General features: G+C 41.8%; 115 protein-coding genes (1 of these 115 running past the window's edge). 43 read left to right on the top strand and 72 right to left on the bottom strand.

Annotation, left to right across the window (positions count from 1 at the left end):
* The 5 genes from porM to ACFQ3S_RS18040 all read right to left on the bottom strand — a co-directional run.
* Nucleotides 1-443 carry the start of a type IX secretion system motor protein PorM/GldM gene (gene porM / locus ACFQ3S_RS18060; protein WP_377167084.1) on the bottom strand. Its footprint begins 1,093 nt before the window's first position, so only the first 443 of its 1,536 coding nucleotides appear in the window; its start codon is at nucleotides 441-443; its stop codon lies beyond the left edge, outside the window.
* Between the two features lie 43 nt (nucleotides 444-486).
* Nucleotides 487-1,284, bottom strand: a complete 798-nt coding sequence (gene porL, locus ACFQ3S_RS18055; RefSeq protein WP_377167082.1) for a type IX secretion system motor protein PorL/GldL — start codon at nucleotides 1,282-1,284, stop codon at nucleotides 487-489.
* Nucleotides 1,285-1,349: 65 nt separating this feature from the next.
* A complete protein-coding gene (gene porK, locus ACFQ3S_RS18050; protein WP_377167080.1) occupies nucleotides 1,350-2,660 on the bottom strand; it encodes a T9SS ring complex lipoprotein PorK/GldK in 1,311 nt (436 codons plus the stop codon).
* 241 nt (nucleotides 2,661-2,901) lie between these two features.
* Nucleotides 2,902-3,660, bottom strand: coding sequence for a uroporphyrinogen-III synthase (locus tag ACFQ3S_RS18045; RefSeq protein WP_377167078.1), 759 nt, complete (start codon nucleotides 3,658-3,660; stop codon nucleotides 2,902-2,904).
* 27 nt (nucleotides 3,661-3,687) lie between these two features.
* Nucleotides 3,688-4,638 (bottom strand): DUF4271 domain-containing protein, encoded by a 951-nt coding sequence (locus ACFQ3S_RS18040; protein WP_377167076.1) that lies wholly within the window; start codon nucleotides 4,636-4,638, stop codon nucleotides 3,688-3,690.
* A gap of 171 nt (nucleotides 4,639-4,809) precedes the next feature.
* Here ACFQ3S_RS18040 and ACFQ3S_RS18035 point away from each other — a divergent pair, with 171 nt between their 5' ends.
* The 3 genes from ACFQ3S_RS18035 (at nucleotide 4,810) to ACFQ3S_RS18025 (ending at nucleotide 8,887) form a co-directional block, all read left to right on the top strand.
* Nucleotides 4,810-7,638, top strand: coding sequence for an ATP-binding protein (locus ACFQ3S_RS18035; RefSeq protein ID WP_377167074.1), 2,829 nt, complete (start codon nucleotides 4,810-4,812; stop codon nucleotides 7,636-7,638).
* A gap of 184 nt (nucleotides 7,639-7,822) precedes the next feature.
* A complete protein-coding gene (locus ACFQ3S_RS18030; RefSeq protein ID WP_377167072.1) occupies nucleotides 7,823-8,272 on the top strand; it encodes a hypothetical protein in 450 nt (149 codons plus the stop codon).
* A gap of 69 nt (nucleotides 8,273-8,341) precedes the next feature.
* Nucleotides 8,342-8,887, top strand: coding sequence for a hypothetical protein (locus tag ACFQ3S_RS18025; protein WP_377167070.1), 546 nt, complete (start codon nucleotides 8,342-8,344; stop codon nucleotides 8,885-8,887).
* 189 nt (nucleotides 8,888-9,076) lie between these two features.
* Here ACFQ3S_RS18025 and ACFQ3S_RS18020 read toward each other — a convergent pair whose 3' ends face one another.
* A complete protein-coding gene (locus ACFQ3S_RS18020) occupies nucleotides 9,077-9,892 on the bottom strand; it encodes a hypothetical protein (RefSeq protein ID WP_377167068.1) in 816 nt (271 codons plus the stop codon).
* A gap of 94 nt (nucleotides 9,893-9,986) precedes the next feature.
* Here ACFQ3S_RS18020 and hemW point away from each other — a divergent pair, with 94 nt between their 5' ends.
* From hemW to ACFQ3S_RS18005, 3 genes are all read left to right on the top strand, one after another.
* A complete protein-coding gene (hemW, locus tag ACFQ3S_RS18015; RefSeq protein WP_377167066.1) occupies nucleotides 9,987-11,117 on the top strand; it encodes a radical SAM family heme chaperone HemW in 1,131 nt (376 codons plus the stop codon).
* A 180-nt stretch (nucleotides 11,118-11,297) separates the two neighbouring features.
* The gene (locus tag ACFQ3S_RS18010; RefSeq protein ID WP_377167064.1) at nucleotides 11,298-11,840 is read left to right on the top strand and encodes a fasciclin domain-containing protein; all 543 of its coding nucleotides are present in this window, start codon (nucleotides 11,298-11,300) and stop codon (nucleotides 11,838-11,840) included.
* 149 nt (nucleotides 11,841-11,989) lie between these two features.
* The gene (locus ACFQ3S_RS18005; protein WP_377167062.1) at nucleotides 11,990-12,871 is read left to right on the top strand and encodes a cupin-like domain-containing protein; all 882 of its coding nucleotides are present in this window, start codon (nucleotides 11,990-11,992) and stop codon (nucleotides 12,869-12,871) included.
* Nucleotides 12,872-12,988: 117 nt separating this feature from the next.
* Here ACFQ3S_RS18005 and ACFQ3S_RS18000 read toward each other — a convergent pair whose 3' ends face one another.
* The 4 genes from ACFQ3S_RS18000 to ACFQ3S_RS17985 form a co-directional block, all read right to left on the bottom strand.
* Entirely contained in the window at nucleotides 12,989-14,266 is a 1,278-nt protein-coding gene (locus tag ACFQ3S_RS18000; RefSeq protein WP_377167060.1) for a metallophosphoesterase, read from the bottom strand.
* A 105-nt stretch (nucleotides 14,267-14,371) separates the two neighbouring features.
* On the bottom strand, nucleotides 14,372-15,874 hold the full coding sequence (locus ACFQ3S_RS17995) for a sigma 54-interacting transcriptional regulator (protein WP_377167058.1): 1,503 nt from the start codon (nucleotides 15,872-15,874) through the stop codon (nucleotides 14,372-14,374).
* A 122-nt stretch (nucleotides 15,875-15,996) separates the two neighbouring features.
* Nucleotides 15,997-17,094, bottom strand: coding sequence for a vWA domain-containing protein (locus tag ACFQ3S_RS17990; RefSeq protein WP_377167056.1), 1,098 nt, complete (start codon nucleotides 17,092-17,094; stop codon nucleotides 15,997-15,999).
* Nucleotides 17,095-17,364: 270 nt separating this feature from the next.
* Entirely contained in the window at nucleotides 17,365-18,222 is an 858-nt protein-coding gene (locus ACFQ3S_RS17985) for a carbohydrate kinase family protein (RefSeq protein ID WP_377167054.1), read from the bottom strand.
* A 68-nt stretch (nucleotides 18,223-18,290) separates the two neighbouring features.
* Between ACFQ3S_RS17985 and ACFQ3S_RS17980 the strand changes: the two genes are divergently transcribed.
* Entirely contained in the window at nucleotides 18,291-18,722 is a 432-nt protein-coding gene (locus ACFQ3S_RS17980) for a YybH family protein (protein ID WP_377167052.1), read from the top strand.
* A gap of 28 nt (nucleotides 18,723-18,750) precedes the next feature.
* A complete protein-coding gene (locus ACFQ3S_RS17975) occupies nucleotides 18,751-18,987 on the top strand; it encodes a hypothetical protein (protein WP_377167050.1) in 237 nt (78 codons plus the stop codon).
* Between the two features lie 168 nt (nucleotides 18,988-19,155).
* On the opposite strand, the gene ACFQ3S_RS17970 is transcribed toward ACFQ3S_RS17975, so the two are convergent.
* Nucleotides 19,156-20,487, bottom strand: coding sequence for a Gfo/Idh/MocA family protein (locus ACFQ3S_RS17970; protein WP_377167048.1), 1,332 nt, complete (start codon nucleotides 20,485-20,487; stop codon nucleotides 19,156-19,158).
* A 346-nt stretch (nucleotides 20,488-20,833) separates the two neighbouring features.
* Here ACFQ3S_RS17970 and map point away from each other — a divergent pair, with 346 nt between their 5' ends.
* The 5 genes from map (at nucleotide 20,834) to ACFQ3S_RS17945 (ending at nucleotide 25,711) form a co-directional block, all read left to right on the top strand.
* Nucleotides 20,834-21,598 carry a type I methionyl aminopeptidase gene (gene map / locus ACFQ3S_RS17965; RefSeq protein WP_377167046.1) on the top strand — a complete coding sequence of 255 codons (765 nt, stop codon included), beginning with the start codon at nucleotides 20,834-20,836 and terminating at the stop codon, nucleotides 21,596-21,598.
* A 368-nt stretch (nucleotides 21,599-21,966) separates the two neighbouring features.
* Nucleotides 21,967-24,234 carry an aconitate hydratase gene (locus tag ACFQ3S_RS17960; protein WP_377167044.1) on the top strand — a complete coding sequence of 756 codons (2,268 nt, stop codon included), beginning with the start codon at nucleotides 21,967-21,969 and terminating at the stop codon, nucleotides 24,232-24,234.
* A gap of 206 nt (nucleotides 24,235-24,440) precedes the next feature.
* Nucleotides 24,441-24,956, top strand: coding sequence for a hypothetical protein (locus ACFQ3S_RS17955; protein WP_377167042.1), 516 nt, complete (start codon nucleotides 24,441-24,443; stop codon nucleotides 24,954-24,956).
* 9 nt (nucleotides 24,957-24,965) lie between these two features.
* On the top strand, nucleotides 24,966-25,277 hold the full coding sequence (locus ACFQ3S_RS17950) for a hypothetical protein (RefSeq protein WP_377167040.1): 312 nt from the start codon (nucleotides 24,966-24,968) through the stop codon (nucleotides 25,275-25,277).
* A 2-nt stretch (nucleotides 25,278-25,279) separates the two neighbouring features.
* Nucleotides 25,280-25,711 (top strand): protein-export chaperone SecB, encoded by a 432-nt coding sequence (locus ACFQ3S_RS17945; protein ID WP_377167038.1) that lies wholly within the window; start codon nucleotides 25,280-25,282, stop codon nucleotides 25,709-25,711.
* A gap of 78 nt (nucleotides 25,712-25,789) precedes the next feature.
* Here ACFQ3S_RS17945 and ACFQ3S_RS17940 read toward each other — a convergent pair whose 3' ends face one another.
* Nucleotides 25,790-26,203, bottom strand: coding sequence for a DUF983 domain-containing protein (locus ACFQ3S_RS17940; RefSeq protein ID WP_377167036.1), 414 nt, complete (start codon nucleotides 26,201-26,203; stop codon nucleotides 25,790-25,792).
* Nucleotides 26,181-27,083, bottom strand: a complete 903-nt coding sequence (locus ACFQ3S_RS17935) for an AraC family transcriptional regulator (protein ID WP_377167034.1) — start codon at nucleotides 27,081-27,083, stop codon at nucleotides 26,181-26,183. The genes ACFQ3S_RS17940 and ACFQ3S_RS17935 overlap by 23 nt, the downstream gene beginning before the upstream one ends.
* Before the next feature lie 181 nt (nucleotides 27,084-27,264).
* On the opposite strand from ACFQ3S_RS17935, the gene ACFQ3S_RS17930 reads away from it, so the two are divergent.
* The gene (locus ACFQ3S_RS17930; RefSeq protein WP_377167032.1) at nucleotides 27,265-27,918 is read left to right on the top strand and encodes a DUF6624 domain-containing protein; all 654 of its coding nucleotides are present in this window, start codon (nucleotides 27,265-27,267) and stop codon (nucleotides 27,916-27,918) included.
* Nucleotides 27,919-28,060: 142 nt separating this feature from the next.
* Complete coding sequence (locus tag ACFQ3S_RS17925; RefSeq protein ID WP_377167030.1) at nucleotides 28,061-28,744, top strand: NAD-dependent epimerase/dehydratase family protein; 684 nt, start codon at nucleotides 28,061-28,063, stop codon at nucleotides 28,742-28,744.
* A gap of 203 nt (nucleotides 28,745-28,947) precedes the next feature.
* On the opposite strand, the gene nth is transcribed toward ACFQ3S_RS17925, so the two are convergent.
* The 3 genes from nth to ACFQ3S_RS17910 form a co-directional block, all read right to left on the bottom strand.
* Nucleotides 28,948-29,709, bottom strand: a complete 762-nt coding sequence (gene nth / locus ACFQ3S_RS17920; RefSeq protein WP_377167028.1) for an endonuclease III — start codon at nucleotides 29,707-29,709, stop codon at nucleotides 28,948-28,950.
* Between the two features lie 53 nt (nucleotides 29,710-29,762).
* A complete protein-coding gene (locus tag ACFQ3S_RS17915; protein WP_377167026.1) occupies nucleotides 29,763-29,960 on the bottom strand; it encodes a hypothetical protein in 198 nt (65 codons plus the stop codon).
* Between the two features lie 90 nt (nucleotides 29,961-30,050).
* Complete coding sequence (locus ACFQ3S_RS17910) at nucleotides 30,051-30,635, bottom strand: RNA polymerase sigma factor (protein ID WP_377167024.1); 585 nt, start codon at nucleotides 30,633-30,635, stop codon at nucleotides 30,051-30,053.
* A 557-nt stretch (nucleotides 30,636-31,192) separates the two neighbouring features.
* On the opposite strand from ACFQ3S_RS17910, the gene uvrA reads away from it, so the two are divergent.
* Nucleotides 31,193-34,021: an excinuclease ABC subunit UvrA gene (uvrA, locus tag ACFQ3S_RS17905; RefSeq protein WP_377167022.1), complete on the top strand. Its 2,829-nt coding sequence runs from the start codon at nucleotides 31,193-31,195 to the stop codon at nucleotides 34,019-34,021.
* 303 nt (nucleotides 34,022-34,324) lie between these two features.
* Here the strand turns inward: uvrA and ACFQ3S_RS17900 are convergent, their stop codons facing one another.
* The 3 genes from ACFQ3S_RS17900 to ACFQ3S_RS17890 form a co-directional block, all read right to left on the bottom strand.
* On the bottom strand, nucleotides 34,325-34,852 hold the full coding sequence (locus tag ACFQ3S_RS17900) for a hypothetical protein (RefSeq protein WP_377167020.1): 528 nt from the start codon (nucleotides 34,850-34,852) through the stop codon (nucleotides 34,325-34,327).
* A 308-nt stretch (nucleotides 34,853-35,160) separates the two neighbouring features.
* On the bottom strand, nucleotides 35,161-35,340 hold the full coding sequence (locus tag ACFQ3S_RS17895; protein ID WP_377167018.1) for a hypothetical protein: 180 nt from the start codon (nucleotides 35,338-35,340) through the stop codon (nucleotides 35,161-35,163).
* 122 nt (nucleotides 35,341-35,462) lie between these two features.
* On the bottom strand, nucleotides 35,463-35,930 hold the full coding sequence (locus tag ACFQ3S_RS17890) for a hypothetical protein (protein ID WP_377167016.1): 468 nt from the start codon (nucleotides 35,928-35,930) through the stop codon (nucleotides 35,463-35,465).
* 263 nt (nucleotides 35,931-36,193) lie between these two features.
* Between ACFQ3S_RS17890 and ACFQ3S_RS17885 the strand changes: the two genes are divergently transcribed.
* On the top strand, nucleotides 36,194-36,328 hold the full coding sequence (locus tag ACFQ3S_RS17885; RefSeq protein WP_377167014.1) for a hypothetical protein: 135 nt from the start codon (nucleotides 36,194-36,196) through the stop codon (nucleotides 36,326-36,328).
* Nucleotides 36,329-36,459: 131 nt separating this feature from the next.
* A complete protein-coding gene (locus ACFQ3S_RS17880) occupies nucleotides 36,460-36,576 on the top strand; it encodes a DinB family protein (RefSeq protein WP_377167443.1) in 117 nt (38 codons plus the stop codon).
* A gap of 30 nt (nucleotides 36,577-36,606) precedes the next feature.
* Here the strand turns inward: ACFQ3S_RS17880 and ACFQ3S_RS17875 are convergent, their stop codons facing one another.
* From ACFQ3S_RS17875 to ACFQ3S_RS17865, 3 genes are all read right to left on the bottom strand, one after another.
* Nucleotides 36,607-37,023 carry a VOC family protein gene (locus ACFQ3S_RS17875; RefSeq protein ID WP_377167012.1) on the bottom strand — a complete coding sequence of 139 codons (417 nt, stop codon included), beginning with the start codon at nucleotides 37,021-37,023 and terminating at the stop codon, nucleotides 36,607-36,609.
* A 35-nt stretch (nucleotides 37,024-37,058) separates the two neighbouring features.
* Entirely contained in the window at nucleotides 37,059-37,910 is an 852-nt protein-coding gene (locus tag ACFQ3S_RS17870; RefSeq protein WP_377167010.1) for a DUF5694 domain-containing protein, read from the bottom strand.
* A 112-nt stretch (nucleotides 37,911-38,022) separates the two neighbouring features.
* A complete protein-coding gene (locus ACFQ3S_RS17865; protein ID WP_377167008.1) occupies nucleotides 38,023-38,604 on the bottom strand; it encodes a TMEM175 family protein in 582 nt (193 codons plus the stop codon).
* Between the two features lie 105 nt (nucleotides 38,605-38,709).
* On the opposite strand from ACFQ3S_RS17865, the gene ACFQ3S_RS17860 reads away from it, so the two are divergent.
* A complete protein-coding gene (locus ACFQ3S_RS17860) occupies nucleotides 38,710-40,344 on the top strand; it encodes an ABC transporter substrate-binding protein (protein WP_377167006.1) in 1,635 nt (544 codons plus the stop codon).
* Nucleotides 40,345-40,494: 150 nt separating this feature from the next.
* Nucleotides 40,495-41,991, top strand: a complete 1,497-nt coding sequence (locus tag ACFQ3S_RS17855; RefSeq protein WP_377167003.1) for a YfcC family protein — start codon at nucleotides 40,495-40,497, stop codon at nucleotides 41,989-41,991.
* A gap of 63 nt (nucleotides 41,992-42,054) precedes the next feature.
* Here the strand turns inward: ACFQ3S_RS17855 and ACFQ3S_RS17850 are convergent, their stop codons facing one another.
* From ACFQ3S_RS17850 to acs, 3 genes are all read right to left on the bottom strand, one after another.
* A complete protein-coding gene (locus tag ACFQ3S_RS17850) occupies nucleotides 42,055-42,408 on the bottom strand; it encodes a hypothetical protein (protein WP_377167001.1) in 354 nt (117 codons plus the stop codon).
* Between the two features lie 10 nt (nucleotides 42,409-42,418).
* Complete coding sequence (locus tag ACFQ3S_RS17845; protein WP_377166999.1) at nucleotides 42,419-43,522, bottom strand: hypothetical protein; 1,104 nt, start codon at nucleotides 43,520-43,522, stop codon at nucleotides 42,419-42,421.
* A 251-nt stretch (nucleotides 43,523-43,773) separates the two neighbouring features.
* Nucleotides 43,774-45,675: an acetate--CoA ligase gene (gene acs / locus ACFQ3S_RS17840; protein ID WP_377166997.1), complete on the bottom strand. Its 1,902-nt coding sequence runs from the start codon at nucleotides 45,673-45,675 to the stop codon at nucleotides 43,774-43,776.
* Between the two features lie 239 nt (nucleotides 45,676-45,914).
* Between acs and rpmB the strand changes: the two genes are divergently transcribed.
* From rpmB to ACFQ3S_RS17805, 7 genes are all read left to right on the top strand, one after another.
* The gene (gene rpmB, locus ACFQ3S_RS17835) at nucleotides 45,915-46,148 is read left to right on the top strand and encodes a 50S ribosomal protein L28 (protein ID WP_377166995.1); all 234 of its coding nucleotides are present in this window, start codon (nucleotides 45,915-45,917) and stop codon (nucleotides 46,146-46,148) included.
* A gap of 100 nt (nucleotides 46,149-46,248) precedes the next feature.
* Nucleotides 46,249-46,431 (top strand): 50S ribosomal protein L33, encoded by a 183-nt coding sequence (gene rpmG / locus ACFQ3S_RS17830; RefSeq protein ID WP_157539955.1) that lies wholly within the window; start codon nucleotides 46,249-46,251, stop codon nucleotides 46,429-46,431.
* A gap of 92 nt (nucleotides 46,432-46,523) precedes the next feature.
* A complete protein-coding gene (locus tag ACFQ3S_RS17825) occupies nucleotides 46,524-46,688 on the top strand; it encodes a DUF4295 domain-containing protein (protein WP_188418298.1) in 165 nt (54 codons plus the stop codon).
* A gap of 229 nt (nucleotides 46,689-46,917) precedes the next feature.
* On the top strand, nucleotides 46,918-47,883 hold the full coding sequence (gene ftsY, locus ACFQ3S_RS17820) for a signal recognition particle-docking protein FtsY (RefSeq protein WP_377166992.1): 966 nt from the start codon (nucleotides 46,918-46,920) through the stop codon (nucleotides 47,881-47,883).
* Nucleotides 47,884-47,996: 113 nt separating this feature from the next.
* Nucleotides 47,997-49,331: a 30S ribosomal protein S12 methylthiotransferase RimO gene (gene rimO, locus ACFQ3S_RS17815; protein ID WP_377166990.1), complete on the top strand. Its 1,335-nt coding sequence runs from the start codon at nucleotides 47,997-47,999 to the stop codon at nucleotides 49,329-49,331.
* Between the two features lie 27 nt (nucleotides 49,332-49,358).
* Nucleotides 49,359-50,981 (top strand): bacillithiol biosynthesis cysteine-adding enzyme BshC, encoded by a 1,623-nt coding sequence (gene bshC / locus ACFQ3S_RS17810; protein WP_377166988.1) that lies wholly within the window; start codon nucleotides 49,359-49,361, stop codon nucleotides 50,979-50,981.
* 171 nt (nucleotides 50,982-51,152) lie between these two features.
* Entirely contained in the window at nucleotides 51,153-52,232 is a 1,080-nt protein-coding gene (locus tag ACFQ3S_RS17805; RefSeq protein ID WP_377166986.1) for an Ldh family oxidoreductase, read from the top strand.
* Between the two features lie 73 nt (nucleotides 52,233-52,305).
* Here the strand turns inward: ACFQ3S_RS17805 and ACFQ3S_RS17800 are convergent, their stop codons facing one another.
* Together ACFQ3S_RS17800 and ACFQ3S_RS17795 are read right to left on the bottom strand one after the other, a co-directional pair.
* Nucleotides 52,306-54,207, bottom strand: a complete 1,902-nt coding sequence (locus ACFQ3S_RS17800) for a hypothetical protein (protein WP_377166984.1) — start codon at nucleotides 54,205-54,207, stop codon at nucleotides 52,306-52,308.
* Nucleotides 54,208-54,483: 276 nt separating this feature from the next.
* Nucleotides 54,484-54,906, bottom strand: a complete 423-nt coding sequence (locus ACFQ3S_RS17795) for a secondary thiamine-phosphate synthase enzyme YjbQ (protein WP_377166982.1) — start codon at nucleotides 54,904-54,906, stop codon at nucleotides 54,484-54,486.
* Between the two features lie 356 nt (nucleotides 54,907-55,262).
* Here ACFQ3S_RS17795 and ACFQ3S_RS17790 point away from each other — a divergent pair, with 356 nt between their 5' ends.
* Nucleotides 55,263-56,486, top strand: coding sequence for a GAF domain-containing sensor histidine kinase (locus tag ACFQ3S_RS17790; RefSeq protein ID WP_377166980.1), 1,224 nt, complete (start codon nucleotides 55,263-55,265; stop codon nucleotides 56,484-56,486).
* Between the two features lie 120 nt (nucleotides 56,487-56,606).
* Here ACFQ3S_RS17790 and ACFQ3S_RS17785 read toward each other — a convergent pair whose 3' ends face one another.
* Nucleotides 56,607-56,834 carry a hypothetical protein gene (locus ACFQ3S_RS17785; protein ID WP_377166978.1) on the bottom strand — a complete coding sequence of 76 codons (228 nt, stop codon included), beginning with the start codon at nucleotides 56,832-56,834 and terminating at the stop codon, nucleotides 56,607-56,609.
* Nucleotides 56,835-56,936: 102 nt separating this feature from the next.
* Here ACFQ3S_RS17785 and ACFQ3S_RS17780 point away from each other — a divergent pair, with 102 nt between their 5' ends.
* Nucleotides 56,937-58,007, top strand: a complete 1,071-nt coding sequence (locus tag ACFQ3S_RS17780; protein WP_377166976.1) for a PA0069 family radical SAM protein — start codon at nucleotides 56,937-56,939, stop codon at nucleotides 58,005-58,007.
* 22 nt (nucleotides 58,008-58,029) lie between these two features.
* On the opposite strand, the gene ACFQ3S_RS17775 is transcribed toward ACFQ3S_RS17780, so the two are convergent.
* Nucleotides 58,030-58,296: a hypothetical protein gene (locus ACFQ3S_RS17775; RefSeq protein WP_377166974.1), complete on the bottom strand. Its 267-nt coding sequence runs from the start codon at nucleotides 58,294-58,296 to the stop codon at nucleotides 58,030-58,032.
* 9 nt (nucleotides 58,297-58,305) lie between these two features.
* On the bottom strand, nucleotides 58,306-60,162 hold the full coding sequence (locus tag ACFQ3S_RS17770; RefSeq protein ID WP_377166973.1) for a hypothetical protein: 1,857 nt from the start codon (nucleotides 60,160-60,162) through the stop codon (nucleotides 58,306-58,308).
* 275 nt (nucleotides 60,163-60,437) lie between these two features.
* Here ACFQ3S_RS17770 and ACFQ3S_RS17765 point away from each other — a divergent pair, with 275 nt between their 5' ends.
* Complete coding sequence (locus ACFQ3S_RS17765) at nucleotides 60,438-61,238, top strand: phosphatase PAP2 family protein (protein ID WP_377166972.1); 801 nt, start codon at nucleotides 60,438-60,440, stop codon at nucleotides 61,236-61,238.
* Nucleotides 61,239-61,523: 285 nt separating this feature from the next.
* Here the strand turns inward: ACFQ3S_RS17765 and ACFQ3S_RS17760 are convergent, their stop codons facing one another.
* Together ACFQ3S_RS17760 and ACFQ3S_RS17755 are read right to left on the bottom strand one after the other, a co-directional pair.
* Entirely contained in the window at nucleotides 61,524-62,027 is a 504-nt protein-coding gene (locus tag ACFQ3S_RS17760; protein ID WP_377166970.1) for a DinB family protein, read from the bottom strand.
* Nucleotides 62,028-62,095: 68 nt separating this feature from the next.
* Nucleotides 62,096-63,040 (bottom strand): helix-turn-helix transcriptional regulator, encoded by a 945-nt coding sequence (locus ACFQ3S_RS17755; RefSeq protein WP_377166968.1) that lies wholly within the window; start codon nucleotides 63,038-63,040, stop codon nucleotides 62,096-62,098.
* 242 nt (nucleotides 63,041-63,282) lie between these two features.
* On the opposite strand from ACFQ3S_RS17755, the gene ACFQ3S_RS17750 reads away from it, so the two are divergent.
* Nucleotides 63,283-66,099, top strand: coding sequence for an outer membrane beta-barrel protein (locus tag ACFQ3S_RS17750; RefSeq protein WP_377166966.1), 2,817 nt, complete (start codon nucleotides 63,283-63,285; stop codon nucleotides 66,097-66,099).
* A 7-nt stretch (nucleotides 66,100-66,106) separates the two neighbouring features.
* The gene (locus tag ACFQ3S_RS17745) at nucleotides 66,107-66,886 is read left to right on the top strand and encodes a GLPGLI family protein (protein WP_377166964.1); all 780 of its coding nucleotides are present in this window, start codon (nucleotides 66,107-66,109) and stop codon (nucleotides 66,884-66,886) included.
* 7 nt (nucleotides 66,887-66,893) lie between these two features.
* On the opposite strand, the gene ACFQ3S_RS17740 is transcribed toward ACFQ3S_RS17745, so the two are convergent.
* A complete protein-coding gene (locus ACFQ3S_RS17740) occupies nucleotides 66,894-67,163 on the bottom strand; it encodes a hypothetical protein (RefSeq protein ID WP_377166962.1) in 270 nt (89 codons plus the stop codon).
* Nucleotides 67,144-67,674, bottom strand: a complete 531-nt coding sequence (locus tag ACFQ3S_RS17735; protein ID WP_377166960.1) for an RNA polymerase sigma factor — start codon at nucleotides 67,672-67,674, stop codon at nucleotides 67,144-67,146. The genes ACFQ3S_RS17740 and ACFQ3S_RS17735 overlap by 20 nt, the downstream gene beginning before the upstream one ends.
* A gap of 126 nt (nucleotides 67,675-67,800) precedes the next feature.
* Here ACFQ3S_RS17735 and ACFQ3S_RS17730 point away from each other — a divergent pair, with 126 nt between their 5' ends.
* The 4 genes from ACFQ3S_RS17730 to ACFQ3S_RS17715 all read left to right on the top strand — a co-directional run bounded on the left by ACFQ3S_RS17730 (nucleotide 67,801) and on the right by ACFQ3S_RS17715 (nucleotide 72,051).
* A complete protein-coding gene (locus ACFQ3S_RS17730) occupies nucleotides 67,801-70,404 on the top strand; it encodes an MGH1-like glycoside hydrolase domain-containing protein (protein WP_377166958.1) in 2,604 nt (867 codons plus the stop codon).
* 146 nt (nucleotides 70,405-70,550) lie between these two features.
* Nucleotides 70,551-71,321: an SDR family NAD(P)-dependent oxidoreductase gene (locus ACFQ3S_RS17725; protein ID WP_377166956.1), complete on the top strand. Its 771-nt coding sequence runs from the start codon at nucleotides 70,551-70,553 to the stop codon at nucleotides 71,319-71,321.
* A 204-nt stretch (nucleotides 71,322-71,525) separates the two neighbouring features.
* On the top strand, nucleotides 71,526-71,732 hold the full coding sequence (locus tag ACFQ3S_RS17720) for a hypothetical protein (protein WP_377166954.1): 207 nt from the start codon (nucleotides 71,526-71,528) through the stop codon (nucleotides 71,730-71,732).
* Nucleotides 71,722-72,051, top strand: coding sequence for a type II toxin-antitoxin system RelE/ParE family toxin (locus tag ACFQ3S_RS17715; RefSeq protein WP_377166952.1), 330 nt, complete (start codon nucleotides 71,722-71,724; stop codon nucleotides 72,049-72,051). The genes ACFQ3S_RS17720 and ACFQ3S_RS17715 overlap by 11 nt, the downstream gene beginning before the upstream one ends.
* Before the next feature lie 8 nt (nucleotides 72,052-72,059).
* Here the strand turns inward: ACFQ3S_RS17715 and ACFQ3S_RS17710 are convergent, their stop codons facing one another.
* The 13 genes from ACFQ3S_RS17710 to ACFQ3S_RS17650 all read right to left on the bottom strand — a co-directional run bounded on the left by ACFQ3S_RS17710 (nucleotide 72,060) and on the right by ACFQ3S_RS17650 (nucleotide 84,607).
* Nucleotides 72,060-72,311 carry a putative signal transducing protein gene (locus tag ACFQ3S_RS17710; RefSeq protein WP_377166950.1) on the bottom strand — a complete coding sequence of 84 codons (252 nt, stop codon included), beginning with the start codon at nucleotides 72,309-72,311 and terminating at the stop codon, nucleotides 72,060-72,062.
* Nucleotides 72,312-72,353: 42 nt separating this feature from the next.
* Complete coding sequence (locus ACFQ3S_RS17705; RefSeq protein WP_377166948.1) at nucleotides 72,354-72,938, bottom strand: nucleotidyltransferase family protein; 585 nt, start codon at nucleotides 72,936-72,938, stop codon at nucleotides 72,354-72,356.
* Nucleotides 72,935-74,179 carry an XdhC family protein gene (locus ACFQ3S_RS17700; RefSeq protein WP_377166946.1) on the bottom strand — a complete coding sequence of 415 codons (1,245 nt, stop codon included), beginning with the start codon at nucleotides 74,177-74,179 and terminating at the stop codon, nucleotides 72,935-72,937. The genes ACFQ3S_RS17705 and ACFQ3S_RS17700 overlap by 4 nt, the downstream gene beginning before the upstream one ends.
* A gap of 78 nt (nucleotides 74,180-74,257) precedes the next feature.
* Nucleotides 74,258-75,451 carry a molybdopterin molybdotransferase MoeA gene (locus ACFQ3S_RS17695; RefSeq protein WP_377166944.1) on the bottom strand — a complete coding sequence of 398 codons (1,194 nt, stop codon included), beginning with the start codon at nucleotides 75,449-75,451 and terminating at the stop codon, nucleotides 74,258-74,260.
* 317 nt (nucleotides 75,452-75,768) lie between these two features.
* Nucleotides 75,769-76,860: a ThiF family adenylyltransferase gene (locus ACFQ3S_RS17690; protein WP_377166942.1), complete on the bottom strand. Its 1,092-nt coding sequence runs from the start codon at nucleotides 76,858-76,860 to the stop codon at nucleotides 75,769-75,771.
* Nucleotides 76,861-76,926: 66 nt separating this feature from the next.
* Entirely contained in the window at nucleotides 76,927-77,922 is a 996-nt protein-coding gene (gene moaA / locus ACFQ3S_RS17685) for a GTP 3',8-cyclase MoaA (RefSeq protein ID WP_377166940.1), read from the bottom strand.
* Between the two features lie 6 nt (nucleotides 77,923-77,928).
* The gene (locus ACFQ3S_RS17680) at nucleotides 77,929-78,339 is read right to left on the bottom strand and encodes a molybdenum cofactor biosynthesis protein MoaE (protein ID WP_377166938.1); all 411 of its coding nucleotides are present in this window, start codon (nucleotides 78,337-78,339) and stop codon (nucleotides 77,929-77,931) included.
* A 10-nt stretch (nucleotides 78,340-78,349) separates the two neighbouring features.
* Nucleotides 78,350-78,589, bottom strand: a complete 240-nt coding sequence (gene moaD / locus ACFQ3S_RS17675; RefSeq protein WP_377166936.1) for a molybdopterin converting factor subunit 1 — start codon at nucleotides 78,587-78,589, stop codon at nucleotides 78,350-78,352.
* 66 nt (nucleotides 78,590-78,655) lie between these two features.
* Entirely contained in the window at nucleotides 78,656-79,510 is an 855-nt protein-coding gene (locus ACFQ3S_RS17670) for an ATP-binding cassette domain-containing protein (protein ID WP_377166934.1), read from the bottom strand.
* On the bottom strand, nucleotides 79,507-80,181 hold the full coding sequence (modB, locus tag ACFQ3S_RS17665; RefSeq protein ID WP_377166932.1) for a molybdate ABC transporter permease subunit: 675 nt from the start codon (nucleotides 80,179-80,181) through the stop codon (nucleotides 79,507-79,509). Before modB ends, ACFQ3S_RS17670 begins: the two co-directional genes overlap by 4 nt.
* A 190-nt stretch (nucleotides 80,182-80,371) precedes the next feature.
* Entirely contained in the window at nucleotides 80,372-81,061 is a 690-nt protein-coding gene (locus ACFQ3S_RS17660) for a response regulator transcription factor (protein WP_377166930.1), read from the bottom strand.
* A 3-nt stretch (nucleotides 81,062-81,064) separates the two neighbouring features.
* Entirely contained in the window at nucleotides 81,065-82,705 is a 1,641-nt protein-coding gene (locus ACFQ3S_RS17655) for a sensor histidine kinase (protein ID WP_377166928.1), read from the bottom strand.
* Between the two features lie 12 nt (nucleotides 82,706-82,717).
* Nucleotides 82,718-84,607: an alpha/beta hydrolase family protein gene (locus tag ACFQ3S_RS17650; protein ID WP_377166926.1), complete on the bottom strand. Its 1,890-nt coding sequence runs from the start codon at nucleotides 84,605-84,607 to the stop codon at nucleotides 82,718-82,720.
* Between the two features lie 155 nt (nucleotides 84,608-84,762).
* Between ACFQ3S_RS17650 and ACFQ3S_RS17645 the strand changes: the two genes are divergently transcribed.
* The 3 genes from ACFQ3S_RS17645 to rfbC are packed head-to-tail and all read left to right on the top strand — an operon-like array spanning nucleotide 84,763 to nucleotide 87,464.
* Complete coding sequence (locus tag ACFQ3S_RS17645) at nucleotides 84,763-86,580, top strand: tetratricopeptide repeat protein (protein ID WP_377166924.1); 1,818 nt, start codon at nucleotides 84,763-84,765, stop codon at nucleotides 86,578-86,580.
* A gap of 17 nt (nucleotides 86,581-86,597) precedes the next feature.
* The gene (locus ACFQ3S_RS17640; RefSeq protein WP_377166922.1) at nucleotides 86,598-86,900 is read left to right on the top strand and encodes a DUF4286 family protein; all 303 of its coding nucleotides are present in this window, start codon (nucleotides 86,598-86,600) and stop codon (nucleotides 86,898-86,900) included.
* Nucleotides 86,901-86,915: 15 nt separating this feature from the next.
* Nucleotides 86,916-87,464: a dTDP-4-dehydrorhamnose 3,5-epimerase gene (gene rfbC / locus ACFQ3S_RS17635; protein ID WP_377166920.1), complete on the top strand. Its 549-nt coding sequence runs from the start codon at nucleotides 86,916-86,918 to the stop codon at nucleotides 87,462-87,464.
* Nucleotides 87,465-87,628: 164 nt separating this feature from the next.
* On the opposite strand, the gene ACFQ3S_RS17630 is transcribed toward rfbC, so the two are convergent.
* The 21 genes from ACFQ3S_RS17630 to ACFQ3S_RS17530 form a co-directional block, all read right to left on the bottom strand.
* Entirely contained in the window at nucleotides 87,629-88,390 is a 762-nt protein-coding gene (locus ACFQ3S_RS17630) for a metallophosphoesterase family protein (protein ID WP_377166918.1), read from the bottom strand.
* Nucleotides 88,391-88,459: 69 nt separating this feature from the next.
* A complete protein-coding gene (locus tag ACFQ3S_RS17625; RefSeq protein WP_377166917.1) occupies nucleotides 88,460-89,278 on the bottom strand; it encodes an OmpA/MotB family protein in 819 nt (272 codons plus the stop codon).
* Nucleotides 89,279-89,301: 23 nt separating this feature from the next.
* Nucleotides 89,302-89,961 (bottom strand): DUF2461 domain-containing protein, encoded by a 660-nt coding sequence (locus tag ACFQ3S_RS17620; protein ID WP_377166915.1) that lies wholly within the window; start codon nucleotides 89,959-89,961, stop codon nucleotides 89,302-89,304.
* A complete protein-coding gene (locus ACFQ3S_RS17615) occupies nucleotides 89,948-90,319 on the bottom strand; it encodes a DUF983 domain-containing protein (RefSeq protein WP_377166913.1) in 372 nt (123 codons plus the stop codon). Before ACFQ3S_RS17615 ends, ACFQ3S_RS17620 begins: the two co-directional genes overlap by 14 nt.
* 75 nt (nucleotides 90,320-90,394) lie before the next feature.
* Nucleotides 90,395-90,673 (bottom strand): hypothetical protein, encoded by a 279-nt coding sequence (locus ACFQ3S_RS17610; RefSeq protein ID WP_377166911.1) that lies wholly within the window; start codon nucleotides 90,671-90,673, stop codon nucleotides 90,395-90,397.
* A gap of 23 nt (nucleotides 90,674-90,696) precedes the next feature.
* Nucleotides 90,697-91,278, bottom strand: a complete 582-nt coding sequence (locus ACFQ3S_RS17605; RefSeq protein ID WP_377166909.1) for a DUF420 domain-containing protein — start codon at nucleotides 91,276-91,278, stop codon at nucleotides 90,697-90,699.
* On the bottom strand, nucleotides 91,278-91,976 hold the full coding sequence (locus ACFQ3S_RS17600; RefSeq protein WP_377166907.1) for an SCO family protein: 699 nt from the start codon (nucleotides 91,974-91,976) through the stop codon (nucleotides 91,278-91,280). The genes ACFQ3S_RS17605 and ACFQ3S_RS17600 overlap by 1 nt, the downstream gene beginning before the upstream one ends.
* A gap of 5 nt (nucleotides 91,977-91,981) precedes the next feature.
* Nucleotides 91,982-92,326 (bottom strand): cytochrome C oxidase subunit IV family protein, encoded by a 345-nt coding sequence (locus ACFQ3S_RS17595; RefSeq protein ID WP_377166905.1) that lies wholly within the window; start codon nucleotides 92,324-92,326, stop codon nucleotides 91,982-91,984.
* A gap of 28 nt (nucleotides 92,327-92,354) precedes the next feature.
* On the bottom strand, nucleotides 92,355-93,074 hold the full coding sequence (locus ACFQ3S_RS17590; RefSeq protein WP_377166903.1) for a cytochrome c oxidase subunit 3: 720 nt from the start codon (nucleotides 93,072-93,074) through the stop codon (nucleotides 92,355-92,357).
* A 22-nt stretch (nucleotides 93,075-93,096) separates the two neighbouring features.
* Nucleotides 93,097-93,621, bottom strand: a complete 525-nt coding sequence (locus ACFQ3S_RS17585) for a cytochrome c oxidase subunit 3 (RefSeq protein WP_377166901.1) — start codon at nucleotides 93,619-93,621, stop codon at nucleotides 93,097-93,099.
* 61 nt (nucleotides 93,622-93,682) lie between these two features.
* Complete coding sequence (gene cyoE / locus ACFQ3S_RS17580; protein WP_377166899.1) at nucleotides 93,683-94,561, bottom strand: heme o synthase; 879 nt, start codon at nucleotides 94,559-94,561, stop codon at nucleotides 93,683-93,685.
* Nucleotides 94,558-95,619, bottom strand: a complete 1,062-nt coding sequence (locus tag ACFQ3S_RS17575) for a COX15/CtaA family protein (protein ID WP_377166897.1) — start codon at nucleotides 95,617-95,619, stop codon at nucleotides 94,558-94,560. The genes cyoE and ACFQ3S_RS17575 overlap by 4 nt, the downstream gene beginning before the upstream one ends.
* Before the next feature lie 84 nt (nucleotides 95,620-95,703).
* The gene (locus tag ACFQ3S_RS17570) at nucleotides 95,704-97,596 is read right to left on the bottom strand and encodes a cytochrome c oxidase subunit I (RefSeq protein WP_377166895.1); all 1,893 of its coding nucleotides are present in this window, start codon (nucleotides 97,594-97,596) and stop codon (nucleotides 95,704-95,706) included.
* Nucleotides 97,597-97,609: 13 nt separating this feature from the next.
* Nucleotides 97,610-98,821: a cytochrome c oxidase subunit II transmembrane domain-containing protein gene (locus tag ACFQ3S_RS17565; RefSeq protein WP_377166893.1), complete on the bottom strand. Its 1,212-nt coding sequence runs from the start codon at nucleotides 98,819-98,821 to the stop codon at nucleotides 97,610-97,612.
* A 50-nt stretch (nucleotides 98,822-98,871) separates the two neighbouring features.
* Nucleotides 98,872-100,140: a quinol:cytochrome C oxidoreductase gene (locus ACFQ3S_RS17560; RefSeq protein ID WP_377166891.1), complete on the bottom strand. Its 1,269-nt coding sequence runs from the start codon at nucleotides 100,138-100,140 to the stop codon at nucleotides 98,872-98,874.
* A 12-nt stretch (nucleotides 100,141-100,152) separates the two neighbouring features.
* Nucleotides 100,153-100,728: a c-type cytochrome gene (locus ACFQ3S_RS17555; protein ID WP_377166889.1), complete on the bottom strand. Its 576-nt coding sequence runs from the start codon at nucleotides 100,726-100,728 to the stop codon at nucleotides 100,153-100,155.
* Complete coding sequence (locus ACFQ3S_RS17550) at nucleotides 100,721-101,257, bottom strand: DUF3341 domain-containing protein (protein WP_377166887.1); 537 nt, start codon at nucleotides 101,255-101,257, stop codon at nucleotides 100,721-100,723. Before ACFQ3S_RS17550 ends, ACFQ3S_RS17555 begins: the two co-directional genes overlap by 8 nt.
* A 2-nt stretch (nucleotides 101,258-101,259) precedes the next feature.
* Entirely contained in the window at nucleotides 101,260-102,732 is a 1,473-nt protein-coding gene (nrfD, locus tag ACFQ3S_RS17545) for an NrfD/PsrC family molybdoenzyme membrane anchor subunit (protein WP_377166885.1), read from the bottom strand.
* Nucleotides 102,733-102,764: 32 nt separating this feature from the next.
* A complete protein-coding gene (locus tag ACFQ3S_RS17540; protein WP_377166883.1) occupies nucleotides 102,765-105,800 on the bottom strand; it encodes a TAT-variant-translocated molybdopterin oxidoreductase in 3,036 nt (1,011 codons plus the stop codon).
* Nucleotides 105,801-105,840: 40 nt separating this feature from the next.
* Entirely contained in the window at nucleotides 105,841-107,121 is a 1,281-nt protein-coding gene (locus tag ACFQ3S_RS17535; RefSeq protein WP_377166881.1) for a cytochrome c3 family protein, read from the bottom strand.
* A gap of 345 nt (nucleotides 107,122-107,466) precedes the next feature.
* Nucleotides 107,467-108,447: a deoxyhypusine synthase family protein gene (locus ACFQ3S_RS17530; RefSeq protein ID WP_377166879.1), complete on the bottom strand. Its 981-nt coding sequence runs from the start codon at nucleotides 108,445-108,447 to the stop codon at nucleotides 107,467-107,469.
* Nucleotides 108,448-108,655: 208 nt separating this feature from the next.
* Here ACFQ3S_RS17530 and ACFQ3S_RS17525 point away from each other — a divergent pair, with 208 nt between their 5' ends.
* The 4 genes from ACFQ3S_RS17525 (at nucleotide 108,656) to ACFQ3S_RS17510 (ending at nucleotide 112,163) form a co-directional block, all read left to right on the top strand.
* Nucleotides 108,656-109,792: a polymerase gene (locus ACFQ3S_RS17525; protein WP_377166877.1), complete on the top strand. Its 1,137-nt coding sequence runs from the start codon at nucleotides 108,656-108,658 to the stop codon at nucleotides 109,790-109,792.
* A 108-nt stretch (nucleotides 109,793-109,900) separates the two neighbouring features.
* Complete coding sequence (locus ACFQ3S_RS17520; RefSeq protein ID WP_377166875.1) at nucleotides 109,901-110,518, top strand: polysaccharide deacetylase family protein; 618 nt, start codon at nucleotides 109,901-109,903, stop codon at nucleotides 110,516-110,518.
* A gap of 148 nt (nucleotides 110,519-110,666) precedes the next feature.
* Complete coding sequence (locus ACFQ3S_RS17515) at nucleotides 110,667-111,542, top strand: hypothetical protein (RefSeq protein ID WP_377166873.1); 876 nt, start codon at nucleotides 110,667-110,669, stop codon at nucleotides 111,540-111,542.
* A complete protein-coding gene (locus tag ACFQ3S_RS17510) occupies nucleotides 111,543-112,163 on the top strand; it encodes a class I SAM-dependent methyltransferase (protein WP_377166871.1) in 621 nt (206 codons plus the stop codon).
* Nucleotides 112,164-112,179: 16 nt separating this feature from the next.
* On the opposite strand, the gene modA is transcribed toward ACFQ3S_RS17510, so the two are convergent.
* The 4 genes from modA to moaC are packed head-to-tail and all read right to left on the bottom strand — an operon-like array spanning nucleotide 112,180 to nucleotide 115,108.
* On the bottom strand, nucleotides 112,180-112,932 hold the full coding sequence (gene modA / locus ACFQ3S_RS17505; protein WP_377166869.1) for a molybdate ABC transporter substrate-binding protein: 753 nt from the start codon (nucleotides 112,930-112,932) through the stop codon (nucleotides 112,180-112,182).
* A 15-nt stretch (nucleotides 112,933-112,947) separates the two neighbouring features.
* Entirely contained in the window at nucleotides 112,948-113,430 is a 483-nt protein-coding gene (locus ACFQ3S_RS17500; protein WP_377166867.1) for a molybdopterin-dependent oxidoreductase, read from the bottom strand.
* 48 nt (nucleotides 113,431-113,478) lie between these two features.
* Nucleotides 113,479-114,627 carry an NTP transferase domain-containing protein gene (locus ACFQ3S_RS17495; RefSeq protein ID WP_377166865.1) on the bottom strand — a complete coding sequence of 383 codons (1,149 nt, stop codon included), beginning with the start codon at nucleotides 114,625-114,627 and terminating at the stop codon, nucleotides 113,479-113,481.
* Nucleotides 114,620-115,108, bottom strand: a complete 489-nt coding sequence (gene moaC / locus ACFQ3S_RS17490) for a cyclic pyranopterin monophosphate synthase MoaC (protein WP_377166863.1) — start codon at nucleotides 115,106-115,108, stop codon at nucleotides 114,620-114,622. Before moaC ends, ACFQ3S_RS17495 begins: the two co-directional genes overlap by 8 nt.
* Nucleotides 115,109-115,343 lie beyond the last annotated feature (235 nt).

The raw sequence follows: 115,343 nt of genomic DNA, 5'->3' as shown, positions 1-115,343 counted from the left end.
AATTTTTCGCGGGTTTCATCAATTTTTTTATGCAATTCCTCCGCTTTCTTACCGTTGATCATTACTTGCGATGAGATATCCAAATCATCACGTTTTTTGTAGTCACCAGTAGATTCTTCTATACCTTCGGCTTTTTCGGCCAGTACTTTTTTGAGCTCTTCAACGTAATTGTTAAGTTCATTTGCTACTGAACTGGCAGTTTTAGCCTTATCGTAAATAGGTTTGGCTCTTTCGGGCTGTTCTTTTAGTTTGGTTTTTTCGAATGCGTCAAATGTATTATCTATACCAGATTGTACGTTTGATTTTGATACCGATATGTTATCACTTATGTTTTTAAATGCGTCTAACAAGCTATCGGGCACGTTTAGTGCCACTAAGCCTAATAATACCAAGTACAGGATGCCAATCATCCGCTGCCTTGGGGTTTCCTTACCTCCAGCCATGTGTTTTTAATTTAAAATAATTGTAATAGGTTAATTAGTTAAATTAATTAGCACGTGGTTGGTTCATGGCCGTTAACATGTTACCGTATATGTTATTTAATGAACCTAAGTTTTTAGCTAAACGGCCAACTTCTTCTTTAAACGCTTTTGAATCTTCTAACGATTCGTTAAAGTTGTTCATAGTTAATGACAGGTTTTGGTAAAACTTGTTCATTGATTTTAAGTGAGCGCTCGAGTCTTGTAATTCCAGTTCGTAAACCGCATTAAGGGCCGATAAATTTTTAGCCAGGCTGTTTACCTGATCATGGTAAGCTTTAGAATCGATATTAGAATTAGCCATTTCAGATAAATTAGCTGAGGCTTTATTGAATGAGATACTCAGGTTATCGTAGCTTGCACCGGCAGCTTTAACTTTACTGGCAAACTCGGTAGTTGCGGCACCGGCATCAGCAACTTTAGATATGGTAGAAACTTTATCGCTGAAAGTTCTTAAACCATCGCCCAGGTTACCGATCAGTTCGGGGCTTATTTTGGCATCTGCCAACATTTTATCTAATGCGGCGGTATGTCCGGTGTTAACCTGCGGAGTAACCCTTTTAACTGGTTCGCCCGCATAATCGTCAGCTAATTCAGGGTAAGCCTTGGTCCAGTCAACCTCTGCAACTTCTGGTTGTAAGCCTAACAGTAAGAACAATGCAGCTTCTGTTAATAACCCTACGGTTATAAGTAATGATGCATAAGGAAAATGTTGAATCTTAAATAATAAACCAACGATAACGACACTTGCACCGATGGAAATAATGTTACCGATACCGTACTTTGATTTTTTCTTGCCAGCCATAATTAATTAATTTGTAGTGTGTAGATTGTTTTATTTGAGTGTTTGATTGATTGCTTGCTGTAATATTAACGTTTGTCCCTGAAATCGCGGCCTACGAAGTGCGATACACAACGAAAACCGATGTATGACTTTGCGGTATCCTGAAACTCGTAGCTGCGGGTGGAGTTCTGTAAAAAGTAACCTATATCTTTCCATGATCCGCCACGTACCACTTTGCGTTTAAGCACTTCAGGATCGGTTGCTTTAGCCTCATAGTTAAACGTAGGCGACATGTCGTGTACAAAGGTAGAGGCGGCTTCGTCAAAGGCAGATTGCGTCCACTCCGATACGTTGCCAGCCATATTGTATAAACCGTAATCGTTAGGGAAATAAGAACGTACGTTTACCGTGTACGCGCCACCATCGTCGGTATAATTACCACGGCCCGGCTTAAAGTTTGCCAGTAAACAGCCTTTTGCATTTTTTACATAAGGGCCGCCCCAAGGATAATTGGTACCCATACGACCACCGCGTGCCGCATATTCAAATTCAGCATCGGTTGGTAAGCTATATGGCATGCGGTGAGGCAGGTTACGTGAATCCTTATAAGCATCATTATAGCGTGATCTCCAAATGCTGAAAGCTCTTGCCTGACGCCAGTTTACACCTACCACCGGATAATTTTGGTAAGATGGATGTGAAAAATATCCTTCAACCATAGGCTCGTTGGCCGCGTACGAAAAATCATTTAACCAAACCAGCGTATCGGGGTAAACCCCAACCGTGTCTCTGAAAATAAAATCAGAGCGTTTTTTGTTTTTATCAAAGCGTTGCTCCGAAGCACTACGCAAAACCATCATCGCATAATTATATTTCAATAAACGGGCATCAATTTCGTTGCGGTCAAACACCCGGTCATCGCCCTGGTAATACATACCATCCAGTTTACCGGCGTTGGTGGTTTGGCCTTTACGGTTACCTCCACGAAAAACAGGGTTCTTTTTCACATATTCCCAGTTAATATACTTTTTACTGGCTGCAGCAGGGTCTTTAGGCTTAACGTAATATTTATCATCGTTGAGGTAAGTGGTTATGGCTATGGAATCGCGCACCCAGTTTATAAATTGCTTGTAATGGCTGTTGGTGGTTTCGGTTTGATCCATGAAAAACGGAGAAACGGTTACCTGTTTGGTTTGCGAAATTTGAGCAAAGGTTACGTCCTGGTCGGTTTGCCCCATTAAAAATGAACCACCCGGAATATACACCATACCGGCAGGCAATTCGGCCCTGAAGGGGCGGTTACGCACACCCAGCACCTCTCCTCTGTCGCTGGTATTACAACTGCTCAAAACCACACCCACTAACAACACTAACAAAAGAAAATGCCTCGTTTTCATGCTTACAATATCTATCCTAATTGTTTGTTTTATAAGCTCCGAATATACTGTATGCAAGTGTAATTTTTTTAGTGTTAAATACCTAAAAATACTCATTTGTAATTTATCTTAATCAATATTCAGGCGCTGCCTGATATGATTGGTCTAAAATACTAAATTACAGTATATTATCAAAGCTTGTTTGGCTTATACGTGAAAAACACCCGCTAAGTTGCAGTGTAAACAGCAGTTTTAAAAAAATCTACTTGTTAACTTGCTTAACGTATTGCTCTATTGCCATGGTCATAGAGGGTGCCCCGGGGGTGGGTGCAGGAATATCCAGAATTAAGCCCGCTTCTAATACTGCCTTATGGGTAGTAGCTCCAAAAGCGGCAATACGGGTGTTGTTCTGCTGAAAATCGGGGAAATTTTGGTAAAGCGATAATATGCTCGATGGGCTAAAAAAAGCGATGACATCGTAAAACACCTCAGCCAGGTCGCTCAGATCGCTACATACGGTACGAAACAGCACGGCGGGGGTAAAATTATAACCATTAGCTATCAAAAACTTCTGGGTTTCTTCGGCGGCTACATCTGAGCAAGGGTATAAAAATTTCTCATTCGAATGCTTTTTCAGTACCTCTGCAAGGTCGGCTGCGGTTTGTTTACCGAAAAATATTTTACGCTTACGGTACTGTATATATTTCTGAAGATATAGCGCAATAGTTTCCGACAAGCAAAAATATTTCATATCAACCGGCACCTCAAAGCGCATTTCTTCGCAAATGCGGAAAAAATGATCGGCCGAATTGCGGCTTGTAAAAATAACCCCTGTAAAATCGGCCAGGTTAATGCGTTCTTTACGAAACTCTTTAGCCGGCACACCCTCCACATGGATAAATGACCTGAAATCTATCTTTAAATTTAACTTCTTAGATAGTTCAGCATACGGATTCTTATCGTTCTCAGGTTTGGGTAAGGTAACCAATATACTCTTAACCTTTTTCTTTCTGTCTTCCAATTTATATCTATCTAACTACCTAAGTTTCTAATTGTTCAGTGCCTTAATCAGTATCAAAACGGGGCAAATTTCAAGGGCACAAAGATACGTAAATAAATAAAATTTATGAAATCTAAAATTGGAAATTATATTTACGCTGCTACGCAGGTATTGCCAAATAAATATAACCACCACTAACAATAAAGCTACAGACAAAACATAAGGTATATATTGTGTAGCCAGTAAGCTAAAGCATAACGATAGTGGTAAAAAAACAAATGTGATATTAAAATAAGTAAGGTATAGTATGGAAATATATTCGCCTACCAGCCGGTTTACATTAAAAACAAAACCTAAAAAGCGTAATATTAATAGCTTTACCGCAAATAATATAATAATTAGCAGGGCAAAAGAGCCAAAAAGCTGCACACCGCTAATGCTGTAATAAACCTCATAATAGGCAGTTAACTGGTATAAAAACAAGCCGAAGGTAAAGCCGAACAGTATAAACAATCCTAAAAACGCCCACGAATTCAGCAGGTTTTCTTCCTTGCTCACCTGCGATAGGATGTGGTTGTTGTAAAAAGATTGCAGCACATTTTTAACGTCTTTGCTCATAGCCCTGTTTAACAAGGCCATATAAACCAGCAGCGATATTATAATTGCTATAACCCATTGGTCGCGTGTGCGGCGGGCCCTTCCCTCGCGCATCATACTTTTATGATTACCCTGCGGTTCTAAAAAATCGTAGCCCCGGTACACTTTAACTTTAAACATGCTATCTAAGAACAAATTCCGTCGTCCAGGATCGGGGAGTTTGATGAAAACATGGGCAAGAGAATCCTGCACATATTGCTGCCGGTACTTTAGCGCATGGGCTACCGAATCGAGCAGGTTACCGGCAGCGGAGGGGGGCTGGTAGTAACGCTTTTTTATTACAGTATCGGGCCGGGCAAATTTTGCAGTATCTGTTTGAGCAAAGGCTGTTAAGCATCCCAAACAAAGTAAAAACAGGAAATATAATTTTATATTACGCAGCACCTGCTGCAAAGATACGAATACACTGTTGACGGCTGAAGCGATAAATAAAATTTATCGTTATGATAATATAAATTAAAGACGCTGGTTTTTTACTACTTTGCCCTTTCAACCGCATTTTCCTGTTACTTCATGATCCTTAATTATCACTCGTTTAATCCCAAAGCCGCCACTACCTCCCTGTTACTTTTATTTTGCACCTGCTTAATATGGGCACAAACACCCGAACTATCCCGACTTAAAAAGATCAAAAATGCCGATTCGGCCATGTTGTATGCTAACGAACTGATTGTTGCGGCAAAGCAAAAACACGACCAGCCGCAGGAAGCCAGGATTTTATACCAACAATCGAAAATAGTTTACCGCACGGGAGATAATGTTAAGGCACTCAGTTACGCCCGGCAGGCATTAAAACTAACCACCCCTGCCGATTCCAATACCTATGCTAACTCATCAACCATGATTGCCTACATGCTGAGCCAGCAAGGTAAAGATGTTGAAGCCCTGAACGTAGCCTTTAAAATTTTACGCGAAACCGATACGTACGGCTGGAGAAAACTAAATGTTTACAGTTTGGCCTGCATAGCCGATTTGTACCGCGGTATTAAGAACATACCCAAGGCACTTACTTATGCCAGGCAAGCTGCAGAAGGTGCAAAAGCACTAAAAGATACGGCACAATATATTTTTACGTTGAGCACCTTATCTAACTTATACTCCGATCAAAATGTACGTACACCCACTTCAGTAGCCAAGGCGGTTTCATTGATGAATATCATCCTGTCACCGCCTTATGTTGATTTGCTAATGCCATTTGACAAAGCACGTTACTTGAGTAATTTGGGCCGCTTGTACGTAATACAGTTCGATACAAGGGCTGAGGCCGTATTAGAAAAATCACTTGCTATATCGCGCGCCGAAAAATTTGCCAAGTTGGAAAGAGTTGCGCTTATAGAACTTACCACATTTTACATAAAGCAAAAAAAATATCAAAAGGCTATTACATCCGGCGAACTTGCCCAAACTATAAATACCGGGGTTGAAAACACCGTATCGTCACGTAAAGATTTGTTACAAAAACTGAGCTGGGCACATGAGGGTGTACACAATTACCAGAAAGCACTATTCTATTATAATAAAACCACCCAACTACAAGACAGTACACTCAATATAGATAAAGCCCACGATGCCGCCGAACTTGATAAAAAATACAAGAAAGACAAACAGTTGATTTTTGCAGCGGCCAAAACCAAACTGGTACAGCAGCAACGTAATTTTATTGTTGTTTTGGCCATATTGGTGCTTGCCGGGTTAATAGCCCTTTACCGCTGGGTGAATTACAAACGTAAAAAACAAGCGTTTTTGCTGGTGCAGGAAAAAGAGCAGCTGGAAAAATTAGACGCTTTAAAAACACGGTTTTTTGCCAACATAAGCCACGAATTACGAACACCGCTTACCTTGATTATGGGCCCTGCCGATCAATTGCTAAATAAGCAGGCCGGCAACGAGGAGCAGCAACAACATGCATTACAGGCCATTGTGCGTAATAGCCGCAAGTTGCTCAACATTGTTAACGAGTTGCTGGATCTGGGTAAAATGGAATCGGGCAAATTGGTACTAAAGCTAAAGCCTATATCGTTAGCGCCGTTCATTAATGTTATATACCAGGCATTTTCTTCGGCGGCAGATTATAAAAGGATCAATTATCATTTAAACAGCAAAATAGATAAAAGCATATTTGTACAGCTCGATCAGGATAAGTTTGAAAAGATAAGCAACAACTTAATTAGTAACGCCATTAAATTTACACCAAGCGATGGTACCGTTACCGTAACAGCATCCATAAATACCAGTAACATTGAGTTTGATGTAGCTAATACCGGTCCGGGCATTCACCCCAATGATCTGCCGTATATATTTGACCGTTATTACCAGGGCCACCATGCTAACCAGCCTTTGGAAGGTGGTACCGGAATAGGGCTGGCCATTGCCCGCGAGTTTGCCGAACTGATGGGAGGCAGTTTAACTATTAGCAATACCTGGGGCGCAGGTTCTACCTTTAAGGTCAGTATACCGATGGTTACAGCATCAAATTACCCTGTTGAAGCAGACGGCGATTATACACCACCTGCTTATAACAATAAAAACATGAACAAGCCATTGGTACTCATTGTAGAAGACAACCCCGAAATGGCAGGGTACATTACCAGCATACTAAAACCTACACATACCCTTATCAACGCCTATAACGGGTTCGAGGCTCTAAACATGTTACAACAAATGGCCAACCTGCCCAGCTTAATCATATCTGATGCCATGATGCCCGAAATGGATGGCTTCACTTTATTAACTAAGCTTAAAGAAGACGCAGTGTACTGCACCATACCTGTTATTATGCTCACCGCCCTGGCCGATAGCCGTCACAAATTAAAAGCACTTCATATTGGGGTTGATGATTATGTGACCAAGCCTTTTTTAAATAACGAACTAATTGCCAGGGTAACCAACCTTATTAATAATGCGGCAGCCCGGCTCAAATTATCAAAACATGACACAGAAGAACTACCGGATGACCATACTCCGCTCAATAATACCGAAGATATAATTGCCCAAAACGAAGCCGGGTTGCTGCCGCCATCGCCGGCAGATATGGCCTGGCTTGCCGAGTTGGAAGCAGAAGTAAGAAAACATACTGGTAAAGTAGATTTTAACCTGGTTATGCTAAGTTCGGCAGTTGCTATCAGCGAACGTCAATTATTTCGCCGGGTAAAACAAATTACCGGCCTTACCCCTAATAAATATATACGCGCCATCAGGTTGCAAATAGCGCGCGAAGCTATTGAAAGCGGTCGTTACCGTACTATCTCCGAAATATCATACGCTGCAGGATTTGATACACCGGCCTACTTCAGTAAACTCTTTAAAGAGCACTATGGTATTGAGGTGAATGACCTCTTGTAAATGATATAAAATAATCCTATCAATTGCTTGAAACAAACTACCGAACACCCACCTGGCGGTTTGTTTAACCCTAATGGCGGTTTTGTTAACTTAAATGGCCGGTTTTTGGAGTAAAATGGCAGTTTTTTTCATGCTGAATAATTGAGTTTTGCTTCATACCAAATGGCAATAATTAAACCCTGCCATGCAATTAACTCAAAGCAACATGATCTACACCACACACGATGAATTAACAGGCACACTTGTATTAGTACATTCGGATACTAAAGATTATCAGGTTTCAAACCAAGGTCTTATTGGTATGATCATTGCCGATGATCTTAAAAATGACATGATCTATGTGGGCTTTGGCATGGGCGAGCAATCGCTTTATACCGCCGGGGAATTGTGGGCATTAAAAAGATCAAACCTCGTTTATGCGGATATGATGCGTAATAGCACCAAGCTCGACACCTTAGATTTTAAAGACATTTTCAGGATCTGTATGCTTCTTGATTCGGGCCTGATGAAAGATAGGCGCAAGGCTATAGAGTTATCGCGTTACAACGATGTGATCCGCAGTTTCGCAATGGCGCCTTTAGCCGAAGTATTTGGAATACGCCAGGTACAACATTTGCAAACGCTTAGTGCTTAATAAGCCGGTCAAAATATTGATCATTATTCAAGAAATTGTCTCGGCTTGCCAGCCACAGACCAATAGGGTATGCATTGTTCATTGTTTAACCAAGCAAATTACAAACTGCAAAATCCCACCAAGAACCGCTACAAGCCGGTCCGCTCACCAGGTGGGTGGCCGGTAGTATCGGGGATTACTTTCGATGCATTAATATTAATAATATCCGTTCTCAAAACAGTAACCTTTACTTTCAACCTAAATCCATCAACCACCAAAATGATTCTTATGGTAAGTCCAGGGCAAAAAACCGGTAATGAATTTACTACAGAACAAGTTTGCAAGTACTGCAATCCTACAGGTATCAACTGTATTGCACCTCCAGCATTTTCTAAAAAAATGCTGGGTATTAAAATTGTTGGAGCATGCCTGAGAGAACAGATCCTGTTAGTACAAATATTTGCATCGTTCCCACTGTTCGGTTTACTTCTGCCTAATGTCATTTTGTATTTTACTACACCTGTTTATCTCGTTCCAGCTGCCGAATTGGTGGTTTGCCTATGCTCAATCACTGTTATTGGCCTAACCTTAGCTATACAATTGCTGTATTCCACAACAAGATTTGCAGCATTATAAAACAGCTTGGCTTCTTCGTTTCTTCAGCATTTATATACCAATGCCTGCAGAAACTTGGTTGTTGCTATAATTACCGCTTATATTTGCTTTTCTATGGCTGGTATTTAACTATATATTGATTATTAGTAATATGCTATCTCTTAAAAGTATCACATAAGTAACATCGGAACTAATTCTCAATTCTTTACTTTATTTGTCCAACGTATAACTCTTTTCAAACATTATTTCTGAATGGTAATCAGGCAACGATATTTTACTTTTTATTGTAGATACAATTACCATGGCACCATTTTTTACTAAACCTTTGATCGTTCTGTAGACAATTTCTTTCTTCGGATTTTCAACGAACTCCACTCCAATAACGTTAGGTAAATCGCTTTCTTTGATATTGACTGTGCCATTCTGTGTTAAATAGCTAAACCTCTTCTGTTTATTATCTAACAAATATTCTATTCTAACAGCAGCAAGTTTATCACGGTTTAAAATATCTTGAAATGGGATTTCAATTTCGTTATTGACATTTAAATAAAATAGCTTTTCAATATCTTCTAAATGAAAATTAAAGTCATAAATATATTGGACTTTTATTACCCTATTATTCAATTCAGAATTTTTGTCTGTAAAAAATCTAATATGATATATCGGCTCATTGTTTTTTTTATAAATTACTCTTACATCATTCTCAACAACTTCAAAGTTGTCGTAAAACAGAACCGTATCCCTTGATTTTTTCCAGGTTCCTTTATATTTCCGCCAAGTAAAACAACTAACATTGGGCCTGCTCCAAAAATCAAAAGTAGAGTCGGTATTTAATGTAATTTCATTCACTTTGGGTTCCAAAAAGGCAAGGCCTTTCAAGGGGCCGTCTTTTACGGCATTTGAAGTGTCTTTATTATAATAAGCGTTTTGCAGGTTACTATACGTTACCAGTTTGTTTTGTGCAAACAGTATCTGCCCAAAGAAAATGAGGATAGTCGACGATATAAAACTTTTTATTTTTCTCAATTGACCAATGGATTAGGCTTACCAAAAATAATACTTTCGATTAAACAATTCATAAAGAAAAACGAAAACTTACCTTTGTCTCTTATCATCCCAAATGGCCGGTATCTATATTCATATTCCTTTTTGTAAGCAAGCCTGCCATTACTGCGATTTCCACTTCAGCACATCTCAAAAGTACCGGCCCGATGTGGTACAAGCGCTGGCCAAAGAAATCATGCTGCAAAAAAATTACCTGGGCACTGCGCCAATTGAAACCATTTATTTGGGAGGAGGTACACCATCGTTATTGGAAGCCGGGGAAATTAACTTTTTACTCGATACCATAGGGCATCATCATACTTTAAGTGAAAATGTTGAAATAACTCTTGAAGCCAACCCCGATGACTTGGACCAAAAAAAAGTTCAAGCCCTGCGCCAAACTGCCATAAACCGCTTTAGCATTGGCATACAATCTTTTTATGATGAAGACCTGATTTGGATGAACCGGGCACACCGCTCGGGCGAGGCCGAAACATCGGTAAAACGCGTACAGGATGCCGGTTTTGAAAACATTACAGCCGACCTGATTTACGGTTACCCACTGCTGAGCACCGCTAAGTGGGAACATAATATAAACACGTTATTTAACTTAGATGTGCCTCATGTATCAGCCTATTCCATAACGGTTGAGCCACGCACTGCCTTGGCTGCATTCATTAAAAACAAGCAAACCCCACCAGTTAGCGACCAGCAAAGCGCGGTACAGTTTGAGCGCTTGATGCAACGGATGCAAACACAGCATTTTGAGCATTACGAGATCTCTAACTTTTGCAAAACGGGCCGCTACTCGCGTCATAACTCCAATTATTGGAATGGTGTGCCTTACCTGGGTATTGGCCCCTCAGCACATGCTTTTAACGGCCATACCCGGCAATGGAATGTGGCTAATAATGCCTTATACCTCAGCAGTATTGCCCAAAATATCATCCCGGCTGAGCTGGAAAAGCTTACGCCCGAAAACCGGCTCAACGAATATATTATGACTTCGGTACGTACTATGTGGGGACTGAACCTGAATAAACTGGACAGCATACAGCCTGGCGCTTCGGCTATATTATTAAAACAAGCCCAGCAATTTTTCAATAATAAATGGCTTATTTTTAACGAGCGAATACTAACCCTTACCCCAGCCGGCAAACTCTACGCCGACTATGTTGCAGCACAGCTTTTCTTTGATGCTGTTTAAAATTTATATACTAATTGCCAAATTTTTATATGGTAAAAACTTCATACAATTGAGTTAGCCATAGCAAATACCATATATAGTACGAGTATTTAAATTAGCGTTGAAGCTCATAATTTTTTTAAATAAAATAAAACCAAACATGCATTTAATACGTAGTTGTACTAAATCACATAAACTAACATGAAAAAATTATTTATCGCGGCTTTTGCTTTAGTAGCTATGGCAACCGCAACCAACGCACAAACTGTAATGGTGGGTGGTGCCGCAATGTACCCAACTAAAGATATTATTGACAACGCCGTAAATTCAAAAGATCATACCACATTGGTAGCTGCTGTTAAAGCTGCCGGTTTGGTAGAAACTTTAAAAACTGACGGCCCGTTTACTGTATTTGCGCCAACTAACGAGGCTTTTAATAAGCTGCCCGAAGGTACCGTTCCAACTTTGCTGAAAGCTGAAAACAAAGCCACTTTAACCAAAGTTTTAACTTACCACGTTGTGGCAGGTCGTGTAAGCGCTGCCGAATTGGTAGCTAAAATTAAAGCAGGTGGTGGTAAAGCTGAATTAAAAACCGTTAGCGGTGGCACATTAACTGCCATGGTTCAAGGTAAAAAAGTTTACCTGGTTGACGAAAAAGGCGGAAAATCAATGGTGACCATTGCCGATGTTTTTCAAAAAAATGGTGTAATACACGTAGTAGATACGGTTTTAATGCCTAACTAATTTATTTCACAAATACGATTGTAGTGTTTGTATAAGCCCGGCTGCCTTGAGCGCCGGGCTTTCTTATTTATAAATTACCGCCAATTAAGTAAAAAATGAAGTTGAAAATTTATTTAAGTAGCTTTGCCTATTAAAAACTGTTAAATATAATGGGTCTTATTCTTTCTGTCGTTGATCGGGTTGATCATATTTCTAAAGAAGATTTTATTAATAATTATCTTAAACCGCGTAAGCCCCTGGTAATACGCAAGGCTACCGAAGGCTGGCCAGCCCTGCAAAAATGGACATTTGAGTACCTTAAAGAGCAGGTAGGTAACCAAATTGTACCATTGTACAACAGTTCAAAGGCCGACCCAAGCAAGCCTATTAACGCCGCTACTACAGAAATGAGGTTTAGTGATTATATAGACTTGATACAAAGAGAACCCACCGACCTTCGAATTTTCTTTTTTGATCCAATTAAAAACGTTCCAAGTTTGTTAAAGGATTATCATTCGTTTAAAGACCTAATGGGTGGTTTCTTGGATAAATACCCCGGTATGTTTTTTGGCGGAGCCGGATCGGTGACTTTCTTACATTACGATATTGACCTCGCACACATTTTCCATACACATTTTAATGGCCGCAAACGTGTTATCCTGTTTGAAAACAAATGGCGTGAGCGCTTGTACTGCCTGCCGCTGGCTACTTACGCACTCGAAGATTTTGATATAGAAAATCCTGATTTTGATAAATATCCGGCGCTTGATGGTATAGAAGGCCAGGAAATTATTTTAGAACATGGTGACACCCTGTTTATGCCCACCGGCTACTGGCATTGGATGAAGTATCTGGATGGCTCGTTCTCCTTATCGTTACGTGCCTGGGATAAATCATTAGGTATTAAAGTGAAAAGCCTTTACAATCTAACTATTCAGCGTAAATTGGATAATTTTCTGAAAAAAACTTACCAAAAACGCTATATGGACTGGAAAGAAGAACTGGCCGTAAAACGGGCTAATAAAGCTTTAACCGCCAGAGATCTGAAATAGTTGATAATTGTAATTAACTACCCATTCACAATATTTTAAATACAAATATTAATTGCGTAACGTTTTAAATTAACTACGTTAGTTGTTAAACCTGCGCTGTTAACTTTGAAGTTAAGTTTAGCCTAATCTTGGGTCAACTCCCGCCTTTAACTCCATAACAGTAATCTCAGGCAAAATTCCTACACGTCCCGGATAGCCTAAAAAGCCATAGCCTACGTTAACGTACAACTGCTGCTGATCTTGCCGGTACAAGCCAGCCCATTCCTTATAAACAAATTGTATTGGGCTCCACTGAAAATGCTCGGTTTGTACACCAAACTGCATGCCGTGGGTATGGCCCGAAAACATGGCATCTATTTGCGGATACTGTGGTAATACCTGTGCCCGCCAATGCGATGGATCATGTGAGAGTAGCAATTTAACCGGCAGATCGTCGGTGTTTTTTACGGCCAGATCCATTTTGCCATATTTAGGGAAACGGCTTAGTGCGCCCCAGTTTTCAATTCCTAAAATGCCTATTTCATCACCATCTACTTTAAGTCGGCGGTTATCATTCATCAACAGGTCCCAGCCCATATTTTTATGGGTGGTCATTAAATCATTCAGGTTTTTTTGCTTAGCAGCAGCGTTTGGCCACCAGGCATAGTCGCCATAATCATGGTTGCCCAATACAGAATATACGCCCAGCGGGGCTTTCACTTTGGCAAAAATATCCTGATAGCCAATCATCTCGTTACTCAAGGTGTTTACCAAATCGCCGGTGAAGAAGATGAAATCCGCCTTCTCGGCCATCAGCATTTCTACGCCACCCAGTACCGCTTTTTTATTGTAAAAGCTGCCGGAATGAATATCGGAGAGCTGCCCTAATTTAATTCCATCGAAAGCTTTGGGTAGGTTAGACAAGTAAATAGTACGTCGCCTGATGCGGTAGTTGTACACCCCGTTAATTATACCATAGCTTAATCCGGCCAGAGGTAATGCCCCGGCTATAAGCCCGGCTTTAAGCAAGAATTGTGAGCGCGATATAGGTTCTTGAGGCTTTGGGTCGCTTGCCGGAAATTCTGGCTCGGGTTTGTTACGTTTACGGGCAATGCGCAAGGTTAAACGTCTTAAATCATCAACCAATATAAAAGGTACAAAACACACTTTACAAAACAGCAGCAAAAAGAAAAGCAGGAGCACCGCGCCCTTAAAACCAACGCTAAATTTAATGTAAATGCTGGCAATTAAACCGGCAATTAACAGAACAGACACCGTCCAATATAATATTAAAAACAGCTTACCTTGTACAAAACGCCACTTTTTAAAACCTTCGCGCAGTCCATTAGTAATATAAAAATCGGCCAGTAAAAGGCCGATGCAAATTAGAAATATAGTAGGGGCTTGTCCCTCCATGATAAAAAAGTAGCCCCTCCCCGGCCCTCCCCGGGAGGGAGGGGGACTTTAATTAAATGTTTTAAAGCCCTCCCTCCCGGGGAGGGTTGGGAGGGGCTGTTTTATTTAATACCTATCATCATCCAGGTCTTCGTCTTCATCGGGCTGCATGTTAAACAGGCTGTCGAACATGTCGGAAAATGCAAAACCGTTATCCAGGAAACCTTTGTTAAGTTGAGAATATTCGGCCAGGCCGTGTAATACAAATTCCATCAATAACAATTGCTGATTTTCGCTCAGGCGCGGATGATGTTGTTTAACCAGTTCCTTTAATCCCGCAACCGAATTTAAAGTTTTTTTGTATTCGGCCAAAGGCAGATCATCTAAAACCGACAGGCTATTACCACTGGCAAACCAGCCTACTACTTCATTGTACGAACTTGCTTTTTTGCCTTTCTTAGCTTTTTCAGGATCAGGGAAAAACTGCAGTAGCATGGTTTTAATGGCTTTACCAATTAAAATGTTGGCTACCTTGGCCGGGCCTTCTAACTCACCTTCATAAACCAGTTCTATTTTACCGGTAATGGCAGGGATAACTCCTAAAAAGTCGCAAATGCGTACAAAAGTGTTTTTCTCACCATTGATGATCATTCGGCGTTCAGCGTTACTGATTAAGTTCTCGTATGCCGATATGGTTAAGCGTGCTGATACGCCCGATTTTTTATCGATGTACTCCGAATTTCGGGCTTCAAAAGCTATTTGTTCTACCAGGTCTTTCACCATACTATCAGCTTCTACAGCAGTACGCTGCTCGGCAGTAAGTAAGGCTTCTTGTTGTGTAATCTGGCGTGAAATTTCTACCGTACGCGGGTAGTGAGTCAGAATCTGGCTTTCTATACGGTCTTTCAACGGGGTTACAATAGAACCACGGTTGGTATAATCTTCGGGGTTAGCCGTAAATACAAATTGCAGATCTAAAGGTAAACGCAATTTAAAACCACGAATCTGAATATCTTTTTCCTGCAAAATGTTAAACAGAGAAACTTGGATACGCGCTTGCAGATCGGGCAGCTCATTAATTACAAATATGCCACGGTGTGCACGAGGTATTAATCCAAAATGGATCACCCGTTCATCACTATAGGTCAGTTTTAATGTTGCTGCTTTAATAGGGTCAACATCGCCAATTAAGTCGGCCACGGTAACATCTGGTGTAGCCAGTTTTTCGGTGTAACGTTCCGACCGGTGTACCCAGGCAATTGGGGTATCGTCGCCCTGAGTTTCTACGGCGTTATGACCATACCAGGAAATAGGTGCCAATGGATCGTCGAACAATTCAGACCCGGCAATGTAAGGCACATATTCATCCAGCAGGTTCACCATTAAACGGGCAATTCGTGTTTTGGCTTGCCCACGTAAACCTAAAAGTAAAATATTATGGCGCGACAGGATAGCTGTTTGCAGATCAGGAATAACCGTATCCTCAAAGCCGATGATGCCTTCAAAGCCGCCTTCTTTATTTTGAAGTTGCGATATCAGGTTCTCTCTTAATTCCTCCTTAACCGACCGGCTTTTGTAATCGGTTTGTTTAAGTTGACCAAGTGTTGTTATATCAAATAGTTTGTTCATAGCCCCTCCCAACCCTCTCCGGGAGGGAGGGCTTTTGGTTTGTTATAGTTGTTTATCAATTATTTATTAGCAGGTAAACCTTTATCTTAAGCCCTCCCTCCCGGGGAGGGTTTGGGAGGGGCTTATCTCACCGTTTTTCTACGGTTTTTTATGTAATCCTCAAATATGTATTCACCCAAACCGGTTAGCGAACTGTAAAACGCACGGCCACCGTTAGTTTCAGTAAACTTGCGTACAAACTGCTGCAGGTAAGGGTCGCGGGCAATCATAAATGTAGTGATGGGTATTTTAAGGCGTTTGCATTGGGCAGCCATGTTTAACGTTTTGTTCACCACTTTTCTATCCAGCCCTATACTGTTTTTATAATACTTGGTACCCTCCTTTAGGCAGGTAGGCTTACCATCGGTGATCATAAAAATTTGCTTATTATGCGTTTTACGGCGGCGAAGCAAATCGGTAGCCAGCTCTAATCCGGCATAGGTATTGGTATGATAGGGACCAACCTGCAAATAAGGCAAATCTTGCAAAGTAATAGGCCAGGCATCGTTGCCAAACACCACAATGTCTAAAGTATCTTTAGGGTATTTGGTGCGGATGAGTTCGGCCAGGGCCATAGCCACTTTTTTAGCCGGGGTTATGCGGTCTTCACCATACAGAATCATGGAGTGCGAAATATCGATCATGAGCACAGTAGAAGTTAAGGTTTTGCAGTCCATTTCCTCTACTTCCAGGTCGCGCTCGGTCATCATAAAGTCGCCGATACCATGATTAACCTGAGCGTTGTGGATAGATTGGGTCATATCTATCTGATCCAAACTATCACCAAATTCAAACTCACGACGCTCAGAATTCTTTTCATCGCCCTGGCCCGATTGCGGCGAGCGGTGATTACCCTTGCCCGATTTTTTGAGTTTACCAAATATCTCTTCCAACGCCGACTGTCGGATGCCTTGCTCCGTTTTGGCTGTAATGTTAAACTCGCCTTTTTGTCCGTCTTCGGTTAAGTAACCTTTTTGTTTAAGGTCGTCAATAAAATCACCCATGCCATACTCGTCATTGGTAATGTTATATTGCTTATCCAGTTCGTTCATCCAGGTCAGGGCTTCGCCTGCATCGCCCGATGTATAATTGAGCAATTCCAGGAAAAGCTTTAATAACTCCTCGAAACCGCCTTTCGGAATTTCATTGGGTTCATATTTAGAAAATCCAAAACCACGCATTTGCTGTACCTTTCTTTGAAATAAAGAAACGGAAAATTATTGGTTAAAGTTTGCACATAAAGCCATAAAACCCCCGAATTTGCGAATTAACAGAATAGAATGACAATATATACGGAGTGTAGAAACAAGAGATAAGATACAAGAGCCAAGATTAAGTAAGGAATAGGAAAAACAATATGTTCAAATAATAAAGGCGATCAAAAATGACCGCCTAAAAATATCTTGTTTCTTATCTCTTGTTTCTTATCTCTTGCTTCTTGTATCTAAAAATTATCCCTTCATCGGCGCCGGGTTGGCTCCTCGCTGGCTGGCTACGTACGAACCTACTTTGCAGGCTTTCTCTAAAATAAGATTAATGGGTAACTTCATTAATAAACCGGCTACCAAAGTGGCTAAAAAGGCATCGCCCGCACCAACGGTGTCAACCACTTTTACTTTAAAGCCAGGGTGTTCGTAAAACTGATCGTTGTGCCAAATAACGGCGCCATCTTCACCGCGGGTTACACAAATGGTTTGAATATGATATTTTTTCTGAAACTCGAGTATCTTATCATTCAAGGAAGTGCTTTTGCTTCTGATAAGCAGGTTGGCCTCTTCCTCGTTCATTTTAATTACATTGGCCATAGCCGCCAGTGTTTCAATAGTATCGGGCGTATAGTGCGGATGGCGGAGATTAACATCAAATACACGCAAAGGGATATTGACCTCCGAAAGTAAATTAAGCAGCGTAGCGCGGGTGGTTTGTTCGCGACAGGCCAGGCTTCCAAAAATAATAGCCGATGCTTTTTTAGCCCTTTCTATCAGATCATCCTTCAATTTGATATTATCCCACGATACCGGTTTGGGAATTATGTAAGTAGCTTGCTGGCGTTCATCCAACTGTACAGTAACCTCGCAAGTGGGGAGCGATTTATCTATCTGTACCAAAGGTGATGACAATTGGTGCTCGGTTAGGTTTGCCAGTAACTTTTTTCCCGATGCATCGTTACCCAGGCGGGTAACCAGGTAGGCGGGCACACCTTGTTGCAAAAGCTGACGTGCTACATTAAGCGGGGCACCACCCACTTGTTTGCCGTCTTCAAACGTGTCCCACAAAACTTCGCCAAAGCATAATACCTGGTTGCTCATATTTTAATGTATCGGTAATTAAGCTGCAAAGCTAAAAGATTATTAAGGTAAATAAGTACTTTTAAACAATGAAGAAGTTATTGCTATGTTGCTTACTGCTTATTGGTGCCGTAGTTTGTTACGGACAAGATAGAAATGCCATTTTAAAGGTGATAGAAGATCAGCGCTTGGCCTGGAACCGCGGCGACCTGGAAGGTTATATGCAAGGTTACTGGCATTCTGATTCGCTGCTGTTTGTAGGCAGAACCGGACCTCAATATGGCTGGCAAACTACCTTATATAATTATAAGAAAGGTTACCCCGATAAAGCCGCCATGGGACAGTTAACTTTTGACCTTTTAAAGGTAGACTTATTGGGTAAAACTAACGCTTTTGTACTGGGTGCCTGGAACCTGAAACGCGAGAATGATGCACCCGGTGGATATTTCACCTTGTTGCTGCGTAAAATAAGGGGCGTATGGCTGGTAGTGTCTGACCATTCGTCTTCTAATACAAATTGATGCTATGCATTTAATAACCCATTTCTTTGTGAATTATTTATTAAAAGGTTTAGGTGTTACGGCTTTATGTATATTAGGACGTGTCGCTTTATTTTTCAATCCAGATCATAAAACTTATTCATTTAAAACAATTTGGAACAAGGATTATGATAAGGGTGATGAATATTGGCAATTTGCCGAAGATTTTAGTCAAAAAGCTATTGGGGCGGTATTATTGGTTTTGATAGGTTACCTGTTAGTGTTTTTACATCATAATACAGAATAAGCATTTAACATACATCAATTATACTACTTGTTTTACAACCTTGATAAATCTACAGATATTACTTAGGTGATTATTAAATATTAATGAGATTTAACCCATACGAGGTTCTCACTTGTAAAGAGTACCTAATATGGGTTGTTGAGTGCATGGTTTACTGTATTTAAAAAGTTACGCTTCCCCCCTATTTGGATGCGGCTTTAATGAAGTCAGGCTATCTATTTTAACCGGCTTGCCACTATCAATGCTGTTACGCGCGGCAATACCCACCAGTATAGACATGGCTCCGTCGCGACTGCCGGCACCTTGCTTGTAAGGGTCGGCACCCGGACTAAAGATCTGTTTTCTCAAGCGCATATCGCCGCCGCCATGTCCTGCTTCGGTATTGTCTATTTTGAAATATTCGGTTTTACCAAAATTTTTGGTGACTTGCACTTCATCATACTTCTGCATTTCCCAGGGTTGCTTTTCATGGATCCAGGCATCCAGTTTCCCTTTAGTACCGTTGAACGAAATACGATAGCCCTCATACGGTGAATAAGCCGTTAACGAATAACTGACCTGCACTTTGTTGGCGTACTTAATTTGTACAGCCATTTTATCAAAAATATCTATATCCTCTTTCCAAACACAGCCATCGCGGTGGTAGCCGTCGTACTTTTCATTATCAGCATACAGCTTCATCAGGCGGTCGTCCTTCGTCATATCGAAATAAAACTGGCACTTGTTTTTGTATGGACAAGGCCTGCAATGCGTATGCCTGAACGGATTGTTTTTTCCGTAAAAATCCAGGGAACCATAAGCGTAAACTTCTTCCGGGTCGGAGTTAAGCCACCAGTTGAGCAGATCGAAATGATGGGTTGATTTATGTACCAGTAACGAACCGCTGTTTTCGCGCTTACGGTGCCAGCGCCTGAAATAATCGGCGCCGTGCGAAGTATCCAGGTACCAATGAAAATCAACCGAGGTAACCTTACCTATAGCGCCGCTGTGCAGCAACTCATAAATTTTTTGCCGGTGGGGTGAATAGCGGTAGTTAAATGTGACAAACACCTTTTTACCCGTACGCTTTTCGGCATCCAGTATTACCTGGCATTTATTTTCGTCGGTAGTCATAGGTTTTTCGGTCACAATATCGCAGCCCGCTTCCATGCCCTTTACAATCATTTCATGGTGGGTGCTGTCCATAGTGGTTACAATCAGGATCTCAGGTTTAACTTCCTTGAGCATTTTATCCAAATCGGTATAGGTAGGGCAGCTCACCTTCATCATCTTCTTTGCGGTCTCTACCCGGCCAGAATTTTTATCGCACAGGCCCACAAATTCCATGCGGTCGGCATGCTCATTGAGTACCTCAATTCCCCACATGCCGGTACCACGGTGACCGGTGCCAACCATAGCTACCCGTTTTTTAGGCAAGGCTGCCGATGCCAATAAAGTTTCGGATAGCAGGGCTCCCGCCGCAACGGTACCCGTTTGTTGTATAAATTCTCTGCGAAGCATATAACTGGTTTATAAAAATTGGTAAACTAAGCTAAAGTTTATTCTGTTAAAGGTGAATATTTTGAAAGGAAAAATTGCGCAATCGTTTGCGTTAAATTATTTCAAGTCGTGCTCTTAGTACCGTTTTTAATCAACTCTTGTTATCATGTTATTTCGAGTGATAACGAGAAATCTTGATAGAATGTACAGGCAGTTCACTTTGCATTTTGAACAGGATCTCTCATAACTGTTCGGGATGACAAATAGCGTTGTATAAAAGGCATATCGCTATTACCTGCTTACTTTTTACATTCAACCGAGCCTTTGTCACTTCACATCCGTTACCTTTGCATACTTAAATAAAGCTATGTCTATAACTACCGAGGCCGAATTAGCCGGAATGCGAAAAATAAGCAAGTGCGTGGCACTGGTATTAAAAGCCATGCGCGAGCACTGCAAACCCGGCATGACTACTCTCGAACTCGATGAATTTGGCGGTAATATATTAACCGAAATGGGCGCTAAATCGGCTCCAAAACTGACTTATGGTTTCCCGGGCTATACCTGCATCAGCGTAAACAATGCTGTTGCGCATGGCATGCCATCGGCCGATGTTGTATTACAGGATGGCGATTTGATCAATATTGATGTATCGGCCGAGCTGAACGGCTTTTGGGGCGATAATGGCGGTTCATTCGTTTTAGGTGAAGATCAAAACGACCATCAGAAATTAGTAGAAGCATCTAAAGAAATTTTAAAGCTGGCCATTAGCCAGATCCGTGGTGGTGTTAAAATAGCCGATATTGGCAAACTCATAGAAACACAGGCTGCCAAACGCGGCTTTACCGTTATTAAAAACCTGGCCGGGCATGGTATAGGCTACAGCCTGCACGAAGAACCACACGATATTTTAAATTGTTACGACCGTTTTAACACCACCCGTTTCCGCAAAAACAGCGTGGTAGCTATCGAAACCTTTATTTCTACTAAATCGACCATCGCCAATACCAGCGACGACAATTGGACGCTTGTTGGCAACAAAGGCGGATATGTAGCCCAGCACGAACATACCATTATGGTAACCAGTGCCGAGCCTGTAATTTTAACGGAGGCTAACGGTATTTGGGATTAATGGAGTTTGCGTTGGGGATAGTAGCGTAAAGCCCGGAATGCAGCGTAGCGGAATGAGGACTTGCAGCGGATAGCCCGGGCCGAAGGCAACGCCCAAATTAAAGTCAGGAGTACAGAGTCAATACTTTATTGGCAGAAATAGCCATTACACTCACTTTTCTATATTATTTATTGAAAAAAAACTGAATACTGTTTTAGCTGTCCTATACGCATACTTTGCTCAAACTCAACTATTCAGAATAAATCTAAATAGTGTTTAAGACACTGTTTATTACTAATAAAACTCTAAAATTTGTAAATTCGCGGCGTTCGCATTTTTGCGAAGTCCCGAACCCAATATTGTTCATTTTTTACCTAACAATCAATTGAATGGCTTTTGATTTAGATATGATTAAAAAGGTGTACGACCGCTACAGCAGCCGTATTGACGCGGCCCGCCAAGCGACCGGTAAACCTTTAACTTTAACTGAAAAAATATTATACGCCCACCTTACCGAAGGTAACGCGAAAGCAGCTTACCAACGTGGCGTTGACTATGTAGATTTTGCACCAGACCGCGTGGCCATGCAAGATGCTACTGCTCAAATGGCGCTATTACAATTTATGCAGGCCGGTCGCCCACAAGTGGCTGTTCCTTCAACCGTACATTGCGATCACCTGATACAGGCCAAAATTGGCGCTGTTGAAGATTTAAATACTGCTAAAGATATTAACAGCGAGGTTTACGATTTCCTTTCATCAGTATCGGATAAATACGGCCTGGGCTTTTGGAAACCAGGTGCAGGTATTATTCACCAGGTAGTGTTAGAAAACTACGCTTTCCCAGGTGGTATGATGATCGGTACCGATTCGCACACGCCTAACGCGGGTGGTTTAGGTATGATTGCTATTGGTGTTGGCGGAGCCGATGCGTGCGATGTAATGGCCGGATTACCTTGGGAGCTTAAGTTCCCTAAACTAATTGGTGTTCACTTAACCGGTAAACTATCGGGTTGGGCATCAGCTAAAGATGTTATTTTGAAAGTGGCTGGTATATTAACCGTAAAAGGTGGTACCGGTGCTATAGTTGAATATTTTGGTGAAGGTGCCCGTTCACTTTCGGCTACCGGTAAAGGTACCATTTGTAATATGGGTGCCGAAATTGGCGCGACTACTTCTATCTTCGGTTACGATGAAAAAATAGCTGCTTACCTGCGTGGTACTACCCGTGCCGATATTGCCGATTTGGCTGATGCGGTTGCTACTTACTTAACCGGTGACGATGAAGTTTATTCATCTCCTGAGCAGTACTTTGACCAGGTTATTGAAATTAACCTGAGCGAACTGGAGCCGCATGTAAACGGTCCGTTCACGCCAGATTTGGCTTGGCCCATTTCTAAATTCGCTACCGCGGTTAGAGAGAACGGCTGGCCTACCGCTTTAGAGGTTGGTTTGATTGGTTCTTGTACCAACTCTTCTTACGAAGATATTAGCCGTGCAGCTTCTATTGCTAAACAAGCTACTGATAAAGGCTTAAAAACTAAAGCCGAATATACCGTAACACCAGGATCTGAACTAGTACGTTACACTGTTGAGCGCGATGGTTACTTAAAAACTTTCGAGGCAATTGGCGGTGTGGTATTGGCTAACGCCTGCGGACCATGTATTGGTCAGTGGTCTCGTCATACCGATGATCCTACCCGTAAAAACTCTATCATTACCTCGTTTAACCGTAACTTTGCTAAACGCCAAGACGGTAACCCTAATACACACGCTTTTGTAGCTTCTCCAGAAATTGTTACGGCGTTTGCTATCGCAGGTGATTTAACCTTTAACCCGTTAACCGATACCTTAACCAACGAAGCCGGCGAACAAGTGATGCTAGACGAGCCTTTAGGTATTGAATTGCCAATTAAAGGTTTCGCGGTTGAAGATGCCGGTTATCAGGCACCAGCCGAAGACGGCAGCGCGGTTGAAGTTTTAGTTAGTCCAACATCATCACGTTTGCAACTGTTAGATCCGTTTGCAGCTTGGGAAGGTACCGACATTAAAGGCTTACGTTTGCTGATTAAAGCAAAAGGCAAATGTACTACCGATCATATTTCTATGGCTGGTCCATGGTTAAAATTCCGTGGTCACCTGGATAACATCAGCAACAACATGCTAATTGGTGCCATCAACTACTTTAACAACACTGCTGACAGCGTTAAAAACGAACTGACCGGCGAATACGGACCAGTTCCGGCTACCCAGCGCGATTATAAAGCTAACGGTATTGGTTCTATTGTGGTTGGTGACGAAAACTACGGTGAAGGTTCATCACGCGAACACGCAGCAATGGAGCCCCGTCACTTAGGTGTACGTGCCATATTGGTAAAATCATTTGCCCGTATCCACGAAACCAACTTAAAAAAACAAGGTATGTTGGGTATCACTTTCGATAACGTTGCCGATTATGACAAGGTTCAGGAAGACGATAAAATTGACATTGTTGGTTTAACTGAATTTGCCCCGGGCAAACAGTTAACCGTGGTATTACACCATGCCGATGGCACTGAGGATTCTTTCCCGGTTAACCATACTTACAATGCCCAGCAAATTGAGTGGTTTAAAGCCGGTGGTGCGTTAAACATCATCCGCAGACAACAACACGTTTAATTAGCAAAACGTTATATTGTACCAAAAGCCATTGCAGTTTGCAATGGCTTTTTTGGTTATATAGACCAAATAGAACAGCCCTTACCATATAAATAATTGGAATGATTTGCTTTATACATTCTAAGTCTTAAATAAAAATGCAAAAAAAATGAATAACTATTTCATCTTGTCATATTAAGCTATATCTTAACATTCACTAAATACATATGACATTAGAGGCTTTTCATACTCAAGAATATAGAGACATTTTGTTAACATTTCCGTTTCTTGCAACAGGAAATGAGCAATGGCTTGGCGATGGCTATTATTTTTGGCAAGATTATCAATTCTCAGATTGGTGGGGTAAAACCAAAAAATGTAATCTAGAAAATGTTAGCCAGAAATATTGTATATATAACGCTAATCTCATATTTGAGGATGAAGATTTTATAGACACAGTATTTAACGAAACAGATTACTACCAATTTGTATTTAATATAGAAAGATTTGCAGCTGAATACTATAGACTTTTTGATGAGAAACCAGACTTGGCAGATTTTAACGATTTTATTAGCGACTTTGGCGTGTGGTCGAATATCAAAATTATTAGATTTCAGGATTTGCCTGGAAGTAATCAACATGTTGATGTTAAAGGGTTCTATTATAAAAAGAGGATACAAATACGAGTAAATGATCCGAGTATTATTCATACTTTTGCACTCTTGAATACGAATGATTGTTAATGAACTGATATGGCAAACTGGGAAAAATTAAATAATGAGTTAGGCGTCTTATTAAATACTTTATCTGACCAAGATTGGAAATCTTGGATGGAAAAGAAAGCTGTTAAGAAAGCTATGCGCCGAGAATTATTTGAATTAACAGCGAAAATCCATAATGCCCAATTGGCTTTAAATATTAAAGAAGGATTAAGTCAAGAATTGGATATTTCAACAACTACAAGAACAACTAAGAGTAAAATAAACTTCGACCATTCAACAATGCAAATGATTAAGAAAATTTATATTGAGGATGTATTTATTCTTATACCTTTAGCAGCATAATTATGGCATCTGAAAACTCGACCTTAACCTACCAAGGTTTTGAAGTTATAAAAATTTTACATGATAGAGGCGACTTAGATATCAGTGACAAAGGTGGTGATTTTAGAGTAAATGTCAAATACTTATGTAATGTCAATAATGATTCCCATAATGATTTTTTAATTGTTTTTATAGTTACAATTACACATACAGTATCAGCCACATTCAATTTTCAAGTTGAAGCTTTTGGAAAGTTTAATATAAATGGAGAGCCTGAATCAACAGTTTATTATAATTTAACAGAAATAAGTGCTCCTTCTATTGTGTACCCATATTTGAGAGCTTTCATCTCCAATGTCGCTATTCAGTCAGGATTAGAACCAATATTTATACCTGCCCTTAATTTCGCTCAAAGGCGCGAAGATATTATTAGATCAGACTCTTCTGATCTATAGTAAAGTATGATATCTCCAACAAAAAAGCCATTGCTATTTGCAATGGCTTTTTTGTTGGAGATATCTTTTTATTGTTGCTTACCTCCGATTAGCATCGTAATGCAAATTAGGTGTTAACCAATACAACAGTATTACCCGTGAATACCGGAAGTTAAACGGCGCCAATATAAAGGCCACACTTAGTAAAATAGTGATGTATAACCAGGGTGATTCCATGTTGCCGGTTAGCAGGTAAGTGAGTATAGCCATGGTCACCAGTTCGGCCACGTTCATGGCATAGCTTATAAACATGGCCACGTAAAAGAAACCCGGCTCTATTTCGAAGTGAAAATTACAGTGCGGACAAGCATCATGCATTTTTTGTCCGCCAAACTGGTACATTTTATTAGCAAACATACTGCCGGTGCGGCATTTAGGACATTTGGCACTCAATGCTGATTTAAACTCTGACGGGGTATTCATGGCTGTTTTATCTAAGCTTAATGTTTTCATGTGGATTGGTTTTTAATGTTTCTTTCCTGAATTCTTCGGGAGTTAAGCCGGTATGTTTTTTAAAGAACTTGGTAAAATAAGAGTTATCGTCGAAACTGAGCCTGGTGGCTATTTCAGCTATGGTCAACTGCAAGTTAATGAGTAATCGTTTGGCCTCGAGCACTATCCGATTACGGATCACTTCTCCTGCCGGTATGCCCAATACATCCTTGCAAAGCGCGTTAAGATGGTTGGGGGTTATGTACAGCAATTCGGCATAATCTTTAGGCAAGCGTAAAGTAGTATAATGGCTTTCTATCAATTTTTGAAAGTTTTTAAGAAGTGTATAATTGTATGCACTTACCTGCTGCGCCTGCTGTTCAAAACCCAACCTACCTATACTGATAAATACCTGCAGCATAAGGACGCGCACCATATCCAGCCCTAAACGCTGGCTGTTTTCGCTCTCCTGAACCAGTTGCTCAAACAGTTGAATCGTATTCGGTTGCATTGCTTCGGGCAAATTAATTACCGCATCGCTTATGCTTCCGCTGAAAAAGGAAAACTGATCCAGATAATCAGGTTTTAACAGGAACGACTGAAAGAACGGCACCGAAAAGTTGATGACGTAACCATCAACCGGCCCGTCAAAACTCCAACTATGTACCTGGCCGGGTATCATAAAATAGATCTGATAAGGTTTTACATCGAACTGTTCAAAATCTATAGCATGATTGCCTGCCCCTTCGGTAAATAATACCAGGTGATAAAAGGTATGCTTGTGCGCGAGGTGTAGCTTATGGTGTTGAGCCAAATATGGCGCAAACCTGCTGATCAGTATATCCTCTTGCTTAAACTCGGAAAGCGTGCAAATGTCGTAAACCGGTATTTCCTTTTTCATGTTATAACAAAGATACAGCACTTTATACCGGCAAGCATGGTAGTATTTGAAGCCGTTATGGTACTATTTACTGATGCTGGTAAAAATCGCCATTTGTTGGCTGCTAAAAAATGATGGCAATCACCATTTAAGTTATTCAATACTTTTATGGATATATTTACACTATACTACCTGCTTAGTTATGAAAAAAGTCATTTGTTTACTGCTGCTGTTCATCAGCATAAAGGCTTATAGTCAAAACACCATTAACCTTACCCTTAAACGCCAACTGGACAGTGTAATGGCACTCGATCAAAAATACAGGGAAACATTAACGCTGTTAACCATGCCCGACAAAAAGGATTCAGTACTCAAAAGCCTTAAAATGACGCCTGCCAAGGCCAGCAACTATTTTTGGAAACTACAAGAGCGACTGGATTCACTCAACATTCTATTCATCGAAAACGTTTTTAAGCAATACGGCTACCCGGGCAAGAGCCTGGTAGGTTCGCCAACTAATGAATCGGCCTGGAACGTGATCCAGCATTCGGATAAAATTTCTCAGTATATTCCGCTGATTAAGAATGCCGCCGAGCATAAAGAACTCCCCTACCAATTATACGCTATGATGCTTGACCGCGACCTGATGGATAAGGGCAAAGAACAGATCTACGGCACACAAGGCACCTGTCGCCAGCTCAAAAATGGCGTTCAGGAATGTTTTATATGGCCCATACAGGAGCCTAAAAAAGTAAACGCTCGCCGAAAAAACGCTGGCTTTGAAATGACCGTTGAAGACAATGCAAAGCGGTTAGGCATTGAGTATAGGGTGGTAAAGTTGAAGGAGGTGAAGTAAAAGGCAGCCCCTCCTAAATCCTCCCCGGGAGGGAGGACTTAAAGCTCCCTCTCTCCCGGAGAGGGCCGGTGAGAGACTTTGCAATACAGTCATATTCAAACAAAACCCAACAACAGATGTACTTTAACTTATAGCCTATCTTATGAACGACAAATCGACCCCGGCTCTCAAGGTAATATTAACAGGCGCTACCGGCATGGTAGGCGAAGGCGTTTTGCACCAATGCCTGAACGCGCCCGAAGTAGAACACATTTTGCTGCTTAACCGCAAACCCAGCGGTATTGTACACCCCAAGGTTACCGAGTTGGCGCATAGCGACCTGCACAACCTTTCGGCATTAGAAGACCAGCTTATAGGTTACAATACGTGTTTCTTTTGCCTGGGTATCTCTTCGGTTGGGGTAAGTAAGGAAGATTATTACAAAACCACTTACGAACTCACCATGAATGTGGCTAAAACACTAAGTCGCCTTAATGCCGACATGACGTTTTGCTACATATCGGGTGCGGGCACTAACAGCAGCGAAAAAGGTGGCAGCAACTGGAGCCGCGTAAAGGGTAAAACCGAAAATGACCTGAAACTACTGCAGTTTAAACAAGTCTACAATTTCAGGCCCGGCATGTTGGAAACAACACCCGGTTTAAAGAACACACTGGGTTTATATAAATACATTGGCTGGTTGATTCCGGTGCTTAAAGTGGTTTACCCAAGCGGTGTAGGCTCGCTTAAAGAATTAGGTTTGGGCATGATCCACGCTACAGCTTACGGATATCCAAAGCAAACGCTGGAGGTTAAGGATATTCGGACTGCGGCATTGAGGAAATAATTTCTAAATTAATACAGGAAAATTGATATTTTGAGTTTGCCCCCTTTTAAATTATCCTACCGTATATGGGGTCTTTAACACTAATGTATTCGCTAAAATTTACCCAGTCGTAATCCAAAATATTTAGCCCGTCAACTTCACAAAAATGGCTATCAATAACAGCAATTTTAAAAATTTAGTTTGCCATCATTTAACGTTTCGAGTTATGTAACCGATGTTATATTCTCATCACTATTACCAGGCTCCACCAACTTCACCTTTTTAACCCTCACTAACTTCACCACCTTCCCCTTGGCCACTTTAGCCGTTTTACTAAACACCAGCGCAGCCTTCCCGCTTTGAAAATATTTACAAAAATGGGTCAGCGGACATATTTCGCATTTAGGCCTGCGGGCTATGCAAATATAACGGCCATGCAATATCAACCAGTGGTGTGCCATGCCCAGGGTAGCTTTGGGCAGATATTCTACCAGTTGTTTTTCTACGGCCAATGGGGTGCGGGCATTGGTGGTTAAGCCAATGCGGTTACTCACCCTAAAAACGTGTGTGTCGACCGCTATGGCAGGAGCATCATACACCACCGAGGCAATTACATTGGCTGTTTTGCGACCTACGCCAGGCAGTTTTTGCAATTCATCCAAATTGGATGGTACTACGCTGTTAAATTGCTCTACCAACATTTTAGCCATACCGGCCAGGTGCTTGGCTTTGTTGTTAGGGTAGCTTACGCTGCGAATGTAAGTAAAGATCTCATCGGCATTACTGGCGGCCAGGTCTTCTACCGTTTGAAAACGTTGGAAAAGTGGGAGCGTAACTACGTTAATGCGCTTATCGGTACATTGTGCCGAAAGGATTACCGCTACCAAAAGTTCGTAAGGGTTGGAATAGTGAAGCTCGGTTACAGGATTGGGCTGGTTCCTGGAAAAATAATCGACAAATAACCGATAGCGTTCTTTTTTTAGCATCAGGCTACAAATATAAAAAAAGCCTTGTGATGACAGGGCTTTAAGTAATTGTATTAACGCAAACTTTTAGAGTAGCTGAGCAGCTTTTCGATAGTTTGTTTCCTTGGCCGCATTTGCAAAGCGTCCAGTTCGGTGCGTAACGCGTGATGAAACAACATTTCATCTGCATCAACACACTCGGTTACATCTAATCTTTCCACCATGACGTTATTGGTAGTTGCGTTAAAAAATTTTGTAGAGGTTTCACCCATAAGCTTTTGTTGTGTTTGTATTACACCATAACGCTTATTTATTTATTATTATTTTATTAGATGAAATATATATTTAATTTTTCTTTATTACTAATTCTTTAAACTTAATTCCTTGGTCTGCATCATTTTACGCAGGTTGTTAAGAGCGTAGCGCATGCGGCCTAATGCAGTGTTAATACTTACCTCGGTAACGTCGGCAATTTCTTTAAAGCTCATGTCGCCAAAGTGGCGCATTATCAGTACTTCCTTTTGCTCGGCAGGCAGTAAATGTATCAGAGCTTTCAGGTCTTTATGGGTTTGCTCGCGTACCATACGGTCTTCGGTACTCTCGTCGTAATTCCCCAGCACTTCAAAAATATCAAAGTCATCGCCACCACTCACTAAAGGTGTGCGCTTTTCACGGCGAAAATGGTCAATTACCAGGTTATGCGCAATACGGCTAACCCAAGGCAAAAACTTACCCTCCTCGTTGTATTTACCCGCTTTTAAGGTGTTGATTACTTTTATAAAGGTATCCTGAAAAATATCCTCGGCTAAATATTCGTCTTTAACCAATAGATAAATGGAGGTGTAAATTTTAGACTGGTACCGTCGGATAAGCTCTACAAGCCCTCCCTCGTGGCCGTCAATATAAAGATGGATGAGATCCTGATCACTCTGCAAATGAAAATCCATAGAACTTCTACTTTAAAATCAATAAATTTAAATAAACTACGTTTTAAGTAAAGTTCTAATCGATAGGGGTTCCTCTTTAATTACTATATCAAATAAAATAAATATTGTGTTAATATACAAATAATTTTTGAACTTATATGTTATAACACATTAGTATGACAAAACCCTTTATGCATCTATTAATGGATACTATGAATAAAACAATTACTTACAATAATGATTGGGTTTATTGGTTGTATATACGTAGTATTTAAATAATATGTAACACTACGCGGTTGTTTATTTGACTAATTACCGCACAAATGGTTTAAGCGCAACCAAGTAATTTTGAGTGATATAGTGCACTTTCTTAAAACTTTTGAGAGTATATTGATCTTCAAAAAATGTGCTGATCAATTTTTAGAAAATACTCGTGTATAAAAGGCGTCAGGGCTTGCATAATGCTAAACATTTTAGGATTTTTGCACTTTAATTAGTTCGTGGTTAATTGTTCATAAATTATGGCTTGCATATAGTCTTACCATGAACCATCATCCATCAACTATGAACTTACAACAATGAGCATAGAAACAGAGAAAGATCCGCAGCGGCATATTATTATAAAAGGTGCCCGTGTTCACAATTTAAAGAACATGGATATAGCCATCCCTAAAAACCAGTTGGTAGTAATTACGGGGATGTCGGGTTCGGGCAAGTCGTCGCTTGCATTTGATACTTTATATGCCGAAGGTCAGCGCCGCTATGTGGAAAGTTTGTCCTCCTACGCGCGTCAGTTTTTGGGCCGTATGAACAAGCCCGATGTAGATTATATAAAAGGCATAGCCCCCGCCATTGCCATTGAGCAAAAGGTAATAACCAGCAACCCGCGTTCAACCGTAGGCACCAGTACTGAAATATACGACTACCTGAAACTGCTGTTTTCGCGCATTGGCAAAACTATATCGCCCGAATCGGGGAGGCAGGTAAAAAAAGATACGGTTACCGATGTGGTAAACTTTGCGCACCAGATGCCCGACGATACACAATTGACCATTTTGTGCCCGCTACATCCGCATAATAACCGCAGCCTGAAAGAAGAACTGGCCGTGCTTATGCAAAAAGGCTTTGTACGGGTAGAGTATAAAGGCAAAGTTGAGCGGATAGAAAATATACTGGAAGATGAAGCTATTGATAATGAATCGTTAGCTATTGACGACACCTTACGCATTGTGGTTGACCGTATAAGCAGCAATAAGGAAGAAGAAACCTTGAGCCGCATAGCCGATTCGACTCAAACTGCTTTTTTCGAAGGTAAGGGCGATTGTTATGTAAGATATGAAGAGGCAGGGAGTGAGGAAAAGAAAGAAACTGAAGTCTTCTTTTGCGATCGTTTTGAACTGGACGGTATCCGCTTTGAAGAGCCTACACCCAACTTTTTCAGCTTTAACAATCCGTACGGTGCCTGCCGTAAGTGCGAGGGTTACGGTAAGGTAATAGGTATTGATGAAGATTTGGTGATACCCGATAAGAGCAAATCCATTTATGATAATGCCATTGCCCCATGGCGCGGCGAAAAAATGAGCGAGTGGAACCAGCAGCTCATTCGTAGTGCCGATAAGTTTAACTTTCCTATCCACCGTTCTTACAGTCACCTGAATGACAAAGAGAAAAAGCTGTTATGGACAGGTAATAAACATTTTCGCGGATTGGATGCCTTCTTCAAAGAAATTGAGGAGCAAACCTACAAAATTCAATACCGGGTTATTTTGTCGCGATACCGCGGTAAAACTACTTGTCCCGATTGTAAGGGCAGCCGTTTAAGGCCCGATGCTACCTACGTAAAAGTTGGCGGTCATTCTATTACCGATATAGTACTGATGCCGCTCGATAAAGCCCAGGCGTTTTTTAATAACCTGGAGTTAGACGCGCATGATGGTAAAATTGGCAAGCGCTTGCTCATGGAAATAGCCAACCGCATCAGCTTTTTAAATGATGTGGGTTTAGGTTATTTAACCTTGAACCGTTTATCGAACACGTTATCGGGCGGTGAATCGCAGCGAATCAACCTGGCTACTTCATTGGGCAGCAGTTTAGTGGGGTCTATTTATGTGCTGGATGAGCCAAGTATAGGCTTACACCCGCGTGATACGCAGCGATTAATTACCGTGCTTAAATCACTGCGCGATGTAGGAAACACCGTTATTGTGGTGGAGCACGAAGAAGAGATCATGCAGGCGGCCGATCATATTATTGATATTGGCCCCGAAGCTGGTACGCACGGTGGTACGCTTATTTTTTCAGGTACTTACGACCAGATCCTAACCGACGACCATAGCCTTACCGGCAAATACCTGAGTGGTCGCGAAGAAATTGCCGTCCCGGAACATCGCCGTAAATGGAACGATTTTATACAAATTAAAGGTGCACGCGAAAACAACCTGCAAAACGTAGATGCCAAGTTTCCGTTAGGGGTGCTTACGGTAGTTACCGGGGTGTCGGGTTCGGGTAAAACCAGTTTGGTTAAACGCATATTATACCCGGCTTTACAAAAGGTGCTGGGCAATTATTCGGGTGAGCAAACCGGTGCTTATGATGGTATTGAAGGCGATTACGAAAAGATAGAATCGGTTGAAATGGTGGATCAAAACCCCATTGGCCGTTCATCGCGCTCTAACCCGGTTACTTATGTTAAAGCCTGGGACGAAATCCGCAACCTGTATGCCGCACAACCGGTAGCCAAAGCCGCCGGATTAAAGCCATCGGCATTCTCCTTTAATGTAGAAGGTGGCCGTTGCGATGTTTGCCAGGGCGAAGGCGAGGTGAAGATTGAAATGCAATTTATGGCCGATATATTTTTGCCATGCGAGGCCTGTAACGGCAAACGCTTCAAGCAAAATATACTGGACGTAACTTATCAGGAAAAAAACGTATCGGAAGTGCTGCAAATGACCATTGATGAAGCGCTGGAGTTCTTTGTGAAAGAAACCAAGATCATTAATAAGCTTAGGCCATTGCAGGATGTAGGCTTAGGTTATGTGCAGTTAGGGCAATCGTCAAACACGCTATCGGGCGGTGAGGCACAGCGTATAAAGCTGGCATCGTTCCTGATCAAAGGCAATAACGCCAGCAAAACGCTGTTCATTTTTGATGAACCTACCACCGGTTTGCACTTTGCCGATATTAAAAAGCTGCTCCGGTCGTTTGATGCCTTGCTGGCACAAGGTAATACCATCATTGTTATTGAGCACAATATGGATGTGATCAAGTGTGCCGACTGGGTAATTGACATTGGTCCCGGCGGTGGCGATAAAGGTGGTAACCTTGTTTTTGAAGGCTTGCCCGAAGACTTGGCCAAACAAAAGAAAAGCTTTACCGGCCAGTTTTTGAAAGAACGGTTAGGGAAGTAATGATAGGTAAAGGAGGCTATTTAATAAACCGCCCCATGCATGTGGCCTTAATTAAAAACAATATTATTGTGTGTTTACTAACAGAAAGTAAATTGCTTACAGCTTATAAAATAAGTAGTATTTATGCCACAATATTTCCTATTATGGTCTTACACATATATTAGAATTCTCCTGCAAGGAAGCCGAATAATTTAAAGAAGGCAATAAGTGGTTATTTTCAAATAAGCTTCTATTTTTAAAAAAAGCAATTAATTGATAATCAGAAATCTAATGCGTTTACAGGTGAAAAAAGGATAAGTTGTATTAATCATTAATACGCTTCTCTTTCTTCACCGGTTTAAGGTCACCAAAGCTAAAACTGCCCGAAAAAAAGAAGTACCCCTGATTGTTGTTGGTTGAGCTGTCCCATATATTATAACCTGCGCTAAAGGCACTTGTAATGGCGAAAGATTTTGCAGGTGATTTGTAAATTCTGATTGGTAAGATACTTAGTGTGATGCCGCCAAAACGTTCAATTTTTTTAAAATTCGGAGTTGTAATAAAAAAATATGGAGCCGGCATAAACTGTGCGCCCCTGATCAAAATTTCTGGTATGCTAAAAATGGGGGCGGCCATAGACAATCTGAACTGATTAGCAACTGTTGCGGGGGCAAAGTAACCGTCGATATTACCGTTGGAAGTAACATTTGCATCAGTATAAAAAATATTACTTATTATTTGGAAAGAGGTAAGAGCGGATACATTTACATTTCGCTGGTAGCTGCCGGTAAATGCAATACCATAACGGTTTTGTTTAAATTTATTGTACACGAATTTTACACCTGGCTCCACCGTTTAAACTTATCTGTGGCCTGCATCGATGTTTTATACACATTAAAATGCTGATAATCAACAAAAAAGATGCAGAGAACGTTTCATATAAATTTTTGAGGTCGGAAACATGAGTATATATCGAATCTAAAGTATTTCCAATACCTATTTCGAAATGAGGTGAAACATTAGGCTTTTTTGAAAGATCCAGAATACATAAAGTATTACTTACCACTTCAATATTTCCGAAGATACTCCACTACTTGCGAACGGTATAGTATTTTTGTTTTGTGGAGTCATTGTCTTCATAATAGAAGTAATTAGTACCATTATCGTTTAATTGGAAAACGCACTCCACCGCTATTTGCTGTTATCTTCGGAGCAATAAGAGAAGTCGGCATGTTGAAGATCGGCTTTCCTTTGTTATCGGTAATAATGTCTTGAGAATAGGCTTTTAAATTACAAATGACAATAAAAGCTGCAAAGGTAAAATGTACTATTTTTTTCATATAACTACATTTTGATTATGATAATTTATAATCGAAATTTATACAATCTTCTGTATCTAATAAGCTTAGAGCCTGTTTGTTATGTTGCGTTTGGAGGCAACATATATTTAAGTTTAAAAAACTTAATCGGCACAAACTTTTTTGATCACTTCTTTGCTAACGTATTCAATAACCGTTTTAAGTACCTCTTTACAGGTTGGCTGTAATTCGGGTGGAAGCATTTTGCAAACCCATTCGCTTACCACTGTTTTTACAGGAACTGTAATGGTTTCAATAATGGTTGTCCATTCTTTACAGTTAAGCTTTAATTGCGCGCCCAGCAGTTCGTCCAAATTAATGGTAGACGAAGCTAAAAAAAGTTCCTGGTTACTGCTGTTGGAATTAGCCAACTGTTGCAATGCCAATTTCAGGTCCTCACTTTCCGCAGCATTGGCAAAGGTCAAAATTATAGCTTTACTGTTTTCGGGTTTTACTGGCGTTTTTCTGGTCAGTAATTCGGGATGACGGCTTGCAATGTAATCTTCGGGAACAACCACATCGTTTTCATTAATTGCGGCTTCAATAATTTCAATATTTTTCGTGTTCATCATGTTTTGCTTTTATTTGCTGTAAAAATACTATAGTAATATATTTGACTATAAGTGTTTTAGCTTGTTTTTATATAGTGTTTTAACGGTAACTGTGAATGATACCTATATGAAACAGGGAAATAACTTTTAAAGGTTGAAGAATTTGCGGTTCCCTGCTATATGAGACGTGCAGGCTTGCTGCTTTGTAAATTTATATCGCTTATATCAGGGTCTCGTCAGGTGGTGTTGGACTTTGCCCGAAATCACTAATACGATAAATTCAAATGCCTGTACCGGAATTTGCAAATAAAAGTGTAGCCTGTCTACTGGTACACAATGCCAATGTGTATATACATTTGCTGGCTAATTTCGCTACGCAACTCGATTTAGCTTATGCTGAAGAAGACAGCATTAAATAACGTAGAAGTTATTCAGAAACTCTATCAAAGGGGAGATCAAATTGTTGACAATTTTTCAGAACCAATACCAGGGCAGGTTGCAGGAAAGCTTTAAAGGTACTACCGCAAACTGTCGTGCCGAATAATCAACTCTGCTTCAAATATTCACCCATACTATCACAAACGAGTTCCATCATAAAGGGCAGATCTTGATTATATTTAGGTTATTAGGCCAAACACCGCCGGGTAGTGACATGATCCGGTTTTAATAATACAAAATGTTTCAGATCGGTAATTACTTACTCTTCTATCCGCTCAAAAAATGTTAATAAATTTCCGTGAAGGTCTAAAGCTGCAAACTCGTGTGTTCCCCAGTCAGTTTTTGTTACTACAGTTTTAGAGTTATGTAACACGCCATGTTGCTTATATACTGTGTACAGCTCGTCTATTTGTTCCACCTCAATTCGGCAACTTGCAGTGCCGGCTAAAAAAGTTTCAGCTCCAGTCCATATAGGTCGTATAAAGAGTAATAAACTACGCCAGCGCCAGCTATTGTCGCAAGATGCCCACAAGTGCAGTTCTACCTTATCGCGTAGTAATTTGGCAAATCCCCTATCATGATAGCTACATTTAAAGCCCAACTTTTCCTCGTAAAATGTTACTGCTCTATCTATATTAATAACCGGCAAGGCAGATATTGAACTTGTCATTTTCATAAGCAAATCACGTTAAAATCCAGTATAAAAATATACTATTTTAAATAACGGCTTAACGGTACCAAGGCAAAGGCCGGGTCGTTATCAAAGATCTTGGATAGAACGGCTGCGTGGCGCTGACCCATAATTACCAGGATGCGTTTGCCCTGCTGAGCCTGTTGCACGCTTAATATATTGCTGTAGATCTTGAGTTCGCGGCTGTAAAATAAAGATATGTATTCGGCGCCAATATGTTCTTTATCAATACGGGTGGTATCTACGGTATTATCTACCTTCCCGAAACTTCCGTTGGTTACTTTGGCCGGATTAATAAATATGGTATGGTACGTTAACTGGTAGGTTTCGGGTGCATTTAGCTTAAGCAAATAACTTTTGAGCAATAGTTTATTATCTTTCAATTGCTGATCTATCCCACGGCCCATATTAGAATAATCGCTTAGCCCCTGCGAAAAAATTTGCAGGTCTTTGCCTTCTTTTAGCAAACGGGTAGATAGACCGTTGTAATAATCAACCCCATAAACATGAGCTAAACCCAGATGCCTGGCCAATGTATAACCAAATTGATACTCTTCGGCACGGCCATATTTTAGCTGGTTAAATTGTAGTTTCCCGTTTATAAATAATTGGTACAAGCTGTCAACGGTTTGTTGTTCGCTGGGTTCCCGCTCAATCAGTATCAGGTCGGGTTTGTATTTAGCAATCTGGTTGTTAATGTCGGCCACTTCTTTTTGGCGGGCGGGGCTAAACAGGTCCATACTTGCACCTTGCTTGTGAAAGCTTTCCTGCCCAAAGTGGGTGCTGCCCATTAACATGATGTTTATTTTATTAGTTGGAGATTTTTGCTGGGCTATACCGGTTAAGTTTAAACCAGTTAATAACAGTAACATTAGCAAATAGGGTTTCATATGATATGGATTATATACAGGGTAGATTACCAAATCGAAGCTTTCGTTACACCTGCTAATAAATATTGTAAACAAATAGCTGATGCATAGGTTATTAATTTTTCTCCAACAGTACCTTCTCAATCCTTCTATCGGGTAAAAACCATATTACGGCTACAAGCGTGTATAAAGCTAAACCAATTTTAGGTTCAACAAAGGCCAAACCTATAGCGCTTAAATATATTGCAAAAGAAACTTTACTTTTCCAATCCTTACCCACAGCCTGTGCGAGGGCCGAATCAGGCCCAGCCTGTTTGACCAGTACGGCGGCCAGCATAATAAAAGCGATGGAATTTAGCGTAAGCACAACACCGTACATAATAACCGGCCATTTTTCAAAGTGGTTTTCGCCCATCCAACTGGTAACAAACGGAATAATTGATAGCCAGAACAATAAATGCAGGTTAGCCCAAAGCGCCACACCACGCACTTGCTTTACCGCGTGAAAAAGGTGATGGTGGTTGTTCCAGTATATACCCACATATACAAAGCTAAGCAAATAACTAAGAGCTACCGGTATTAATGGCTTTAATGCTTCTAAACTTTCATGGTGAGGCGTTTTTAGTTCGAGTACCATAATGGTGATAATAATGGCAATTACCCCATCGCTAAAAGCTTCTATTCGTCCTTTGTTCATGTAGTTGTTGTGTAGGTTGAGCTAAAGTACAGCAAAAATGCTTATTTGACCAATTGCCTGGCTTTAATGTAAACTACTCCATAAATTATTTCTGATATTTAGCACATGTACGGGTTTAAGCATATTGGTTGGTTACTATTGATAATACTGGTGTTAGGGGCATGTAAGCCTGCCGGTGAAGCAACAGGAAAAACAATTTTCAACATTAATTTAGATGAAGGTCTTAGCTCGATGGACCCTGCCTTCGCCCGTAATCAAAACGCACTTTGGATGAGTAACCAGCTATTTAACGGACTGGTGCAAATTGACGATAGCCTGCATATTAAACCATGCGTTGCCAAAACCTGGAAACTAAATGCCGATGGAAAAACCTATACGTTTCACCTGCGCAACGATGTGTATTTTCATAACGATACCCTGTTTAACGGGGGCAAAGGCCGCCGCGCTACCGCTGCCGATTTTGCCTATAGCTTTAGCCGCTTAATAGATCCAAAAGTAGCCTCCTCCGGTTCGTGGATCTTTAGCGATAAGGTGACCGGCAAAGAGGCTTTTATTGCCCTTAACGATAGTACTTTTCAAATCCGGTTAAAAGAGCCGTTCCCGCCCCTTATGAGCTTACTTACAGCGCAATACTGTTCTGTAGTACCGCGTGAGGTGGTAGAGTATTACGGTAAAGATTTTCGCAGTCACCCTATAGGTACCGGTCCGTTTAAGTTTAAGTACTGGAAAGAAGGCGAGGTAATGGTGCTGCTCAAAAACGAGCATTACTGGGAAAAAGATAACCAGGGACAAGCGCTGCCTTATTTGGATGCCGTAAAGGCTACTTTCATCAGCGATAAGCAAACCGCCTTTATGGAGTTTATTAAAAAGAAACTCGATTTCTTTAATGGCATTAACGGTAGCTATCGCGATGATATTTTAACCAAGAGCGGCCACATCACTAAAAAATACAAAGGGGAGTTCAAAATGAATATTTCCCCCTTTTTAAACACCGAATATCTGGGCATCCTCATAGATACCAGCAAGGCCATTGTAAAACATTCGCCTTTGCGCTTGCGCAAAGTTAGGCAGGCCATTAACTATGCCATTAATAAAGCTAAAATGATTAAATACCTGCGTAATAGCACTGGTACGCCGGGTTATGCAGGTTTTATACCCGAGGGCATGCCTGGGTATGATAGTACAGCCGTAAAAGGTTACCGATATGATCCTGCTCAAGCTAAGCGCTTGCTCATAGAGGCTGGCTTTCCTGGCGGTAAAAACCTGCCCGAAATTGTGTTGAGTACCACCACCAGTTACCGCGATCTGATCGAATACATACAGGGCGAACTACAGCAGGTGGGCATCCCTACACAGGTAGAACTGGTTCAAGGTGCAAGCTTGCGCGAACTGATAGCCAAGAACGGTGTTAATTTTTTCCGAGCCTCATGGATTGCCGATTATCCTGATGGGGAAAATTATTTGTCGGTTTTTTATAGCAAAAACAAGATCCCGTTTGGGCCTAATTACACGGGTTTTAATAATAAACAGTTTGATACGCTTTTTGAGCAGGCCTACCAGGTTAGCGACGATACCCGGCGCTTTAAACTTTATCAGCAAATGGATAATCTGGTAATGGAGCAGGCACCGGTAGTGATTTTATATTACGACAAGCTGGTTAACCTGTACCAAAACAATATTACTGGCTACAGCTATAATGCGCAAAATTTGCTGGTGCTGAAAAATGTAAGGAAGAATTAGGAGGTATGTAATATGTCTATTTCCCTCTTAAGATGGGGTAAAGGGTATGTCCTTTCGCGTTTAGAAAAACCCACACCTGCCCGTTCATAGTCAGCCGCACGCCCTCCGAAGAGGGGAATTGAAAAGAATTCTTCATAATGAATAACTAACATGACCCTACTCAATAAAATACCGCATCCACTCACCATACTCATGGGTGTTATAGTACTGGCTGCGCTTGCTACCTGGTTGGTGCCTGCGGGTAAGTTCGATACGCTTACTTACAATAAGCCTTCTTTCACGCTCAGTAAAAATGGTAGCGACTTAACCTTACCCGCCACGCAGCGCACGTTGGATAGTTTGCACATCAGCGCGCCAATTACGGCTTTTGAGCAAGGGACTATTCGTAAGCCTATATCGGTGCCGGGTACTTATCATCGCCTGCCTAAAAATGCCCAAGGTGTAATTAGTGTAATAGAAGCGCCTATTAAAGGGTTGTACGATACCATCGATATTATTTTGTTCGTATTATTGATAGGTGGATTTATACAGGTGTTTAACGCTACCGGCGCATTGGAGGCCGGGCTGAAAAGTCTATCGGCTACCATGAAGGGTCGTGAAGGGCTGCTTATTATTATCCTGACTTTCCTGCTTACGTTTGGTGGTGCCTCTTACGGTATGGCCGAAGAAGCATTTGCCTTTTACCCCGTACTGGTGCCGCTGTTTCTGGCAGCCGGGTACGATCTGTTAGTGCCGGTTGCCGTTATCTTCGGCGGTACACAGTTGGGTACGCTGTCTTCTTTTTCCAATCCTTTTTCTACCATTATCGCTTCCAATGCCTGTGGTATCAGCTGGACAGATGGTTTGAATGGCCGCTTGCTCATGTTCGTGCTATCGGCCACCATTTATATTGTGTACCTGTTTCGGTATGCGCAAAAGGTAAGGCTTAACCCAGAGGCTTCGCTGGTTTACCGGTATGATGGTGCTGTTCAAAGCCCGTTCCCATCGTTTAAAGAGCAAACTGCAGGTGTTAAACTGTCGATGCGGAACAAGCTGTTGCTGGTGGTGTTCTTTTTGGCCTTTGCCACCATGATAACCGGCGTGGTGGTATGGCACTGGTGGCTGCTCGAAATGTCGTCCGTGTTCTTGATAGCCGCAGTGTTGATTGCGGTATTACAGCGCATGGATCAAAAAGTGTTTATTGATACCTTTATTAAAGGTGCCGAAGGCTTACTCAGCGTGGCCTTTATTATTGGTGCCGCCCGCGGCGTTACGGCCATATTAGATGGCGGCAATATAAGCGATACCATAGTGCATGAAGCCGCGCAACTGATCAGCGGTTTACCATCAGGTGTGTTTATTGTGCTGTTGCTGATGGTCTATTGCCTGTTTACGCTGTTTATTTCCAGCAGTTCGGGTATGGCGGTGGTTACCATGCCCATTATAGGCGGTTTAGCCGTGGCCGCTCACGTGCCCGGCCGCGAAATTGTGAACAGTTACCTTTTTGGTATGGGAATTATGGGGTTAGTTACACCTACGGGTTTGCTGCTGCCCTCGCTTGCGCTGGTAGGCATTAGCATAAAAGCCTGGTGGAAATTCATCTGGCCGGTAATGGTTATTTTGTTTGTGTTATGTGCCGTGTTTTTGGTGATAGGAACTTCAATCTAATAGAATTCTAATATGGTTTGGGGAATATATGTGCAAGGAAGAGTGTGTGATTAAACAGTCTTTCTACTCAGGACAAGGCCCACCATCTAGTTTCCATCCATATCCTATATTGTTGCTATTCCAGTAAAAGCATTTAATCCTGTAAGTATCTCCTTCTCCATCAGTATTTTCACAATAATACATACCCGATGTTTGTGCGTTTCCAAGTGTTAGTAAAACTATGTGATTATGATGAAAATTATTGATTTTAGCCGCTATAGCTCTAATTTCGGGTTTAGTGGATGGCAATGGGCCACAATACAAAATAAATTCATTGTTCATATCTGACCTGGCCGCTAACGCCTCTTCAAAAGTGTCAAATACGGCCACCTGTTTAAAAGAAAATTGTTTGTTATTTAGCAATATTAATTCCCACATCTTTTACCAATTAATAATTTTCATATTCTAATAATTTTTTGGTGTAAGCAGGTTCGGGGATTTCTCCATTAGCTCCTTTAATTTCAAATTCTTCTTCTACAGGGAAACCATCCGAATTGTACTTGTAGGTAAAAGATGAGATGAAACTAACTTCTCCGCTTTCCCCGCTCATGGTCTCTACCAGTTTAATAACGTTATTATAAATCGGCAAAAATTCTTGAAGTATGTAAAACGCGTGAGTGTTATATAAGGCATTATAGTAATCATCAAAAGTCCATCTCATCGTTAATTCACTTCCCTTAAGTTGTTTTAATTTACCAGAAATTGTGTAATCCAATTTAAGTGTTTCAACAAAACTTTCTTGATTATTCTGAACTTCGTAGATATCTATTCTAGCTAATCTACCTCTAATGCTGTAAGAAAATTTCCACCTTTCCTGTGTTTCTTTTCCACTACTCTGCAATTTTTTTATAATAGCTTTAGAAATTATTGAATGGACACTCGCAGATTTCAATGCTTCCTGGCCTCTCGAAATGTCTATAACGCTAAACCGTCCTTTCGAATCGTATTTTAAACTTTTGGTCTCATTCTCATTCTTAAACGAAACAAGCTTATTAAAAGAATCATATTCATATAAACCATCATCCCAGCCACCTTCTATTCGTTCAAGCAGGTTTTTTGCGTTGTAGAAAAATTTATCTTCATGCAAAAATTCATCACCCATATAATAAGAAATTGATTTCGGGCGCTTACGTGGCGTATTGTTGGCCGGGCTTAAATTATCAGCAGCAGCAACCTCATCTTTAGTGATAATCTCTATGTCTTCTATCAAAATGTCTTCTTTTCCAGCCCCAATTATTCTAACCGATTTATATTGCCCCTCCTCCATTAAATCTTTCTGATAATGAAGTAAAGTTTCCATATCACCTCCTTCGGCGCTTGGTGAAACCTCAAGCAGCAACTCCTTAGAGTTTATCGGTTGATTAACTGCTTCAATTAACGAATATTTTGCTTTCTCGTCAACAAATAGTTCTCCGTTAACCTGCAAAACGCCCCCTGGGGTATTTAATGGTAACTCCATATTTACCCAGGCTTCCCAATTTTTATTTTTCATTATTTATAATTTTTGAAATCTAATAAATAAATACGGTCTGAGGAAAAAAACATTTCAATTTTCAGAACAAATAGTTCATTTATACGCACTTATGATCCCATTGTGCCCTTTAGGCAATTTATTTTCAGCCTTTGGTCGGTTTTTTTCTTCACACACCAAATATCTGCTTAGAGAAAGTAAGGCACACGACGTAGACTAAGACAATTTAAATCCTTTCTGTTGCTGCTCCTGCCACTAACCACTGCTACTAATTACAACGCCCCTGCCTTAATCTCCTCCACCACACCCGGATCTAAAAGGGTGCTGGTATCGCCCAGGTTATCGGTTTCGCCTTCGGCTATTTTACGGAGGATGCGGCGCATAATTTTACCCGACCTGGTTTTGGGCAGGCCGGTTACAAACTGAATTTTATCGGGCTTGGCAATAGCGCCTATAATGCGGGTTACGGTCATCAAGATATCCTTGCGGGTAAGTTCATCATCGCCATGGTTGTTAGGCGAAATCACGAACGCGTACACGCCTTGTCCCTTAATATCGTGCGGATAACCCACCACGGCCGATTCTACCACGCTGCTGTGCATGTTAATGGCGTTTTCTACCTCGGCCGTACCAATGCGGTGACCCGATACGTTGAGCACATCATCTACCCTACCGGTAATTTTATAGTAGCCGTCGGCATCGCGCAGGCAGCCGTCGCCGGTAAAGTAAAGGTTTTCGTAAGTGGCAAAATAAGTTTGACGGCAGCGTTCATGATCGCCATAGGTAGTGCGCAGCATTCCCGGCCACGGAAACTTAATGCACAAGTTCCCGCTTACGCCGTTACCTGCTATCTCCTTGCCATTCTCGTCAACCAATACAGGTTGCACACCCGGCAGCGGCAAACTGGCGTAGCCCGGCTTAAGCGGCGTTACACCGGCAATGGGCGAAATCATAAATCCGCCGGTTTCGGTTTGCCACCAGGTATCTACAATAGGGCATTTGCCATGGCCTATTCTTTCGTCGAACCAGTGCCAGGCTTCCTCGTTCAGCGGTTCACCAACCGAACCTAATTTAGTGAGCGAACTCAGGTTTTTACCGTTCAGCATATCGTTACCAAAGCTCATAAGCGAGCGGATGGCCGTTGGCGCGGTATATAAAATATTGACTTTGTGTTTTTCTACAATATCCCACAAACGGCCGGCATCGGGCCAGGTAGGTACGCCCTCAAACATTAAGTTGGTAGCGCCTTGCGTAAGCGGCCCGTAAGCTATATAAGAGTGGCCGGTGATCCAGCCAATATCGGCCGTGCAAAAGTACACCTCCCCTTTCTGGTACTGAAAAGCGGTATCGAACGTGTAACCCGTGTACACCATATACCCGCCGCAGGTATGCACCACGCCCTTAGGCTTACCGGTAGAACCGGAGGTATATAAAATAAAGAGCATATCCTCGGCATCCATTTCTTCGGCCGGGCAGGCGGGGTTACCCTGGGTTTCTACCTTTTTAATTTCGTCTTCCCACCATACATCGCGCCCTTTGATCATACTCACCGGGGTACGGCTGCGGGTTAACACAATTACGCGCTTAACCGATGGGCACTGCACCAGCGCGTCATCAATAACCGATTTTAACGGAAGATCTTTCGGGCCGCGGAAACCACCATCAGCGGTAATAACCACATTACACTGCGCATCCTGAATACGGTCGGCAATGGATTGTGCCGAAAACCCGCCGAATATAACCGAATGTACTGCGCCAATACGGGCACAGGCCAATACGGCAATAGCCAGTTCGGGTACCATAGGCATATAAATACAAATGCGATCGCCTTTTTGTACACCGTTATTTTTTAACACGTTGGCAAACTGGCAAACCTTAAAGTGCAGTTGCTTATAGCTAATAACGCGGTGATGTTCGGCAGGGTCGTTAGGTTCCCATACAATGGCGGGCGTATCGCCATTGGTTTCCAGGTGACGGTCGAGGCAGTTTTCGGTAATGTTAAGTTTAGCACCCTCAAACCATTTGATGCTGGGTTCTTTGAAATTCCAGCTCAGCACCTTGTCCCACTTTTTGCGCCATTGAAAAGTATTAGCTACATCTTCCCAAAACTGCTCGGGCTGGTTTACGCTTTGATCATATAATTGCTGATAGTGCTCAAACGAGTTGATCTTCATAATAGGTATTAAATATATTGGTAGCGCAAGATAATTATTTTGCCCTAATACCCTATGCAGTAATACTACTTTTAAACGTAATTTTAACGCTACTGATGCTGATGGAGTTAGTCCAAGTTTAGCTTCAAAATAAGGTTTGCATGTTTTTGAAAATTTTTTGAATCAGCTATTGAATTATTCACTTAATTTCCTGATATTTGCACACTCTTTTAGAAAAAGACACTTAAAATAGTTTTGTCATGTCAAGAATTTGTGATTTAACAGGAAAAAGCCCGATGAGCGGCCATAACGTTTCTAACTCAAACGTTAAGACTAACCGTAAGTTTTATCCTAACTTAAAAATCAAGAAGTTTTATATCCCTGAAGAAGATAAATGGATCACCCTTAAAGTATCTACTTCAGCTGTAAAAACCATTAGTAAAAATGGTATAACTGCTTGTTTGAATAAATTTGTTAAAAAAGGATACATTTAGTAGATCGTTATTGGTTGATTAGGTTATTAAGTTGCTTACCCAATAGCTAATAACTCTTAAACACAATAACTCAATTACCAACAACATAATAACCAAGAAGATGGCTAAAAAAGGCAATAGAGTTCAGGTAATATTAGAGTGCACCGAGCATAAAGAAAGTGGTATGCCAGGTATGTCTCGTTACATCACTACCAAGAACAAGAAAAATACAACCGAGCGTTTAGAATTGAAAAAATTTAACCCGGTATTACGTAAAGTAACCACTCACAAAGAAATTAAGTAATCGGTTAGTTGATTGGTTGATTTGTTTAAGTAGTTGATTTGTTTTAGCTACTAACTCATTCGCTCATTCAGTAACTCAAACATTAACAAGATATGGCAAAGAAAGTAGTTGCAACCCTGAAAACCGGTAAAGGTAAAGAGTACTCTAAAGTAATTACCATGATTAAGTCGCCTAAAACGGGTGCTTATTCATTTAAAGAAGCAATCGTTCATAACGACCACGTTAAGGATGCAATTGACTTGGCTAAAGCCCAGTAATTAATCTTTATTAAGGATATACAGAAGCCGTCTTGTTTTCAAGAGGGCTTTTTTTGTACCCCCCGGCCCCCTAAAGGGGGAGTACAAGATCAAATGTTCTTTTTCAAAGTAAAGGTTAATCATTTGATATTCATTATTTACTATTCTTCATGCTCCCCCTTTAGGGGGTTGGGGGGTTTACGTATATTTGCACATCTGCACATCATTCAATCTGCACATCCAAAATAATATGGGATTATTTGATTTTTTTAAGAAGAAAGAAAGTACGCCGCAACAACAAGAAGCGTTAGACACCGGTTTGGAAAAAACCAAGGACAACTTTCTTTCTAAGATAACCAAAGTTATTGCCGGTAAATCTACCGTTGATGATGATGTGCTGGACGATTTGGAAGAAGTGCTGGTTACTTCCGACGTGGGTGTAACCACTACCCTTAAAATTGTAGAACGTGTACAAGCCCGCGTTGCGCGCGATAAGTACGTAAGCACATCAGAGCTTAACACCATCCTGCGCGATGAGATACAGAACCTGCTGGCCGAAAATAACAGCAACGATTTTCAAACCTTTGAGTACGGCAATCAAAAGCCATACGTAATCATGGTTGTGGGTGTTAACGGTGTAGGTAAAACTACCACCATTGGCAAACTGGCACACCAGTTAAAACAAACCGGCAATAAGGTAGTGTTAGGTGCTGCCGATACTTTCCGTGCTGCCGCCGTTGACCAGATACAACTTTGGGGCGACCGTGTGGGTGTACGCGTAGTAGCCCAGCCTATGGGGTCCGATCCCGCCTCGGTGGCTTTCGATACTCTACGCTCGGCCGTTGCCAATGGCGATGATGTAGCGATAATAGATACCGCCGGCCGTTTGCACAACAAAGTGGGTTTAATGAACGAGCTTACCAAGATCAAAAACGTAATGGAAAAGGTGATCCCAGGCGCACCGCATGAGATCTTACTCGTGCTGGATGCCTCAACCGGCCAAAACGCTATTGAGCAATGCAAGCAGTTCACCGAGGCTACCAACGTAAATGCCCTGGCCCTAACCAAACTGGATGGCACTGCTAAAGGTGGCGTGGTGATAGGCATATCCGACCAGTTTAAGATCCCGGTTAAATATATAGGTGTAGGCGAAAGCATGAACGATTTGCAGTTGTTTGACCGTAAGGCGTTTGTGAACTCGTTATTTAATAAGTAAAAAAATAGCCCCTCCCAACCCTCCCCGGGAGGGAGGGCTTTAAAATATAAGTTCATTAAAAGTCTCCCCTCCCGGGGGGAGATTTAGAGGGGGCTTCGAAAAGATAAGTGTTTATGAAGACTAAGGATATATTCCAATCCATACTTGCCCCTAAGCCTCGTGTAAACGTGGTTACTTTGGGCTGTTCTAAAAATATATACGACTCCGAAGTACTCATGGGCCAGCTGAAAGGCCAGGCGTTTGATGTAGTACACGAGGCCGAAACCGTGAACAGTAACGATATTATTGTGATTAACACCTGCGGTTTTATTGATAACGCCAAGCAGGAATCTATCGATACCATCTTACAATACAGTGAGTTAAAAGAGCAGGGTAAGGTGGGAAAGGTTATTGTAACCGGATGCTTATCGGAACGCTACAAACCCGAACTACAAGCCGAGATCACTAATGTAGATGCTTACTTTGGTACAAACGATCTGGAAAATTTATTGCAAAGTGTTGGTGCTAATTACAAATATGAATTACTGGGCGAGCGAATGCTCACCACACCATCGCACTTTGCCTACTTTAAAATAGCCGAGGGCTGTAACCGTCCCTGCTCGTTTTGTGCTATCCCGTTGATGCGTGGCAAGCATGTAAGCACCCCAATGGATCAGTTGGTTAGTCAGGCTAAAAGTTTGGCCAAACAAGGTACCAAGGAGCTGATCCTGATTGCACAAGACCTTACTTATTATGGTTTGGATATTTACGGTAAGCGTAATCTCGATGAATTACTGCGCCGTTTATCAGACGTGGAAGGTATAGAGTGGATCCGCTTGCAATATGCTTATCCTTCAGGTTTCCCTATGGAAATATTGGATGCCATGAACGAGCGCGAAAATATTTGCAAGTACCTGGATATGCCTTTACAGCACATTACCGATAATATGCTGAAATCGATGCGCCGTGGTACTACCAAGCAAAAAACCATCGACCTGGTGAACGCTATTCGCGATAAGGTGCCGGGTATGGCTTTGCGTACCACGCTTATTACCGGTTACCCCGGCGAAACTTTGCAAGATTTTGAAGAAATGTACAACTGGGTGGAAGAAACCAAATTTGACCGCTTAGGCTGCTTTACCTACTCGCATGAGGAAAAAACACATGCGCATAGTTTGGTAGATGATGTTCCTGAAGATATTAAGCAGGAACGCGTGGAAGCCATTATGGAACTACAGCAAGGCATTTCGTACGAAAAGAACCAGGAAAAGATTGGCCATACCTACAAAGTACTAATTGATAAAATTGATGGTGGTTACTTAACCGGCCGCACCCAGTTCGATTCGCCTGATGTGGATAACGAAGTTTTAATTGATGCCACTCAACAATATGCTACTGTTGGTAGTTTTGTAAACGTAAAGATTGATAGTGCAGAAGACTTTGATCTTTATGGACAAATTGTAAAATAATATTAAGCAGTAGGGGCTATATCAATAATGCTCCTACTTTTGAAAGCTATGGACGCTACCTGTATCGATTATCAAGAAACCGGCTTTTTCTCCAAAACAGTAACCGACTATTTGGACGATGTGCCCGAGTTGAAATCGTTTTATAGCTACCGCCCCGATTTAAAAGGCTTTACCCAGCTTTTAGAGCACAAACAGGTAACTGCCAACCGCGAACTGCTTGCCCAGTTATTAACCGAACAATATAGCAAAGCCGGTGCGCCCGAGATGCCTTTTACACTTATGGTAAAAGGCAATATCGATCTACTAAAGCAAGACAATACTTACACCATTACTACCGGTCACCAGTTAAATGTGTTCACCGGCCCTATGTACTTTCTCTACAAAATTGTAACGGCCATTAAATTGTGTCGCCAGTTAGAGGAAGCATTTCCCGATAAAAATTTTGTGCCGGTATATTGGATGGCTTCCGAAGATCATGATTTTGCGGAGATCAATTATACCAATATCGGCAGCAAAAAAATTCAGTGGAACCAGGAAGTAAGCGGTGCTACCGGCCGGTTGGATATTACCACTTTTCGCGAATGCCTGAACCAGTATAAAGGAATTTTAGGTTTAGATGGACATTCAGCCGAATTAGCCGAGATCGTAGAAACGGCTTACGGCAAACACTCAACTTTAACCGATGCCATGCGCTACTTGGTTAACGCGCTGTTTGGCCAGTACGGTTTAGTTATTATTGATGCCGACGATAGTCGCCTGAAACAGCAGTTTGCCGGCATTATTAAACAAGATATTACAGAGCAAAACAGCTTTAAGCATATTAATGAGAGCAATTCCCTTTTGCAAAACCTCGGTGTACATACCCAGGTAAACCCAAGAGAGATCAACTTTTTTTACCTGCAGGATAATTTACGCGAACGTATAGTGCAGGAAGGAGAGCAATTCCATGTACTCAATACCGATATGCGTTTCAGCAAAGCCGAACTGGAGCAGGAAATAAACCAGCACCCCGAACGCTTTAGTCCTAACGTGGTAATGCGCCCACTATACCAGGAATATATTTTACCCAACTTAGCCTATATTGGCGGCGGGGCCGAAATTGTGTACTGGCTGCAATTGAAAGCCAACTTCGATTATTACGGCGTTACCTTCCCTATCCTCATCTTACGTAATTCGGGTTTGGTGATCCGTAAAGAAACTACAGCCAAGATCCAAAAGATGGAACTCACCGCTGCCCAGTTATTTAAAGCAACCGACGAAATCAAAAACGAATGGATCAAAAGCCATAGTCAGCACGAACTTTCTTTGAAAGACGAATGGCGCGAGTTGCAGTGTATTTTTGAAAAGCTGAAACTGCGTACGCATAAAATTGATCCAACCTTAGGTCCATCTACCAGCGCGGTACAAGCACGTTTAAAACACGCTATAGATAACCTGGAAACCAAGCTTACCAAAGCCGAAAAGCGCAACTATGAAACACGCCTGCAACAAATAGAAGCCATTAAACAGGAAATATTTCCTAAGAACAGTTTGCAGGAACGTAGCGAAAATTTCGGTTTGTTTTACGTAAAATGGGGACAGGTTTTTATAGATGAACTTATCCGCAACTTTGAACCGCTGGACTTTAAATTTACGGTGTTATCAGAGTAAGTCTCTGAACCGGGATTTAAGGAATTTAAGGATTAAAAAAACTCTTTAACGCTATATATACACATCATGTCATTGCGAGCGTAGCGTGGCAACCGCACACGTTTGGATATGCAAGAATACGGTTGCCACGTCGCTATCGCTCCTCGCAATAACATATTCAAAAATATCGTCATGCAAAACACTTTCTCTCAAGCTACCCTCCGCACTTTTACCCAAAACATTTTCCTGTCCATAGGCTGCTCGCAGGAACACGCCCAATTAGCTGCTGATGTATTGTTAAAATCTGATTTGCGGGGCATAGATTCGCATGGCGTAGCACGCTTAAGTGGCTATGTGCGTTTGTGGGAAAAGCAACGCATCAACCCAACCCCCAATATCCGCGTGGTACACGAAACCGCCACTACGGCCACCGTTGATGGCGATGCCGGATTAGGTTTGGTGGTGGCTCCGTTTGCTATGAAAGTAGCCATTCAAAAGGCCGAAATTTATGGCTCGGGATGGGTTTCCGTTAAAAATTCCAATCATTTTGGTATTGCCGGTTACCATGCGTTAATGGCGGTGGAAAAAGATATGATAGGTTTTGCCATGACCAATGCAAGTCCGCTGGTGGCACCCACTTTTGCCAATGAACGTATGCTGGGCACCAACCCTATGTGTTACGCTTTTCCGGCCGGTAAATATCCGCCGGTAATTGTTGATATGGCCACATCAGCCGCAGCCAATGGTAAGTTGGAAATAGCCCAGCGTTCGGGCAAACCTGTTCCCGAAGGTTGGATACAGGACTGTAACGGCAATTTTACTACCGACCCGCACGCGTTGAAAACAGGCGGCTCCCTTCTGCCCCTGGGCAGCGACCGCGAGCACGGCAGTCATAAAGGTTTTGGGCTAAGTGCCACGGTAGATATATTATCGGGCGTATTATCGGGCGCTAATTACGGTCCCTGGGTACCACCATTCGTTGCTTTTATGGAACCGTCGGCTAATCCACCCGGAGAAGGTATAGGCCACTTTTTAGGCGCTATGCGGGTAGATGGCTTTAGGCCTGTTGCCGAATTTAAGGCTAACTTAGATAACTGGGTAGAACGCTTTAAAGCTGCCCAAACAGTTGACCCCAATCAAAAAGTAATTATCCCCGGCGAACCCGAACTGGAAGCAGAACTGGACAGAAAAACGAACGGCATACCGTTAGTACAGGCCGTGGTTGACGATCTGAACTTACTGGCGGAACGGTTTGGAGTGAAGAGGTTGTAATATGATTTATTATGCTCTTTTGTCATTTCATTGCAAGTGATAGCCTATCCCGCGGGTGATTCATCCTTATAAATCACTCACTCACCAACGTTACAAAGCTCCTGGCCGGCAGTTTAAATTTCAACTGCCCGTTCGATACTTTTTTTTCACCATACTCTTTTACCGAATCCTCTTGGTTAGTAACATAGATCTTTAGCTTTTCAACCTTTAAAGGTATGCCGGTAATAATCGCCTGCCTACCGGCTCCGTTGTTAACCAGGTGTATGGTGTAAACGCCGGTATTGTTATCGCCCAGTGCTGCAGCCGATACGTCGGTACGGCTGCTTTGGATAGGCATAGCGTAAAGGTTTTTGGGAGTAGAAGAAAGTTGTTTTAAATTCCAGAAACGCTGGGTAGGACGCAAGGCGCCGTTATCACCAAAAATGCCACCGCCAGCCAGTGGCGAATAATCAGCAGTAAGTTGCCATTGCAGTATAGAAGCCGGTTGGCAAATAGCCAGCAAACGCGTGTACAGGTTAATTTCTTCCATGGCATAAGTAGGTTCCTGAAAAATAGCAGGGTACTGCCAAGCTGCGGCATCTATGCTGCCCTCGCCCACCAGCAGAGGAACATTAAGCTTAGTAGCGGCATCGGCCCATTTTTGCAGGGTTTCAGTTTCCCATCCGCGCCACGAGTGAAAAGATATAGCACCAATATAGGGATGGGTAGCGGTATCGGACATGGCCAGGTTTAAAAACGCCCAAGTGTTGGCGTCTGAGTTATCGCCTAACAGCAGTTTGGTTTTTAATCCTTTAGTATTCATGTACGACCCTAAACCTTTAATAAAATCAGCATGCTCTTGCGCTGTCATACGAATATTAATACCTAAGTCCGATTCGTTGAACGAGAAATATTGTACCTCTACGCCGTAGGCATCGCGCAGGTAAGTGATATACCGAGTAATTGACCGGTAAATATCGGTCATCATGTCTTTATTAAGCGGGTTGCCCCAAATACCGTTTAAGGGTTTTAAATTAGGTGTGCCTACAATAGCCCAATCAGGGGCAGACCACGCCGATAATATAACCGGGATGCCTTTTTTGGATAAACGCTGCGCCATTTCCATAGCTTTGATTACCTGCGGATGAATACGGTTCTGTTGTGCGGCATCAAAAGGGTTAGCATCTTTTTCGGGCTGCCAAAATTTCCAGGGCATTTCTACTCTACCCCAGGCCAAGCGCAGGTTTTCCAAGCTATAATCTATCACCTGCGGGTCGGTAGCAGCATTTTGCAGCCTAAAGTTACCGCCCAGTCCTTCAAACCTACGCCCTTGTTGCGCCGCATTAAATGTTAGGTTAACCGGATCTTTATCAATTTTCCCTTTAGCTTCCAACTGGTAGCTTTTCTCAATGGTTTCGCCTTTTGCAATATCATTGGCCTTTATAGTAAAATAAACTAAAATATCGCCATTGTTTTCATCCTTACGCACCAGTACGGAGTCGGGTTTTTCGGTTTTTACCTTTACCTCCAGGTTAATTGATTTGTACTCAAAGCCCTTGGCCATAACGCCATTCAAATCTTTAATGGCATTGGTGGGGATGGTAGCTACGTCAAAATTTTGTTCATTATCAGCCAACTTAAACCTTGCCGAATTATCTGACACGCGAGGAATGCGCACTACAAAAAATACTCCTAATATACTGGTATCTACCTTTGAGATTAGCTTAATATTAACCTGTGCTTTATTGCCGCCGCCATCGGTAACCGTTTTTTCAAAAATTAAACTATCAAAACGGGTGGTAACCGTTTGTATGTTTCCATTGCGGTTATAAATAGGGGTTTGCTGTTCCCGGGCAGTGCTTATAATCTGATCTCCACCTTTTTTAAGGTACTGCAAACTGGTTTGCAGGTTAAACAGTTGCCCCTGCTTACGGATACCGGTAATGTTGCCCCAGGGCGCAACCTCTACCTGGCTATAGGCTTGTTGGTGAAACATGATTGCGATTATTATTACTACAAAGAAGATGTATTTCATACAAGCGCCAAAAATATAAACTTTTGCCTCATTATACGTGTTGATAACGTGTTGGGTTAGCCTCAAAAACCACAGGAGCACAAATATTTTGCAATTAAAAAAGACTTGTGATAGGCATAATGGTTTAAATGGGTTAACTATTTATAAGGCTAACTCAAGTATCCGCCTGCATGCTGAATATGACAACTCTTCCTGCTTGAAATAAATACGCAAGCGTAAACGCTTATAAATGAGTCGTTATTCTCCCCAAATAGTTACCACTAACTTTCTGCTGCCGCCGTAGTTGCGGTGCTCGCACAGGTAAATGCCCTGCCAGGTACCCAGCGCCAATTGGCCGTTACATACGGGGATCATCACCGAAAAGCCTAGCATTGCCGCTTTTAGGTGTGCGGGCATATCATCAGAACCTTCGTCGTTATGCAGGTATTCGGGGTCATTTTCGGGTACTACTTTGTTAAAATACATTTCAAAATCCTGCCGTACGGTGGGGTCGGCGTTTTCGTTAATAGTAAGCGATGCCGATGTATGCTGAATAAACACCTGGCAAATGCCCGCCTGTATTTCGCCCAACTGGGGCATAGCCTGTAATACTTCAGTTGTAATTAAATGAAAGCCCCTGTGCCGGGACCGGAGTTGTACAGTTTGTTGATATACTTTCATAATAGTTATGAAGTTAAAGGCCAATAATGAATTTGTGTTTAGGTACTGGAACAGGTGCAAGAATACTTTTGTTCTTTGTTACAAACCTCATTTGTGAATATACGGTAACTGATTACCCAGTTATGTGCTAAACTCATTATTTAAATTTATAACCATTTCTATATGTACTTAATCACAGCCTTATTTAATTTAGTTGATAAATAGGTAACCATTTTGCAGCTTTAATTGTACTTTTTAAGTTAGTTACTACTTATAACATTTGCTTAAATTGCTGTAACCTTTTTTAAAAATTTATGTATAAGGCTGTTATAACAATAACTTTAAAGTACTTTAACACTTTAAATTAAATGCAATTTATGAGCACTGTATTGCCGATGCCCGCTAATGAAATGGAAAGGTTAAAAGCCTTATCAGATCTGGATATTGATTATTCCAGCTTAAATGATAATTTAAAAAGTTTAAGCAAACTGGCCGCAAAAATTGCTGGTACCGATATTTCCATGGTGAACCTAATTGATTCCCTTACCCAGTGGACCATAGCTAACCACGGACTTGATATTGATCAAATGAATCGTGAAGATTCGGTTTGCCAATATACTATTGTAGAAAAAGAAGGTTTTGAAGTGCCCGATCTTTTGGCCGATGAGCGGTTTAAAGAGAAATTTTATGTTACAGGTTACCCAAAAGTCAGGTATTATTACGGTGTGCCTCTGCGGGCCGATAATGGGATACATTTAGGCGCTTTATGTGTGCTGGATACTCAAACCCGCAATCTGACACCCGAAAAGGTTGAAATGCTCAAGATTATTGCCGATGAAATTGTAAACCGGCTAAAAGCACTAAGTGTGATAGATAATTTGCGTAGCCAAATAAGTGAGGTTACTGAGAACCAGCGCCGGGTAGCGCACGATATTCGTGGTCCTTTGGGCGGCATTATTGGCTTGGCGCGTATTATAAGTGAGCAGGGCAATGAGAATACCATGGATGAAGTGTTGGAATTTATCAATCTGATTCAAAAAAGCGGTTATTCGATATTAGAACTGGCCGACGAAATATTAACTGTTGATAAGATAAACCTACAGAAAGATAACATATTAGGTAGCGACGAATTCAACCAGGTAGCCCTAAAAGAAAAATTGCTGAAACTGTATGTGCCTCAAGCTATTAATAAAAAGGTGAAGTTTGAGGTTATTACTAACTCCAATACGCAGGCCATACCATTTTTAAAGAATAAGCTGCTGCAAATTGCAGGAAATTTAATTTCAAACGCAATAAAATTTACCCCGGCTGGAGGACATGTAACCGTAAATTTGGGTATTGATATTGAAGCAACCGGTCATATACTACAAATTAAGGTAGAAGATTCCGGCGTTGGCATCAGCCCCGAAAAAATCGCCCTCATATTAAAAGGTGAGGGAGAAACCACCAATGGTACCAGCGGCGAACAAGGTTTTGGTTTTGGCCTGGCATTAGTAAAGCACCTGGTTGATAACTTAAAAGGCACTATGCAAATTACATCAGAGCCTGGCAAAGGAACTGCTTTTATGATAAGCCTGCCGCAAGCGGCCAATAAAAGATAATTAGCTTTTAAAAACTACTATTTTGTTGACTAAAAATCATTTAATACAATAATCAGGGGACTTGGTTGTGCAAATGAGCCTGTCATTTTAGTTGGAAATGACACGCTCTTTTCTGCAACTTTATTCAAACGTCTTAATAATCGGATCATTAAAATGATTTTCGAACCATTCATCAAATAACAGGTTCGTTTCCAATTCGGGGTTTTGGATAGCGTAAGAGGCAAAACTGACACCAATAAACTTTATATCAGCCTCAAGCATTGTAGCTAAATTTGCTATAGCTTGTTCGTTTGTTGAGCCTTTCAACTGCCCATTTATTTTTTCGGCAATCCTTTCGTGCAAAGTCATCTCGTAGTTATTTAATTACACAATGTACTTAGCAAATACAACGCCAGATAAATAAATTATTTGAAGCTACAAATTTACTAATTTATTTAGCAAATTTGCTTTATGGCATTTGAGGCTAACGAGGATTTTTTCAGGGGGCGGGGGGCACAGGTAAATACGCACAATAAGTTCCTGAAGGTTAAGTATATAGCCGAACATATTGAGGGATTGGACGAGCCTCTGTTGCATAACAGCAAAACGCAGCTGTTTATGGAAAACGCCAAAAGTATCGTCAGTAAATCCAATAGTCCCGATTTAAGCCACATGCACTCCATTAACCCTTACCAAGGTTGCGAGCATGGTTGCATTTACTGCTACGCCCGCAATAGTCACGAGTATTATGGCTTTAGCGCAGGGCTTGATTTTGAACGCAAGATCATAGTTAAGCATAACGCACCCGAATTATTAGAAGAATATTTTAACAGACGCCGTTACCAGCCTACGCCCATCATATTATCAGGTAATACCGATTGCTACCAGCCTATTGAGCGCGATTTAAAAATCACCCGCCGCCTGCTCGAAATATTTTTACAGTACAAGCACCCCGTAAGCATTATTACGAAGAATAACCTCATTTTGCGCGATATGGATATCGTAGAGCAGCTGGCCAAATTCAATTTGATCCATGTAAATATCTCCATTACCTCGTTAGACGAACAACTGCGCCAAAAGCTGGAACCACGTACGGTAACCTCCATTGGACGTTTAACCACTATTGAAAAGCTGACCCAAAAAGGAGTACCTGTACGGGTAATGACCGCGCCTATTATCCCGGGGTTAAACAGCAACGAAGTGCCCGCCATTATTAAAGCCGCAGCCAACCGGGGCGCTGTAGCTGCCGGTTTTACCCTGGTGCGTCTTAACGGCAGTATAGCCGAAATATTTACCGACTGGATCCACAAAACATTCCCCGACAGGGCAGAAAAAGTGTTAAACCTGATCCGCGAGTGCCACAATGGTAATTTAAACGACAGCGAATTTGGCCGCCGCATGAGCGGCGATGGCGAGGTAGCCGAATCTATTCACCAGTTATACCGTATGGCCTGTAAAAAGTACCTGGATGGCAGGGAAATGCCGGGATATAACTTATCATTGTTTACACCAAAAACGGGCAGGCAGATCACGTTATTTTAAACACACTGGCTCAAATAAGCATTTAAGGCAACCGCCTCATGCCCTCCCATTTAACCTTCCACTTCCCATTCTTCGGGAAGCCGGGGTTAGCTATCTTGTTAGCATCATCACCAGTACACATGAGTGCTACGGCGGCAAGCAAGCTCCCGTTACCGGGTAAATATAAGGTTAAGCGGCTGGTTTGGTAATTATATCCGTTTACTAAATAAGTATTGGTAGTAACGTTTTTAAATAGGGCGTTAATCGCTTTTTCGGGTTGGTTAAGGCGGGTAGCCGTCATAGCAACCATAGGGAAGTCCTAGCCCCAGGTATGGTCCCAATGCCAGGCTTTTTCCACCACATCAAAAGTGCGGTGCATTACCGCGGTATCAACTACGCCGTTTGCAGGTAAAGTGCTCAAAGCCATTAATACGGCCGGATGATCTATGGTAAATTTACTATTGGCCGAGTAAGAGTCATTTATACTTTCGGCTCCTTTGTAAACACCATCTTGCTGCGCTAATGGAGCCAGTTGGTCAATTACCTTTTGCCAGGTTTTATCGGGTGCCAGCCCTAAACGGGTACGCCACTTTTGTGCTACCTGCAAAGCCCATTTCCAGTAGGCCAGTTCGTAAGGCGAATTGAAGGTTTCAGCCGCTTTATAACATTCTTGTGCCGGAATAATGCCCTTACCTAAATTGTATCGCTTGTTAGCTTTATCATAAGTAGCAAAGGAGGCCATAAAATCGGCTGTGGCAAATATGAGCTTCTGATACTTTTGCAGCACCGCTCTGGTTGGTTTGTCGCGGTAGATCAGTTCGGCCTGGTAAATAGGGTGCGGTTGCTGCCACAACAGGAACGAACCTACCGATGAAGGGGATTCGCCGCCATTATGATCGGTCATTTTTTGCCAGCGTACGCCTTGGTAACCCTGGCGACGGGCAATTTCCCGGGCACCATTAAAACATTTAAAGTACCAGTACATGCTTTTTTCCATGAGATCTACCCTACCCCATAAAGCGTATTGCGCTGTATGCCACCAATACATTTCCATGTGTGGGCGTCCGTACCAGCTATTGTAAGTTAAACCGGTTTCCTGCGGAGGATAGTTGCCGGCTTCCTGCACTCTTAACAGGTATTGCGAAAGTACAATTCTACGTTCTAATTCCTTCGCTCTGCTATCAGTACTTCCGGCCAGATCTATAGCCGCGCCCGATAGCCAGAATTTTGCCCATCCTGCTACACTGCTGTTATAATCACTGGTAAAATTGGGTGCGCTGGCTGCTACCTTATTCGGCAAAAAATCCGCACTTAGCTCAAATGTATCAGTACCGCCCGGCAACAGGGTGAATGTATGATTTGCAGCTTTCTTCCATACAGCTTTTCCGCTCCACCTCGCGGCTACAAAGTATTGGTCGTTATCCAATTTACGACTCAATAAGGCTGTATTGATGCCAACCTGCTTAAACGTAGTAGTGTGCTTGTTAGCATCGGCATAATTTACAGCCCTATCGGTAAACTCATTGGTTGGGTATGGAAATTTGAATTTGATCCTGATTCGTTTTTGCTGAAGCAGCGCGGAGGTGATCTTTACGCCTATAGCATCCTGAAAAGCGTGGCCAACGGTAATCACCTTTACAGGTGTACCTTCTATAGTGAATTTACTGGTAATACAGCCCGTCCAAAGATCGAGTTCCTGGTGAATATCTTGCAGATCTTGCGGACCGGCCAGCGAACCATCCTTCTTGATAATATCCAGACCAATATTACCTAATTGCAGCCGGTGAGGATTAGCGCGGTAATAATCGACTGCTTGCTGGTTGCGGCCTGCTTCTTTAAATTGTATAGCATAAAGCGCCCTGCGGCCGGTGTTGTTAAAATCGTAGGACTGCAACGTTTCGCTGGTTATATAATTACCTGTATTTGGAAAAGAATGCCATCCCCACTCAGATTGTGTACCCAGCGGGATACCTTTGGCATAAAATTCGGGGAATGATTGTAAACCGGTAGCATCTACCGTAAAGGCGAATTTACCATTACCTACGGTTAAAGAGCCAAGGGTATCAATTTGACTGAGTATAACGTTATGCCTTTTTATTACCGCTTTGCGATCTATATTTTGAGCGATGCAGGTAGTGATGAGTAAAACCTGTAATAAAGTAAATAGTGTTTTCATTTCAGTAATTAAATCAGTAGTGAGTAAACTATGTCAGGCAGTACGTTAACCCAACGCCTAATTTATTCATTTGACTGATCATAGTCTATAAAAATTGGTTACCCAATGTAGATATTATTTACTATGTATATACTTGCAATATCTCAAATTTAAACGCCGTTGTAAATTATATTTCTTTAAATCGTTTCTATATTTTCACTTTTTGAAAACATTATACTACTTTATTAAATTTATAACTATTGCTATTTAACAATTTCCTAACATATACTACTATATTGAAAAACTTTAAACTAATATACTTTGCTGTAATTGTTGTATTACTTAACTCCATACAGGTTAATGCTCAAGTTATCGATTCTGTTAAGACCGATTCTGTTGAGCATATTTTAGAAGTGCCGGATACAGTTAAGCACCTGGAAAGTAAAGTTATATCCTTCATACCACCGGCTGTGTTTGTAGGCTACGGCTTACTATCATTAGGCGTTAAGCCAATACGCGATATAGATTTTCATGTATATAACGACTTACGGAAAGATCACCCAAATTTTAGCACTAAAGTTGATAACTATTTTCAATTTGTTCCTGTAGTTACGGTTTACGCTTTAAATCTTGCGGGGGTTGCCGGTAAAAATCGTTTTATAGACCGTACCATACTTTATGCACTTTCGCAAACCATTAGGTATGGCGTTGTAAATGTAATTAAAGGTGCATCTAACCGGCAAAGACCAAATGGGTTCGACGATAAATCTTTCCCATCTGGACATGCGAGTACGGCTTTTGCCGCTGCCGAGTTTATGGCGCAGGAGTATGGAGAAGTATCTCCCTGGTACGGCGTTTATGCTTACTCATTTGCCACAGCAACTGCTATATTAAGGGTTTATAATAACGACCACTGGTTTAGCGATATTATAGCAGGGGCAGGTTTCGGCATCCTGTCAACCAAGGCTGCATACCTGCTTTACCCCATCATCAGGAACAATTTGTTCCGTAACGATAAAAAAGATGATAAAGCTACTATTTTGCTACCCAGCTATAATAATGGTGTAGTGGGTTTTACTTTTGTGAAACGGCTATAAGGGTTTAACTGACTATTAACCATTCGGCAAACAAACATTATCCCTCCATAGAGAGGGCATGGAAGGGTTTGAAAAATTATTGAGACCCCGCCCTGCTAACGTACAAACCAACCGCACCCAATTCCAGGCTCCATCATATCCACATCTCTATAAACCTACTTAGATAATCCTATTAGGCTAACAATTTGTGAATACACGGTAGCATTTCAAGGAGGTAATTATAACAGCTTATTAACAATACTATATTGCGTATAGATAACAACCCTACTAACCATATATACACTTTCATGCTGCAAATTCTATATCATCGGCGCTCGGGCCGTATGGGCCGGGAATAGGAATGTTTAACAGGCGCAGGAACACGCCCATTTGAGCACGGTGGTGTATGATCTGTGCAATACTGATACGTATCATTTCATATTTAGTGGCTTGTAAAATAACGTGCTCGCCACTTCGCAAAATCCACTGTTTTTCCAGTTGCTCAATGCGAGCTTGTTCCAGGCTTGTTTTACCGTTCAGCACCGAGCGGTCAAAGTACGCCAGCAGTTGTTCGGTAGTATTAACTACTTCTTCTTTCCAATCGTTTTTTTGAAAATCAAGCTCGGCGGTGTTAAGCGTCATGGCTATCCAGTTGGGCAAATCGGCCAGGTGAGAGGCTAAGCGGCGCACGGTCATACTTTTAGGGTGCGGTTGCCAATTGTATTGATCGTTAGGAATGCGTTGCAACATTTTACGGGTGTTAGCAACTTCTACGTCCAGTTCTTTTAAAAGCAATTCAATGATGTTCATGGTTGTTTCTATTTGTTTGTGATACAAATAAACCATGCGATAATGACAGCCCTATGTCAGCAGGAAAATTATAAATTCAATAAAGCCTGATCAATTAATTTTTTTACTCGCTGGCGCAGTGTATCAGGTTCTGCAATACGGGCACAATCGCCAAAGGTTAAAAACCAGCGTGCAAACCCTTCGAGCGAAAGAGTTAAAAAAGTCATTTCTATACCTCCGTACTTTTCAGTTTCACCAATATAACCATGATAATATTTTTGCTCCCCCAGGTGCCGGGCCGCTTTTGTATCCACCTGTAATATTACTTTTTCCAGGTTACGGTCTTTATACACACCAGCCAGGTAATCTTTTAAGGTAGGATGCAATGTGGTCACTTCTTCATCAGTTAGCTGAACATTCATCATTCTGTCGAACCTGAAATCGCGGTAATCTTGCTTTACTTTACACCAGGCTATCAGGTGCCAGTAGTTATCCAAATAAAATACACCAACCGGTTCTACACAACGTTGGCTATACTCTTGCCGATAGTACGAAAAATATTTTAAGCTGATCACCCGTTTTAAAGTTATGGCCTTTAAAATGAGTTGCAGCGGATTAACACCAACCTGCATTTGCGGCGGCCTACTGGCTTTAAGCACTTCAATGCGGCTGTCCATACCTTCCAGATAGTCTTTATCGGTACTGCGCAACACCGCACGTATTTTATACATTGCCGAACGGTAATTGCTTCCATTTACTTCATCGGTCAGGCTCTCTACTAATTTTTCGGCAGTAATAAAGGCGGTAGCTTCTTCTAAAGTAAAGGCAATAGGCGGCAAACGGTAACCATCGGCCAGCGAATATCCCTGACCGGCTTCTCCAATAATGGGCACACCGGCTTCTTCTAAGGTACGCATATCACGGTAAACCGTACGCAAACTAACCGCAAACCTATCAGCAATATTTTGAGCTTTAACCACCCTGCGCGATTGCAGCTGAATGAGTATGGCAGATATACGGTCTATACGGTTCATGCTTAAAAGTAATTAAATCCACAAAAAATTCCAACCAAATAATAGCATAAGCTACCATTACTTAGGTAAGTGAAAATATTTTAAAAAATTTGCGCTATTACTGTACAAATTTTCAATAAATATTGTCTTGTATTAAACTGCAGTACACGTATCATAAAAATTACACAGCATTTAAAACATTTAACATTAATTAACTACGAATACTAAAGGTTTAGTTATACCTTAACGCCATAATCCTTATCATGAAATTTATACTTCTACTACTAACTTTTTGCTTGTTAAGTTACGTCTCAATTGCTCAAAACGCCTACAGCGTAAAGGGCACAGTGACAGATACTGCCTCTAATGCTAAACTGGCCAACACTACCATTTCGGTACTCAACGCCAAAGACTCTACACTTTACAAATTTACACGCGCCACAGCTAATGGAAGCTTTAGCATAGGAAATTTAAAAAAAGGCGAATTCATTTTACTGGTTACCTACCCTAAGTATGCCGACTATGTAGATAATTTCACGCTCGATTCGGTTAAAACCACCCACAACTTCGGGCAAATAGATATGATCCTGAAAACACGGCTACTGGCCAGTGTAATGGTAAAAGGAACCCGTGCAGCCATTAAAATCAAGGGCGATACTACCGAATTTAACGCCTCCAGCTTTACCGTACAACCCAATGCCAAGGTGGAAGATCTGCTTAAACAACTACCCGGTATTCAAATAGATAAAGACGGTAAAATAACCGCCCAGGGACAAACGGTAAGTAAAGTATTGGTTGATGGAGAGGAGTTTTTTGGTGATGACCCAACTTTGGTGACTAAAAACCTTCGCGCCGATATGGTAGACAAGGTACAGCTCTATGATAAGGCCAGTGATCAGGCGGCTTTTACAGGTATTGATGACGGTCAAAAATCGAAAACCATTAACATTAAATTGAAGGAAGATAAAAAGAACGGATACTTTGGTAAAGCCGATATTGGAGTTGGCACCAAAGATTTTTACCAGGCACAAGTTGCCGTAAATAAGTTTGCAGGTAAAGAAAAGATTTCGGCCTACGGAACTTTAGCCAATACAGGTAAAACCGGCTTAGGCTGGGAAGATGCCAACAAGTTCGGCACCTCGAGCAATAACGTGGAGTTTGTGGATGGCGGCATCACCATATTTTCGGGCGGAGGTGACGATTTGGAAGGCTGGGGCGGCCGTTACAACGGTGAAGGTATCCCCGTGGCGCGTGCCGGCGGCGCACACTATGATAATAAGTGGAATGCCGACAAGCAAACCATTAACGGTAACTATAAAATAGGATCGTTAAGTGTAGTGGGCGACCGTAACAACCAAACCCAAAACAATTTACCTGCTCAAGGCAGCAATCCTGCCAGTATTATCAACACTAACGGCGATCAGCGTTTTGATAATTATATTTTCAGGCAAAAAGCCGATGCGACATACAACCTGAAGATCGATAGTACTTCGAACATTAAACTGGCCTTAGACGGTACCTTTAAAAATACGGAAAGCCGCAACACCAGTAAAACACTTAGCGTGGATGGAAACGGACAGTTATTAAATAATGAAGATAAAGAAACGGATACGGACGGAGATCAAAAAACGTTTAACTTTTCAGCTTTTTATACTAAAAAACTAAAAAAAGCCGGCCGAACCTTGTCTGTAAACTTATCTCAGTCGACAGATGAAAATGACAATAAAGGTTTTCTATATTCTAATGTTACAGGAAAACGAAATCAATTAACTGATCAGTACAAGATCAATAAAATTAATACTAACATTTTTAATAGCAACATTACTTATAGTGAGCCTTTCTCTAAAACCTTCTCCATGATAGCCAACTATGGCATTGGATTAAGCAACAGCACGGCAGACAGGAAAGCATTTAGCCCATCGATCCCTAACCCAACCCGGAACAATGATGTGGTACTTTACAATAATTTAGTAGATTCGGTAAGCAATAATTACCGGTTAGATCAGCTAACCAATCAGGGCGGTTTGGTTTTCAACTACAAAAAGGATAAAACTACTTTTAACTTTGGCACCAAGGTAGCCGCTGTTAGATTTGAGCAGTTGAATAAAATTAACGGCAATGAGTTTGATCGTAATTTTATAAACTGGAACCCACAGGCTACTTACCAGTACCGCTTTTCGCAGCAAAAATCATTCAGGTTCAGTTATAATGGTAGTACGCGTCAGCCAACTATCGATCAAATACAACCTATTATTAATAACGCCAATCCGCTGTACATTACAATAGGTAACCCCGATCTTACCCCATCATTTACCAACCGATTCTCTACTTCTTACAGTTCTTACAAGGTACTCAGCAATCGCTCTATATGGATAAGCGGCTCATACAGTATCACTTCAAATCCAATTGTAAGCAACGTAACTGCTAATGGCACTACAGGTTTTACCACCAGCCAGGCGGTTAATTTATCGGGCGAAAGTACCTCTAATTTCAATTTATACGGCTCTATTGACAGTAAGGTGAAGTTTCTGTTAGGAATTAATACCGGCTTGGGCATAAGCACCAACGGTAATACCTATTTTAATATGGTAAATGGAGTATTGAACCGTACGCGGTCTAACAGCTACTCGGCCACTATCAACCTGCAAAAATATAAAGAGAAAAAGTTTGACATGTATGCTACTATCGGCCCTACTTATACCTATAGCGTATCTTCTTTAAACCCGGATATTAATAATAATGGCGGAGGCTTTACCACTTACCACCAGTTAAACGCGTATTTGCCGGGTAAATTTCAGATTGGTACCGATGGTAACTATGAGTACCGTGCACCAACATCTTCGTTTAATCAATCGTTTAGCCGTTTCTTAGTAAATGCTTACCTGCAAAAAGCATTTTTTAAAGATGAAAGCTTAAAATTAAAAGCTAATGTAAACGATATCTTCAATCAAAATTCCGGCTTTGAACGTAGAGCAAATGGCAACACAATTACCCAGAGTAGCTATACTACTATTAAGCGATATGCAATGCTCTCGTTAATTTATGATTTCAGTAAAATGGGTGGCTCATCCAAAAAATAATACGACTATGAAAAGTACAATACTCATCATTACCATCTGCCTTACAGCCTTAACAGGCAACCTGGTACTGGCACAAAACGCGCACTTTACCACCAGCGGCACCATCGAGTTTGAAAAAAGCATCAACATGTATGCGCTGATCAAAAAAATGATCAATAAGAACAATGAAAGCTATTTAACACAGGCATTAGATCAGTATAAGAAAACACAGCCGCAGTTTAAAAAGTTAAAAAGCACCTTGACTTTTTCGGATAACAAAGTGTTATACACCCCACTGCCCGAAGAAGCTACTACCAACAACTTTTTTGGCAGCAGCCCAATCAATACGCAGATCAATACCGTGGCTACCGATTTAGAGACCGGCATTAGCACCACGCAAAAAAAGATCTTTGAAGAAGTATTTTTAGTGAAAGATAGTCTGCGCAAAATCAACTGGAAAATAACCGACGAGACACGCGAAGTGGCAGGCTTTCAATGCCGCAGAGCCAACGCGCTCATCATGGATTCTATTTATGTGGTAGCGTTTTACACCGAAGAAATTGCCGTATCGGGCGGCCCGGAATCGTTTACCGGTTTGCCGGGCATGATCTTAGGCGTTGCCTTACCGCACGATAATATGAGCTGGTTCGCTACCAAGGTAACCGATATAAGCATTCCGCCGGCCAAATTAGCCCCTCCCGCTAAGGGCAAGCTGGTTAATAATAAAACATTAATCACCACCTTAAAAGCCGCCATGGACGATTGGGGTACACAATCACAATCGATACTTAAAGCTGCGTTATTATAACGCGGCTTTATTTACTAAAATAGCTTAATAACTTCTGACGGAAGCTACTGTACTCGGGCTGGCTAAACACCATTTGCTCAACGGCATTAATTTGTGCTTTTAACTGCCTCCTTGCCCGTAATTGTACCAGGTAATGCACCTTGCGCTGCCATTCTACGGTTTCTTGCAGGTCGGGGTATAACATAAGCTGGGCATCAAATACCAGCTTATCACCCGGCGGCAATTGTAGTAGCAGGTAGCTGTCTATATGCCCGGTGTTAAACGCAGAAGTCTTCATAAGTCAGGGATTTTTCTTTTACCTTATTACGTACTTTTTCCAGGCATTTATGCTTTTGCACCGTGGCCGATCGTTCGCCCGACAGGCCGAAGCGTTCAGCAATTTCTTTCATGTTCTGCTTATCGTAATAAAAGGCTTGCAAAATCTCCATGCACTTTTGTCCCGCCCTTTCCAAATAGCGCAGCAAGCGGTTAGCTGAGGGTTGCAGCGGTTCTTCATTAGCTAATTCCATAAAGTTTAGCACATCTTCATTTACATGTCCTTTTTGCTTTTGCTGCTGATGGTACCAAAGGTGCTTAGCTATGCCCAGCAGATAGGCTTGTTCGCTATGGGTAAGCTGTACATTTCCCGACACTGCTTTTTCATAGTAGATCACCAGCGCATCCTGAAAAATATCTTTAGCTTCATCAAGCAAGCCACCTTGCCTGGCAATGTGTAGTGCTACATTTGGGAAAGCGGTAAGGTATAACCGGGTCAACCAATCTTCGCGGGTTTCGTTCGTTGCTTTCATGGGCTATATTTATTATAAGTGTGCGGTTATTTAAATATATCACCAAAAAATAAAAAAAGCAATTCAAATATCTTTATGGAGTCAAACGTTAAAAACTTATCTTTCTCACATTGCAACAATCAACCTATGGATACGGAACAAATACGGCTGCAACAGCATTATACCGGGCAAACCAACTGGCTAAAATGGGGGCCTTATCTCTCCGAAAGGCAATGGGGAACCGTACGTGAAGATTACAGTACCGACGGCAATTCGTGGAATTATATTACCCACGATATGGCCCGGAGCAAGGCCTACCGTTGGGGCGAAGAAGGCATAGCCGGTATCAGTGACGACAAACAAGAACTTTGCCTGAGCCTGGCATTATGGAACGGCCAGGATCCGATATTAAAGGAGCGCCTGTTTGGCCTTACCAACAATGAAGGTAACCACGGCGAAGATGTGAAGGAGCTTTACTATTACCTGGATGCCACACCTACGCACAGTTATTTAAAAATGCTGTACAAGTATCCGCAGCAGGCGTTTCCTTACAACTGGCTTGTTGATGAGAACCGCAAACGCGATAAACATCAACCCGAGTTTGAACTGATTGATACCGGTATTTTTGACCAGGATAAGTACTTTGATGTGTTCACGGAATATGCCAAGCAAAGCGAAGAAGACATCCTCATACAATATACCGTTCATAACCGCGCCGATCATGCTGCAAACCTGCACCTGCTGCCGCAGCTTTGGTTCCGCAATACGTGGCTGGCTGCCTATGCTAAACCCCAGATCTTATACCAGGGTCAAAATACCTTGCTGATACGCCACCCTCAATTAGGCGACTATTACTGCTACGCCGATGGTGTTGCCGAAGCTATCCTTACCGATAATGAAAGCAACAACCAACGTTTACACCACTCGGCTAATGACACATCTTATGTAAAAGACGCGTTTAATAACCGGGTTGTACATAATAATGCAGATGCAGTTAACCCCAGCCACGAGGGTACTAAAGCGGCGTTTTGGTACCAGCTATCGGTTCTGGCTAAAAGTAGTGTGGTGGTTAAATTACGTTTAAGCAAAGGGAAGCAGGTTCAACCGTTTGCGGATTTTGATGAGATAGCGGCAGCCCGTAAATCCGAGGCCGATGCCTTTTACGCAGCCCGCCAAACCGGCACCACCAATGCTGATGAAAAAATGGTACAACGCCAGGCCTGGGCTGGTATGCTGTGGAGTAAGCAGTATTATAATTACAATGTGAAACGCTGGTTGGATGGCGACCCTAACGAACCCACCCCGCCGAGAAGCAGGCGGAAAGGTAGAAACAACCATTGGAAACACTTTGTGGCCGAAGACATTCTTTCCATGCCCGACAAATGGGAATACCCCTGGTTTGCCGCCTGGGACCTCGCCTTTCATTGCATAACCCTGGCTCCCATTGATGCCGATTTTGCCAAGAAACAATTGCGCCTGCTGGTAAGCGCCAACTATATTCACCCTAACGGACAGTTGCCCGCCTATGAGTGGGATTTTGGCGATGTAAACCCGCCTGTGCATGCGCTGGCCACCTGGCAGGTTTACGAAACCGACCGACAGCTTACTGGTAAAGATGATTTGCTTTTTTTGGAAGAGATCTTTCAAAAACTGACCATGAACTTTACCTGGTGGGTAAACCGTAAGGATAGTGAGGGCAACAATATTTTTGAAGGAGGCTTTTTAGGTCTCGATAATATTGGCGTATTTAACCGCAGCGCACCGGTACCCGGCGGCGGCTTTTTAGAACAAGCCGACGGCACCAGCTGGATGGCCATGTATTCGCTCAATATGATGCGCATTGCCATGGAACTGGCTCTGCACAAACCGGCTTACGAAAGTATGGCCGTTAAGTTTGCCGAACACTTTTTATACATAGCCGGTTCGCTGGCTAATTTGGGCGAAGATTCGTTAGGCTTATGGGACGACCAGGACGGCTTTTACTATGACGTACTGCGTCGGCCCGATTGCAGTTGGGACCGTCTGCGTCTGCGTACACTGGTTGGCCTCATCCCTATGTTCGCGGTTACTGTTTTTGAAGAAGCCAAATGGAAAAACCTGCCCATGCTCACCGAGCGGCTCGACTGGTTTATGCAGCAACGCCCCGATTTGGTGAACCTGGTTAGCCGCTGGAAAGATACCAAAGGCGATCAAAAACACTTGTTCTCGTTATTACGCGGCCACCGTATGAAGCTGTTGCTGAAACGGATGCTGGACGAAAACGAGTTCCTGTCTGATTATGGCATTCGTTCCATTTCTAAAGTTTACGAGGATCAGCCTTACCAATACCTTCTCAATGGCGACAACCACCAGGTAAAATATACTCCTGCCGAAAGCGATAGCAGTATGTTTGGCGGTAACAGCAACTGGCGCGGACCTATTTGGATGCCTATCAATTATTTACTTGTAGAATCGTTGTACCGTTTTCATGAGTATTATACCGATGATTTTAAGGTAGAATACCCAACCGGCTCTAATCAATATTGCACACTGGCCCAAGTTGCGCAAGCGCTAAGCCAACGCCTTAAAAGCATATTTTTAATGAACGACAAAGGGGAACGCCCAGTTTTCGGCGGTCACACCAAACTAAACCACGATGAACATTTTAAAAACTACATCCTCTTTCACGAATACTTTCATGGCGATAATGGCAAGGGCTTGGGCGCCAGCCATCAAACCGGCTGGACAGGGCTGGTAGCTTTAATGAAGTAGTTTTTAAATAAAAGAGTCAGGAAACAAGACTTGCTTTTGGTGTGGGAGTGCCACAGTGCCCATCACTCACCCTAAAGCATAAAAAGTTCATCGCAATGCAAACCACATTCCATAAATAATCTTTTACCTATATACAATACATCACTATGAACCGCTTTGAAAATAAAATAGCCTTAGTAACCGGCAGCAGTCAGGGCATTGGTGCTGCATGCGCTTTACGTTTAGCTGCCGATGGTGCCGATATCATACTGAATGGCCGCAAGCTCGACGAGCGCGGCGAAGACCTCATTAAACAAATTACCGCCATGGGCCGACGGGCGCACTTTTTAGCGGCTGATGTGAGCCATATGCATAACGTGGTAAATTTGGTAAGGGACGCCATAGCAGTTTATGGTGAGCTGGATATACTGGTAAATAATGCCGGTGTAGAAAAGAACAAAGACTTTTGGGACGTAACAGAAGAAGAGTATGATTTTGTGATGGATACCAACCTCAAAGGGATATTTTTTGGCATTCAGACGTTTGTGAAATACTGCATGAGCAACAAGCGTGGTGGCGTAATCATTAATATGAGTTCGGTACACGAAGAAATTGTTTTTCCTCATTTTGCAGCCTACTGTGCCAGCAAAGGTGGCCTAAAAATGCTCACCCGCAATTTGGCTACGGAGTTAGCACATTTAAATATTAGGGTAAACAATGTAGCCCCTGGTGCTATTGCTACACCGATTAATAAAAAACTAATGGATACGCCCGAACTATTAGAGAACGTGCTGGATAATATCCCGATGAAAAAGATGGGAAAGCCCGAAGATGTAGCGGCACTTGTAGCCTTTTTAGCCAGCGACGATGCCAAATACGTAACCGGTTCTACCTACTTTGTAGATGGCGGGCTGACGTATCATTACGAGGAGCAATAAGGAAGGTTTAATTAATTATATAACTTGGTCAGTCTGAGCTTGTCGAAGACCTGGTAAAGCGGCGAATGCTTCGACAGGCTCAGCATGAAGTTTAATTGATCTATTGTTTTTTTAAACTGTTAATCGCGGTTATGAAAACAAGTTGTTGATCTGAATTTTTACTGTATATTAGATCAGCTAATCAGTTGCTAAAAAGATCTTGCAATGAAAGTACTATTAGATATACCCGATAATAAAGCATCTTCTTTAATGGATGTTTTGAAAAGCATATCCTACGTTAAAGCGAAGCCTCTTACAGATGCAAAAGCATTATTAATGGAGGAAGTAAAAGAAGCTGTTGACGAAATGAAACAAATTAGGGCGGGGAAAAAAGAAGCGCACAACGCGGAAGATTTTTTGAATGGATTATAATGTAAAGTCGCTTACTGTCTTTGAGAAACAAGTTAAGAGACTTCTCAGGAAATACCCCTCATTAAAGGCAAATCTTTTAGACCTGGTTAGAATTCTCAAAGAAAATCCTGACTATGGCACCGCCATTGGGAGGAGGTGTTATAAAGTACGTGTGGCAATTACTTCAAAAGGTAAAGGAAAGTCGGGTGGCGCAAGAGTTATTACCAACTTCACAGTTACCGATAATACGGTGTATCTCCTATCAATTTATGACAAATCGGAAAAAGAAAACTTAACAAATAAGGAATTAACCGAACTATTAAGTTATCTTCCTGAATAAAATAATTATTAAACCTCTTCCTGAATATTCAAATTATAATCATTGATAATCTGGCGCGCTTGCTCTTCATGCATATTTGATACCTGAACTTTTACGGCACCCGCGCCGCCAGCTACTATTTGCCAGGGTGCAATGCTGCCCATCAGTTCGTTTTGAATGAAAGCCGGGATACCTTCTTCTTCCAATAAACTATGGATCATACCGGCATCAAGCGGGGTACCTGCAAATACTGTTACCAGGCTATCGTTTATTTTGTTCATAGGTCTTTTTGTCAAGGCTCGAAGGTATGTATATACCGGTGACTAACCATTAAGCAACCTTTGATAATCCTCCGGTGTATCAACATCAATGCTACCTTCGGTAAACGGTATTTTTATAATCTGTTCTCGGTATTTAAATAAGAGTTTTTTAGCCCCCTCCTGTCCCTGTAAAGTCAGCAGTTCATCAAACCAAAATTTACCGAATAATACTGGCGCACCAACAGTATCCAGATAAGCACATGCTACTATAGCCTTTTCATCACTGCCCGATGTTTCAATAAGCTTTTGCAACAGATAGGTAGTTACAAAAGGCTGATCGCACAACATTAGTAATACATTTTGCACTTGCGGATACAACGTTTGTAAAGCCCTAACCCCCGATTTTATGGACGAAGCAATGCCTTGTTCCCAATCGGGGTTGATGACAATATCGGCTATCTTACTATCTACATCGGGCAATATACTTTCGTGCCGGGCACCTAAAACCACAATGGTTTTATGGTTAGCAATACCGATAGTTGATCGCATAGCTTTTTGCAATAAGGTTTGTTCCTTGTAAATTAATTGCTGCTTAGCCTGCCCCATGCGCGAAGACGATCCGGCTGCCAGGATAATAATACCGGTCATAGGTTCTCGTGGTTTACCGGTAGCCTGACTATTTCAGGTGAATGTAATGCGGCATTTTTGTCACGCAAGGCTTTGCCCTCGCGTTGTTGTAATACCGCCTGCATTTCCGACAGCATAGATAGGGCTATCTCTTCGGATGTTTCCGCGCCAATATCTAAGCCGGTTGGTCCATATATACTTCGGAGTTGATCTATGGTAAAAGTCAGGCCTTCTTCGTGCAATTCATCCAGCATACGCTGTAATTTTTTTTTAGGCCCCAGGCTGCCTACATAGGTTAATTGCAGCGGCAGCAATTGCCGTAGCATAGCCAGGTCGTAATTGTAATTGTGCGTCATGAGCACTACTACTGTTCTGCTATCAATATTTACCATGGATAAAACCTGATCGGGCTTAGCCATTATTACACGTTTGGCCAGTGGAAAACGGCTGCTTACCGCATAGTTGGTGCGGCCATCTATTACAGTATTATGCCAGCCCAGTACCGCCGCCATTTGCACCAACGGAATAGCATCGTTACCAGCACCAAATACCAATAATGATACGGCTGGTTTTAACAGTTCTATAAAAGCGGTTAACTCTTTTTGAGCTCTATAAGTTTTGGTAGCCGATCTTCCCGCGTGCAAAACGGCTTGTGCATCCTCCAATAGTTGACTATTCAAACCGTCAATATTACAATTGCGGATCTGTTCTTCATCCGTTAAAAACAGGCAGGTACCTACTTGTGCCGCTTTACGATCAGCTAACGAAAACAACGTAACTACCACCGCGTTTTGCCGCTTGCTTAAAAATTTTTTGAATAGGTTGATAGGATGATTAATGTTATCGATAAATATAGGCTCAATAAGGATATGGATAATGCCGTTACAGCCCAGGCCTACACCCAGTTTGGCATCGTCATCGTCGGTAGTATCGTATGTGACCAGCATAGGTTGCTGTTGCGACATGGCCAACCGTGCTTTGCGTAATGCATCACCTTCCAGGCAGCCACCGCTAATTGCACCGGTTAATTCGCCATCTTCGGTAACCAGCATACGGGCACCCGCGCGGCGGTACGAGGAGCCTTCTACCTGCACTACAGTAGCCAGCGCGGTTTGCTTACCTTGCTCCTGCGCCACATCGAAGGCCTTAACAATATCTTCCAGTTCTTTCATGACTAATGTAAACTTAGGAAATAACCAGCAGGCTTGCCGATAGTTTGATATTACCATGGTAGCGGCACAATACTTTGTGCCCTGCTGCATAAATATAAAAAATGTCCTGTTGTGCCGTGCTGCATTTATTTAAGAAAGGTACTATTGTTGGCACAAAGTATTGTGCCGCTACGGGTTAAATAAATAAATGTAAAAAATCCGTCCTTCGGCAAAAGAGGTTTCTTCGGCCGGTAAGCTTAAAAAACCTTCGGCCTGCATGAGGTTCACCATATCGCCGGAGGTGGAGGTGTCTACAGGTTCAGCCAAAAGCTGGCCTTCATGATTGACCAACCGCACCAATACATGATGCGTTAATGCCGGTTTAAAAGTAATAGCTTTACTTAAAGCAGCCTTAACCACAGGCAATTTAATACCTAACGAACTGTATAACCAAGCCTTAAAATAAAGCTGAAAGCACACCCACGTTGATACCGGATTGCCCGGAAAGCCAAATACCAGCGTACCATTGTCAAACTTGCCAAACAATAGAGGCTTACCCGGCTTTTGAGAAATGCTATGAAACACCATTTGCATACCCAGTTGCTGTAGTACCTGCGGCAAAAAGTCGAATTTTCCTTTGGAAACGGCACCCGAAAACAGCAAAACATCGTATTGTTCAATCATGCCTGCCATTTGCTGGGCTATAGCTTCAGGCTCATCGGGCAGGTGATAGTTATCGGCGGTTATACTTTCCTGTTGCAAACCGGCCAATAGCATATAACCATTCGATTGCCGGATCTGGTGCGCTAAAGGCTGTTCGGTTACGGCTACCAGTTCATCGCCGGTTGAACATACGGCTACGCGGGGCAGGCGGTAAACCGGCACTACAGCCATACCTACCGAAGCCATAATGGCTATAATAGCTGGCGTTATTTTCACACCCGCAGGTACCAATATTTCACCGGCCTTTTTGTCGGTTCCTTGCAAATGTACATTTTGGTACGGCGTAACTTCATTTAAATTCACATAGGCTATTCCGTCAGTTATAGTCAGATCTTCGTATCGGATCACCATATCGGCACCTATGGGGAGCATGGCACCGGTCATAATTTCAATGCAATTGCCGCGATTGGTGAGTTGCTTTTGCGGATGGCCTGCAGCTTGAATATCTGTAATGCAAAATTGCCGCACATCCTGCCCGAACGCCCTGCTACCTATGGCAATACCATCCATCGTAGCGCGGTCGAACGGCGGGAAATTGCGGTCGGCTAAAACAGGTTGGGCCAATGTTCGTCCGGTAGATTGCAGCAGTTCCACTTCCTCGATAGGAAAAGGTTTGGTTTGTTCAGCGATAAGTTGCAGGGCTTGGGTTACAGAGATCATCGAGTTTATATGTTATTAAAGAGACACAAAGTATTGTGTCTTTACACCGGATAAAAAAACGTAGAGACACAACACTTTGTGCCTTTACACCGGATAAAAAAACGTAGAGACACAACACTTTGTGTTTTTACACCGGATAAAAAAACGTAGAGGCACAACACTTTGTGTTTTTACACCGGATAAAAAAACGTAGAGGCATAACACTTTGTGTCTTTACACCGGATAAAAAAACGTAGAGGCATAACACTTTGTGTCTTTACACCGGATAAAAAAACGTAGAGGCACAACACTTTGTGTCTCCTTGCACTGCCGTTAAATTAATAGACTGACTTATGCACTAAATACTCCTCTTCAAATTCATCCTGCCAATAATACATGCCACCTAAAACGCTGTATATACCGGCTTGCGGATATTGCTTTTGCAACATTTGAGCGGCTTTATTACTGCGTGCGCCTTTTTCGCATAGCATAACTACAGGTATATGAGCATTAATAGCAACTTCGGCAGGATTCAATTGCATTAAGGGTATGGATACAGCACCTGCCAAATGCCCTTCTTCAAATTCAGCCGGTTCACGCACATCTATCAGTTGGAAGGCTTTGCCAGTTTCGTACCAACCGTACAGTTCTTCTACCGAAAGCAACGAAACTGTGTTGCATGCTACAGCTTCATAATTGGGCAGCAATGCCGTGATCTGTTGATTTAGCGGGTTGGCTTTTAATTTCATTTTGTACTGGTCATCCTGCAAAAAATCGAAGATCTGCAAATAACCCGACAGGGTTTGCCCTACACCCGTTATTACTTTAATGGCCTGCAAAGCCTGCTGGCAACCTACTATACCCGGCACTACGCCTAACACACCTGCCGTATTACAATCGGGGATTTCGCCCGCGGATGGCGGCGTAGGGTATAAGCAACGATAGGTTGGCCCACCGTTATAATTAAACACACTTACATGACCTTCGTACTGTTGTACGGCACCATATATGAGTGGTTTATTGAGGATCACACACGCATCGTTTAATAAATAACGGGTGCTGAAATTATCGGTGGCATCAATTACCACGTCATAATCCTGGATAATTGCTAACGCATTTTGCGGAGTAATAGCTTCGTTATAAAACTGAAATTTGACTTCTCCGTTCAAAGCCTTCAGCTTATCAACAACAGTAACTACCTTGCTTTGGCCAACCTCATTTTCGCTATACAAAACCTGTCGGTGCAAATTGCTCAGGCTTATGGTGTCCATATCTATAACGCCCAGCGTACCTACCCCCATACCAGTTAAATACTGTAGCACCGGCACCCCTAAACCACCGGCACCTACTACAAGTACCTTGGCATCGCGCAGTTTTTGCTGTGCGACTTCTCCAAAATTAGCCAATTGTGTTTGTCGGATGTATCTCATTTTGGTATGCAATAGATAAGTGGTTTTCCTATCTTGATTCTTGACTCTAATTTCTTGATTCTATTCTTATCCTCCCAATGCCGACATGGAAGTATGGATGGCGCCGTGGCTGGCTATTTCGGCGGCATAACCGTCGCGCTCACGCTGGCTTACGGCATACAATATTTCCTGTTCTACATCATATACCGATGCACCTCTGCGTAAAAGATCGCGCAGGTTAGCTACCGGCGGACCATATAAGCAGGTCCTTAACTCACCCGTAGCCGATAAGCGAATACGGTTACATGTACCGCAAAAGGTACGGCTGAATGAGGGAATGATTCCAAAACTGCCCCGATAACCAGATATTTTATAATTGACCGACGTGGAATTGGCATCACTGATCAGGCGGTTAATTTCGGGGTAGTGCTTACTAATATGATCGTAGATGCGTTTATGATCCCACTCCGACAATATCTGTGAACCATCGCTTCCGTTAAAAGGCATTTCTTCGAGAAAGCGTACCGATAAAGCGTGATCTTTGGTCAATTCGATAAAGGGAACTATATCCTGAACGTTCTTATTTTCGGCTACAACGCAGTTCAATTTCACGTCGAAACCATCATCCAGTAATTTTAAAATACCGGTATATACGCCTTCAAAATTATCGCGACGGGTTATTTGCTGAAAGCGCTCACGGCTTAACGAATCGAGACTTATATTAATTTTAAGGATACCCATTTGCAGCAACTCGGCCTGGTATTGGGTGGATAATGTACCATTGCTGGTTACCGTAATTTCCTGTAAGCCTTGTACCACGCTAAGTTTTTTGAGAAAAGGCATAATTCCATTGCGTACAAAAGGTTCACCACCGGTAATGCGTATTTTGGAGATTCCCAGGTTGCAAAAAATGGATGAGAGCTGGTACATTTCGTCGAACGACATCAGGTCTTTGCGTGAAGCAAAGTTAATTCCTTCTTCGGGCATGCAATAATAGCACCTGAAATTACAGCGATCGGTAACCGATAACCGCAAATAATTCAGCTGTCTGCCGTATTTATCAACTAATTTACTCTCTGCCATAATCTATTACGGATGGGCGTTCACCCATACACTGTTATCTTCATAAAACTCTTTTTTCCAGATGGGCACTGTTTTTTTCAGCTCATTAATTAAAAACCGGCAAGCCTCAAACGAAGCATCGCGGTGAGCCGATGCTACCCCAATGACCACCACAGGCGTGCCCGGTTCTTTTGCACCAACAGCATGTATAATAGCCAGGTTAACCAGTGGCCATTTGCCCATAGCCTCATTAGCCAAATGCTCCATTTGCCGTATGGCCATGGCATCATAAGCTTCAAAATTAAGCCGTACTACTTCCTTGCCTTTAGTATGGTTGCGCACGGTACCTACAAAAAGGTTAACCGCACCGGCCTCAGGCGAATTAAGGTAAGCGTAAGCCTCATTTAAGTCTATATGTTCAACTATTTTTATTAACACTTTATTATGATTATCCGCCGCTAACCGGTGGTATAAGGGCTATTTCATGGTCTGTATTTAATACATCATCGTCCTGGGCGTATTCACTGTTAATTGCAACAGCCAGTGATGTTAAACCTTGCATAGCCGGGTATTGCCGGCCTAACCAGTTTTTTAATGCTTTAACCGTAGTAATACCTGCACCGGCAGGTATCTCTATCCTGCTTTGTCCGGTAATTTCGCGGGTAATTCCAAATAGCAATATTTTCACTGTTGTCTGTTGTCTGTTGAAATGAAACGCAGTGGCGTTTCTATAGTTTTTCCGTTAAGTATAAAGTTACGAAAGCTTTTGTAAAGATAAGTCAGCCGCGTGTATAGATACTTTATCGCCTATGGCTAAACCTATAGTTTGGTAAGATGGTTTTATATTGATGAGGTTGTGCCCGGTTAATATCTCCACGTGTTCGGCACTTACACTGACCACTTCCCCTATCAGGTTTAAACCTTGTGATGCCTGGTGCAAACTAAATACCTGTGCCGGGCTACCGGTTTTAATGATCTGTCCCGCTTCTATCTGAATAACGCGTTGCGCCAGTTTATAAACTTCGGGGATGTGGTGACTTACCAATAGTGTGATTAAATTATATTGCTGATGAACAACTTGCAATTCGGTTTGTAAATGATGGCGGGTAGCATCGTCCAACGCCGATAAGGGTTCATCCAGCAACAATATTTGTGGCTCTCGCATCAGTGCACGTGCCAGTGCCACCCGTTGCTTTTGCCCGCCTGAGAGTAACTCCGGCTTTTGATGTGCCAGGTTTTGAAGCCCCATAGTGTGCAGCAAGTTGCCGACCTTGTTTTTATTACCATTTGGGGGCTGGGCGTATAACAGGTTTCGCTCTACTGTCATATTAGGAAACAAGGCGTAATCCTGAAACACGAAGCCAATGTTCCGTTTTTGTGGAGGCAGGTTGATCTTTTGTGCAGTATTCAGCCACGTTTGTCCGTTCACTTCAATAATGCCTTCTTCGGGCTGTAATAAACCGGCTATAATTCGCAGCAATGTGGTTTTGCCCGCACCCGATGGGCCGTATAATGCCGTAAAAGATCGATCATCCAGTTCGGTATTTATATTAAGTTCCCCATTGCCACCGGCCAAGTGTAGCTTTTTGCGTATGCTGATCCTGATCATGTGGTGAGGCGGTTTTTAGATAATTTTTTATTAGTTAGATAAACCGTTAACAAGATACCGAACGACACTACCAGTAAGATCCCTGCATAAATATGCGCTGCAGAAAAGTTTAACGATTCCACTTCATCATAAATAGCGATAGATGCCACTTTGGTTACGCCGGGAATATTGCCGCCTATCATTAATACCAAGCCAAACTCGCCCAAAGTATGTGCGAAGGTGAGTATAGTACCAGTTAATAATGCCGGTTTAATGTTTGGAAGCAGTACCTGGGTAAACGTTTGCCAGCTGGTTTTGCCTAATGTTTGCGATGCTTCGCGCAGGCTCAATGGCAAGGCCTCTAAACCGGCCTGTACCGGGTGTACCATAAATGGTAAGCTGTAAATAACAGAACTAATGACCAATCCCTGAAATGAAAATACCAGCCTGATACTAAATAAATTTTCTAAAAATTTGCCTAAACCACTCGTAGGACTCAATGCCAGCAATAAATAAAAACCTAAAACCGATGGTGGTAACACCAAAGGCAAGCTAATTACGGCTTCTAAAAACGGCTTAAACCGGGATTTGCTTTTGGACAGCCCCGCCGCTACCGGAATACCCACCAGCAACAAACAGCCGGTAGTTACCAGCGCCAGTTTTAAGGTAAGCCATAGGGGTTGATAATCCATTCTTTCAATTTCGAATTTCTAATGTTCAATTTCGAAATTATTCGTTGAGTCATTATGATTGTAAGTGTAGCAATCCAATCTAATACCTCTTAATCGTCATTACAACGTTGCTATAACTTCTCGCAACATCCGATCAAATGCTTTATTGCAAATGGTTAAATGCCGTAATAAATAATTGATAAAAGATTGCTTATTCATAAGCAAACTTATACCCTACTCCTCTAACCGTTTGCAGGTATTGCGGCGAATCGGGGTTATTCTCTATTTTTTTACGCAAGCGTACAATGTGCATATCCAGTGTACGGGTGTTTACATCGGCATTGTACCCCCACACTTCCATCATCAGCTCTTCACGGTTAATTACTTTGTTCTTATTTTTGAGGAAATAGAGCAAAATGCGGTTCTCTAAAATAGTTAGCTCCACCTTACGGCCACCTTTAATTAACAGGTGCGTATTAGGGTGATGTTCCATATCGGCAAAACGGTGTACTTCCGATTTATCGCTGTTAAGAGAAAATTTGATCTTATTATCAATCATGGCCACCAGTACATCCATATTGAATGGCTTGGTAATATAATCGGATACGCCAAAATTGTAGGCTTCAATCTTATCAATATCCTGCCCTTTGGCTGTCATCATAATCACCAGCTTATCAAAACCTTTGGCGCGGATATTTTCGCACACTTCAGAGCCTTGCTGACCGGGCAGCATCCAATCAAGCAAAACAATATCTGGCGTATTTTCCAGTATGATCTTTTCAGCATCAATACCGTTGGCTGCCTCCAGCACTTTATAACCTTCGGTTTCCAGGCGTTCGGCTACCAAAAACCGTAGGTTTTCATCGTCCTCTACCAGTGCAATTTTTATCTCTGTATTCATGGTTTAATTTTCAAATGGCAGGGTTACAATAAATTCCGAACCTTCGTTTACTTTACTTTTTACCTGCAAATCTCCGTTCATAAAGTTAGCCAGTTCTTTACAAAAAGCCAAACCCAGGCCTACGCTTCCGTTTTGGTTATACTGATTTTCGATGCGGTAAAACTTTTTAAAAATATTATTGAGCTCATTATTGGCAATACCAATCCCTTTATCGGCAAATGAGAAAACAATATTACGTTTTTCGTAGGTTATTTGTATAAATAGTTCTTTTTGTCCGGGGTTAGAATATTTATAAGCATTTTCTATCATGTTTTGAAATATACTGCCCAGCAAAACGGGATCTGTATAAAAGTTATAAATACCCTCTACGGCGTAGCCCATTTTAAAATCGGGGTATTTAATACTGAAGGTATTTATATAGCGTTGTACAAACTCGTCGAGGTTAATTTCTGCTTTATTGAGCTTAATAGACCTGTTCTCGATTTGGGTGAAAGAAAGCAGCTTGTTCATTAATTCATTCAGCTTATCGGCTTCTTCATCCAGTATTTTACCGTAATGCTTGCGCTGACGTTCGGTAAGTTCTCCATCGCCTTTAAGATTTGATCCAGCTATTTTAATAACACTAACCGGGGTTTTAAACTCATGTGTAAAGTTGTTAATAAAATCGTACTGTAACTTAAACAGCTTTAAATTCACGTTTAAATTACGGTAAATAAGCCAGCCAATGAGCACCAAAAAAATATAAATGAGCAAAACTATAGCACCTATAGGCGCAAAGCGCTTGCTAATTTCCGCATTAAGGTGGTCTGCAGCCGATCTGAAATACAATTTATAATCGGCAAATGCACCCGGAAAAGCCACCTCTGTACGTAACTCACCATTATTGGTAGTTAGCGGATCGTACACCACAGGTTGTATCGAAATATCCTGATATAGCTCCGGGTGCGTGTTTTTTACCTTTATGGTGTACACATCCAGCATAAAGGTCATCATGTTTTGCTTATAGTAGGCCAATTTACGCCCACCTTTTTGCAACTCTCGGTAAGCTTTGATCTCCTCGCGCCGCGGAATGTTCAAATAGCTGATCTTGCTCGGTTTTACATCATAAAAAGTACGGTAAATTTCATCCTGACTGGGCACACGGGAAGTATCGGCCACTACCAGGTAATAATTAAATTTGGCCGCCATGTTTCTGAAATCGTCTGCTGTGGCGTTTACATTTTGCTTAATGCCCTGCACTTTTTGTTTAATGTAGCGGTACTCGTAAACTTCTTTAATTGATATACCCATGGCGTTGCCAGTGCTGCTTCCGGGCTGACTGCCTATCGCTATTTCATCGTACCTTATCAATTTTACAAAAGGGTAATCCTGAAACACCGAATGGGCGTAATTAGCAGCCGAAGCGGAATCGAGAAAGCCCTGGTAAGAAGTAATTTCGGGGATGCGGTTCTGAAAAAAATCATTATAGGGTTTCATCATCTGCTCGAGCACATCCAGCTTACGCGATGAAAACTCGTTCTTTACATATTTATCGGTTAAATTGTAGGCAATCACCAGCGCAACTACCAAAGTAATGGAGATGAGAACCAAAAAAGCGGCAATAAGCGAGAAGTTTTTCTGATATACATGTTTATGCGCTTTCATGGGCATAACATGCTATGGCTTAACCTTCATATTGCTGTTCAAAAACTTCTCTATTTCGGCATACATATCCATACGGTTATGCTCGCTTTTAAAGTACATACGCTCATTATCTTTTAACACATATTGCACAGGCACATTGCGTTTTTGTAATTCCCTTACAAATTGATTGAGTTCGCTGATGTTGGCTCGTGGGTCTTTCGCACCCTGAAATATCAGCAATGGCGCTTTTATTTTATCGGCATGAAAAACCGGCGATATTGCCCTAAACTGGTTGGCATCGGTTTCGGGGTTGCCCACCATTTCGTAGGTCATTTGCAGGCGCGGTTTTAAAAACGGTGGTACGTCTTTCAAATAAGTAAAAAAGTTGATCAAGCCATATTGTACAATAGCGCAGTTATACATTTTAGGATGAAAGGATACACCATATAGTGCCGAAAACCCTCCAAAACGAGCACCCATTAGGGCCACCTTTTTAGGGTCGGCAATTTTTTGATTGATGAGCCACTGTACCCCATCAGTAATATCGCTTTGAATTTTGCCACCTACCTGCTTAAAGCCTGCACTGTGAAAAGCCTTGCCATACCCGGTAGAACCCCGGTAATTTACCTGAAAAACGGCATAACCACGGTTGGCTAAAAATTGCACTTCGGCATTGTAACCCCACACATTGCGGCTCCAGGGGCCATCGTGCGGCATTACCACTACTGGCAGGTTCTCCGTTATATCACCTAAAGGCAAGGTTAAATAACCATTAATGAGTGTACCATCACTCGCTTTATAAGCAATAGGTTTCATAGCGCAAAGTTCGCCCGGTTGCAGGCTACCTTTAAGGTTGCTCAAGCGGGTAAGCTTGCCGCCATTACGCTCATACAAATAAAATGTACCGGGGTTACGATCAGTGTAAGTATTTATAATGAACTTATTTTCGGAGGTATCGCGTTCTACAAATTTTATAACACCCCCTTTAAGCTTGTTTTTCAGGTCGGCATAGATGCGCTTGGAGTCTTCATTTAAAAAGAACTTGTGCGGCTTATCATCTTCCCAACCTGCATACTCCAAACGGCGTTTGTTGCGCGAGTACCCAACTTCGGCAATATCGACCTTGCTGCCGGCATAAATAATTTTTTCTTCTTTACCGGTCTTCGCGTTTATTTGTACCAGGGCCGTTTTATCGCGGTTAACGTTGGACAATGCGTAAAAGGAATTGCCTTTACCTGTTACAGCAATCAGGTCGACCTTGTTTTTAAAATTATTTTTAATAATGGGCTTAAATGGTGTGCGCTCACTTTCGCGGTACAAAATGGTTTCATCTACCCCGTCAGATGCTTTAGCCAAGCGAATATTGCCATCATAATCGGGATACCATTCGGTTATATTACCCGGGTTAGCAATGTACAGGCTTAGTTCACCGGTAATGATGTTTAACCGGTACACATCAAAATTAGCCGGATTACGCTTATTCATAATTATAGTGATCACCTCCGGCTGCTTACGGCTGCGGTTAAGCATTCTTATTCGCGTTTTGGTTTGGCTAAGCAGGGTACGGATTTGCAGCGTTTTTACATCCAGCGCATACATTTTAAACTCGTCCATTTCGGTTACGTCTTGGTTAAAAACCAATTGATTATTGTAAGTCCAAAAATAATCACGTATCGAATTATCGGTGAAGGAAGTGGCCATCCGCTCTTGGCCGTCTGCTAATGATTGTATGAAAAGATTTTGCCTGTCTTTATAAGGTTTCAGATACGACAGGTACTTGCCATCTGGCGAGATCTTAAAAGAGCTTTTCTCAGGCGTTTTAAAAAAATCACGAATAGGTATTTGCCTTTGTTCTTCCCTACTACATGAAAAAAATACCGGAAGTAACAATATGAGAAATAAAAACTTAATACGGCTCAACATGATATGATCAGTCTCCTACTTTTACAATAAGGTCAAATTAGATAAATTTACTTACCTGCTAAACAATGTCACTACAATTTTACCCGTTAGTGGGGTAGCTAAAGTATTAGTAAATATATAATTGGCTTCGGCTGCAATTTATTATTTTTGGATACATGAAATATTTATTTCTGCTGATAATTATTTTTTTTATAGTGCCGGCGGTTTTGCTGGCCCAAGATAATGATTTGCAATTGGCCCGGCAATATACCTTGAGTGGCGAACAACAAAAGGCTTCGGATATTTACCAGCGCTTATATAAGCAAGACAGTGAAACCTACTATTCACTTTATGTAGATAACCTGATTAGCCTTAAAAAACTGGAGGAAGCCGAAAGCATTACCAAAAAGATGATGCGCAAGCATCCTGAAGAAAACCAGTACACCATTATGCTGGGTAAGATCTTTACCGAGCAAGGCCAGGCCGATAAAGCCACATCGGTTTACGATGACCTGTTGAAAAAACTTCCGGCTACCCCCGGGGGCATAAGCGCGTTGGCTACCCAGTTTTACCAGGCCGAAAACTCTGATCTGGCTATTAAAATATTACAAAAAGGTCGTAAGCAGTTAGGTAATGAGCAGCTATTTGCCATGGAACTGATCAGTTTATACCGCTTTAAACGCGATAAAGCCGGTTTAACCGAAGAATATCTGAACTTTTTGCCTGGTAACCCCATGTACATTAACCAGGCTCAAAATACAATGGCTACCTTATTTGAAGGCAGTACCGATTATGACCTTTTGCGGGTAGCCTTGTTAAAGCGGCTGCAAAAAGACCCTCAACAGATGGTGTACTCTAACCTGCTTACATGGCAATACCTTCAACAAAAAGAATACGACCAGGCACTTAACCAGGCTCTTGCCCTAAACCGCCGCCAAACCGGTAATAACGGAACTGATATTTTTGAGCTTTGCCAAACCCTGGTTGCCAATGAGGCTTACGATACTGCCATACGGGGATTTGAATACCTGGTTAGTAAATTTACCCGCACCGATGAATTATATATCCCCTCTAAAATTGAACTGGTTAACACCAAGAGCCTGAAAATAACTACCGGCAAATACCTTCCGGCCGATCTGTTGAGTTTAGAGAAAGATTATACCGAGTTGCTGAACGAATTTGGCCGCACCCCCAGTACGGCCTTCGCTATGCAAAAACTGGCCAACCTGCAGGCCTTTAAATTGCACAAACTTAATGATGCACAACGTTTGTTGGAAGAAGCCGTAAAGATAACCAGCCTGCGCCCGCAATTACTATCGGGCTGTAAGCTTGATTTAGGTGATGTTTATTTAATGAACGGACAGCCTTGGGAAGCTACGCTCACCTATAGCCAGGTTGAAAAAGCATATCCGGGCACTTCCATGGCACAGGATGCAAATTACCGTAACGCCAAGTTAGCTTATTACACAGGCGATTTTAAATATGCTAAAGGGCAGCTTAGTGTGTTAAAAGCGGCTACTTCGCAGTTGATAGCTAATGACGCGCTTAACTTATCCTTGCTTATTGGAGATAACCTGGTAACAGACACTGCAGGCAATGCCCTTAAAATATATGCCCGTGCCGATTTGCAAATCTTTAAGGAAGAACCTGAAAAAGCCTTAATTACCTTGGATAGTATTGACAAAAAGTATCCGGGCAACCCGTTAAAGGATGATATATTAATGGCCAAGGCACGTATTTTAATGCAACAAAAAAACTACATTGCAGCAGTTGAGCAGTTAAAGCAGATTGTGGCCGAACACCAAACCGAACTTTGGGCCGATGATGCCGTGTATATGCTGGGCACCATTTATGAAGACCAACTGAATGATAGGGAAGCAGCTAAATCTTACTTTCAAAAGATTATTACTGATTACCCGGGAAGTATATGGATTGGCAACGCCCGTAAACATTTCAGGATATTACGCGGCGATAAGCCCGACAGTTCATCTTAATTTCTATTTTTGTTACGATGATCATATACAACGAAACTTTTGTGGTAGAAGGCAGTGCCGAACAGGAGTGGCTGCAATGGATACAACAGGAACACATCCCCGCCGCTATGGCTACCGGTTATTTCACCGAACATAAAATATTAACCGTACTCGACTCGCCAAACGAGGGAGTTACCTACTGCGTACAGTACATTACGGATGAAATAGTTAAATACAACTTGTTTAAAGAGCGCCATCTGCAACACCTGCACACGCGCCATCATCAGCAATTTGAAAACCGTTATGTGCTGTTTAACAGCCTGATGAAAACAATAGACTAAACTCCCCCACCATACATGAAAGTTACCACTACCGCCATTGAAGGCTTATTAATTTTAGAACCACGCATTTTTCCTGACGACAGGGGCTATTTTTACGAAAGCTACAATAAAACTAAATTTGCTGATGCCGGCATTACCGCCGATTTTGTACAAGACAACCAATCCTTTTCGCAAAAAGGCGCGTTAAGAGGTTTACACGGTCAGGCTAATCCATTTGCACAAGGCAAGCTGGTACGTGTACTGAAAGGCAGTGTATTGGATGTAGCGGTCGATATCCGCAAGAACTCACCTACTTATGGTCAGCACGTAACGGTAGAACTAAGCGGTACCAACCACCTTCAATTTTGGGTACCACCCGGCTTTTTACATGGCTTTGTTACTTTGGAGGATGATACCATATTCACTTACAAAGTGACCAACTTTTACGATAAAGCTTCAGAAATTGGCGTGATATGGAATGATCCAACTTTGGCTATTGGCTGGGGTGTAGACTTAAAAGAGGTGCTACTGTCGCCTAAAGATGAGATCTTGCCATCGTTTGCTGATTTTAATAGTCCGTTTTAAGGATTGGTTCATAGATGATGGCTTATAGATCATAGCCAGCTCAACATCATGTTATTGCGAGGAGCGATAGCAACGTGGCAACCGCACGCTTGCATATCTAAACGCGTGCAGTTGCCGCGCTACGCTCGCAATGACATGGTTTTTGATTACTAACTGCCACTACTTCACTCCCATCTTAAATCTTTTGGCATGCGCCCGTGCAGCAAAAACTGCGACCATTTCTCACTACCGTTCGCTAACGCTGCCTGTGAGGCTTTATTCCAATCATAAGTACAATGTACCTGCTGTATGTTGACTTCATTGCCTTCTACCTGTACCAAAGCGTACTTGGCATGCGGCGTCATACTTTCCATGGCAAAGCGGTGCTCGCCATTACCCAGGTAAGCCGGTAAGCCTACACTGCCGGGATTCAGGATAACCTTGCCATTACTCAGCTGCACTACCCTGTTTACGTGCGAGTGTGCGCATAAAATAACGCGCTGGGGAATGTGTGCTGTTTTAGCTACCAGTTCTTCATCATTATATACAAATACACCGGTGGCTTTCACCTGCTCTAACAAATACTCATCATCGCTGGTTGGCGTACCGTGACATACGAAGAACAGATCATCGCACACAGCAGTTGGCGCAAGGTTTTTGAGCCAGCCAATAGTTTGTTCAGACAAATCGGCCTTTACCCTTTCCATATTTTCCTTTTCGGATGGCTTGTTCAAACTTTCCAATATCTCCCTATCCGTATTACCGCTAATGCAGATCATTGGCGTTTGACGAATAATTTGAGCCGTAGCTTCGGGTTCCAGCGCGCCAAACACATGATCGCCCAGGTTAATGATCCTATCTACCTGCCGGGTCTCTATATCTCTAAGCACAGCCTGTAATGCCAGTGAGTTGCCATGAATATCGGAAATGATGGCGTAAGTTTTCATGATGAGAGGTTTAGAGTAATAATAACTCAATGAACACATTGTATAACAAGCTTCGATAAATATCTTTGCTTACTTAGCGGCCGGTGTACCTATCAAATTATATAGTTCATCCAACTTAGGTGTCAACACAATTTCTATACGGCGGTTTTTAGCGCGGGCTTCAGGAGTGGCAGCCGGGTCAACGGGTTGAAACTCACCTTTACCAGTTGCGGTAATGCGCTTAGGATCTATCTTTTCCACTTCGGTTAAATAACGGCTTACCGATGTGGCGCGCAATACGCTCAGGTCCCAGTTATCTTTGATCTGGCCCAGGTTCGATACCTTTTGGTTGTCGGTATGTCCTTCAATAGCCAGGTTGATATCAGCCTCTTTATTGAGCACGGTGGCCAACTGTTTCAAGGCTTGTTTACCCTTTTCATCAATCACTATACTGGCCGATGGGAACAACAGCTTATCCATTAACGATACATACACTTTGCCGTTACGGATATCAACCGAAAGTCCGCTTTGCTGAAAGCCCAGTAAAGCCTGTTGTAATTTGTTCTTTAAAGCATTTGTAGCTTCATCGCGTTTACGCAATATGTCTTCTACCTCGCGCAGGCGGGCTTCTCTTTTTCGTAGATCGCCGGCTACCTTTGTTAACTGGCTGGAGTTGGCATTATAGTTACTGTTTAACGAATTGTAATTACGTTGCAGCTCTGTCATCTCGCGGTGCAAGCGTGCGGTATCGCTTTGCAGACGGGCCAATTCACCTTCCAGATTGGTGGTACGGTTCTGCAATGAATCGCGGCCTGCAATCAACGCGTTATAGGCCTTGGGCGACATTACCTTGCACGAATGTAAAACCATTCCGAGCGTGAGTACCAATAAGAGGTATTTAATTTTCATGATTAGTGGTTTGGTCTGATTAGTTAATTAATAGCGTTGTTCAGGAATACGTTAAGTGGGTGGATTTGGGCACACAGTTCGGCAATATGTTTGGCAGCATTAGGACCTGTCAGTTCCTTATCCTTTAAGTCGCGGTAAGCAATAAAGCTTTTTAGTTTAAGCAGTTCAATGTTTTCGTTATCGGCACTATAACCTTTGGGCAACGTCTTCAGCTTTTCCTGGTCCCTGAACTCACCGAAGCTTTTCTTAAAGTCGTCGGCATCCACAATACGGGTAAGGTCGGCTGCGTTATAATCAATTTCCTGCCTGATGGATTTAATATGTTCACCTTGCGGCATCCAATAACCACCTGCTATAAAGGATTTACCAGGTTCAATTTGCAAATAATAGCCAATTTCTACCGTTTTATTTTTGGTGAGGCGGCCAATGGCCATATTGGTTTTGTAAGGCGTTTTATCTTTACTGAAACGCACATCGCGGTAAATGCGCATTACGCATTTTTTCGGCTCTACGTCGGCAGCTACCCCTGCATTTAACTTGCTTAGCTCGGTTATCAGTTCACCTGCGAACGCTATCACATTAGCTTGTGCCGCATCGTAACGCTCTTTATTAGCTTGGAACCATTCACGACTATTATTCTCTTTTAAATCGGCTATAAATTGTAAAGTATCAGGATTTATCATCGGTATCTAAGTAAGGCTGGTAATGTATTTTAGGCGATAACCAATACAGCAATATAATGCGTGAATAACGGTAATTAAATGGTGCTAATATAAAACATCCGCCTAAAATTAAAGCCAGATACAACCATGGCGATTCCATGTTTCCTGTTAAGGTGTAAGTAGTCATGGCTATGGTAACCGCTTCGGCCACGTTAAAGGCATAACTAACATACATGGCCGCGTAAAAGTAACCAGGCTCAATTTCAAAATGCAGGCCGCACCGCGGACAGGTCTCGGGCATATCATTACCACCAAAACTATACATCACCCCTTTGAACATCTTTCCCCGGCGGCATTTAGGGCACTTAGCATGAAGCATTGCCCACAATTGAGGTGTTAGAGCCATCGCGTTTGGTTTATATGAAATATCCGGCACATGTCCGGATATTTGGTGTTAGTTTAAATGAAATTTTTCTTTGCCCATATTCATATCCACATTCTTGCGTCGATACTTTTTATACCATATATAACCCACAATGGCCACAGCGAGGTAAGGCGCAGCCAGCAGATACATTATACCGCTGTTTAAACCGTTTGCCTCAGTGTTACCATTTTTAACACCGGCTTCGGCGGTAGCAGAGCACATGGCACATTGGCCATTGGCCTTTTGTGCGCTTAAAAGCATTAAGCCCAGACACAAACTGCATAGCATTAATTTTATAGCTTTCATCATTTTCAAATTTACCTAAATTTTAACTAAAAATTATAATAAGGCGAAATCAAAATATATACTATCACACCGCTCACGGTTACATAAAACCAAATCGGGAACGTCCATCGTACCAATTTTTTGTGCTTTTCTACCTGCATTTGTAAACCACGGTAAAAGCTGAGCAGTATTAAGGGAAGAACACCCGCAGCCAGTATAATATGTGTAATTAAAATAATTAAATAGATGGTGCGCGACCGGCCAATAGCTGTACTTTCCTCGGGCGATAAAATACCGTCGCTGTTAAAGTCGCCAAATATAGTTTCGGGGCCTAACCAATGAAACAATATATACGATACCAAAAATAATGATGACAGACAAAATGCAGCGATATTTAAACGCTTATGCCAGGGAACCTGGCCGTGCTTAATAAAATATAACGACAAAACAAGCAGCACACTGCAAGCCCCATTTAAAAATGCATTAAGCTTCGGGAAAAAATATAACAGCGCGGGTGACACGGCCGGAGCAGGTAATATTTTACGGTTAAGCAATACCACTACCAGAAACACAAATATGGAAATACCGGCTACAAACCGGAATATGAATTTATCGCTTACGTTCATCATCAATCAGGTGCTTTAATTTTACGTAGTTCTTCTGCTATTTGTACTTTAATCTCGTCGTTTAAGCGGATAGCTTCGGGCAATGAAGTACCTGTATAACGACCTCTAATGCGTTTATCAGCATCTATCAAAATCATTTTATCGCTAAAAACAAATTCATTATCGGCTTTTAAGGCGTTCTCCAAAAAACCATTACGTACTAAATTGTATATTACAGTCGAATCACCTGTTAAAAAACGCCATTTATCGGGCGCCACCCCAAAACGTTTGGAATAAGCTAATAAAGCTGCCGGAGTATCGCGTTCTGGGTCTACCGTTATGGTAACAAACCTTACCATGCGATTTTTTCGGTATGCATGGGCTAGCCTTTCCATATTCTTGTTTACCTCGTTACACACCGATGAGCAATGTGTATAAAGGAAACTTACCACAAATATCTTATACTCAAAGTCTTTTAAAGTTACCGGCTTGCCCAACTGGTCGGTTAGTTTAAAATCACCAAGCTTATGGTATATAGTATCGGGTATGTACTTACCCCGGCGGGTATGGCCTGTTTTAGCTACTTGTTTGGGGCCATAAATTACTAAGGGTCTGTAGCGGTTTTTACCTTTTACGGTTAGTAAATAATATAAAAATCCTGGTACCGCTAATATGAGCACCAGGATTATTAGTTTTTTTACCCTAAGAGACAGGTTGTTCATTTAACCTATCTTAAATCCACCCAGTGATGACTCTCGTTGGTAAGCACCAGTATTAAGCCCACAATAAATAAAATCGGCACTATTATAGAGTAAACCAAACCTACCCGTTCAAACTTTAAGTGCATAAAGTATGCTACAATATAAAATGCTTTTGCTAATGTTAAAATAATATATATAGGGTTAGCAATGTTTATTTTGATGATACCCTGGGGAACCATGTAAAGCGCAATAAAAAATTCTATAGCAGTTATACCTAAGAGTATAAAGAACACCTGCCATATTTTTTTACGGGACATTCCTTCATGTTCGCCGTGTTCTTCGTGTATTTCTGTATGTGGTTGTGATGACATGATTTCTATATATCAGCTGTGATGAAAATTATACTAAATAAAAGAAGGTAAATACAAATACCCAAACTAAATCCACAAAGTGCCAGTATAAACCTACTTTTTCAACCATCCCATAAGTACCACGACGATCGTAAGTACCTAAAAGAACATTAATAAGGATTATGATATTAATGATAACACCTGTAAATACGTGAAAACCGTGAAAACCGGTAATAGTAAAAAATAAGTTGGAAAACTGCTGTGTGTAAATCGTGGATTCAGCCGTACCTTCTGGAAAGAATTCTTTAATGTCGCCCGGAATTTTACCCCAGCCAAAACCCTCGTGGAACAAATGTGACCATTCCAGCGCTTGGCAACCCAGAAACATAAAACCTCCTATTACAGTAGCCACCATCCACCAGGCAACTTCCTTACGTGCACCACGGTGACCTGCTTCCACACCCAGTACCATAGTCACCGAACTCATAATTAAAATAAAGGTCATTAAACCCACAAAAACCAGCGGTGCTCCATGCTCTATTGAGGTAAGCGGTACCGATTGAAAAATATGATCGGCTGCTGGCCATGAGGTTGAGCTAAAGCGAAGTGCGCCGTAAGCTATTAATAAGGATGAAAACGTAAAAGCATCTGATAACAGGAAAAACCACATCATCATTTTGCCGTATTCTACCGAAAACGGAGACCTTCCGCCGGCCCATGGCGTTGTTTTCACTTCATCTATAGGTGATGTAACCGCTGTTGTACTCATTTGTAATTAATGTGCAGGGTGATTAATTCTGATTCAAAAGTAAAAAAACATACAGATAAATCCATATAATATCGACAAAATGCCAAAAAATAGAAGTCATCTCCATTCGGTATAGATTTATTACCTGCGGCGTTTTACGGTATGTGCCCGCGAGGCTTATAATAAGCAGCACTAATCCTGCCAAAATATGCAACAGGTGCATAGCCGAAAATACGTAAATAAATGAAATGGATGCATTAGGATTTACAAACCATGCACCCATACGAAAGGTGAGCACATACCAGGCGTAAACCTGTAGCGCAAAAAAGCCCACACCCAATGCAAACGTAAGCCATAAAAACATCCGCTGTTTATTAAACTGCAATCCTTTTGCTGCGCGCGATGCCAGAAACATAGTTATACTGCTTAACACAATTACGGCTGTGCTGTAAATAAATGCTTGCGGCATAGTTGTTTTTAAAGCATGGCCTTTACCACCTATGTACACAATAAACCCACTGGTAAGTGCTGCAAAAAACATAAACGATGTGAATATGAATATCCACATGTTAAAGCGCTTGGGGGTTAGGTCTAACTTATTTTTATCTTGTTGAAAACGTGCCATCATCTTACTTCTTCACTATAAAATCAAACAAAAACATTAACTGTACTACCGGCAAATATATAAATGAACCAAACATGAGCTGCCTGGCCGATTTAATTTCCAGTGTGCGCACTAGCACAAACGACTGATACAAAAATATTAAGCTACATACAAACGATACACCACCTACGTAATAACCTCCGTAACCATAATAAGTTGGGAGTAAACTTACCGGCACCAGTACTATGGCAAATATAAACGTTATCACGGCGCTTGCCCTATCGCGCTTACCGGTTGGCAATAAACGGAAACCAGCCAGCTTATAATCATCATCCAATACCCAGGCAATAGCCCAAAAGTGTACAAACTGCCACATGAACTGTATCCCAAACAGGATCAAAGCAATTTGATCGATGGTAGGGTTGGCGGCCACATAACCAATTAGTGGGGGTAAAGCCCCGGGTATAGCACCCACAAACACTGATATGGGTGATTTTTGCTTTAAGGGTGTATATACAAACGCGTATAATATAATGGCGAATACTGATAAAAAGCCGGTAAGCAAGTTCAGGCTGCCTAATAAATACGTACCGCATACACCCATCAAGAGGCTGATAACGAGGGCTTGTCCATTGTTCATACGACCAGCAGGCAAAGGTCTGTCGGCTGTACGGGTCATTAAGCGATCAAGATCTTTTTCTATGATCTCGTTAAACCCGTTGGCGGCACCCGTAATTAAAAAACCACCTATAATTAGTTTAGCCCAGTTGCCCCAGTTGATAACACCATTAGGATTGGTAGCAGTAATGATCTGGCTGCCAATTAAAAAGGAGATAGAGGCAGAAAATACCACTAAAAAGGTAAGCCTGAATTTTACCAATTTTACTAAATCCTTCCAAATCATTTGCGCACCTCCGTGTATTTGGCCGAACGCCTGAAGTTCAGCAGTAAGTAAAACTGTGCACCAAATATTAAGCTGGCCAGCACAATGTGTGATGCTTGTGCAACCGGCGGTAAAGCCGCATAAGATAAGGCTATGCCCACTCCTATTTGCAGCATAATCATCAAAAATATAAAGCTCATCAATTGCTGATGAAGCGAATGCCTGTTAAAATTACGCCGTATTAAAGCATATAGCAAAACGTTCAAAACAATTACTAATAAGGCCGAATCCCGGTGAATATTGAAGATATACCCAACATTGTTCACCCACTGGTTGCGATCTGCTCCCTGGAGTTGATCGGCTACCTCATCAACCTTTTCCCTCACTTCGGTACCAAATGTAATTTGTACTACACTTAATATTACCGAGGCTATAGCTATAATAACAATAATAGGTTTCGTTTTTATAAAGGGCTTATCGTGTACCTTAGCCAAATGGTAAGTATATATAGTTAAAGCCACAATAACCAAAGCCAATAGCATGTGTACGGTCACTATCCAATCAACCAAATTTGTTGATACTACAATTGAACCTAACCAACCCTGAAAACCAACCAGTAATACATTAAACACGCTCAAAATGGTGATCCATTTATTATCGGCTGCATAACTAAAAGAGAACCAGGCTCCGGCTAATAAAAACAAGCCGGATAAAGCACCGATCAAACGGTTAATGTATTCTGTCCAAGTACGTGCTACATTAAACTCTTCGGGTACTAATATGGATCTGTCCTGCCGTATGCGGTTAGCCAAATCACTGTAACCAAACAAATCAAGCGTTTTAGCAAATTTTTGATTTTTTTCTTCGCGTTTAGCTACATAACTCTGTTTATAATCGGCGGGCAACTCACTTGCATCTGTGGGCGGAATATACAGTCCGAAACACTTAGGCCAATCCGGGCATCCCATACCCGATCCTGTACTGCGTACTACACCACCGGCCAGTATCAAAACAAAAAGCAAAACAATAGTAATAAGGTTGGTCTTTCTAAATCTTACTTTGTTCGCTGTTTTACTCATTTATAGTGCGTTAAAAAATAAGGGTATCTGTTTAGGAAATACTTTCCGGTACAGATACCCTAAATCATCAGATCGGTAAAGTTGTTACTTTACTTCTTGCTCATTTGACTTTTGGGCATTAACCCAATCTTTATGACTTTCTAAATTAACCGGATTATCTTCAAAATCATGCGGCAAATTAGAACTCATTGTTTGAGAGAAAGGCGTGGTTTGAGGAATAAAATCTTCATCATGTCCAGGCTTACTGTAATCGTACGGCCAACGGTAAACAGTTGGTATTTCCCCTGGCCAATTACCGTGAATATGTTCAACTGGGGTAGTCCACTCTAAAGTAGTAGAATTCCACGGATTTTGAGGCGCTTTTTTACCAAAAAATATCGAGTAAAAGAAATTGAAAAGGAAAGCTACCTGTGCCAAAGCAGACATGATAGCCGCCCATGTAATAAAGGTATTTACAGACACCCATTGTTTCAACGATTCTATTTCAGTGAATGAATAGTAGCGGCGTGGTACTCCATCGAGCCCCATAAAGTGCATAGGGAAAAACACCAGGTAAGCGCCTATAAATGTTAACCAAAAGTGCAGGTAACCCAGTTTTTCGTCCATCATACGACCAAACATTTTAGGGAACCAGTGATAAACACCTGCCAGCATACCAAATATAGCAGCCGAACCCATTACCAGGTGGAAGTGGGCAACCACAAAATAAGTATCGTGAAGGTTAATATCTAAAGCGGCGTTACCTAAAAATATGCCGGTTAAACCGCCGGAGATAAAGAATGATACTAAACCAATGGCAAACAACATGGCCGGTGTAAAACGAATATTACCGCGCCATAGTGTAGCTAAGTAGTTGAAGGTTTTTACTGCTGAAGGCACTGCTATAATTAAAGTAGTAATCATAAACACACCGCCCAAAAATGGATTCATACCTGTAACAAACATGTGGTGCCCCCATACAATAAATGATAATACCGTAATACCAATTAGAGAATAAACCATGGCGTGATAGCCAAATATAGGCTTACGTGCATTGGTAGCAATTACTTCAGATGAAATACCTAAAGCCGGCATAATAACAATATATACTTCAGGGTGACCCAAAAACCAGAACAAATGCTGGAACAAGATCGGGCTACCACCTTCAAAAGGCATTTGCTGACCTTGAACAACAATTTCTGAAAGGTAAAAACTGGTGCCAAAACTACGGTCGAATATTAATAACACCACACCTGCAACTAATACGGGGAATGCTAAAACACCTAATATAGCGGTTAAAAAGAAAGCCCAGATGGTTAAAGGCATTTTCCAAAGGTCCATACCTTTAGTACGCATGTTTAAAATGGTACTTACATAGTTTATACCACCCATTAATTGTGATGCTACGAACAATACCATACTTACTAACCAGTAATTCATACCTGCACCAGAACCAGGCATTGCTTTTGGCAAGGCCGATAATGGCGGATAAATAGTCCATCCCGGCCCTGCTGGGCCTTTTTCTGTAAAAAAAGAAGCCATCATAATCACACTGGCAATAAAAAACAGCCAGTACGATAACATGTTCATAAATGGTGAGGCCATATCACGGGCACCAAGTTGGTAAGGTATTAATAGGTTACTGAATGTACCGCTTAACCCAGCTGTTAATACAAAGAATACCATTATGGTACCGTGTATTGTAACCAGGGAGAGGTAAAAATTAGTATCTAACCGTCCGCCTGGTGCAAAGCGCCCTAATAGGGTTTCCAGCAAAGGAAATGCCTTTTCGGGATATGCTAATTGTATACGGAATAGAATGGACAACAACATGGCAATAACAGCCATGATAATACCAGTTATTAAAAACTGGCGTGCAATCATTTTGTGATCCTGGCTAAAAATATATTTAGTCAGAAATGATTCCTTATGGTGATGTCCATGGTCGTGATCATGGTGAACTACTGTCGCATGATCTTGAACTGTTAATGTTGACATAATCGCTATCTTATTAATTATTTGACGCTAATCTGTTTTTTAATACGCTTTGTTTGTAAAGCGGGTTGTCTGCAAGTTTTAACTCTTTCTTAATTTGGTCGGTTAAGTAAGGTTTCTGCTGTTCTAACCAATTTTGATACTCAGCCTGTGTAACTACCAACACAAGTTTTTGCATATTGTAATGGCTTCCTCCACATATTTTATTGCAATATAAGCGATAGTTAAAATCTGTGCGATCTAACTCTGCACGCATTTCGGCAGTAGTTTTTGTTGGAGTAAATTTAAAATAGGTTGGCAAACCAGGTACAGCATTGATCTGAACACGAAAGTTTGGCATATACACGCTATGTATCACATCCTGTGCTATAATGTTTAACCTAACTGATTTATTTACCGGTATTACCAGGGTATCTGCCTGTAAATCATCAAAACTATTTTTGTCCTGATAACTTACACCTAACTTATTGGTACCATTTACTAATTTGTAGTTCTTCAAACCTAACTTACCATCTTTACCAGGATAACGAAGTTCCCAGGCAAACTGGTGGCCAGTTATGTCTACATTTAACGAAGCAGGCTCACCTTTAGCATCTACTGTGTTAGTTATTTTACGCCAGGTTAAAAATCCGAACACTACCAATACCGTTAAAACTATAGCCGGGGCAACCGTCCATATTTTTTCGATGGTATTATTATGTGGATAATAGTAAGCCTTGCGTTTGTCCGATCCCTTGTATTTAAAAGCAAACCCGAACAACAATACCTGGGTAAGCAAGAAAACAACAAAGGTGATAAGAAACGTAGTCCAGAACATACCATCCAGCGTTTTTCCATGAACTGATGCCGCATCGCCCATTACCATGCCACCTTGAACAGTGAAAGAGTAATAAACGCCTATTAAACCTACTGCAAGGAAAGCAATAAAGCCAATAGCCATAACATTGTTCCAGTTTAAACCTTTTTTACCTTGCATTTGTAGGGTTAGGTCATAAACCTTAAATATCTTACCTAAAATTGCTATTACTACACATAGTATTAAAAACAATAGTGTATAGTAACCAACAGTGCTCCACATTCCTTCCGACTGTGCTGAGGTATCTCCGCCATCGGTGACAGTTGCGTTTGAGCTGGTAGTTTGCGCCATTACCAGGTTTGTTCCCAGCAATAAAAGCATCGCTATCAGCGAGAAAAACTTTTTATATTTTATTATATGCTTGAATGCCATTTGTATCAGTGATTTGATATTCTTTAATGAGTTACAATATTAGCAGTATATTAAATGTGATGATGTAGGCTTTCGTCTAGGAAAGGGTGCTTTTTGGGTACCAATGATTCAAACTTACTTAATGCACTTAACATCAGGAAAGTAAATAAACCGGCAAAACCAATAAATGTAAGCAGCTCTGTAATCCCGAACTCCCGGTGTGTCTCCATTGTGCCCGGCATAATCATCAGGTAGTAATCTAACCAATGACCTATGATGATTACAATAGCGGCCAGTTTCATACGGTTCATAGAGCGCTTATTATCGTTTTTCATCAGCAATAACAATGGCAGTAAAAAATTTAACACAATATTTAACCAAAACCACCATTTATATTCAGGCTCCCAACGCTTGTAGAAGTAAACACTTTCCTCGGGTATGTTGGCATACCAGGTCAGGAAGAATTGTGCGAACCATACATAAGTCCAGAAAATTGAGAAACCAAACATCAGTTTACCCAGGTCATGTAAGTGATTTTCGTTAACCCATGAAAAGTAACCATTCTCCTTTAGTAAAATGAGCACTAATGCTATAACAGCTAAACCACTTACGTGTACAGCAGCCAGGTTATACCACCCAAACATGGTAGAAAACCAGTGTGCCTCTAAAGACATCACTGTACCAAATGCGTATATAGGAAAAGTAAAACCAAATATTACCAGGAATATAGCTGAGATCTTGAAGCTTTTATTGTAATTAACCATACCGCCAACACTATCTTCATTGTTAGAATATTTTACCAGCATGTTACCAAATATGGTGTACAAGCCTAAAAATATAACCAATGTACCATAAAAGAAGGGTTTATTTAAAAACGCAGATTTACCAGCAATAATAGCATCATAAATTTCACTCCCCGGATTAGTTAAACCCTCTGTTGCCCAGTGCGCATACAGGTAAGGGGCATCAACTTTATGGCCTTCGTGCATTTCGGGGTGGGTTAAAAATAAGCCTGCTCCTACCACTACTAATAAAATAATTACGGCTATCCATAATACCTTTACAAAAGCATGAGGAACGCGTAATAAACCGGCCGACCAGCCTGCCTGCGCCATATATTGGTAAGCCATAAAAAATACGGCAGCCACACATATACCTACAAAATAATAGCTCATTAGCAGCAGGTTTGAAAATGTGCGTACGGCATGTAATTCACTATGGTCAATTAAAAACCCGTATAAAATGCCAAGCACACCTAACACAATAGCAATAAGGCTATAAGTTTTGGCTTTACCGGCAAATTCAAATCGTTCGTTAAAACTATGTTGATGAGTGCTCATTAAGCTATAATATTATAAGGTTTGTAAATGGTGAACATACATAATTACTTTCCAGCGCTCCTCGGGCGCAAGCTGTGATGCATATGAGCCCATGGCATTTACACCATAAGTAAGGGTATGATATATTTTACCGTCAGTCAGATCTTTCATGGCACCACCACGTGACGACTGACCTTTTGAATAGGATGGCGGTGCTGGGTAACCATGAGCTACAACTTCTCCGTTGCCTTCACCTGTTTTACCATGACATGGCGAACAATAAGACTCATATAGCTTTTTACCTTCGGCATAGTTAGCCTCGGTTGCGGCAAGCATGTTCTTTACCTCAACAGCAGCCTGGTCATACCCGGCACGGGTGTTAGGGTAATCAAAACGGGTGAAACCTAAAGGTATAGTACCTGCCGGTGGCAACTGTGCAGTTTTACCGTCTTTAAAATTAGGGTTCTTTTGGTCAGGATCGTACGCAATATGCTCATACATATTGGGCGAATATTGGTAACCGGTGCTGGTTTTATCGTTACATGAAGATACCACCACCGTAGCAGCAATAGCGATCATGGTTGCACCGAATATTTTAATTTTATTCATAGCTAACATACTTTCTTTCATTGTGCTTAACTTCTACAGCACCGGCTTCCTGCAATAAGCGGGTTATATCATCGTGTGGTACATTTCCTTTGGCATCTACCGCAATAACAAAGCGGTCGTCGGTTGCACGCAGGTCCATTACACGCGGTGCACGCCCCGGAAACAAATTCGTAGCTGCATAAAACGTAAACACCATACCAAACGCAGCGAACAGGATAGTCCACTCGAAGGTAAATGGTACAAAGTTGGGCATGGCAAAATTTGGTTTACCACCAACATTCATAGGCCAGTCATGTACCAGAGTGTAATATAATATACTAAATATAATGGTACCACCCAAGCAACCAAACCAAAATGAAGCGTAACCCAAGCGTGATTCTTTTACACCTAATTTAGCTTCAATACCGTGTATAGGCATAGGTGTGTACACATCGTAAATAGGAATACTGTTCTTTTGTAAGTTTTCGATACCGTGCATCATATCATCCGGGTCATCGAAACATCCTAATATAAATTTAGTGCTGCTCATGGTTATGCTTTTTGGTATTGATTTAAATCAACACTATCGTATTTCTCTAATGCTGTTGTATAATCGTCAACGTGCGTAGGATCTAAATGGCCGTCGTCTATCAGTTTCTTTTTAGCCTGCTCACTCGATGATTTCAGCAACAATTTAACCTCTGCCATTGCAACAGATGGTAAAACGCGGATGAATAAGAGGAACATGGTAAAGAACAAACCTATCGATCCTATAAAAATCCCCACGTCGGTCCAGGTTGGATAGAACATCACCCAGCTCGAAGGAATATAATCGCGGTGTAGAGATGTTACAATGATTACAAAACGCTCGAACCACATACCGATGTTTACAATAATGGATAGTATCCATGACAGTGGGATATTGATACGGATCTTCTTAAACCAAAACAGCTGAGGTGTAATTACATTACAGGTCATCATGCTCCAGTAAGCCCACCAGTATGGCCCAGTTGAACGATTAATGAACGCGTATTGTTCATACTCCACACCCGAATACCAGGCAATAAAGAATTCGGTAATATAAGCCACACCCACAATAGAACCCGTTAACAATATGATTTTATTCATAGATTCGATGTGGAACATGGTGATATAGTTTTCCAGACCTAATACCTTACGGGCAATAAGCAACAGGGTTTGTACCATGGCAAAACCCGAGAAGATAGCACCCGCAACGAAGTATGGGGGGAAGATGGTTGTATGCCATCCTGGTTCCAGTGAAGTTGCAAAGTCAAAGGATACTATAGTGTGTACCGAAAGTACCAGTGGTGTTGAAATACCAGCCAGAATTAATGACACGGTTTCAAAACGTTGCCAAGTTTTTACCGACCCTGTCCAGCCGAAAGATAATACAGAGTAAATACGGCGGCGTAAGCCTGTAGCACGGTCGCGGATACTTGCTATATCGGGTAATAAACCGGTGTACCAGAATATTAAAGATACAGAGAAATAAGTTGAGATCGCGAACACGTCCATCATCAGTGCTGAGTTCCAGTTTACCCATAACGAGCCATATTGGTTTGGTAATGGTAAGGTCCAGTAAGCTAACCACGGACGGCCCATGTGACCAAAGATGTAAGTGGCGGCGCAAATAACCGCGAAAATGGTCATCGCCTCTGCCGAACGGTTAATGGAATTACGCCAGTTTTGACGGAAGATTAACAATACTGCCGAGATCAAAGTTCCGGCGTGACCGATACCCACCCACCATACGAAACCGGTAATATCCCAGGCCCAGCCTACTGTTTTGTTTAACCCCCATGCACCAACGCCATACCAAAAGGTATAGCTAATAGAGAACAGCCAAAGAGCTGCGCCTAATGAGGCCAGCGAAAAGCCGATCCACCAGGCCATGTTGGGTTTATTTTCTACAGGGAATAAAACCTCGTTTGTAATTTGGGCATAGGTAATGTCCTTGCCCGTAATTAACGGTTCCCTGATTATTGATTCACTGTGAGATGCCATAGTATATAAATATCTATCTCGTGTAATAATGTTTAAGCCTCTGTTGGTAATCTGTTTCTAACCTTGGCTTGATAGCCAATACCTGGTTTTACGTTCAACTCCTCTAATACGTAATAAGTTCTTTCGCTTTTTAAAGCTAATGATACTTCCGATTTAGGATCGTTGGCGTTACCAAAAATAATTGCGTTTGCCGGGCATGTTTGCTGACAAGCTACTTTGATATCACCATCGGCCAGCGGACGTTTTTCCAATTTGGCATTCAGCTTACCAGCCTGAATACGTTGAGCGCACATAGAGCATTTTTCCATTACACCACGGAAACGGGTGGTAACATCTGGGTTTAATACCAGCTCGGTGTGCTCATTTTGAATATAGTTCTCAAAACGTGAATCGTTCCAGTAGTTAAACCAGTTGAAACGACGTACTTTATAAGGACAGTTGTTAGCACAATAACGGGTACCTACACAACGGTTATAGGTCATTTGGTTTAAACCTTCGCTGGAGTGTGTGGTAGCTAATACCGGGCACACGGTTTCGCAAGGCGCGTGATCGCAGTGCTGGCAAAGCATCGGCTGAAAAGTAACCGATACGTGATCTAAATCTTCCAGCTTGCTGATTTCTTTCTCTTCGGTAACAGTTTTTCCTTTCTCGTCGAAACTGTAGTAACGGTCAATACGGATCCAGTGCATTTCACGACGACGGCGAACCTCATCGCGACCTACAACGGGTATATTATTTTCAGCGTTACAGGCTACCACACAGGCTCCGCAACCAGTACAGGCGTTTAAGTCTACCGCCATTACCCAGTTGTACTGCGGACGATCATATTCAGCCCACAAGTCGTAGGTCTCTTTTTTCTCGTGACCCTCATGCTCAGGCTTTTTCAGGTACTCCTGTAAAGTTGTTTCACGCACTACGTCACGACCTTCATAAGAGTGGTGGGTTTGTGTTTGAGCAAATTCTATTTTATCGCCGCCTAACTTCTCTATACCTGCAACTGCGTTCCCCTGGAAAGTACCATTGGTGAGTACCAGGAAAGGATATGCATTTTTACCAACCGCGTCGCCTACTTTACCGGCTTTACTACGGCCATAACCCAATGCAACAGACAAGGTGCCTTGTGCCTGTCCTGGCTGTAATAATACAGGAAGTTCGGTACTGTAACCATTGGCTGTAATTTTGATCAGGTCGCCTTCTTCCAGCTTCATTTCTTCGGCTGTTTTAGGTGCTATGGCTGCAAAATTATCCCAAGTAACTTTTGATACCGGCTCGGGTAATTCCTGTAACCAAGGATTGTTGGCATACTTACCGTTACCTATAGTGTTGTTTTCATAAACCTGTAATTCTAACTTACCTTCAGTGGCAGTAATTTTGTTACCATAACCCAATATGGTTTGTGCAACACCGTTAAGGTCACGGTTAAAAACTACAGGCGATACCGGTTTTTCAGCAACCTCAATAAAACCAGTTTGCAATACGGTTTCCCAACCATTTTGGCCGGTTAAACCACCTTTAGCTAAAATATTGGTATTCCAGGTATTACGTACAAAAGTATAGTAATCTTTAACGGCATTATCTGCCCATATTAATAAGCTTTGTTCGGCTTGGCGGGTATCATATACCGGGTTAATGGTTGGCTGCACAATAGTATAGTAACCTTCAACCGCGTTTTCATCACCCCATGATTCGAGGTAGTGATGATTGGGAGCCACAATATTACAGTTAGCAGCGGTTTCGTCATTATAACCACTGAACGATACTCTCAGACGTACCTTTTTAAGTGCATCTTCAAATGCGCTGCTCTGGTAATAATTATAAACCGGGTTACTACCTAAAAACATTACAGCGCCAACTTCGCCGCGTTTCACTTCTTCAACCAGGGCTATAATATCAGCATCGTTACCTTTGTACTGGTATGATGGATTATCAAGGTCGATAGTGGTGCCATAACTGCCTAATAATGAGTTAATGGCATTTACCAATACTTGTGTAGCTACATCATTACTTCCGCTAACTACCAGGGCACGGCCTTTGGCAGCAACCAGTTCTTTACCGGCTAAAATAATGGCGTTATCGGCTACGTTGTTACCAAGCTTCTTAGAACCCGGCAAAGTATTTCCCGATATAACGTTATAAAGATTAACGAGTGCCAGTCCTTCTTGCGATACTTTAACGGGTATGCGCACATCAGCGTTACTACCTGTTAAACTCAAACCACTCTCAAACTGAATAAGGCGCAGCATTTTACCGCTTTTGATAGCCTTTTCGTTACGACGTGAAGCGAACTGACGCGTAAACTCGGCGGCAGAGATCCATGAACCCAGAAAATCGGCTCCGAAACTTACCACCAGATCGGCACGATCTATACGGTAATGAGGCAATACTGCCTTTCCAAAGCTATTTTGATTAGCCTGAATAATGCCGGTATAAGATACGGCATCGTAAGTAATGTGTTTGGTAGCAGGGTACTGGGCAACAAACGCATCAATTGCGCCTAAAGTAGATGGGCTATTGATTGTTGACGTAACCAAACATATTTTTTTGCCGCTTGCTTTAATAGCAACCAGCTCATTTTTCACAAAGCTGTCAAGTGCGCTCCATGCGGTGTCTCCACCATCTTGCATAGGCCCTTTGAGGCGACTTGTATCATACAAATCTAACACCGAAGCTTGTACTTGCGCACTTACACCACCTTTACCAAATAAATCGTTGGGATTACCTTCAATTTTAATTGGGCGTCCTTCGCGGGTTTTAACCAATATAGCTTGTCCGTCGTAGCTTGATACGTAGAAGTTAGCTATACCTGGAGTTACCTCTTCGGGTTTAATTAAGTAAGGAATTGATTTATGAACCGGAACTTTTGAACATGCAGCCAGTGAAACCGCACCTATACCAAAACCAACCGTTTTTAAGAAGTTACGGCGTGGCGTAGTACCAGCAAGCCCGTTGCCGCTCAGCACTTCCTCAATAGGAATAGGCTCAGCAAACTCATGCTTGTTTAATTCAACAAACTCTGGCGTTTTGTTCAGCTCTTCTAAACCTTTCCAGTATTTTTTATTGCTTTCCATTTAAGCTATATAAACTGTAAATTGCTAAGTTTCTTAATTGTTAATAGTGACACTTACCGCACTCCAAGCCACCTAATGCAGCCGCGGTAACTTTCTCACCACGTTTTAAGCGGTCGTGTACCTGTATCATATTATCGTAGTATGCATTGCCTTTGAAACCGGTTTCGGTACGTTTGTGACATTGGATACACCATTTCATGGTAAGCGGTGAGTATTGGTAAACCTCTTTCATGGTTTGTATAGGACCGTGACATTGCTGGCACTCTATACCGGCAACTTTTACGTGCTGCGAGTGGTTGAAGTAAGCCAGATCGGGCAGGTTATGCACCCGAACCCACTGAATAGGACGAGACTTGGTAGTATCATATTTTTGCGTACCCGGGTCGTAACCCAATGCATCATAAATTTTATGAATTTCGGGCGACTCGGTTTTAACAACCTTGTGGCAATTCATACACACGTTTAGCGATGGTATAGTAGCGTTTTTACTCTTGTAAGCACCGCCGTGGCAATACTGGCAATTGATCTTCATTACACCGGCATGCAACTCGTGAGAGTATTTAATTGGCTGTACCGGCTGATATCCTTGGTGAACATTAGTGTTCCACATGCCTACCCAGCCCCAGCTCGCGAAAGCGATGGTTCCGGCCAACACAAAGAAAAATACTAACTTTTTGTTTTTAGCTAATTTTTTTATGGTAGCCAAACGATCAACCGGAGCAGTTTCAGGAGCAGCAAATTCGGCTTGCTCTTCGGGTAACATGCTTTTACGTTTCAGTATCACACGCTCCAGTGTACCAATAACCCGATTTAACACCAGGATAATGATGAAAGCGATGATGATCACACCAATTAAACCAAAGATCATGGTATTGTTTGGTGTGCTATCAACCGCAGCAATATTACCGCCAACAGCACCAGCAGCCGGAGCAGCCTGCATTTTTTTATACTCTTCGCGAACATAACCAATGATGTTAGCAACATCGCCATCGCTTAACTCGGTGAACACGTTCATGCCCGCCTGGTTGTATTCGTTGTAAATCTTTAGCGCCTTTGGATCTTTAGCGGCTATTAAGGCCTGGTTGTTCTGGATCCATTTGGTTAACCACTTGTCGTCAGTTTCAGAGGTCATGGTTGGTCCCAAAGCCGGACCTGTCATGCGTACATCTAATTTATGACACGCAGTACATTTAGCTTTATACAAAGCCTCACCCTTGGCCAGGTCAGCCTGTGCACGGACGGTAAAGCTCAAAGCAGTTAAACCCGCCAAAAGCAATACCGATCTTGAAAAGTTTTTAAAAAGTAATGAGATATTTCTCATAAAGCGTATTTATGCTGAATAATTTTTTTGTTTGTGAAACTCTTTCAACTGAAATAACATAGATATCCCGCTATTTGCAGTTCACAAAAGTAAAATTTTATAGGCTATGGCTGACAAATTACTGACACATGTTTCTAATTTATAATCAGTCTAAACTAATTAAATAAATAGCCTATTGAAGGGCAAACGTTCATTTTTTTGGCACTACATTAATTTTTCTTACCAGATGCCATTGGTTATGTATTTTAATTTTCAAATTATCTTGCAAAATAAAAAAAGCTTCTTATTGTTTAAAGAAGCTTTTATTTGATGTACTGCTTACGCTAACAAGAATGTATTAAACTGTTATTGTTTTAATATCCAGGCGAATATCAAAGGCACCACTATGGTCGCATCGCTTTCCACAATAAATTTAGGGGTGTGAATATCCAGTTTACCCCAGGTTATCTTTTCGTTGGGCACGGCGCCCGAGTATGAGCCGTAGGATGTGGTTGAATCACTGATCTGGCAGAAATAGCTCCAGAACGGGATATTTTCCATCTCCATATCCTGATACAACATTGGCACTACACATATAGGGAAATCGCCGGCAATACCACCACCTATCTGGAAAAATCCTATTCCCTTACCATCAGAGTTCTTTACATACCAATCTGCCAGCCAGGTCATATACTCAATACCGCTCTTCATGGTACTGGCTTTTAACTGGCCTTTAATTATGTAGGATGCAAAAATGTTTCCCATGGTACTATCTTCCCAACCGGGTACAACAATAGGCAGATTTTTTTCGGCAGCAGCCAGCATCCAGGAGTTCTTAGGGTCAATTTCATAGTATTGCTCCAAATCGCCGCTCAATAACATTTTGTACATGTATTCATGCGGAAAGTAACGCTCACCAGCATCTTCAGCATCCTTCCAAACCTGGTGAATATGTTTTTGCAGTCGACGGAAAGCTTCCTCTTCAGGAATACAGGTATCGGTTACACGGTTATAATGGTTTTCTAACAAATCCCACTCATCCTGCGGACTCAAATCGCGGTAGTTGGGTACGCGTTTGTAGTGAGAGTGCGCTACCAGGTTCATTATATCCTCTTCCAGGTTGGCGCCTGTACAGCTGATGATCGCAATTTTATCCTGACGAATCATTTCGGCCAGCGAAATACCCAATTCAGCCGTACTCATGGCACCAGCTAAAGTGACCATCATTTTACCACCCTCTAATAAGTGAGTTTCATATCCTTTAGCCGCATCCATTAAGGCAGCTGCGTTAAAGTGCAAATAGTTTTTCTCAATAAATTGAGATATGGGTCCTCTTGTAGTGCTCATCTTAATCCTTTTTAAATCAGCCGCAAAAGTAGGGATTTAGTTTATAAAGTTGTTCGAAGAATTAGGAATAGCACTAAAGATATCAGCTACAACAACCATAGTATTGCATGGTACTAAACCAGGGCAAATAATCACATCAACCATCAACCTCTCCCCTATTCAAACAATAAACTTACCTTTGCGCTTATATCACGTTCGCCTAACATTCATGAAAAAATATATAGTTCTGTTATGCCTGTTTGCTGCAAACATTATAATAATTCAAGCGCAGCCTAAATTTATACCCAAGTTTGTGCGTAAAATGCTGTTTGAAAAGGATAGCAGCCGCGGCTCGAGTTTCTTCCTGTTGCCTGTTTTAAGTTCGGCTCCCGAAACCGGTTTAGAATTAGGCGCATCAACCCTGTATTCTTTTTATACCGATAGCAGCCGTGTTACCCGTGTATCTAATGTATTTGCCTATGCCACTTTTACTACCGAAGGGCAGCAGCGCGTTAGCCTGAGCAGTAGTTACTGGTTTCCGCAAAACAGGTATCATTATACAGCTTTAATTAGCTACATCAATTTCCCTTTTAACTTTTACGGCATTGGCAATGCTACGCAAAAAGTAGATGAGCAACGCATCAGCGAAAAACGTTTTAAAATCAACTTTAGTGGCGAAAAACGATTAGGGCAGTATGTGTATGTAGGTTATGTATTGGGTGGATACGATTATAAGTACCGTATTGATAATACCGGCAAAAGCTTTGAAGCCAACCTTACCCCGCAAGACCGTGACGGCGGTGCAGGATTTTATGCCGGCCCCAATGTAACCTTCGATAATCGTAATAATAATACTTATACCACCAAGGGAATGCATTTAAATGCTTATCTCAATGTAATGCACGGGTTATTTTCCGACAATAATTATAAAGGCAGTTTCCTGAATGTGGAATATGCCCAGTTTTTCGCGCTTAGCAAACGCTTTTTATTAGGTTTAAATGTACAGGAGCAAAGTTTATTAGGGAAACAAACCCCGTTTTATTTATTGCCCGAATTAGGTAACGATGAAATTATGCGGGGTTACTACAACGGCCGTTACCGCGACAAAAATATGCTGGCCGGCCAAACCGAACTCCGTTATCGCCTGAGCGACCGCATTGGCCTGGCAGGTTTTGTGGGTACCGGCAGCGTGTTTAAAAACAGCTTTAGCTTTAATCAACTTAAACCTAACTACGGTGGCGGTCTGCGTTATTTCTTCGATACCGAAAAAGGACTTACTATGCGGGTAGACTACGGCATTGGCGAAAAACCAGCAGGAGAAAAACGCCAGCAGGGTTTTTACTTGAGTTTGGGTGAAGCTTTTTAAATTTTGCTGTTTGGCGACATATTACTATCATTTTATATTCAGTTGAAATTAGGGTTTAATGCGTTTTCCATAAACCAATAACCCCACATAAAATAACTTAATTTGTATATGTACCTGGTTAAAACACCCTGGCTACTTAAAAAGCTGTATCCGCAACTGGTTTGGAACCGTAACCGTCATGAGCCGGTTATTTACCTTACTTTTGATGATGGGCCTATCCCGATAATTACACCTTTTGTGCTCGAAACATTGAGAACGTATAATGCCAAGGCTACATTTTTTTGCATCGGCGATAATGTACAAAAGCATCCTGATGTTTTTAAGCAAATACAGGCTGACGGTCATGCTATAGGAAATCATACTTTTAACCACCTACGCGGCTGGAACACTGACGACCAAACTTATATTGATAATTTTACACAAGCCGATGCACTACTCCGTACCCTGCTTTTTCGGCCGCCGTATGGCAGGGCCAAAAGGTCGCAAATTAAAAAGCTTTTAGTATTAAACCCCAACCTGCAAATCATTATGTGGGATGTATTGAGTGGCGACTGGGACATGGGCCTGAAACCTGCCGATTGCCTCAAAGGTGTACTTAAACACGTTGGTAATGGTACCATAGTTGTTTTTCATGATAGCGTAAAGGCATTTAACCGCTTAGAGTATGTACTGCCAAGGGCTCTTAAAGTATGGAGTGACGCTGGGTATAGGTTTGAGATGCTTTAATTAAAAAATGAAGCATCGGTCTATAATAGTATTTTCCTAAACGTAATAAAAGCGAAATAAAGCGTGTAAACCTAACACGCTATTCTGGCATAAAAGCAACAAACGTATTTACAAACAATAACTTCGTGCTATCATATTATCACATATAATGAAAAAGTACCTGCAAGCCGCATTTGATGCTTTGCTATTCAGCAATGTATTTATAGCTTTATGTGCTGTTGCGCAGGGTTTAGTTACTTTTCATATTATTGGCGCTGAGCCGGTTTACGTGGTGCTTGCTCTTTTATTTGCTTCCACACTGGGGCTATACAACTTTTGTATCCTTATTATACGCCCTAAGCGGCCGCAAACTTCGCCATACAGGCGGGTGCGTTGGTTCTTTAAGCATCATCGCTTAATGGTTACTATTACCATTACTTGCCTACTGGCTTTAATACCGCTTTTTTTTATGCTGGCTAATTCCTCCAAAATACTATTGATTGGTTTGGCAGTACTATCTTTCGGGTACGGGTTGCCCTTGTTTAGCAGTAAAGGCGGCAAATCAGGTTTGCGTAATATACCGGGTTTAAAGGCCATTTTAATTACCGTGGTGTGGACGCTGAGCTGCGTTCTGCTACCCATAATGGAAATGCAGGACACACTGCACATGAATATACCCGCCTCTACCACATGGATTATATTAGCTAAACGCTTCCTGTTCATCGCTGCGCTTACCGTACCATTTGATATCCGCGATCTTTTTAATGACCGCATAGCGGGTTTAAAAACCATACCTGTAGCTTTTGGCGAACAAAAGGCTTACCTTTTTTGCCAATTTTTACTGGCTGGGCATATTTTATTACTCTTGTTGTTGCGTAATTACAAGCTTACCAGTGATTTTTATGCATTAACGTTAGTGTCTATTCTCACTGGCTGGCTCATTTTTAAATCAGCGTGGAAACGTAACGAATATTACTATTTCTTTTATCTTGATGGAGTACTTATTTTACAATATTTGGCTTTGGTAATATTTGAGCTTTTTTAAATGACTGCTAACTACAACAATGTAGCCTGGTTTTACGAACGCTTATCTAAAATTATATTTGGCCAGGCGCAGGTTAAAGCACAGAATTTTTTCTTAAACAGTATTAAAGCCGGCTCGCATATAATCATTATAGGTGGCGGTACAGGCGAGATATTAGAAAGTATTACCAAAATTCATCCAATTGGGCTGCATATCACCTATATTGAAACTTCAACCAATATGATGGCCTTATCCCGCAAAAGAGATACCGGGCAAAATGAGGTTAACTATATTACCGATAACATCGAAAAGGTTACTTTCGTACAGCAATTTGATGTGGTGATCACAGCATTTTTATTAGATAATTTTTCGGATAAATATTTGGCTGCTGTGTTTCCGCATATTCATGCCCGGTTAAAATTAACAGGCTTATGGTTAAACACAGATTTTCAGCTGACCGGGAAACTATGGCAAAAAGTTATGCTTAAAATGATGTATGCATTTTTTGGGCTATTTAATGCGATAGAAGTAACGAAACTCCCTGATACGAATTTAATATTTAGGAAGTACGGGTATTATATAATTGGAGAGAAGTTTTTTTATAGGAATTTTATAGCCTCGAAAATGTACAAAAAGATCTAAAGAGCATCATCTTTTCTTATTGTAATTTGTAACCATATTTTTTAAATATTTGCTTAGCCTTTACGTCAAATAAAAAATTATAGAACTTTTTTGCTTGTTTCAGGTTTTCGCCTATTGATGTTTTTAACACCACAACACCTTGGGCTATAGGCTTGTATAACTTATTGTCTACTTCTTTCCAGTTGCCTTTGTATTTTTGCGCAGGGTTCAGCACTGTAGATTTGGCTGTGAAAGCTACATCAACAACACCGGTTAACAAATATTGATCGACTTGTGCAATACTTTCTCCGTAAACCAATTTTGGTTTTAGTTTGGCTAAGAGGCCGCTACGCTCTATAGCCTGTTCGGCGGCTTCGCCATAAGGGGCTAATACAGCATTTGCAATGGCGATTTTTTGTATAGCTGGATCGGTTAAAGCATTTAATCCTTTTAATAAGCTTATCTCTTTTTTACTCCACATTACCAGCGTACCATAAGCGTAAATTTCAGGCTTAGCCGCAGTAAGCTGCTTATTGTAAAGTGCCTGCGGATATTTCATATCGGCCGAAAGAAAAACATCGAATGGTGCTCCCTGTTCAATTTGTGCAGTCAATTTACCCGATGAACTTACAATGAGTTCGGCTTCAACACCTGTTTGCTGTTTAAATTCTTTCGCCAACACCTCGGCTACAAATTGGGCGTTGGCCGCCACGGCTATCCGCAATTTTTGAGCCACACCCGTTGTAGGTAAAGCAAGTATCAGGTAAATTAAAACCAATCCCTTTTTCATATCCAACACTACCCGCTATTTAACTCTCACTACGTGTATGCTGGTTACCTGGCGCATCCATCGGGCATGCTTTTTTTCGCCGGGTACTATAATTTGAAAAGGGCCACTTTCAGATGGCAATGGTTTTTTATCGGTCCTGTCGGCCAATATAATGGTACGATTAGCAAATAGCAGATCAATTTCTGGAAGGGTATAAATAGCTTTATAATTATCGGCCGCGGTTACCACAATATAGGTCATGATGGTTTTCTTCTTAGCCGAATCTCCCATCATAACACCTGCTTTGGCTAAAATGTCTGTCAGCGGTACGCCGCTGTAACGATGCACTTTTTCATCGTGTGCTTTGGCCATAACCACTACTTGCTTCATATTGGCAAACATAGCTTTGGTTAGTGTAATTGGTATAATGTCATCGCCTGTAATGGTAACACCTTGCGCATAAACATTAAATGTAAAAGCTATGAATAAGGTCAAAAATACGAATAAGATTTTTTTCATGAGACTGCGAGTAATAGTTTATTAAATACAAGCCAATAAAGCAGATTTTTAGCTGATGGATTTATGCAAATGAGCCATAGCGGCTTGCTGCTCTTCGGGGTAATTTACGTTTTGCAGATCTTTTACAACAGGTGCCTGCAGCAGTTCCACATCCGAATTAATGAGCACTTTGCGCGGACACGAATAGCCCTGACTTAAAAATTGCAGCATTACCGGGTATGCCTTCGGTTCCCAAACGGTAATGAGGGGTTCGGGAAACCTATTTTCATTATCCATAAAACAAGTAGCCAATTTGGATGGATTACGATGCTCCACTAAAAATGCCAAAGTTTCGGCCGATAGGTAAGGCAAGTCGCAAGCTAAAGTAAACCAAGCGGTGTTAGGATTAGTTTGAAAAGCAGAAAGTATGCCACCGAACGGACCTAAACCCGTAAAAGTATCTAACACCACCGGTAGTTGCTCATCTTGGTTAACGGCTTGCGCATTAGCGTAAGAAATGTACACATCTTTACAATAACCCCTTAATAATTGGTGTACATGCAGGCGCTGACTTTTGCCAAAATATTCCAGGCTACCTTTATCGGTTTGCATGCGCTGGCTTTGTCCGCCTGCTAATACCAGTCCGTTGAGTTGGGGCAGGCGTAAAGTTAAGTATTTGTCTATGAACTTGGCAATCGATAAGATATCGCCCAACTTTAAAACAGGCACTGCCGAACCAATAGGTAAATGCTGAGTAATGTAACGGGGAATTGTATCTATCTCGTCAGCAAGCAAAATGAGTTGTATATTGGTCAGCTTTTCCAGCTTCTGATCCAAAGGTTTTACCGAATCTATTACCACAATCTGGCTTTCAGCTGTAAAGTGATTGCCATTAACCAGCACCAGGTCATGATTGTTAAATGTGCTGTGAAATTGGAACTGATTTAACGTTTGTTTACAATTCAAACTTCGGTAAGTGATCTTGTCCGTAAATTCCATTGTAGCACCTTTTGTTAAAGCCGAATCTTCATCAACCTGCGGGGCTTTATGGTCAGCATCAACATAAGCAATTTGGTACTTGGCATACAACTCCTGTATAACATGATTGCTCAAATCACGAATATTGCTACAAGTAGTTCCTAAAATAGCCAGTTCGCTACGGTGAAACTTCCCCAATATAGGGCGTACGAGTTTAGCGTGCTTTTGATGCTTATTCATGATAGTCGCTGTTGCCTCCTTTTTTTTCAATTAGCTTGGTTTCCTTTATCACAATACGGTGAGAAAAAGCTTTACACATATCATAAATAGTTAAGGCGGCTACGCTGGCTCCTGTCAACGCCTCCATTTCTACACCTGTTTTGGAGGTAATGGTGGCAGTGCATTCAATGAATACCTCCTGCTGCTCATTAATACTGATCTCTATTTTACAGTTTTCTAAAGCCAACGGATGACAAAGCGGTATCAGATCTGCTGTTTTTTTAGCCGCCATAGTGCCCGCAATTATAGCGGTTTGGAATACAGGTCCCTTTTTAGTTTGAATCTCATTCCCTTGCAAATGCCGCATGATCTCATCTCCTAATACCACAATACTTTGGGCACGAGCAATACGCTTGGTTACCTGCTTGTCACTCACATCGACCATGGCCGGGTAATTGGTTTGTGGATTTATATGGGTAAAAATCTTTTCGGTAGTGCTCATAGATGATTAATATAATACAAATCTACATACTTTGTGTTCACTATGGTTATGAGCTAATGGTAATTATGTTATTTAGGGAAGGTAAGCGTTCCGGGTTAATTAATTAAATTCCGAGAAGAAAGCTACTGCGTTACACAGGAACGGGAGTAACGATATTGCAAGTAAAGCATTATCCCCTTATTTATAAAACGCAAAAAACCCCGATGCATTTTGCATGCAAGGGGGTTTAAGGATA

The organism is Mucilaginibacter terrae, assembly GCF_042679325.1.
Classification (GTDB): Bacteria; Bacteroidota; Bacteroidia; order Sphingobacteriales; family Sphingobacteriaceae; genus Mucilaginibacter; species Mucilaginibacter terrae.
Note: the sequence above shows the minus strand (reverse complement) of the source record. Positions and strands in the feature narration are given on the sequence as shown.

Excerpts from the sequence above, each read along its gene's own strand:
- porL (WP_377167082.1), bottom strand. The coding sequence starts at position 1,284 with ATGGCTGGCAAGAAAAAATCAAAGTACGGTATCGGTAACATTATTTCC.
- porK (WP_377167080.1), bottom strand. The coding sequence starts at position 2,660 with ATGAAAACGAGGCATTTTCTTTTGTTAGTGTTGTTAGTGGGTGTGGTT.
- ACFQ3S_RS18035 (WP_377167074.1), top strand. The coding sequence starts at position 4,810 with ATGATCCTTAATTATCACTCGTTTAATCCCAAAGCCGCCACTACCTCC.
- ACFQ3S_RS18030 (WP_377167072.1), top strand. The coding sequence starts at position 7,823 with ATGCAATTAACTCAAAGCAACATGATCTACACCACACACGATGAATTA.
- ACFQ3S_RS18025 (WP_377167070.1), top strand. The coding sequence starts at position 8,342 with ATGCATTGTTCATTGTTTAACCAAGCAAATTACAAACTGCAAAATCCC.
- hemW (WP_377167066.1), top strand. The coding sequence starts at position 9,987 with ATGGCCGGTATCTATATTCATATTCCTTTTTGTAAGCAAGCCTGCCAT.
- ACFQ3S_RS18010 (WP_377167064.1), top strand. The coding sequence starts at position 11,298 with ATGAAAAAATTATTTATCGCGGCTTTTGCTTTAGTAGCTATGGCAACC.
- ACFQ3S_RS18005 (WP_377167062.1), top strand. The coding sequence starts at position 11,990 with ATGGGTCTTATTCTTTCTGTCGTTGATCGGGTTGATCATATTTCTAAA.
- ACFQ3S_RS18000 (WP_377167060.1), bottom strand. The coding sequence starts at position 14,266 with ATGGAGGGACAAGCCCCTACTATATTTCTAATTTGCATCGGCCTTTTA.
- ACFQ3S_RS17995 (WP_377167058.1), bottom strand. The coding sequence starts at position 15,874 with ATGAACAAACTATTTGATATAACAACACTTGGTCAACTTAAACAAACC.
- ACFQ3S_RS17990 (WP_377167056.1), bottom strand. The coding sequence starts at position 17,094 with ATGCGTGGTTTTGGATTTTCTAAATATGAACCCAATGAAATTCCGAAA.
- ACFQ3S_RS17985 (WP_377167054.1), bottom strand. The coding sequence starts at position 18,222 with ATGAGCAACCAGGTATTATGCTTTGGCGAAGTTTTGTGGGACACGTTT.
- ACFQ3S_RS17980 (WP_377167052.1), top strand. The coding sequence starts at position 18,291 with ATGAAGAAGTTATTGCTATGTTGCTTACTGCTTATTGGTGCCGTAGTT.
- ACFQ3S_RS17970 (WP_377167048.1), bottom strand. The coding sequence starts at position 20,487 with ATGCTTCGCAGAGAATTTATACAACAAACGGGTACCGTTGCGGCGGGA.
- map (WP_377167046.1), top strand. The coding sequence starts at position 20,834 with ATGTCTATAACTACCGAGGCCGAATTAGCCGGAATGCGAAAAATAAGC.
- ACFQ3S_RS17960 (WP_377167044.1), top strand. The coding sequence starts at position 21,967 with ATGGCTTTTGATTTAGATATGATTAAAAAGGTGTACGACCGCTACAGC.
- ACFQ3S_RS17955 (WP_377167042.1), top strand. The coding sequence starts at position 24,441 with ATGACATTAGAGGCTTTTCATACTCAAGAATATAGAGACATTTTGTTA.
- ACFQ3S_RS17950 (WP_377167040.1), top strand. The coding sequence starts at position 24,966 with ATGGCAAACTGGGAAAAATTAAATAATGAGTTAGGCGTCTTATTAAAT.
- ACFQ3S_RS17945 (WP_377167038.1), top strand. The coding sequence starts at position 25,280 with ATGGCATCTGAAAACTCGACCTTAACCTACCAAGGTTTTGAAGTTATA.
- ACFQ3S_RS17940 (WP_377167036.1), bottom strand. The coding sequence starts at position 26,203 with ATGAAAACATTAAGCTTAGATAAAACAGCCATGAATACCCCGTCAGAG.
- ACFQ3S_RS17935 (WP_377167034.1), bottom strand. The coding sequence starts at position 27,083 with ATGAAAAAGGAAATACCGGTTTACGACATTTGCACGCTTTCCGAGTTT.
- ACFQ3S_RS17930 (WP_377167032.1), top strand. The coding sequence starts at position 27,265 with ATGAAAAAAGTCATTTGTTTACTGCTGCTGTTCATCAGCATAAAGGCT.
- ACFQ3S_RS17925 (WP_377167030.1), top strand. The coding sequence starts at position 28,061 with ATGAACGACAAATCGACCCCGGCTCTCAAGGTAATATTAACAGGCGCT.
- nth (WP_377167028.1), bottom strand. The coding sequence starts at position 29,709 with ATGCTAAAAAAAGAACGCTATCGGTTATTTGTCGATTATTTTTCCAGG.
- ACFQ3S_RS17915 (WP_377167026.1), bottom strand. The coding sequence starts at position 29,960 with ATGGGTGAAACCTCTACAAAATTTTTTAACGCAACTACCAATAACGTC.
- ACFQ3S_RS17910 (WP_377167024.1), bottom strand. The coding sequence starts at position 30,635 with ATGGATTTTCATTTGCAGAGTGATCAGGATCTCATCCATCTTTATATT.
- uvrA (WP_377167022.1), top strand. The coding sequence starts at position 31,193 with ATGAGCATAGAAACAGAGAAAGATCCGCAGCGGCATATTATTATAAAA.
- ACFQ3S_RS17895 (WP_377167018.1), bottom strand. The coding sequence starts at position 35,340 with ATGAAAAAAATAGTACATTTTACCTTTGCAGCTTTTATTGTCATTTGT.
- ACFQ3S_RS17890 (WP_377167016.1), bottom strand. The coding sequence starts at position 35,930 with ATGATGAACACGAAAAATATTGAAATTATTGAAGCCGCAATTAATGAA.
- ACFQ3S_RS17885 (WP_377167014.1), top strand. The coding sequence starts at position 36,194 with ATGCCTGTACCGGAATTTGCAAATAAAAGTGTAGCCTGTCTACTGGTA.
- ACFQ3S_RS17875 (WP_377167012.1), bottom strand. The coding sequence starts at position 37,023 with ATGAAAATGACAAGTTCAATATCTGCCTTGCCGGTTATTAATATAGAT.
- ACFQ3S_RS17870 (WP_377167010.1), bottom strand. The coding sequence starts at position 37,910 with ATGTTACTGTTATTAACTGGTTTAAACTTAACCGGTATAGCCCAGCAA.
- ACFQ3S_RS17865 (WP_377167008.1), bottom strand. The coding sequence starts at position 38,604 with ATGAACAAAGGACGAATAGAAGCTTTTAGCGATGGGGTAATTGCCATT.
- ACFQ3S_RS17860 (WP_377167006.1), top strand. The coding sequence starts at position 38,710 with ATGTACGGGTTTAAGCATATTGGTTGGTTACTATTGATAATACTGGTG.
- ACFQ3S_RS17855 (WP_377167003.1), top strand. The coding sequence starts at position 40,495 with ATGACCCTACTCAATAAAATACCGCATCCACTCACCATACTCATGGGT.
- ACFQ3S_RS17850 (WP_377167001.1), bottom strand. The coding sequence starts at position 42,408 with ATGTGGGAATTAATATTGCTAAATAACAAACAATTTTCTTTTAAACAG.
- ACFQ3S_RS17845 (WP_377166999.1), bottom strand. The coding sequence starts at position 43,522 with ATGAAAAATAAAAATTGGGAAGCCTGGGTAAATATGGAGTTACCATTA.
- acs (WP_377166997.1), bottom strand. The coding sequence starts at position 45,675 with ATGAAGATCAACTCGTTTGAGCACTATCAGCAATTATATGATCAAAGC.
- rpmB (WP_377166995.1), top strand. The coding sequence starts at position 45,915 with ATGTCAAGAATTTGTGATTTAACAGGAAAAAGCCCGATGAGCGGCCAT.
- rpmG (WP_157539955.1), top strand. The coding sequence starts at position 46,249 with ATGGCTAAAAAAGGCAATAGAGTTCAGGTAATATTAGAGTGCACCGAG.
- ACFQ3S_RS17825 (WP_188418298.1), top strand. The coding sequence starts at position 46,524 with ATGGCAAAGAAAGTAGTTGCAACCCTGAAAACCGGTAAAGGTAAAGAG.
- ftsY (WP_377166992.1), top strand. The coding sequence starts at position 46,918 with ATGGGATTATTTGATTTTTTTAAGAAGAAAGAAAGTACGCCGCAACAA.
- rimO (WP_377166990.1), top strand. The coding sequence starts at position 47,997 with ATGAAGACTAAGGATATATTCCAATCCATACTTGCCCCTAAGCCTCGT.
- bshC (WP_377166988.1), top strand. The coding sequence starts at position 49,359 with ATGCTCCTACTTTTGAAAGCTATGGACGCTACCTGTATCGATTATCAA.
- ACFQ3S_RS17805 (WP_377166986.1), top strand. The coding sequence starts at position 51,153 with ATGCAAAACACTTTCTCTCAAGCTACCCTCCGCACTTTTACCCAAAAC.
- ACFQ3S_RS17800 (WP_377166984.1), bottom strand. The coding sequence starts at position 54,207 with ATGTTTCACCAACAAGCCTATAGCCAGGTAGAGGTTGCGCCCTGGGGC.
- ACFQ3S_RS17795 (WP_377166982.1), bottom strand. The coding sequence starts at position 54,906 with ATGAAAGTATATCAACAAACTGTACAACTCCGGTCCCGGCACAGGGGC.
- ACFQ3S_RS17790 (WP_377166980.1), top strand. The coding sequence starts at position 55,263 with ATGAGCACTGTATTGCCGATGCCCGCTAATGAAATGGAAAGGTTAAAA.
- ACFQ3S_RS17785 (WP_377166978.1), bottom strand. The coding sequence starts at position 56,834 with ATGACTTTGCACGAAAGGATTGCCGAAAAAATAAATGGGCAGTTGAAA.
- ACFQ3S_RS17780 (WP_377166976.1), top strand. The coding sequence starts at position 56,937 with ATGGCATTTGAGGCTAACGAGGATTTTTTCAGGGGGCGGGGGGCACAG.
- ACFQ3S_RS17775 (WP_377166974.1), bottom strand. The coding sequence starts at position 58,296 with ATGGTTGCTATGACGGCTACCCGCCTTAACCAACCCGAAAAAGCGATT.
- ACFQ3S_RS17770 (WP_377166973.1), bottom strand. The coding sequence starts at position 60,162 with ATGAAAACACTATTTACTTTATTACAGGTTTTACTCATCACTACCTGC.
- ACFQ3S_RS17760 (WP_377166970.1), bottom strand. The coding sequence starts at position 62,027 with ATGAACATCATTGAATTGCTTTTAAAAGAACTGGACGTAGAAGTTGCT.
- ACFQ3S_RS17755 (WP_377166968.1), bottom strand. The coding sequence starts at position 63,040 with ATGAACCGTATAGACCGTATATCTGCCATACTCATTCAGCTGCAATCG.
- ACFQ3S_RS17750 (WP_377166966.1), top strand. The coding sequence starts at position 63,283 with ATGAAATTTATACTTCTACTACTAACTTTTTGCTTGTTAAGTTACGTC.
- ACFQ3S_RS17745 (WP_377166964.1), top strand. The coding sequence starts at position 66,107 with ATGAAAAGTACAATACTCATCATTACCATCTGCCTTACAGCCTTAACA.
- ACFQ3S_RS17740 (WP_377166962.1), bottom strand. The coding sequence starts at position 67,163 with ATGAAGACTTCTGCGTTTAACACCGGGCATATAGACAGCTACCTGCTA.
- ACFQ3S_RS17735 (WP_377166960.1), bottom strand. The coding sequence starts at position 67,674 with ATGAAAGCAACGAACGAAACCCGCGAAGATTGGTTGACCCGGTTATAC.
- ACFQ3S_RS17730 (WP_377166958.1), top strand. The coding sequence starts at position 67,801 with ATGGATACGGAACAAATACGGCTGCAACAGCATTATACCGGGCAAACC.
- ACFQ3S_RS17725 (WP_377166956.1), top strand. The coding sequence starts at position 70,551 with ATGAACCGCTTTGAAAATAAAATAGCCTTAGTAACCGGCAGCAGTCAG.
- ACFQ3S_RS17720 (WP_377166954.1), top strand. The coding sequence starts at position 71,526 with ATGAAAGTACTATTAGATATACCCGATAATAAAGCATCTTCTTTAATG.
- ACFQ3S_RS17715 (WP_377166952.1), top strand. The coding sequence starts at position 71,722 with ATGGATTATAATGTAAAGTCGCTTACTGTCTTTGAGAAACAAGTTAAG.
- ACFQ3S_RS17710 (WP_377166950.1), bottom strand. The coding sequence starts at position 72,311 with ATGAACAAAATAAACGATAGCCTGGTAACAGTATTTGCAGGTACCCCG.
- ACFQ3S_RS17705 (WP_377166948.1), bottom strand. The coding sequence starts at position 72,938 with ATGACCGGTATTATTATCCTGGCAGCCGGATCGTCTTCGCGCATGGGG.
- ACFQ3S_RS17700 (WP_377166946.1), bottom strand. The coding sequence starts at position 74,179 with ATGCAGCAGGGCACAAAGTATTGTGCCGCTACCATGGTAATATCAAAC.
- ACFQ3S_RS17695 (WP_377166944.1), bottom strand. The coding sequence starts at position 75,451 with ATGATCTCTGTAACCCAAGCCCTGCAACTTATCGCTGAACAAACCAAA.
- ACFQ3S_RS17690 (WP_377166942.1), bottom strand. The coding sequence starts at position 76,860 with ATGAGATACATCCGACAAACACAATTGGCTAATTTTGGAGAAGTCGCA.
- moaA (WP_377166940.1), bottom strand. The coding sequence starts at position 77,922 with ATGGCAGAGAGTAAATTAGTTGATAAATACGGCAGACAGCTGAATTAT.
- ACFQ3S_RS17670 (WP_377166934.1), bottom strand. The coding sequence starts at position 79,510 with ATGATCAGGATCAGCATACGCAAAAAGCTACACTTGGCCGGTGGCAAT.
- modB (WP_377166932.1), bottom strand. The coding sequence starts at position 80,181 with ATGGATTATCAACCCCTATGGCTTACCTTAAAACTGGCGCTGGTAACT.
- ACFQ3S_RS17660 (WP_377166930.1), bottom strand. The coding sequence starts at position 81,061 with ATGAATACAGAGATAAAAATTGCACTGGTAGAGGACGATGAAAACCTA.
- ACFQ3S_RS17655 (WP_377166928.1), bottom strand. The coding sequence starts at position 82,705 with ATGAAAGCGCATAAACATGTATATCAGAAAAACTTCTCGCTTATTGCC.
- ACFQ3S_RS17650 (WP_377166926.1), bottom strand. The coding sequence starts at position 84,607 with ATGTTGAGCCGTATTAAGTTTTTATTTCTCATATTGTTACTTCCGGTA.
- ACFQ3S_RS17645 (WP_377166924.1), top strand. The coding sequence starts at position 84,763 with ATGAAATATTTATTTCTGCTGATAATTATTTTTTTTATAGTGCCGGCG.
- ACFQ3S_RS17640 (WP_377166922.1), top strand. The coding sequence starts at position 86,598 with ATGATCATATACAACGAAACTTTTGTGGTAGAAGGCAGTGCCGAACAG.
- rfbC (WP_377166920.1), top strand. The coding sequence starts at position 86,916 with ATGAAAGTTACCACTACCGCCATTGAAGGCTTATTAATTTTAGAACCA.
- ACFQ3S_RS17630 (WP_377166918.1), bottom strand. The coding sequence starts at position 88,390 with ATGAAAACTTACGCCATCATTTCCGATATTCATGGCAACTCACTGGCA.
- ACFQ3S_RS17625 (WP_377166917.1), bottom strand. The coding sequence starts at position 89,278 with ATGAAAATTAAATACCTCTTATTGGTACTCACGCTCGGAATGGTTTTA.
- ACFQ3S_RS17620 (WP_377166915.1), bottom strand. The coding sequence starts at position 89,961 with ATGATAAATCCTGATACTTTACAATTTATAGCCGATTTAAAAGAGAAT.
- ACFQ3S_RS17615 (WP_377166913.1), bottom strand. The coding sequence starts at position 90,319 with ATGCTTCATGCTAAGTGCCCTAAATGCCGCCGGGGAAAGATGTTCAAA.
- ACFQ3S_RS17610 (WP_377166911.1), bottom strand. The coding sequence starts at position 90,673 with ATGATGAAAGCTATAAAATTAATGCTATGCAGTTTGTGTCTGGGCTTA.
- ACFQ3S_RS17605 (WP_377166909.1), bottom strand. The coding sequence starts at position 91,278 with ATGATGAACGTAAGCGATAAATTCATATTCCGGTTTGTAGCCGGTATT.
- ACFQ3S_RS17600 (WP_377166907.1), bottom strand. The coding sequence starts at position 91,976 with ATGAACAACCTGTCTCTTAGGGTAAAAAAACTAATAATCCTGGTGCTC.
- ACFQ3S_RS17595 (WP_377166905.1), bottom strand. The coding sequence starts at position 92,326 with ATGTCATCACAACCACATACAGAAATACACGAAGAACACGGCGAACAT.
- ACFQ3S_RS17590 (WP_377166903.1), bottom strand. The coding sequence starts at position 93,074 with ATGAGTACAACAGCGGTTACATCACCTATAGATGAAGTGAAAACAACG.
- ACFQ3S_RS17585 (WP_377166901.1), bottom strand. The coding sequence starts at position 93,621 with ATGTGGATATTCATATTCACATCGTTTATGTTTTTTGCAGCACTTACC.
- cyoE (WP_377166899.1), bottom strand. The coding sequence starts at position 94,561 with ATGATTTGGAAGGATTTAGTAAAATTGGTAAAATTCAGGCTTACCTTT.
- ACFQ3S_RS17575 (WP_377166897.1), bottom strand. The coding sequence starts at position 95,619 with ATGAGTAAAACAGCGAACAAAGTAAGATTTAGAAAGACCAACCTTATT.
- ACFQ3S_RS17570 (WP_377166895.1), bottom strand. The coding sequence starts at position 97,596 with ATGTCAACATTAACAGTTCAAGATCATGCGACAGTAGTTCACCATGAT.
- ACFQ3S_RS17565 (WP_377166893.1), bottom strand. The coding sequence starts at position 98,821 with ATGGCATTCAAGCATATAATAAAATATAAAAAGTTTTTCTCGCTGATA.
- ACFQ3S_RS17560 (WP_377166891.1), bottom strand. The coding sequence starts at position 100,140 with ATGAGCACTCATCAACATAGTTTTAACGAACGATTTGAATTTGCCGGT.
- ACFQ3S_RS17555 (WP_377166889.1), bottom strand. The coding sequence starts at position 100,728 with ATGAATAAAATTAAAATATTCGGTGCAACCATGATCGCTATTGCTGCT.
- ACFQ3S_RS17550 (WP_377166887.1), bottom strand. The coding sequence starts at position 101,257 with ATGAGCAGCACTAAATTTATATTAGGATGTTTCGATGACCCGGATGAT.
- nrfD (WP_377166885.1), bottom strand. The coding sequence starts at position 102,732 with ATGGCATCTCACAGTGAATCAATAATCAGGGAACCGTTAATTACGGGC.
- ACFQ3S_RS17540 (WP_377166883.1), bottom strand. The coding sequence starts at position 105,800 with ATGGAAAGCAATAAAAAATACTGGAAAGGTTTAGAAGAGCTGAACAAA.
- ACFQ3S_RS17535 (WP_377166881.1), bottom strand. The coding sequence starts at position 107,121 with ATGAGAAATATCTCATTACTTTTTAAAAACTTTTCAAGATCGGTATTG.
- ACFQ3S_RS17530 (WP_377166879.1), bottom strand. The coding sequence starts at position 108,447 with ATGAGCACTACAAGAGGACCCATATCTCAATTTATTGAGAAAAACTAT.
- ACFQ3S_RS17525 (WP_377166877.1), top strand. The coding sequence starts at position 108,656 with ATGAAAAAATATATAGTTCTGTTATGCCTGTTTGCTGCAAACATTATA.
- ACFQ3S_RS17520 (WP_377166875.1), top strand. The coding sequence starts at position 109,901 with ATGTACCTGGTTAAAACACCCTGGCTACTTAAAAAGCTGTATCCGCAA.
- ACFQ3S_RS17515 (WP_377166873.1), top strand. The coding sequence starts at position 110,667 with ATGAAAAAGTACCTGCAAGCCGCATTTGATGCTTTGCTATTCAGCAAT.
- ACFQ3S_RS17510 (WP_377166871.1), top strand. The coding sequence starts at position 111,543 with ATGACTGCTAACTACAACAATGTAGCCTGGTTTTACGAACGCTTATCT.
- modA (WP_377166869.1), bottom strand. The coding sequence starts at position 112,932 with ATGAAAAAGGGATTGGTTTTAATTTACCTGATACTTGCTTTACCTACA.
- ACFQ3S_RS17500 (WP_377166867.1), bottom strand. The coding sequence starts at position 113,430 with ATGAAAAAAATCTTATTCGTATTTTTGACCTTATTCATAGCTTTTACA.
- ACFQ3S_RS17495 (WP_377166865.1), bottom strand. The coding sequence starts at position 114,627 with ATGAATAAGCATCAAAAGCACGCTAAACTCGTACGCCCTATATTGGGG.
- moaC (WP_377166863.1), bottom strand. The coding sequence starts at position 115,108 with ATGAGCACTACCGAAAAGATTTTTACCCATATAAATCCACAAACCAAT.